The sequence below is a fragment of the Pseudomonas sp. 10S4 genome, assembly GCF_034344865.1.
In the GTDB taxonomy this organism is placed as follows: domain Bacteria; phylum Pseudomonadota; class Gammaproteobacteria; order Pseudomonadales; family Pseudomonadaceae; genus Aquipseudomonas.
Window position 1 is genome coordinate 3,563,458 of record NZ_CP133774.1, and the last position, 113,333, is coordinate 3,676,790.

106 protein-coding genes and 12 pseudogenes (2 of these 118 only partly in view) are annotated in these 113,333 nt (G+C 58.7%); 58 read left to right on the forward strand and 60 right to left on the reverse strand.

The features are described from left to right. The 3 genes in view from RHM58_RS16540 to RHM58_RS16550 are tightly spaced (at most 32 nt apart) and all read left to right on the forward strand, a layout consistent with a single transcriptional unit that may run on beyond the window. Positions 1-84, forward strand: partial view of an MFS transporter gene (locus tag RHM58_RS16540; RefSeq protein ID WP_201195182.1) — the end only. Its footprint begins 414 nt before the window's first position; the window shows 84 of its 498 coding nt (coding positions 415-498); its start codon lies beyond the left edge, outside the window; its stop codon occupies positions 82-84. 32 nt (positions 85-116) lie between these two features. Beyond that, on the forward strand, positions 117-893 hold the full coding sequence (locus tag RHM58_RS16545; protein WP_054049027.1) for a class II glutamine amidotransferase: 777 nt from the start codon (positions 117-119) through the stop codon (positions 891-893). 12 nt (positions 894-905) lie between these two features. Beyond that, positions 906-1,448: a DUF2937 family protein gene (locus tag RHM58_RS16550; protein ID WP_322270768.1), complete on the forward strand. Its 543-nt coding sequence runs from the start codon at positions 906-908 to the stop codon at positions 1,446-1,448. Between the two features lie 260 nt (positions 1,449-1,708). On the opposite strand, the gene RHM58_RS16555 is transcribed toward RHM58_RS16550, so the two are convergent. After that, entirely contained in the window at positions 1,709-2,623 is a 915-nt protein-coding gene (locus RHM58_RS16555; RefSeq protein WP_201255741.1) for a LysR family transcriptional regulator, read from the reverse strand. Positions 2,624-2,770: 147 nt separating this feature from the next. Here RHM58_RS16555 and RHM58_RS16560 point away from each other — a divergent pair, with 147 nt between their 5' ends. From RHM58_RS16560 to RHM58_RS16575, 4 genes are all read left to right on the forward strand, one after another. Next, on the forward strand, positions 2,771-4,057 hold the full coding sequence (locus RHM58_RS16560; protein ID WP_201201545.1) for an MFS transporter: 1,287 nt from the start codon (positions 2,771-2,773) through the stop codon (positions 4,055-4,057). A gap of 76 nt (positions 4,058-4,133) precedes the next feature. After that, the gene (locus tag RHM58_RS16565) at positions 4,134-4,886 is read left to right on the forward strand and encodes a 5-oxoprolinase subunit PxpA (RefSeq protein WP_201201547.1); all 753 of its coding nucleotides are present in this window, start codon (positions 4,134-4,136) and stop codon (positions 4,884-4,886) included. Further along, positions 4,883-5,587, forward strand: a complete 705-nt coding sequence (locus tag RHM58_RS16570) for a 5-oxoprolinase subunit B family protein (RefSeq protein ID WP_201201549.1) — start codon at positions 4,883-4,885, stop codon at positions 5,585-5,587. Before RHM58_RS16565 ends, RHM58_RS16570 begins: the two co-directional genes overlap by 4 nt. Further along, the gene (locus RHM58_RS16575; protein WP_201255740.1) at positions 5,584-6,510 is read left to right on the forward strand and encodes a biotin-dependent carboxyltransferase family protein; all 927 of its coding nucleotides are present in this window, start codon (positions 5,584-5,586) and stop codon (positions 6,508-6,510) included. Before RHM58_RS16570 ends, RHM58_RS16575 begins: the two co-directional genes overlap by 4 nt. Positions 6,511-6,626: 116 nt before the next feature. Here RHM58_RS16575 and RHM58_RS16580 read toward each other — a convergent pair whose 3' ends face one another. From RHM58_RS16580 to RHM58_RS16615, 8 genes are all read right to left on the reverse strand, one after another. Next, positions 6,627-8,078, reverse strand: a complete 1,452-nt coding sequence (locus RHM58_RS16580) for an MFS transporter (protein WP_322270856.1) — start codon at positions 8,076-8,078, stop codon at positions 6,627-6,629. Between the two features lie 162 nt (positions 8,079-8,240). Next, positions 8,241-9,116: a prephenate dehydrogenase dimerization domain-containing protein gene (locus RHM58_RS16585; RefSeq protein WP_322270769.1), complete on the reverse strand. Its 876-nt coding sequence runs from the start codon at positions 9,114-9,116 to the stop codon at positions 8,241-8,243. Then, a complete protein-coding gene (gene pabB, locus RHM58_RS16590) occupies positions 9,113-10,315 on the reverse strand; it encodes an aminodeoxychorismate synthase component I (protein ID WP_322270770.1) in 1,203 nt (400 codons plus the stop codon). Before pabB ends, RHM58_RS16585 begins: the two co-directional genes overlap by 4 nt. Next, entirely contained in the window at positions 10,302-11,177 is an 876-nt protein-coding gene (locus tag RHM58_RS16595; RefSeq protein ID WP_322270771.1) for an anthranilate synthase component II, read from the reverse strand. Before RHM58_RS16595 ends, pabB begins: the two co-directional genes overlap by 14 nt. Next, a complete protein-coding gene (locus tag RHM58_RS16600; protein WP_322270772.1) occupies positions 11,174-11,509 on the reverse strand; it encodes a chorismate mutase in 336 nt (111 codons plus the stop codon). The genes RHM58_RS16595 and RHM58_RS16600 overlap by 4 nt, the downstream gene beginning before the upstream one ends. A gap of 62 nt (positions 11,510-11,571) precedes the next feature. Beyond that, positions 11,572-12,825 carry an aminotransferase class I/II-fold pyridoxal phosphate-dependent enzyme gene (locus tag RHM58_RS16605; RefSeq protein ID WP_322270773.1) on the reverse strand — a complete coding sequence of 418 codons (1,254 nt, stop codon included), beginning with the start codon at positions 12,823-12,825 and terminating at the stop codon, positions 11,572-11,574. A 24-nt stretch (positions 12,826-12,849) separates the two neighbouring features. Next, positions 12,850-13,701 (reverse strand): HemK/PrmC family methyltransferase, encoded by an 852-nt coding sequence (locus RHM58_RS16610; protein WP_322270774.1) that lies wholly within the window; start codon positions 13,699-13,701, stop codon positions 12,850-12,852. Then, on the reverse strand, positions 13,698-15,131 hold the full coding sequence (locus tag RHM58_RS16615) for an NAD(P)/FAD-dependent oxidoreductase (protein WP_322270775.1): 1,434 nt from the start codon (positions 15,129-15,131) through the stop codon (positions 13,698-13,700). Before RHM58_RS16615 ends, RHM58_RS16610 begins: the two co-directional genes overlap by 4 nt. A 348-nt stretch (positions 15,132-15,479) precedes the next feature. Between RHM58_RS16615 and RHM58_RS16620 the strand changes: the two are divergent. After that, positions 15,480-15,785 (forward strand): annotated as a pseudogene (locus tag RHM58_RS16620) (allophanate hydrolase); the annotation flags it as partial. A gap of 97 nt (positions 15,786-15,882) precedes the next feature. Here RHM58_RS16620 and RHM58_RS16625 read toward each other — a convergent pair. Together RHM58_RS16625 and RHM58_RS16630 are read right to left on the reverse strand one after the other, a co-directional pair. Then, complete coding sequence (locus RHM58_RS16625; protein WP_201255739.1) at positions 15,883-17,061, reverse strand: vWA domain-containing protein; 1,179 nt, start codon at positions 17,059-17,061, stop codon at positions 15,883-15,885. Between the two features lie 35 nt (positions 17,062-17,096). Beyond that, positions 17,097-17,942, reverse strand: coding sequence for an AAA family ATPase (locus RHM58_RS16630; protein ID WP_201201554.1), 846 nt, complete (start codon positions 17,940-17,942; stop codon positions 17,097-17,099). Positions 17,943-18,144: 202 nt separating this feature from the next. Between RHM58_RS16630 and RHM58_RS16635 the strand changes: the two genes are divergently transcribed. Beyond that, a complete protein-coding gene (locus RHM58_RS16635; protein WP_322270776.1) occupies positions 18,145-18,375 on the forward strand; it encodes a DUF4160 domain-containing protein in 231 nt (76 codons plus the stop codon). After that, positions 18,363-18,863, forward strand: coding sequence for a DUF2442 domain-containing protein (locus RHM58_RS16640; protein WP_201201555.1), 501 nt, complete (start codon positions 18,363-18,365; stop codon positions 18,861-18,863). The genes RHM58_RS16635 and RHM58_RS16640 overlap by 13 nt, the downstream gene beginning before the upstream one ends. Positions 18,864-18,865: 2 nt before the next feature. On the opposite strand, the gene RHM58_RS16645 is transcribed toward RHM58_RS16640, so the two are convergent. Next, entirely contained in the window at positions 18,866-19,942 is a 1,077-nt protein-coding gene (locus tag RHM58_RS16645) for a DUF748 domain-containing protein (protein ID WP_201201557.1), read from the reverse strand. A 127-nt stretch (positions 19,943-20,069) separates the two neighbouring features. Here RHM58_RS16645 and cysK point away from each other — a divergent pair, with 127 nt between their 5' ends. Both cysK and RHM58_RS16655 read left to right on the forward strand, forming a co-directional pair. Continuing rightward, positions 20,070-21,044, forward strand: coding sequence for a cysteine synthase A (gene cysK, locus RHM58_RS16650; protein ID WP_201201558.1), 975 nt, complete (start codon positions 20,070-20,072; stop codon positions 21,042-21,044). 318 nt (positions 21,045-21,362) lie between these two features. Beyond that, a complete protein-coding gene (locus RHM58_RS16655; RefSeq protein ID WP_322270777.1) occupies positions 21,363-22,301 on the forward strand; it encodes an aspartyl/asparaginyl beta-hydroxylase domain-containing protein in 939 nt (312 codons plus the stop codon). 53 nt (positions 22,302-22,354) lie between these two features. Here the strand turns inward: RHM58_RS16655 and RHM58_RS16660 are convergent, their stop codons facing one another. Together RHM58_RS16660 and RHM58_RS16665 are read right to left on the reverse strand one after the other, a co-directional pair. Next, on the reverse strand, positions 22,355-22,552 hold the full coding sequence (locus RHM58_RS16660; RefSeq protein ID WP_322270778.1) for a hypothetical protein: 198 nt from the start codon (positions 22,550-22,552) through the stop codon (positions 22,355-22,357). Beyond that, a complete protein-coding gene (locus RHM58_RS16665) occupies positions 22,549-23,094 on the reverse strand; it encodes a hypothetical protein (RefSeq protein ID WP_322270779.1) in 546 nt (181 codons plus the stop codon). The genes RHM58_RS16660 and RHM58_RS16665 overlap by 4 nt, the downstream gene beginning before the upstream one ends. Positions 23,095-23,275: 181 nt before the next feature. On the opposite strand from RHM58_RS16665, the gene RHM58_RS16670 reads away from it, so the two are divergent. The 3 genes and pseudogenes from RHM58_RS16670 to RHM58_RS16680 all read left to right on the forward strand — a co-directional run bounded on the left by RHM58_RS16670 (position 23,276) and on the right by RHM58_RS16680 (position 25,221). Next, positions 23,276-23,515: a hypothetical protein gene (locus RHM58_RS16670; RefSeq protein ID WP_322270780.1), complete on the forward strand. Its 240-nt coding sequence runs from the start codon at positions 23,276-23,278 to the stop codon at positions 23,513-23,515. Between the two features lie 37 nt (positions 23,516-23,552). Then, a pseudogene (locus RHM58_RS16675) lies at positions 23,553-24,417 on the forward strand (DMT family transporter). A 501-nt stretch (positions 24,418-24,918) separates the two neighbouring features. Beyond that, positions 24,919-25,221 (forward strand): hypothetical protein, encoded by a 303-nt coding sequence (locus RHM58_RS16680; protein WP_322270781.1) that lies wholly within the window; start codon positions 24,919-24,921, stop codon positions 25,219-25,221. Between the two features lie 178 nt (positions 25,222-25,399). Here the strand turns inward: RHM58_RS16680 and RHM58_RS16685 are convergent, their stop codons facing one another. Next, positions 25,400-26,308 (reverse strand): DMT family transporter, encoded by a 909-nt coding sequence (locus tag RHM58_RS16685; protein ID WP_201255735.1) that lies wholly within the window; start codon positions 26,306-26,308, stop codon positions 25,400-25,402. Positions 26,309-26,594: 286 nt separating this feature from the next. Between RHM58_RS16685 and aceK the strand changes: the two genes are divergently transcribed. The 4 genes from aceK (at position 26,595) to RHM58_RS16705 (ending at position 35,426) form a co-directional block, all read left to right on the forward strand. Then, positions 26,595-28,316, forward strand: coding sequence for a bifunctional isocitrate dehydrogenase kinase/phosphatase (gene aceK, locus RHM58_RS16690; protein WP_322270782.1), 1,722 nt, complete (start codon positions 26,595-26,597; stop codon positions 28,314-28,316). Positions 28,317-28,548: 232 nt separating this feature from the next. Next, positions 28,549-32,460, forward strand: coding sequence for an ATP-dependent RNA helicase HrpA (gene hrpA / locus RHM58_RS16695; RefSeq protein ID WP_322270783.1), 3,912 nt, complete (start codon positions 28,549-28,551; stop codon positions 32,458-32,460). Between the two features lie 377 nt (positions 32,461-32,837). Then, positions 32,838-33,959, forward strand: a complete 1,122-nt coding sequence (locus RHM58_RS16700; RefSeq protein ID WP_201201572.1) for a beta-ketoacyl-ACP synthase III — start codon at positions 32,838-32,840, stop codon at positions 33,957-33,959. Positions 33,960-34,301: 342 nt separating this feature from the next. Then, a complete protein-coding gene (locus RHM58_RS16705; protein ID WP_201201578.1) occupies positions 34,302-35,426 on the forward strand; it encodes a GNAT family N-acetyltransferase in 1,125 nt (374 codons plus the stop codon). 21 nt (positions 35,427-35,447) lie between these two features. On the opposite strand, the pseudogene RHM58_RS16710 reads toward RHM58_RS16705, so the two are convergent. The 5 genes and pseudogenes from RHM58_RS16710 to RHM58_RS16730 all read right to left on the reverse strand — a co-directional run. Then, positions 35,448-35,579: pseudogene (locus RHM58_RS16710) on the reverse strand (aquaporin); the annotation flags it as partial. A gap of 218 nt (positions 35,580-35,797) precedes the next feature. Beyond that, positions 35,798-37,630, reverse strand: coding sequence for an ABC transporter ATP-binding protein (locus RHM58_RS16715; protein WP_322270784.1), 1,833 nt, complete (start codon positions 37,628-37,630; stop codon positions 35,798-35,800). Between the two features lie 85 nt (positions 37,631-37,715). Then, positions 37,716-38,273 (reverse strand): peptidylprolyl isomerase, encoded by a 558-nt coding sequence (locus RHM58_RS16720; protein ID WP_201201583.1) that lies wholly within the window; start codon positions 38,271-38,273, stop codon positions 37,716-37,718. Positions 38,274-38,276: 3 nt separating this feature from the next. Then, positions 38,277-39,080, reverse strand: coding sequence for an alpha/beta fold hydrolase (locus RHM58_RS16725; protein WP_322270785.1), 804 nt, complete (start codon positions 39,078-39,080; stop codon positions 38,277-38,279). Between the two features lie 14 nt (positions 39,081-39,094). After that, positions 39,095-40,018, reverse strand: coding sequence for a LysR family transcriptional regulator (locus RHM58_RS16730; RefSeq protein WP_201195155.1), 924 nt, complete (start codon positions 40,016-40,018; stop codon positions 39,095-39,097). Between the two features lie 49 nt (positions 40,019-40,067). On the opposite strand from RHM58_RS16730, the gene RHM58_RS16735 reads away from it, so the two are divergent. From RHM58_RS16735 to RHM58_RS16760, 6 genes and pseudogenes are all read left to right on the forward strand, one after another. Next, positions 40,068-40,397: a 3-phosphoglycerate kinase gene (locus tag RHM58_RS16735; protein WP_201201586.1), complete on the forward strand. Its 330-nt coding sequence runs from the start codon at positions 40,068-40,070 to the stop codon at positions 40,395-40,397. A gap of 150 nt (positions 40,398-40,547) precedes the next feature. Beyond that, positions 40,548-41,148 (forward strand): annotated as a pseudogene (locus tag RHM58_RS16740) (FMN-dependent NADH-azoreductase). Between the two features lie 344 nt (positions 41,149-41,492). Further along, positions 41,493-42,371 (forward strand): carboxylate/amino acid/amine transporter, encoded by an 879-nt coding sequence (locus RHM58_RS16745; protein ID WP_201255733.1) that lies wholly within the window; start codon positions 41,493-41,495, stop codon positions 42,369-42,371. Then, positions 42,368-42,883: a MepB family protein gene (locus tag RHM58_RS16750; protein ID WP_322270786.1), complete on the forward strand. Its 516-nt coding sequence runs from the start codon at positions 42,368-42,370 to the stop codon at positions 42,881-42,883. The genes RHM58_RS16745 and RHM58_RS16750 overlap by 4 nt, the downstream gene beginning before the upstream one ends. A gap of 313 nt (positions 42,884-43,196) precedes the next feature. Then, on the forward strand, positions 43,197-43,574 hold the full coding sequence (locus RHM58_RS16755; protein ID WP_322270787.1) for an IS110 family transposase: 378 nt from the start codon (positions 43,197-43,199) through the stop codon (positions 43,572-43,574). A 20-nt stretch (positions 43,575-43,594) separates the two neighbouring features. Next, the gene (locus RHM58_RS16760) at positions 43,595-44,167 is read left to right on the forward strand and encodes a transposase (RefSeq protein WP_322270788.1); all 573 of its coding nucleotides are present in this window, start codon (positions 43,595-43,597) and stop codon (positions 44,165-44,167) included. Between the two features lie 34 nt (positions 44,168-44,201). Here the strand turns inward: RHM58_RS16760 and RHM58_RS16765 are convergent, their stop codons facing one another. Further along, a complete protein-coding gene (locus RHM58_RS16765) occupies positions 44,202-45,500 on the reverse strand; it encodes a mechanosensitive ion channel family protein (protein ID WP_201255731.1) in 1,299 nt (432 codons plus the stop codon). Positions 45,501-45,693: 193 nt separating this feature from the next. Between RHM58_RS16765 and RHM58_RS16770 the strand changes: the two are divergent. Next, positions 45,694-47,038, forward strand: a pseudogene (locus RHM58_RS16770) (DEAD/DEAH box helicase). Positions 47,039-47,264: 226 nt separating this feature from the next. On the opposite strand, the gene RHM58_RS16775 reads toward RHM58_RS16770, so the two are convergent. From RHM58_RS16775 to RHM58_RS16790, 4 genes are all read right to left on the reverse strand, one after another. Next, complete coding sequence (locus tag RHM58_RS16775; protein ID WP_322270789.1) at positions 47,265-47,864, reverse strand: hypothetical protein; 600 nt, start codon at positions 47,862-47,864, stop codon at positions 47,265-47,267. A gap of 11 nt (positions 47,865-47,875) precedes the next feature. Next, complete coding sequence (locus RHM58_RS16780) at positions 47,876-48,460, reverse strand: papain-like cysteine protease family protein (RefSeq protein ID WP_201201598.1); 585 nt, start codon at positions 48,458-48,460, stop codon at positions 47,876-47,878. A 210-nt stretch (positions 48,461-48,670) separates the two neighbouring features. Beyond that, the gene (locus RHM58_RS16785; RefSeq protein ID WP_201201600.1) at positions 48,671-48,946 is read right to left on the reverse strand and encodes a hypothetical protein; all 276 of its coding nucleotides are present in this window, start codon (positions 48,944-48,946) and stop codon (positions 48,671-48,673) included. Positions 48,947-48,966: 20 nt separating this feature from the next. Continuing rightward, positions 48,967-49,131 (reverse strand): hypothetical protein, encoded by a 165-nt coding sequence (locus RHM58_RS16790; RefSeq protein WP_201255730.1) that lies wholly within the window; start codon positions 49,129-49,131, stop codon positions 48,967-48,969. Between the two features lie 103 nt (positions 49,132-49,234). Here RHM58_RS16790 and RHM58_RS16795 point away from each other — a divergent pair, with 103 nt between their 5' ends. After that, the gene (locus tag RHM58_RS16795) at positions 49,235-50,140 is read left to right on the forward strand and encodes a LysR family transcriptional regulator (protein WP_322270790.1); all 906 of its coding nucleotides are present in this window, start codon (positions 49,235-49,237) and stop codon (positions 50,138-50,140) included. Between the two features lie 138 nt (positions 50,141-50,278). On the opposite strand, the gene RHM58_RS16800 is transcribed toward RHM58_RS16795, so the two are convergent. Beyond that, positions 50,279-51,013 (reverse strand): DUF899 domain-containing protein, encoded by a 735-nt coding sequence (locus RHM58_RS16800; protein ID WP_201255728.1) that lies wholly within the window; start codon positions 51,011-51,013, stop codon positions 50,279-50,281. 178 nt (positions 51,014-51,191) lie between these two features. Between RHM58_RS16800 and RHM58_RS16805 the strand changes: the two are divergent. Then, positions 51,192-51,583: pseudogene (locus RHM58_RS16805) on the forward strand (transcriptional regulator). Positions 51,584-51,681: 98 nt separating this feature from the next. Here the strand turns inward: RHM58_RS16805 and RHM58_RS16810 are convergent. The 3 genes from RHM58_RS16810 to RHM58_RS16820 all read right to left on the reverse strand — a co-directional run bounded on the left by RHM58_RS16810 (position 51,682) and on the right by RHM58_RS16820 (position 53,748). Continuing rightward, entirely contained in the window at positions 51,682-52,551 is an 870-nt protein-coding gene (locus tag RHM58_RS16810) for a DUF6279 family lipoprotein (protein ID WP_322270791.1), read from the reverse strand. 80 nt (positions 52,552-52,631) lie between these two features. Further along, positions 52,632-53,351, reverse strand: a complete 720-nt coding sequence (locus RHM58_RS16815) for a TorF family putative porin (protein WP_322270792.1) — start codon at positions 53,349-53,351, stop codon at positions 52,632-52,634. 208 nt (positions 53,352-53,559) lie between these two features. After that, positions 53,560-53,748 carry a hypothetical protein gene (locus tag RHM58_RS16820; protein WP_017337097.1) on the reverse strand — a complete coding sequence of 63 codons (189 nt, stop codon included), beginning with the start codon at positions 53,746-53,748 and terminating at the stop codon, positions 53,560-53,562. 352 nt (positions 53,749-54,100) lie between these two features. On the opposite strand from RHM58_RS16820, the gene RHM58_RS16825 reads away from it, so the two are divergent. From RHM58_RS16825 to RHM58_RS16840, 4 genes are all read left to right on the forward strand, one after another. Beyond that, positions 54,101-54,937, forward strand: coding sequence for a S1 RNA-binding domain-containing protein (locus RHM58_RS16825; protein WP_201201609.1), 837 nt, complete (start codon positions 54,101-54,103; stop codon positions 54,935-54,937). A gap of 120 nt (positions 54,938-55,057) precedes the next feature. Beyond that, complete coding sequence (locus RHM58_RS16830) at positions 55,058-55,450, forward strand: DUF2177 family protein (RefSeq protein ID WP_322270793.1); 393 nt, start codon at positions 55,058-55,060, stop codon at positions 55,448-55,450. Positions 55,451-55,836: 386 nt separating this feature from the next. Next, positions 55,837-57,282 carry an NCS1 family nucleobase:cation symporter-1 gene (locus RHM58_RS16835; protein WP_322270794.1) on the forward strand — a complete coding sequence of 482 codons (1,446 nt, stop codon included), beginning with the start codon at positions 55,837-55,839 and terminating at the stop codon, positions 57,280-57,282. 261 nt (positions 57,283-57,543) lie between these two features. After that, positions 57,544-58,476: a DMT family transporter gene (locus RHM58_RS16840; RefSeq protein ID WP_201201612.1), complete on the forward strand. Its 933-nt coding sequence runs from the start codon at positions 57,544-57,546 to the stop codon at positions 58,474-58,476. On the opposite strand, the gene RHM58_RS16845 is transcribed toward RHM58_RS16840, so the two are convergent. Then, complete coding sequence (locus RHM58_RS16845; protein ID WP_201201614.1) at positions 58,421-59,599, reverse strand: MFS transporter; 1,179 nt, start codon at positions 59,597-59,599, stop codon at positions 58,421-58,423. The genes RHM58_RS16840 and RHM58_RS16845 overlap by 56 nt on opposite strands. Positions 59,600-59,702: 103 nt before the next feature. Between RHM58_RS16845 and ptrR the strand changes: the two genes are divergently transcribed. Further along, entirely contained in the window at positions 59,703-60,596 is an 894-nt protein-coding gene (gene ptrR / locus RHM58_RS16850) for a putrescine utilization regulator PtrR (protein WP_322270795.1), read from the forward strand. A 139-nt stretch (positions 60,597-60,735) separates the two neighbouring features. Next, entirely contained in the window at positions 60,736-60,864 is a 129-nt protein-coding gene (locus RHM58_RS16855; protein WP_007914492.1) for a PA1414 family protein, read from the forward strand. Positions 60,865-61,074: 210 nt separating this feature from the next. Here RHM58_RS16855 and RHM58_RS16860 read toward each other — a convergent pair whose 3' ends face one another. The 6 genes and pseudogenes from RHM58_RS16860 to speB form a co-directional block, all read right to left on the reverse strand. Then, the gene (locus RHM58_RS16860) at positions 61,075-61,326 is read right to left on the reverse strand and encodes an acyl carrier protein (protein WP_201255342.1); all 252 of its coding nucleotides are present in this window, start codon (positions 61,324-61,326) and stop codon (positions 61,075-61,077) included. Positions 61,327-61,380: 54 nt separating this feature from the next. Next, positions 61,381-62,106: an MBL fold metallo-hydrolase gene (locus RHM58_RS16865; RefSeq protein WP_322270796.1), complete on the reverse strand. Its 726-nt coding sequence runs from the start codon at positions 62,104-62,106 to the stop codon at positions 61,381-61,383. Positions 62,107-62,189: 83 nt separating this feature from the next. Further along, on the reverse strand, positions 62,190-63,569 hold the full coding sequence (locus RHM58_RS16870) for a sodium:solute symporter (RefSeq protein WP_322270797.1): 1,380 nt from the start codon (positions 63,567-63,569) through the stop codon (positions 62,190-62,192). 228 nt (positions 63,570-63,797) lie between these two features. Next, positions 63,798-65,320, reverse strand: a pseudogene (locus RHM58_RS16875) (purine-cytosine permease family protein). A 54-nt stretch (positions 65,321-65,374) separates the two neighbouring features. Further along, positions 65,375-65,797, reverse strand: a complete 423-nt coding sequence (locus tag RHM58_RS16880; protein WP_322270798.1) for a YybH family protein — start codon at positions 65,795-65,797, stop codon at positions 65,375-65,377. A 9-nt stretch (positions 65,798-65,806) separates the two neighbouring features. Further along, complete coding sequence (gene speB, locus RHM58_RS16885; RefSeq protein ID WP_123515356.1) at positions 65,807-66,757, reverse strand: agmatinase; 951 nt, start codon at positions 66,755-66,757, stop codon at positions 65,807-65,809. 389 nt (positions 66,758-67,146) lie between these two features. Here speB and RHM58_RS16890 point away from each other — a divergent pair, with 389 nt between their 5' ends. Together RHM58_RS16890 and RHM58_RS16895 are read left to right on the forward strand one after the other, a co-directional pair. Beyond that, positions 67,147-68,043 carry a LysR family transcriptional regulator gene (locus tag RHM58_RS16890; RefSeq protein ID WP_201201626.1) on the forward strand — a complete coding sequence of 299 codons (897 nt, stop codon included), beginning with the start codon at positions 67,147-67,149 and terminating at the stop codon, positions 68,041-68,043. A 13-nt stretch (positions 68,044-68,056) separates the two neighbouring features. After that, a complete protein-coding gene (locus RHM58_RS16895; protein ID WP_201255340.1) occupies positions 68,057-68,650 on the forward strand; it encodes a tRNA-uridine aminocarboxypropyltransferase in 594 nt (197 codons plus the stop codon). A gap of 200 nt (positions 68,651-68,850) precedes the next feature. On the opposite strand, the gene lapD is transcribed toward RHM58_RS16895, so the two are convergent. The 3 genes from lapD to RHM58_RS16910 all read right to left on the reverse strand — a co-directional run bounded on the left by lapD (position 68,851) and on the right by RHM58_RS16910 (position 72,130). Further along, on the reverse strand, positions 68,851-70,791 hold the full coding sequence (lapD, locus tag RHM58_RS16900; RefSeq protein WP_201255339.1) for a cyclic di-GMP receptor LapD: 1,941 nt from the start codon (positions 70,789-70,791) through the stop codon (positions 68,851-68,853). 345 nt (positions 70,792-71,136) lie between these two features. Beyond that, positions 71,137-71,532, reverse strand: a complete 396-nt coding sequence (locus tag RHM58_RS16905) for a YbaN family protein (RefSeq protein ID WP_322270799.1) — start codon at positions 71,530-71,532, stop codon at positions 71,137-71,139. 10 nt (positions 71,533-71,542) lie between these two features. Further along, entirely contained in the window at positions 71,543-72,130 is a 588-nt protein-coding gene (locus RHM58_RS16910) for a YecA family protein (RefSeq protein WP_322270800.1), read from the reverse strand. A gap of 395 nt (positions 72,131-72,525) precedes the next feature. On the opposite strand from RHM58_RS16910, the pseudogene recQ reads away from it, so the two are divergent. The 3 genes and pseudogenes from recQ (at position 72,526) to RHM58_RS16925 (ending at position 77,125) form a co-directional block, all read left to right on the forward strand. Further along, positions 72,526-74,655: pseudogene (gene recQ / locus RHM58_RS16915) on the forward strand (DNA helicase RecQ). A gap of 119 nt (positions 74,656-74,774) precedes the next feature. Then, positions 74,775-75,208 (forward strand): annotated as a pseudogene (locus tag RHM58_RS16920) (MarR family transcriptional regulator). Positions 75,209-75,337: 129 nt separating this feature from the next. Beyond that, the gene (locus tag RHM58_RS16925; protein ID WP_322267719.1) at positions 75,338-77,125 is read left to right on the forward strand and encodes a FimV/HubP family polar landmark protein; all 1,788 of its coding nucleotides are present in this window, start codon (positions 75,338-75,340) and stop codon (positions 77,123-77,125) included. Between the two features lie 81 nt (positions 77,126-77,206). On the opposite strand, the gene RHM58_RS16930 is transcribed toward RHM58_RS16925, so the two are convergent. Next, a complete protein-coding gene (locus RHM58_RS16930; RefSeq protein WP_322267720.1) occupies positions 77,207-79,396 on the reverse strand; it encodes a patatin-like phospholipase family protein in 2,190 nt (729 codons plus the stop codon). A gap of 72 nt (positions 79,397-79,468) precedes the next feature. Between RHM58_RS16930 and RHM58_RS16935 the strand changes: the two genes are divergently transcribed. After that, positions 79,469-79,756, forward strand: coding sequence for a SelT/SelW/SelH family protein (locus RHM58_RS16935; protein ID WP_201201644.1), 288 nt, complete (start codon positions 79,469-79,471; stop codon positions 79,754-79,756). On the opposite strand, the gene RHM58_RS16940 is transcribed toward RHM58_RS16935, so the two are convergent. Both RHM58_RS16940 and RHM58_RS16945 read right to left on the reverse strand, forming a co-directional pair. Next, positions 79,750-80,643: a DMT family transporter gene (locus RHM58_RS16940; protein ID WP_322267721.1), complete on the reverse strand. Its 894-nt coding sequence runs from the start codon at positions 80,641-80,643 to the stop codon at positions 79,750-79,752. The genes RHM58_RS16935 and RHM58_RS16940 overlap by 7 nt on opposite strands. Before the next feature lie 376 nt (positions 80,644-81,019). Further along, positions 81,020-81,780 (reverse strand): annotated as a pseudogene (locus RHM58_RS16945) (AraC family transcriptional regulator). A 127-nt stretch (positions 81,781-81,907) separates the two neighbouring features. Between RHM58_RS16945 and RHM58_RS16950 the strand changes: the two are divergent. Beyond that, positions 81,908-82,723, forward strand: a complete 816-nt coding sequence (locus RHM58_RS16950; protein ID WP_201201647.1) for a UDP-2,3-diacylglucosamine diphosphatase — start codon at positions 81,908-81,910, stop codon at positions 82,721-82,723. 129 nt (positions 82,724-82,852) lie between these two features. On the opposite strand, the gene RHM58_RS16955 is transcribed toward RHM58_RS16950, so the two are convergent. Together RHM58_RS16955 and RHM58_RS16960 are read right to left on the reverse strand one after the other, a co-directional pair. Next, positions 82,853-83,443 carry an HD domain-containing protein gene (locus RHM58_RS16955; protein WP_201201649.1) on the reverse strand — a complete coding sequence of 197 codons (591 nt, stop codon included), beginning with the start codon at positions 83,441-83,443 and terminating at the stop codon, positions 82,853-82,855. A 97-nt stretch (positions 83,444-83,540) separates the two neighbouring features. Further along, positions 83,541-83,852, reverse strand: a complete 312-nt coding sequence (locus RHM58_RS16960; protein WP_322267722.1) for a DUF962 domain-containing protein — start codon at positions 83,850-83,852, stop codon at positions 83,541-83,543. 160 nt (positions 83,853-84,012) lie between these two features. Between RHM58_RS16960 and RHM58_RS16965 the strand changes: the two genes are divergently transcribed. Next, the gene (locus RHM58_RS16965) at positions 84,013-85,074 is read left to right on the forward strand and encodes an AraC family transcriptional regulator (RefSeq protein WP_201201653.1); all 1,062 of its coding nucleotides are present in this window, start codon (positions 84,013-84,015) and stop codon (positions 85,072-85,074) included. Here the strand turns inward: RHM58_RS16965 and RHM58_RS16970 are convergent. Next, a complete protein-coding gene (locus RHM58_RS16970; protein ID WP_201201654.1) occupies positions 85,031-86,485 on the reverse strand; it encodes a TrkH family potassium uptake protein in 1,455 nt (484 codons plus the stop codon). The genes RHM58_RS16965 and RHM58_RS16970 overlap by 44 nt on opposite strands. A 121-nt stretch (positions 86,486-86,606) precedes the next feature. On the opposite strand from RHM58_RS16970, the gene RHM58_RS16975 reads away from it, so the two are divergent. After that, positions 86,607-87,182: an NAD(P)H nitroreductase gene (locus tag RHM58_RS16975; protein WP_322267724.1), complete on the forward strand. Its 576-nt coding sequence runs from the start codon at positions 86,607-86,609 to the stop codon at positions 87,180-87,182. A gap of 99 nt (positions 87,183-87,281) precedes the next feature. Here the strand turns inward: RHM58_RS16975 and RHM58_RS16980 are convergent, their stop codons facing one another. The 6 genes from RHM58_RS16980 to RHM58_RS17005 all read right to left on the reverse strand — a co-directional run bounded on the left by RHM58_RS16980 (position 87,282) and on the right by RHM58_RS17005 (position 91,551). Then, on the reverse strand, positions 87,282-88,622 hold the full coding sequence (locus RHM58_RS16980) for a sensor histidine kinase (protein ID WP_201201657.1): 1,341 nt from the start codon (positions 88,620-88,622) through the stop codon (positions 87,282-87,284). 176 nt (positions 88,623-88,798) lie between these two features. Then, on the reverse strand, positions 88,799-89,248 hold the full coding sequence (locus RHM58_RS16985) for a Spy/CpxP family protein refolding chaperone (RefSeq protein ID WP_201201659.1): 450 nt from the start codon (positions 89,246-89,248) through the stop codon (positions 88,799-88,801). A 196-nt stretch (positions 89,249-89,444) separates the two neighbouring features. Next, entirely contained in the window at positions 89,445-90,122 is a 678-nt protein-coding gene (locus RHM58_RS16990; RefSeq protein WP_201201661.1) for a response regulator transcription factor, read from the reverse strand. Between the two features lie 7 nt (positions 90,123-90,129). Beyond that, the gene (locus RHM58_RS16995) at positions 90,130-90,543 is read right to left on the reverse strand and encodes a translation initiation factor 2 (RefSeq protein ID WP_201201663.1); all 414 of its coding nucleotides are present in this window, start codon (positions 90,541-90,543) and stop codon (positions 90,130-90,132) included. Positions 90,544-90,653: 110 nt separating this feature from the next. Continuing rightward, on the reverse strand, positions 90,654-90,953 hold the full coding sequence (locus tag RHM58_RS17000) for a YciI family protein (RefSeq protein WP_322267725.1): 300 nt from the start codon (positions 90,951-90,953) through the stop codon (positions 90,654-90,656). Position 90,954: 1 nt separating this feature from the next. Continuing rightward, complete coding sequence (locus RHM58_RS17005) at positions 90,955-91,551, reverse strand: septation protein A (protein ID WP_123509093.1); 597 nt, start codon at positions 91,549-91,551, stop codon at positions 90,955-90,957. 87 nt (positions 91,552-91,638) lie between these two features. Here RHM58_RS17005 and RHM58_RS17010 point away from each other — a divergent pair, with 87 nt between their 5' ends. The 6 genes and pseudogenes from RHM58_RS17010 (at position 91,639) to rluB (ending at position 96,920) form a co-directional block, all read left to right on the forward strand. Beyond that, the gene (locus RHM58_RS17010; RefSeq protein WP_201201665.1) at positions 91,639-92,502 is read left to right on the forward strand and encodes a PHP domain-containing protein; all 864 of its coding nucleotides are present in this window, start codon (positions 91,639-91,641) and stop codon (positions 92,500-92,502) included. Positions 92,503-92,515: 13 nt separating this feature from the next. Further along, positions 92,516-93,145 carry an L-threonylcarbamoyladenylate synthase gene (locus RHM58_RS17015; RefSeq protein ID WP_201201672.1) on the forward strand — a complete coding sequence of 210 codons (630 nt, stop codon included), beginning with the start codon at positions 92,516-92,518 and terminating at the stop codon, positions 93,143-93,145. Positions 93,146-93,205: 60 nt separating this feature from the next. Beyond that, positions 93,206-93,964 carry a segregation and condensation protein A gene (locus RHM58_RS17020; protein WP_322270857.1) on the forward strand — a complete coding sequence of 253 codons (759 nt, stop codon included), beginning with the start codon at positions 93,206-93,208 and terminating at the stop codon, positions 93,962-93,964. Between the two features lie 11 nt (positions 93,965-93,975). Beyond that, positions 93,976-94,993, forward strand: a pseudogene (scpB, locus tag RHM58_RS17025) (SMC-Scp complex subunit ScpB). Between the two features lie 279 nt (positions 94,994-95,272). Further along, positions 95,273-95,464 carry a DUF1289 domain-containing protein gene (locus tag RHM58_RS17035; protein ID WP_322267727.1) on the forward strand — a complete coding sequence of 64 codons (192 nt, stop codon included), beginning with the start codon at positions 95,273-95,275 and terminating at the stop codon, positions 95,462-95,464. Positions 95,465-95,621: 157 nt separating this feature from the next. Continuing rightward, the gene (rluB, locus tag RHM58_RS17040; RefSeq protein WP_201255427.1) at positions 95,622-96,920 is read left to right on the forward strand and encodes a 23S rRNA pseudouridine(2605) synthase RluB; all 1,299 of its coding nucleotides are present in this window, start codon (positions 95,622-95,624) and stop codon (positions 96,918-96,920) included. 287 nt (positions 96,921-97,207) lie between these two features. Here rluB and RHM58_RS17045 read toward each other — a convergent pair whose 3' ends face one another. Next, entirely contained in the window at positions 97,208-98,173 is a 966-nt protein-coding gene (locus RHM58_RS17045) for a leucyl aminopeptidase (protein WP_322267730.1), read from the reverse strand. A 69-nt stretch (positions 98,174-98,242) separates the two neighbouring features. Continuing rightward, a complete protein-coding gene (locus RHM58_RS17050; protein WP_201201684.1) occupies positions 98,243-98,380 on the reverse strand; it encodes a hypothetical protein in 138 nt (45 codons plus the stop codon). Between the two features lie 736 nt (positions 98,381-99,116). Here RHM58_RS17050 and RHM58_RS17055 point away from each other — a divergent pair. Both RHM58_RS17055 and RHM58_RS17060 read left to right on the forward strand, forming a co-directional pair. Next, positions 99,117-99,278: a hypothetical protein gene (locus tag RHM58_RS17055; RefSeq protein WP_322267731.1), complete on the forward strand. Its 162-nt coding sequence runs from the start codon at positions 99,117-99,119 to the stop codon at positions 99,276-99,278. 31 nt (positions 99,279-99,309) lie between these two features. After that, positions 99,310-100,722: an amino acid permease gene (locus RHM58_RS17060; RefSeq protein WP_322267733.1), complete on the forward strand. Its 1,413-nt coding sequence runs from the start codon at positions 99,310-99,312 to the stop codon at positions 100,720-100,722. Between the two features lie 313 nt (positions 100,723-101,035). Here RHM58_RS17060 and RHM58_RS17065 read toward each other — a convergent pair whose 3' ends face one another. After that, positions 101,036-101,878 carry an alpha/beta fold hydrolase gene (locus RHM58_RS17065; protein ID WP_322267734.1) on the reverse strand — a complete coding sequence of 281 codons (843 nt, stop codon included), beginning with the start codon at positions 101,876-101,878 and terminating at the stop codon, positions 101,036-101,038. Between the two features lie 232 nt (positions 101,879-102,110). Between RHM58_RS17065 and arfB the strand changes: the two genes are divergently transcribed. Further along, complete coding sequence (gene arfB / locus RHM58_RS17070) at positions 102,111-102,524, forward strand: alternative ribosome rescue aminoacyl-tRNA hydrolase ArfB (RefSeq protein ID WP_007902485.1); 414 nt, start codon at positions 102,111-102,113, stop codon at positions 102,522-102,524. Here arfB and RHM58_RS17075 read toward each other — a convergent pair. From RHM58_RS17075 to phhA, 6 genes and pseudogenes are all read right to left on the reverse strand, one after another. Then, on the reverse strand, positions 102,521-103,720 hold the full coding sequence (locus tag RHM58_RS17075; protein WP_201255431.1) for an MFS transporter: 1,200 nt from the start codon (positions 103,718-103,720) through the stop codon (positions 102,521-102,523). The two genes, arfB and RHM58_RS17075, sit on opposite strands and share 4 nt — an antisense overlap. Before the next feature lie 103 nt (positions 103,721-103,823). Further along, on the reverse strand, positions 103,824-104,006 hold the full coding sequence (locus RHM58_RS17080; protein ID WP_201205171.1) for a hypothetical protein: 183 nt from the start codon (positions 104,004-104,006) through the stop codon (positions 103,824-103,826). A gap of 76 nt (positions 104,007-104,082) precedes the next feature. Further along, a complete protein-coding gene (locus RHM58_RS17085) occupies positions 104,083-104,214 on the reverse strand; it encodes a hypothetical protein (protein ID WP_274610064.1) in 132 nt (43 codons plus the stop codon). A gap of 269 nt (positions 104,215-104,483) precedes the next feature. After that, complete coding sequence (locus RHM58_RS17095; protein ID WP_416195259.1) at positions 104,484-105,677, reverse strand: amino acid aminotransferase; 1,194 nt, start codon at positions 105,675-105,677, stop codon at positions 104,484-104,486. Beyond that, a complete protein-coding gene (locus RHM58_RS17100; RefSeq protein ID WP_123509107.1) occupies positions 105,677-106,033 on the reverse strand; it encodes a 4a-hydroxytetrahydrobiopterin dehydratase in 357 nt (118 codons plus the stop codon). Before RHM58_RS17100 ends, RHM58_RS17095 begins: the two co-directional genes overlap by 1 nt. Positions 106,034-106,103: 70 nt before the next feature. Beyond that, a pseudogene (gene phhA / locus RHM58_RS17105) lies at positions 106,104-106,894 on the reverse strand (phenylalanine 4-monooxygenase). A 402-nt stretch (positions 106,895-107,296) separates the two neighbouring features. On the opposite strand from phhA, the gene RHM58_RS17110 reads away from it, so the two are divergent. The 6 genes from RHM58_RS17110 to flgJ form a co-directional block, all read left to right on the forward strand. Then, positions 107,297-108,859 carry a sigma-54-dependent transcriptional regulator gene (locus RHM58_RS17110; RefSeq protein WP_322267736.1) on the forward strand — a complete coding sequence of 521 codons (1,563 nt, stop codon included), beginning with the start codon at positions 107,297-107,299 and terminating at the stop codon, positions 108,857-108,859. 363 nt (positions 108,860-109,222) lie between these two features. Beyond that, positions 109,223-109,963: a flagellar basal body rod protein FlgF gene (locus RHM58_RS17115; protein ID WP_201201706.1), complete on the forward strand. Its 741-nt coding sequence runs from the start codon at positions 109,223-109,225 to the stop codon at positions 109,961-109,963. Positions 109,964-110,009: 46 nt separating this feature from the next. Beyond that, positions 110,010-110,795 carry a flagellar basal-body rod protein FlgG gene (flgG, locus tag RHM58_RS17120; protein ID WP_201201708.1) on the forward strand — a complete coding sequence of 262 codons (786 nt, stop codon included), beginning with the start codon at positions 110,010-110,012 and terminating at the stop codon, positions 110,793-110,795. A gap of 51 nt (positions 110,796-110,846) precedes the next feature. Beyond that, on the forward strand, positions 110,847-111,542 hold the full coding sequence (gene flgH / locus RHM58_RS17125; RefSeq protein ID WP_201201710.1) for a flagellar basal body L-ring protein FlgH: 696 nt from the start codon (positions 110,847-110,849) through the stop codon (positions 111,540-111,542). Between the two features lie 27 nt (positions 111,543-111,569). After that, positions 111,570-112,658: a flagellar basal body P-ring protein FlgI gene (locus tag RHM58_RS17130; protein WP_201205176.1), complete on the forward strand. Its 1,089-nt coding sequence runs from the start codon at positions 111,570-111,572 to the stop codon at positions 112,656-112,658. An 11-nt stretch (positions 112,659-112,669) separates the two neighbouring features. Continuing rightward, positions 112,670-113,333 carry the 5' portion of a flagellar assembly peptidoglycan hydrolase FlgJ gene (gene flgJ, locus RHM58_RS17135; protein WP_416195260.1) on the forward strand. The gene runs 632 nt beyond the window's last position, so the window shows 664 of its 1,296 coding nt (coding positions 1-664); its start codon is at positions 112,670-112,672; its stop codon lies off the right edge, out of view.

Consider the following 113,333-nt stretch of genomic DNA (forward strand, 5'->3'; position numbering starts at 1 on the left):
TTCGGCGTTGCCGGCGATGATCGCTACGGCCGTCCACCGGTCCCGAACAACCCCCAGCGTTCGCGCATCGAACCGCGTTTGTAACCTTGCCCCTGCATTGAAGCGAGAGTCCGAGCATGTGTGAGTTATTGGGCATGAGCGCCAATGTCCCGACCGATATCGTGTTCAGCTTCACCGGGCTGATGCAGCGCGGCGGGCGTACCGGGCCGCACCGTGACGGCTGGGGCATCGCTTTCTATGAAGGCCGCGGCCTGCGCTTGTTCCAGGACCCGGCGGCAAGCTGCGAGTCCGAAGTAGCGAACCTGGTGCAGCGCTACCCGATCAAGAGCGAAGTGGTGATCGGGCACATCCGCCAGGCCAACGTCGGCAAGGTCTGCCTGTCCAACACCCACCCGTTTGTGCGCGAGTTGTGGGGGCGTAACTGGTGTTTCGCTCACAACGGCCAGCTCGCGGACTTTGAGCCAATCAAGAGTTTTTACCGCCCCGTCGGTGATACCGACAGCGAAGCGGCGTTCTGCGACTTGCTCAACCGGGTGCGGGCAGCGTTCCCTGAACCGGTCGAGATCGAAGAACTGCTGCCAGACCTGGTGGCCGCCTGCGCCGAGTACCGCAGCAAAGGCGTGTTCAACTGCCTGCTCAGCGACGGCGACTGGCTGTTCTGCTATTGCTCGACCAAACTGGCGCAGATCACCCGCCGCGCCCCGTTCGGCCCGGCGCGCCTGAAGGATGTCGATGTGATCGTCGACTTCCAGGCCGAAACCACGCCTAACGACGTGGTCACGGTGATCGCCACCGAACCGTTGACCGAAAACGAAACCTGGACCCGCTACGAACCGGGCCAATGGAGCCTCTGGCGACGCGGTGAATGCGTCAGCCAGGGCAAGACCGAATAAGGACTCACCTCAATGTTGCTCAGTTATCTACGGCTGGTGTTGTTTGCGGCGGGCCTGTTGATCGGTGTCCAGGTGCCGGGCTTCATCGGCGACTACGCCAAACGGGTCGAAGCGCATCTGATTGAAGCGCAGACCGGTTTGAGTGGTTTCCAGGGCACCGCCAATCAGTTCTTCAAGGGCGATATGCAGGCCTTGGTCGCCCACTACCGCGAAAGCGAAGACCCGATCTTTCGCAGCGATGCCGACAGCTTGAGCACCTTGCTCTCCCGGCAGTTGGCCCTGGATAAACAGTTCCAGGCCATGCAAGGTCCGTGGTACATCCGCGTCCTGCAAGTGGCGCTGGCCGCCGACCCGGATATTCGCAAGGAAACCTGGAACGGCTACAGCTACCAGATCCTGCTGACCCCGGAAGCGATGATCTGGGGCATGAGTGGTGCGTTGCTGTTGTCATTCGGCATTGAATGCCTGTTCCGGTTGATCGACTGGGTGGTACTCGGCGGCAAACGCCTGCGCCAGAGCCGGCCGATTGAAGATCGGGATGTGCGTGGGTTGTAAGAACAAAAAGATCAAAAGATCGCAGCCTCCGGCAGCTCCTACTCCAATCTCTGTAGGAGCTGCCGAAGGCTGCGATCTTTGATTTTAGCCAGCCGAAGTTTGCCGAGAACAGGGCTTTTGTGGCGAGGGAGCTTGCTCCCGCTGGGCTGCGAAGCAGCCCCAAAACCAGTCACCCTGGTGTTTCAGATAAACCGCGTTTGTCGGGTTATACGACGGCTTCGCAGCCGAGCGGGAGCAAGCTCCCTCGCCACAGTGTGTGGTTAGTCAGCAAGAATGATGTAACCCTCACCCACCTTGCGCGCATACCCCTCCAGCACCAGCTGACACAACGCCACAATCTCCTCGACCCATTCCACCCCGACCCGCCACGACACCACCACCTGCAAATTCGGTGGCCGTTGATCGATAGCCAGCAAGGTCAACTCCCCGCGCGCCAGTTCCTCAGCCACCAACACTGGCGGCAGCGCGCCAATCCCGAAGCCGTCGCGCAACAACCGGGTAATCGCCGACACCGAATTCACGCAGTTCAATCGTGGCGCCATCACCCCGTTGGCCTGCATCAACGCCAGAATGTCCTGATGTGGATGCGAGTTTTTCGAGTAGGTAATGATCCGCTCCCGCGCCAGATCCGCCACGCCTGAATACTCACGGTTGTAGATGGAGTTACTGGCGACGATCCAGCCCATCGGGTGGCTGGCCAGTTCCAGGCTGCGCACGCTTTCCTGACGCAACAGGTCGGTTTGCAGGATCAGATCGAGAAAGCCTTTTTGCAGCTGATCGCAGAGGTTGAGCGAGGTATCGGCCACCAGCTCGATTTCCACCAGCGGATAGTGATCCATCATCTGCGCCACCAACGGGCTCAGCCAGGTGTGAATCACCGTGTCCATCACACCGATCCGAATCCTTCCGACCTTGCTCGAACGGGTCTCGATCGACTGCTTTAGCGCCTGCATGGTGTCCATCATCTGCTCGGCGTATTCGAGCACTTTCAAACCTTCCGGCGTCAGGCTTACACCCCGGGAATCGCGCAGGAACAGCTTCACCCCCAGCTCACTTTCGAGCACGGCGATGCGGCTGGAAATCGACGCCTGGGTGGTGAAGAGCTTGTCCGCAGTCAGGCGAAAACTCTTGAGTCGGGCGACCCAGACAAAGGTCTCTAGGAACTTCAGGTTCATGTAATCAACTTTTTCTTATGTCTGGAGCGGGTTTTTATTAGTTGGACGCCGCAGGGCCGGGCGCCCAAAAATCGGCGCATCCGGTTCCCACGATAGGCGTCGTCGGGGCTTCGAACAATACCAATAAAATTTGCACGGAGATTTGCCATGAGTGCGCCCGACACCCTCGACCTCCCCAAGGCCACAACTCGCCCGGGACCGTTCGACTGGTATCGCAACATCAACAAACAGGAGCGCCGGACCTTCTGGAGCTGCAAGATCGGCTATGGCCTGGACGGCATGGACACCCAGATGCTCAGCTTCGTGGTGCCGACCCTGATTGCCATGTGGGGCATCACCACCGGGCAGGCCGGACTCATTCACACCAGCACGTTGATCGCTTCGGCCATCGGCGGCTGGGTAGCGGGGATTCTCTCCGACCGCATCGGCCGCGTGCGCACGTTGCAGCTGACCGTGCTGTGGTTCGCCTTCTTCACCTTCCTCTGCGGCTTCGCCCAGAACTACGAACAACTGCTGATCAGCCGCACCTTGATGGGTTTCGGTTTCGGTGGTGAATGGACCGCCGGGGCTGTGCTGATGGGCGAAGTGATTCGCGCCAAGGACCGTGGCAAAGCCGTGGGCATGGTGCAATCGGGCTGGGCGTTGGGCTGGGGATTGACGGCGATTCTGTATGCGCTGCTGTTCTCGGTGTTGCCGCCGGAAGACGCTTGGCGCGCACTGTTTATCCTTGGCATCGTCCCGGCGATTTTTGTGATTTTCGTCCGTCGACTGGTCAAGGACCCGGAGATTTACCGCGAAGCTAAAGCCAAGCAAGAACCAAGCAACCCGGCAAAATTCTACGAGATCTTCGCTCCCGGCATCCTCTTCACCACGATTCGCGCTTCGGTGCTGACCACTGGCGCACTGGGCGGTTACTACGCGATTACCTCTTGGTTGCCAACTTTTCTGAAGAACGAACGGGGGTTGAGCGTACTCGGCACGGGCGGTTATCTGGCGATGGTGATCGTCGGTTCCTACGTCGGTTATGTCATCAGCGCGTATTTGACTGACATCCTCGGCCGCAAGAAGAACTTCATTCTGTTCGCCGTCGGCTCGTTCACCATCGTGTTGCTCTACACCCAATTACACGTCAGCAACGGCGTGATGCTGTGGCTGGGCTTCCCGCTGGGCTTCTTTGCCTCGGGGATTTTCAGTGGCATGGGCGCGTTTTTGACCGAGTTGTTTCCCACGCGAATTCGCGGCTCGGGCCAGGGTTTTTGCTACAACATCGGTCGTGCGTTGGCGGCGTTGTTTCCGCTGTTGATCGGTTTGCTCAGCCAGACGGTGCCGTTAAGCGTTGGCATCGGGGCGTTTGCGGCGGTGTCCTACGGCGTGGTGATCCTCGCAGCCTTGAGCCTGCCGGAAACTCGTGGCAAGCAACTCGACGCCCAATAGCTTAATAATCAGCAACTGATAATCTGCCGGGCATCTGCCCGACAGTAAAAAGAATATGCCTACAGGAGTGTTCACCGTGAGCCGCCTGCTATTGAACTGCGACATCGGCGAGAGTTTCGGCAACTGGACCATGGGTCTGGACGCCGAGGTCATGCCCTTCATTGATTGTGCCAACATCGCCTGCGGCTTCCATGCCGGCGACCCGAGCATCATGCGCAAGACCGTCAGCCTGGCCCTGAGCCGCGGCGTGAAGATTGGAGCGCACCCGGCCTATCAGGACCTGGTCGGGTTCGGTCGACGTTCCATGGCCTACACCGCCCAGGAACTTCAGGACATCCTGCATTACCAGATCGGCGCCCTCGACGGCATCTGTCGGGCTCAGGGTGGGCGGGTGAGTTACGTCAAACCCCACGGCGCGATGTACAACGACATGATGGCCAATCCGGCGCAATTGCGTGCGGTGATCCAGGCTGTGGCCGCCTACGATCGCACGTTGCCGTTGATGCTGATGGCCACCCGCGACAACAGTGCCGCGCAACAATTGGGCGACGAATACGGCGTGACGCTGTGGTTCGAAGCCTTCGCCGACCGCGCCTACGACAGCGCCGGCATGTTGGTTTCGCGACAATTGCCGGGCGCGGTGCATCACGATCCCGAGAAAATCATTGAGCAGGCGCTAATCATTGCCCGTGGCGCCAACCTCACGGCCAGCGATGGCAGCGCTTTGCACTTGCAGGCCAACACCTTGTGCGTCCACGGCGACAACGCCAGTTCTGTGGCCGCCGTGCAGCGTATTCGTGAGGCCTTGAATCAGCAGAGTGCGTCATGAAACCACGGGTTGAAGTCGTCGCGCTGGACTGCCTGATGGTGCGCCTGTTCGATGAAATCGCCGAAGCGAACATGCCGTGGATGCTCGCGGCCAGCGAAGGGCTGCGCGCAGCGTTTGCCGGGCATTTGATCGACCTTGTGCCGTCCTACACGACGTTGATGGTGCATTACGACCTGACTGCATTGAGCCCGGTTCAGGCGCGGGAATTGATCGCGCAAGCGTTGATCGATCTATCGCCCAATGCCAGTACCAGCGGCAAATGCCATGTGCTGCCGGTCTGGTATGACTTGAGCGTCGGCCCCGAATTGAGCCTGTTGTCCCAACGCAGCGGGTTGGCGGTGGACGACGTAATCCGCCGCCACAGCGATCGCGAATATCAGGTGTTCGCGCTGGGCTTCGCACCAGGTTTCGCCTTCATGGGTTTAGTAGAGGAAATCCTCGCCGCGCCGCGTCTGAACACCCCGCGTAAGAAAGTCGCAGCGGGTAGCGTGGGAATTGCCGAGCGGCAAACCGCCGCTTATCCGGTGGTGTCGCCCGGAGGCTGGAACCTGATCGGCCGTACCCCGGCCAAACTGTTCGACCGCGAACGTGACGGCTATAGCCTGATGCAACCCGGCGACACGGTGCGGTTCGAAGCCGTCAGTCATGCCGAGTTCATCAACCTGGGCGGTGACGATACGCCACTGGAGGCCCAGGCATGAGCCGTCTGAGGATTGAAGCGAGTACGCCGCTGTGCCTGTTGCAGGACGCTGGCCGTTTTGGCGTGCGGCACTTGGGTGTGACCCAGGGCGGCGGGCTGGACTGGCGCTCGATGTCATGGGCGAATTGGCTGTTGGGCAACGGGTTGGATGCGCCTGTGGTGGAAATCACCCTTGGCGGGTTCAGCGTGCTGGCCGAGGAAGATTGTGTGCTGGCGCTGGCGGGCGCGGATCTGGGCGCGCAGGTGAATGGCGAGGCGTTGGCGCCGTGGCGCAGTTTTCGGCTGCACAAAGGTCAGCGCTTGCAGTTCACCCAGCCGCTGCTCGGAGCGCGGGCTTATCTGGCAGCACCGGGTGGTTTCGACGCGCCGAAGGTGTTGGGCAGCAGCGCGACGGTGATCCGTGAGGAACTCGGCGGGCTGGATGGCATGGGCCGGCCTTTGGCCAAAGAAGCACAGCTGAGCTATTCGGGCAGTGACTTGATCTTGCTGCGGGAGCTGCCGCGCGAACACATCCCTGATTTCAAACTCGATGCACCGCTGGACCTGGTGCTCGGCGCGCAGATCGGCGCGTTCAGCGGGCAAAGCCTGTTTGATGCGTTCAACAGCACTTGGACCCTCGACAGTCGTGCCGACCGCATGGGCATTCGCCTGCTGGGCACGCCGTTGCAGTACCAGGGCAAGCCGATGATCTCCGAAGGCATCCCGCTGGGCGCAGTGCAGGTGCCACCGGACGGACAGCCGATTGTGTTGCTCAATGATCGACAGACCATTGGCGGCTATCCGAGATTAGGCGCATTGACGCCGTTGGCCCTGGCGCGGCTGGCGCAGTGTTTGCCCGGGGCGAAGGTACGGTTGCGGCCGGTGGTGCAGGACGTGGCGCATCGGGAGCAGGTCGGGTATTTGCGTCAGTTTGTGAATCGCTAAAAGCTTCGCGGGCAAGCCTCGCTCCTACAGGGTTTATGCATGCCGGATGTTTTCGGCACGACTCAAATCCTGTAGGAACGAGGCTGGCCCGCGATGGTGTCAGACCAGTCGTCGCATTACACGACCCTACAATTCGGTATCCGCAGAGTGCGCCATGCAATAAACATCGCTATAAGTGCCAGGCTAAACGTAACCCACGAAACCAGCCCGATACCACCCTCGAATGCGCTTCCCGCCTGCATCATCAATTCTCTCGCCTGATCACCAGACAACTCTGCCGTCACGTTATGGGCCCCCGAGAGCGTCTCACTCGCCAGCATCGCCTGTACTTCGTTAAGAAAACCCGGAAGCTGCAATGCTCCGCGATAGTAGGCGGTGACGAGACCGCCGAGTACTGTCGTTCCCAATACTACGCCAACTTCATAGGCCGTTTCGCTAATGGCTGACGCCGCACCCGCTTTCGCCGACGGCGCAGCCGACAAAATCACATCGTTGGAAACCGTCGCAATCGCGCCCACACCGATATTCAACAAGGCAAAAGCCACCACCAGAATAGTCAAACTGCTACCCATGCTGGCGACCAGCAAAAAAGCCGCACCAGCAAACGCCATAAGAATCGGTACCAACACATGCCCCCGTACTCGCTGTGCTATGGGGACTACCGCCATCCCCACTACAATTGCCATGATCTGACCCGGTATCAAGGCGAGGCTCGCGCTCAAAGGGGACATCTGAAGTACGATTTGTAAGAACTGAGTTGTGAAGAATACGAAGCCAACGAGGAACGCGAGGCTCATCAGATTGATCACGACGGAGCCGCTGAAAGCACCGCTTCGGAACAAACTCAGATCCATCAGCGGCACAGGCAGACGAAACTGTCGATGTACAAACATCCACCCAGCGAGCGCGCCCACAGCCAATGCTGCGACCGCCATCCAGTCAACACCATCACTGGCACCGTGTTTGATGCCGTAAACAATGGCGCTGAGGGCTACCATCGATTGCAGAATACTGATGGGGTCCAATGACCCTGAAGTGTCTCGTTCAGATTCGGGCAACAGCAATGGTCCCAATACCAGTAATGGCAGCAATATGGGGACTGCGAGTAAAAAAATCGCTCCCCAGTTGAAAAACTCCAGTAATACCCCGCCCACCAAAGGACCGAGTGCCGAACCTACCGTCAAAGTCGTCGCCCAGATCGCGACCGCTATTCTCCGTTCTTCTCGATCTTCGAACACCGAACGTATCAATGCCAGTGTTGAGGGCATAAGCATCGCACCAAAAATCCCCATGCAAGCTCGCCCGGTAATCAGTTGCGCTGCTGTACCAGAGTAGGCGGTCAGCACCGACACGATGACAAAGCCCAGTGACCCCGTGAGCAACAACTTACGATGACCGACTCGATCTCCCAGACTACCCATCGACACCAGCAATCCTGCCAATACCAGCGAATAAGCATCGATCATCCACAATTGCTGGCTAGCGCTTGGACGCAGGGCCTCGGCAATTTTTGGTAACGCGAATCCAAGCACCGTGTTGTCAACGGTCACCAGCAATACAGGCAGCATCAGCACGCATAGGCTTGACCACCGTTTTGAGCTTGCTCCGCGTTGTGCCGCCTTACTTACTAACGCCATTCGCCAAACCCCTTATCACCCACAAAACATTCACGGGAGATTTGCGAGACTCCCGTGAAAGAATCCCTGTTCACTTCCCGGACGATGATGTCGTCAGTTCAGTAATGAAAAAACGTGCTGACAATCGACAGCACCCGAACTCAAACGAGTACCCAATGTATTTGAAATGCCCTGTAGGTCGTTTCTGAATTCGTCGTAATCCTGATCGCGGACATTTTTCATCAACCGCTCCATTCCCTCAGCTAGCGCAGAGCGCTGGTGGTTGGCTTGGTCATTTTCAAGCTGTATGTCCCAGTAGACTTCGGGTGGATTAACTAGAACCCGAGACAGTAACGCCATCATCGTGCGCATCGGTGGTGGCATCACCTCAAGAGCACTTTCCAAATCAAGTGAAGACCTTGCCAATGCCAGGCCAAACCCGAGAATTGCTGCATGGGGCAATGCCTGACAAAGCGCCATCAGTTCATCATGGGCGACAGGCGTCATTCGCTTTACTTTCATACCTGCCTCCATCAGGTGCTGCTCGATGAAGGTTGAAGGCGAGTCTCTTTCTTCCAGACAAATTGCGACGGTGCGCCCCTGAACGGAGAGTTTGGGCGAAAACATCGGGTTGATACCTACGAAAGGTTGAAGGGGCGAGGCATCCTTCAATGCTTTGTAAAACGGTTCCTGAACAGAGCAAGTCGGGATGAACACTACATTCTTTGAAACGGAGCTAACAACCCAAGGTATCGCATGGATAGCCGCGCTTTCTGGTAGCGCAAAAACCACTGCAACTGCCCCCTTGAAGATCTGTTCGGTGTTACTGAAAGGGCTCATGACATCAACTTGATGGAAGCCTCTTTCATGCTCGGCTGATCGTCGATCTACGACCCGGATATCGTATCCATATTGCACAAGGATGCGGCTGATCAAAGAGCCAACTAAGCCAGCCCCGCCTAACACGACAACTGTGTCACCCATCATCATTCGCTCCCTGCGACAAAACTGTAATAAGGCACGCTAGCCTTGACCAACGTTTCTTCAAGCTCTTGCTCTGGATCAGAATGCGCGACAATCGCGCCGCCAATTCCGAATTCCGCCTGGTTACCCTGTAGCACCGCCGTTCGAATGACAATGCTCAGCTCTGCGCCACCACTAAAAGACAACCAACCTAATGCGCCTGAGTAGACTCCACGTGCTGAGGACTCCAGTACGTCAATAATTTCCATCGTGCGTTTCTTCGGAGCTCCCGTCATTGATCCACCCGGAAAACAGGCTCGTATTGCTTCGATCGTTGAAATATCAGAGCGCAGGTGGCCACGAACCGTTGAAACAAGTTGATGTACTGAAGAAAAGCTTTCTACTGAAAATATCTCGGGAACATGCACACTCCCTGGACGGCACACTCCATTCAAATCATGGCGCACCAAATCCACAATCATCAGGTTCTCGGCCCTGTCCTTGGTCGAGTTACGTAGCTCATCGCGTAGTATCTGGTCATCTTCTTTTTGCTTACTACGTGGCCTCGTTCCCTTGATAGGTCTGGATTCGATTAACCCACTGTCATCGATTCTGAGAAAGGTTTCAGGCGAAGCACTCAGCACTGAAAATCCTGCGAACGAGAGATATGCTCCGTAAGGTACCGGACTGGCTTGGCGCATTCGCCGATAAGCATTCAGGGGCGCACCGTTGTACGCCATTTTCGCTCTATTGGTCAGACAGATCTCGTATGATTCTCCATCAGTAATGTACTTTAGTGATTGGTTGATCTTGCTGATGTAATCATCTGGCCCGTCATCAAGCGAAAGCTTCAACTGATCTACAGCGCCTGGAATAAAAGAACTGCAATGAGCTTCGGACTCGTCATTGCAATTGAGAAGTTTAGGTAAAGATGGCCAAACAACTGCAGCGCCATTCGCAGTCATCATGCATTCATAGATCTTGTCTTCATGATGATCAAACACAAAGAAATGCGGCGCGAACATGAATGAAGCATCCGGATACGCCGAGCGATATGTTTTGTGTCCTCCTGCTTGCGCTTTCAATTCGTAACCGAGATAGCCAACGAACCCCCCTTGAAAACAAATGGCAAGTACTGAGGTGTTGCTACCTGAACGGCCTCGAAGATCTGCGTAGTCAAGGTAAAGAAGTCGCCGCGGATGCTTTTTTACCTCAAGGACCTTCAACTTTTAGGGTCTCGTCATTGACATCGTACTCAAGCCTTATTGCTCCGAGACTCTGTCCGCTACCCATAATCGAGTAGCGGGCGTTAGGTCGCTCTGACTTTTCGCAGTCTAGCCAAAAAGCAAAATAGTCATCTGCATAAAGCGTTGAAAACACTGCTTGCGGATCCGTGCATTCAGAAAGCTCTCGATAGGAAAGTTGCATGTTCAGCAATCCCCCTACCGCGACATATGCATCTTTTGATGATGTGCATTCGGTGTCGGACTCTAAGCGAGTTCTAGCGCCGGCGTTATGTTCCAGCGCCATACGTATGAAGTTGCTCAGTAGTGCATGGCCATATTCCGAGTCGATGGATTCAGGGTGAAATTGGACACCCCACATCGGCCTGGTGATGTGCTCAATTGCCATGACCACGCCTTCTGATGTCCAGGCAGTACATTGGAGTTCTGGAGGTAAGCTGGTGCACGTCAGCGAATGGTATCTGACCACCTCGAACTGCTCCGGGAGATCGCGGAATAGTCCTTTGCCCGAATGAGTGATACGACTGCGGTAGCCATGCACAGGGTTGGGGGCATGCCCAACGGTTCCTCCCAGAAATTGAGCGATGCCTTGATGTCCTAGACAAATACCAAGCAGAGGCACTGGAGAATGGAGGATGACGTCACCGCAAACACCGAAATCGCTATTTTCTTTTGGGTGTCCTGGACCGGGTGACAGTATTACAGCGTCATACTTTTCGATGTCCAATTCACTGTAGGAAATAGCATTTTTGATTACTTCAACGCAAGTGCCTGTCACTTCATACAAATACTGAGCGATATTTTGGGTGAAGGAGTCAAAATTATCGATCAACAATATTTTCATGGTGTTCGTCCTTGTGTTAGACGCTGTTTGATCAGTGCGTCTTCCCGAATACATGTTTCGTTTATTATTATTCCAAATATCGACTCTATGTATTCTGGTCTCAATCCTACCGCTTCCGATCTACCTTTGATCATGTCGATTACGTAGGAGATTCGCCCGGGTTGCATCATTGCAATACCATGGGCCGCTTTGAGCTCAGCGATGTCCATGCAGACTTTCATTCTCTCAGAAAGCAGATCTACAATTTGCAAGTTGATCGAGTCGAGTTGATCCCGATATGGCTGTAAAATGCTAGACGTGTTTGTATTTAAATACTGTCCTTGTTGTGACATTTGTTTACACCTCGAATTTCCCTTTTTTCTGGAAGGGAGTCGTTAGTCAGGCGTGATCAACGTTAGAGGGACGGTGTCCATAGTCCCTCGCTATTTATAGCCTGTAGAGCAGCCCCCAATAACTTGATATCTGTATCACTGTGGTCGGCTGAAATTGCAAAACGGAGCATCGCTTTGCCTTGAGCAATAATTGGATAGAACACTGGGAAGAGCAGCAATTTATGGTCATGCAAAATTCTCGCAGCTTGCACCCCGGCTTCCTCTGTTTCAAAAAAAGCACCTCTTACAGGTGACTGGATACCTGCGTTGAGCAACTGGTTAACGGTAAGAGAATCTATAAGGCTGACGTTTTTCCAAAGGCGTTGTTGCAGTAGATCAATCTCTTCACTGAGATGGATTTTCGCAGCGGCAACGTTCGCGGCGAGCATAGGCAGCATTATGGAGTGACCAAATATCAACGGGTTGGCCAAGGTTCGGATAACGTCAATATCTTTCGGATTTGAAACTACGACGAAACCACCCGCCCCACCAAACGCCTTTGACAAAGATCCAGCCAGAATAACGTTTACGGGCAACAAATGATCAACCGCCGAAAAGGCATATCCCGCACCATGACGACCTGTTATCGAAATACCATGAGCATCGTCTACGTACAGGTATCCCCGGGCCGAAGCCACCTGTCGGGAGAGTTCGGCGATGGGCACAAGACCGCTCATCGAGCCAATTCCATCGATCAAGAGCACAGGAGTTTCACCTTTGTCAGTGCAGACCTTAAGCGCTGAGGTTAGTGAGTCTGGATTGCTGGCTTCAACTCTCGAAACGGATCCGAACTGCTCCAGAATCCCCCTAAGTACCTGCATCGAAGCATGAGCAGTTTTATCCATCATCCAATGGATTTGTTTTGTGACCGGATACCCTGTCAGAGAACCGCTCCCCAGCAAAGGTAAAACACCTAGATGGACACTGCTGGTAGAGGTAAATACTGCGACTCCACTACCTTCGTAGATTTGGCCAAGCAGCTCTTCGAGTTGAGGAAGGTAAATCGGGCGCATGGCACTTCGAGACGAAGAAAGGTGCAGGCCGAAAGTTTCCATCGCCTGCCGTGCAGCGCTTATCAATTTCGGGTGAGTTTCTAAGCCTAGGTACGAACAGGAAACAAACTCAGTGAACGTACCTCCATCCTGCAAAGTAATAAACTTGCCCACACGACTAGCAACGGTAAAGCCTGTTAGTCGTTCCGCGTAAGCTGTCGCCAGTGCACCAGTGGTGCTACTGCGACGAATACTCATCCAATCTTGTTTGGTTTTCGTATCCATTGCTAAAACTCCTTCTTTAAAAAATCAATAAGATTTGCATCCTGTGGTCATCACTGAGCTGCCCGACGCGTCGGATGTTTCCTTATCAATTATGGTTTGTGTATTGGTGAACCCTCTCTGCTCAAACAGATCCCGCACGGCTATTGCCTGTTCCTCGCCATGCTCAATGGCTAACCAACCTTCCAGGCTTAGTAATTCGCTAGCCAACAAGATAATTTGCCGTATCAATTCAAGACCATCAGTACCGGAGTACACCGACGCCTTTGGATGATGATTACTCCACTCAGGCAGTAACTCTTGAAATTGGGGGACATATGGAGGATTAGCGACGATCAAGCCAACCTGATTTTTGAACTGCGTAAATGCTCGCGTGTTGAGGATGTCTGCCTGCATGTGATTGGCCTGTATCCCCAAGTTTGCAAGCCGGTCTACGTTGCGCTTGAGGTACTGTATCGCTATCTCATCAACCTCCACGCATGTCACTTTTAGATCTGGTCTGCGCCGCGCGATTGCCAAGCCAATCGCTCCACTTCCGGCACACAAATCGAGAACAATAGTTCCCGATTTCAGCACGGGACTGGCTTCCAACCATTTGTGAATAACTTTGCTGTGGTGACGGGGGATAAATACACCACTACCGACCACCAACGGCATGCTGTCAAACTCCACCGTACCAACAATGTGTCCCAGAGGAATTCGGTTACAGCGCTCCTTAACGGCTAGCATGAACTCATCGAGTGCACGGTTTTTATTCGCTCGTTCAATATATCTATCTATAAGGCAGCTTAAGTCATCTTCGAGGTCCCAAACACCAGACTCTCGCAATAAGACTCGTGCTTGGTCAATGGCAAGTTGCTCACGATCAGTAAGGCTCATGACCACTCCTTGTAATACTGGGAAAGTTTTATTCGAATTGATTCATAAAGATAGGAAAAGGCCACCAGTTCTGGTGGTGGTGTGAATGATGAGTGCAAGTTGGTGATCAGTTGTTCGTAATTGCTGGATAACCCTTTGTCGAGTAAAGGAAGCCAATAAGGTTTGATGTCCCAGCGATATTCATACCCTGTGGCAAACATCTGTTGTACTGTTTCCCTGACCGTTTGCTCGCGTGGAATTCCGGGCAGTGGAGAACGGACAGGTTTGAAAGGGGTTAGATCTAGATAGGGCGTCTCTACACCGGCCAGGCAATCAGCTATGTATCCTGCCAGTAACGGTGATTGGTGCAAGCCATCGCGGTAGGTACCTGTTGCAAGCCAAACACCTTTTATGCCGCACTCGCCAATCAGTGGAAATCCATCCGCCGGAATAGGTCTGTTGCCAACCTGGATGGAAATGATTTCAGCGTCATGAAGATCCAAGTTCAATTGATCAACAGCACAATCGAGTAAAAATTGAACGTCTGATATAAGCGCTTGTTGTTTTGGTCGCTCAGAAATAATGTTAGTGGCGCCCAGATACAAGACTCCATCCCCGCGAGGAACGCAATGCAAGCCGCATGCAAAGGCACGGTTTGGTGTGCGGATAACTGAATTCGGCAACTCGACCCCGTTTGGCATTTTCACGAGAATGGAAACGCCATAACCACTGAACAAAGGTGGGATTTTCTTTACGAGATCGGAGAATTCACTGAGTAAATCCAGCGAGTGAACCCCTGCGGCAACCACAACCTTCCTTGCCCAGAGAACTTCCCCGCTGCACAGTTCGATACCTGTTGCTACGCTGTTTTCTGCCAAGACTCGCCTTGCATTCTCATTTTTTAAGATGCCGCCTTCAGCAACAAATGCAGCGTCCAGTTTCTCCAGCAAAAGATGGGAGTTCACCGAATGCTCGTTTGGTATGTACAATCCCCGTAGTGGGCGAACTAAATTATTTGGCTTAAGCCACTCCATTTTAGCCGGATCAACAACTTCGAACGGTTCACCACAGTCCTGTAGTATGCTTTGGATGATGTCGTAATTAACGCTGTCCACTTCATGCATGCCGGCAGTATTGAGCAGTACATGGGTTCCGATTGCGGTAAATAGCGATGTATAGTCGCCTGAAGATGCGGCCAGTCGCTCCGCCCAGCTTGACCATAAACGTTGTGCTTGTAGGTCCATGTTTAGCTTCAGTCGGCCGAATTCACTTGCAAGTAGGCTGCTTGTAATTTCACCGAAGCATCCATTCATTGCACCAGCAGCTTTGGATGCTGAGTTTGTATGATCGGTCTTACCCACTCGACATACTTTTAAACCTCGCGAGGATAATTCGTAAGCAATTGAACCACCCACTGCCCCGGGACCCACAACAATGACGTCGAACTCCATGTTTTTTTCCTCGGAAAAATTGCCATAGTGTAAGGGGAACTAATATTTCTGATTGGAAGGCAGGACATTTCTATAATTCGTTACATTACAGTTCAATCGACGAATTGTTTCGTGTTGTGACTTTGAAATGTTTTCACATGTGTTGCGAGGCAGTGTTTGGGGCGCTCGCCGTTAATTCCTCGGTGAACGGTTCGTTTAGTCTGTAAGGGGAAGTGCTTTTGGTGGTTAGATTGTATTTGTAATATTAATATTGGTGATGGTTTTAATGTTGTCGTTGCAGATAGTGTGAAATGCCCAAGTAGCAATCAATATGTTCTGATGTGTACGGATGTTTACTTACGTTATGGCGACAACCGTGTAGGCCGGATGGGGATTCGCCTACTGGGCACGCCGTTGCAGTACCAGGGCAAGCCGATGATCTCCGAAGGCATCCCGCTGGGCGCAGTGCAGGTGCCACCGGACGGACAGCCGATTGTGTTGCTCAATGATCGACAGACCATTGGCGGCTATCCGAGATTAGGCGCATTGACGCCGTTGGCCCTGGCGCGGCTGGCGCAGTGTTTGCCCGGGGCGAAGGTACGGTTGCGGCCGGTGGTGCAGGACGTGGCGCATCGGGAGCAGGTCGGGTATTTGCGTCAGTTTGTGAATCGCTAAAAGCTTCGCGGGCAAGCCTCGCTCCTACAGGTTTCGGTGTTAACCCTGTAGGAACGAGGCTTGCCCGCGATGGTGTCATCCCGGACAACAATCATCTCTACTTGGACAAAAACCGCATCCCTTCCTCCAACCCGCGCAAGGTCAGCGGATACATCTGGTCTTCGATCAAATCGCGCACGATGTTGGTCGACGAGGTGTAGCCCCAAGTGTCTTTCGGGTACGGGTTGATCCAGATGAGCTTCTTGTACTTCGCCATGAAGCGCTGCATCCACACATAACCCGCCTCTTCGTTCCAGTGCTCCACGCTGCCGCCAGCCTGGGTGATTTCATAGGGCGCCATGGCGGCGTCGCCGATGAAGATCACTTTGTAATCGGCGCCGTATTTGTGCAGCAGATCCTGAGTCGAGAAACGCTCGGAGGTGCGGCGCATGTTGTTCTTCCACACCGACTCATAAAGGAAGTTGTGGAAGTAGAAGTACTCCAGGTGCTTGAACTCGGTCTTGCAGGCCGAGAACAGCTCTTCGCAAATCTTCACGTGGGCGTCCATCGAGCCGCCGATGTCGAACAGCAGCAACAGCTTGACGGTGTTGCGCCGCTCCGGCCGCATCTGAATGTTCAGCAGCCCGGCATCGCGGGCGGTGTGGTCGATGGTGCCGTCGATGTCCAGTTCTTCGGCCGCACCCTGACGGGCAAATTTGCGCAGCCGGCGCAGGGCAACCTTGATGTTGCGCGTGCCCAGTTCCACCGAGTCGTCGAGGTTCTTGTACTCGCGCTGATCCCAGACCTTGACCGCTTTGCCCTGACGCTTGCCGGCATCGCCGACCCGAATACCTTCCGGGTTAAAGCCGCCGGAGCCGAACGGGCTGGTGCCGCCGGTGCCGATCCATTTGTTGCCGCCGGCATGGCGTTCTTTCTGTTCTTCGAGGCGTTTCTTAAACTCTTCGATCAACTTGTCGAGGCCGCCGAGGGACTGGATCTGCGCCCGTTCTTCATCGCTCAGGGAACGCTCGAATTCCTTGCGCAGCCAGTCTTCCGGAATCAATGCCTGAAGGTGGTCGTCGAGTTTTTCCAGGCCATTGAAGTAGGCGCCGAAAGCCCGGTCGAATTTGTCGAAATGCTTTTCGTCCTTCACCAGAATCGTCCGGGACAAGTAATAAAACTCGTCCATGTCGGCGAAGACCACGCGTTGTTTCAGCGCGTTGATCAGGTCCAGCAGCTCGCGCACCGAGACCGGCACCTTGGCGGCGCGCATTTCATTGAACAGGTTGAGCAGCATGGCGATCGCCTCCGCTTTTGTTAAAAAAGCGATACTTAGCGAGAGCCGCGACGGCTCATGAACGCCAGGCGCTCAAGCAATTGCACGTCCTGTTCGTTCTTCACCAGCGCACCGGCCAGCGGCGGGATAGCCTTGGTCGGATCACGTTCGCGCAGCACTGCTTCGCCGATGTTGTCGGCCATCAGCAGTTTGAGCCAGTCCACCAGTTCGGAGGTCGACGGCTTCTTCTTCAGGCCCGGCACTTTGCGCACGTCGAAGAACACGTCCAGCGCTTCGCTGACCAGGTCTTTCTTGATGTTCGGGTAGTGCACATCGACGATCCGCTGCATCGTCACGCGGTCCGGGAAGGCGATGTAGTGGAAGAAGCAGCGGCGCAGGAATGCGTCCGGCAGCTCTTTCTCGTTGTTGGAGGTAATGATGATGATCGGGCGAATCTTGGCCTTGATCGTCTCGTCGATCTCGTAAACGTAGAACTCCATCTTGTCGAGTTCTTGCAGCAGGTCGTTCGGGAACTCGATGTCAGCCTTGTCAATTTCGTCGATCAGCAGGATCACCCGTTCTTCGGACTCGAAGGCTTCCCACAGCTTGCCCTTTTTCAGGTAGTTGCGAACGTCGTGGACCTTTTCGGTGCCCAGTTGCGAGTCACGCAGACGGCTGACCGCGTCGTACTCGTACAGGCCCTGATGCGCCTTGGTTGTGGACTTGATGTGCCAGGTAATCAACTTGGCGCCAAAGGACTCGGCCAGTTGCTCGGCGAGCATGGTCTTGCCGGTGCCCGGCTCGCCCTTGACCAGCAGCGGACGCTCCAGGGTGATAGCGGCGTTGACCGCCAGCTTCAGGTCATCGGTGGCGACGTAGGCCTGGGTGCCTTCGAACTTCATCTGCTAATCCTCGAACGGTAACGCCGACCTGAACGGGGCAGGGCGGGGCGCAATAAGTGTAGTCCCCGACTATAACGCGCTGCCCGGTCGACTGTGAACGCAGACGGGTTATTCAGTCTCTGAATGGGGCGTCACATCTTGACTCAGTCTCGGCGCAAGGCCAGCATTCAGGTATCGCCGATTTGGCGATAGCCTTCGCGGCATGTCTACTAAATACCTATTTCGCGATAAGTACCGCATTCAGTTGCGCGAGAAGGATCATCCACCGCCCCACGTTCACCTGACCGGTGGCGGGTTGGACGTGATGCTCAGCCTGGAAACCGTCGAAGTCATGGCAGGAAGGGCGCCGCCGTTGATTATCAGGGAAGCATTGGAATGGGTGGGAGCCCATCAGGTGCAATTGTTGGAGGACTGGAAACGATGTTACCCATGAAGCGCCCACGGCTGAACGCTGTCAGGGCTTTGCCGGATTATCGTCTGGCGCTGACGTTTATTGACGGTCAACAGCTGACACTGGATTTGAGTGCGGATTTGCACGCTTATCCGGGGTTGCAGCCGTTGCTTGCGGATCATGTCTTTGAAGGCGCATCCCTCGGCGATGATGGCTGGACGGTGGAGTGGCCCGAGCCGGATATTCAGATTGGTGCAGACTCTTTGTACCTTGATGCTCTTGCGCAAAACGCTACCGACGAAAACACCCGGATCTTCATCAACTGGCGCGCCCGCACCGGGTTGCCGTTGAATCAGGCCGCTGAAGCACTGGGCGTCAGTGCCCGCAGTATCAGCCGCTACAGCAGCGGACGCGAAGCGGTACCCAGGTCATTAGCCCTGGCCTGTCTGGGCTGGGATTCCTTGCAGCAATGTTCAGCATTGGAGGCGGCCGAGGAAACGGGTCGCTACACCGTCACGCGTAAACCCTAACCCTAACCCGCATCCGGCTTGGGCTGTTCATACCGGGCATTGAACGCCTGGATGAAACCATTGCGCAAAATCTGCAAAAACGCCTGGAACGCGCTGATATCTTGCTGGTGTACGTTGCCGCTGAGTTCGACCTTGGTCGCGAACTGGTTCTTGCGCTGGTTCTTCAGCACAGTTTCGGTGCCACCGACGATGGCTTCCCAGACCGAGCGAAAAAAGCTTTTGTTCTTGTTCTCGACATCTTGTTGCCAATTGAACACTTCGACGTCGCGCAGCAGTGGCTTGATGTAGCCCTTGAGCTGGCCCTTATTGGCTTCGGCTTCGATCACCACGTCGCCATGGCCGGCGTTGAAGTCGAATTTGCCGTAGGCCGAGGCGAAGTCGTTCATGCGTTTGAGCTCGATGTTCTTGACTCGCAGTCGAAATTCGAAGTCTTCGAAGTTGCTCAGCGGATCGAAGGTGGCGGTGGCTTCCAGCGGGGCCTGGCCCAACAGCAGCGCCTTGCCCTCGAAACGGGCGTCGCGCTTGCCTTTGGTGTCGACGACGTTGGTCAGGTTATAAATGCTGGCGTTGACCTGGGTGGCGTTCATGTTTACCGGCGGGGTAGAGCTAAAGTTTCGAAAACTGATTTTCCCGTCGTTGATCCGCACTTCGTTCAGGGTGATAGGCAGCAGTTTGCTCAGTTGAGCGCGCCAGTCCGTGCCGCGACCGGTCTGGGAGTTCTGTTTATTAGTGCCACCGTCGACGAAGTTCAGCTCGGGTTTGATGAACTGCACCTTGGCCACCACGGCATGGTCGTACCAGAGCGAATGCCAACTGACAGCGAGGTCGATCAGCGGTGCATTGACGAACGGCACCGGGACTTTGCCATCGACCTTGACGATCTTCAGTCCGTTGATTTTGTAGGCGCCGCGCCACAGGGCCAGGTCCACGTCAGTGATCTGGCCACGGTAGTCGCCCATGTCGGCCAGTTTGTCGTTGAGGTAATCGCGCACCATGTAGGGCAGGGCGATGTGCACGGCAATCAGCAGCACAACGAGGCCAGCGAGGGTCCACAGAGGCCAACTGTATCGACGCTTCATGGTGGCAATTCCTTGGCAGTATAAAGTCATTGACTGCTACCGCCAGCGGACGTTCGACCTGACTGGACGACCACGGGCAACAGGCATACCTTGGACGGCTTATCCAACGCTGCATAAGGACCCAGCCATGAGCCGTATTTTCGCTGACAACGCCCATTCCATCGGCAATACGCCGCTGGTGCAGATCAATCGCATCGCGCCGCGCGGCGTGACCATCCTGGCTAAGATCGAGGGGCGCAACCCCGGTTATTCGGTCAAATGCCGGATTGGCGCGAACATGATCTGGGACGCCGAAAGCACCGGCAAACTCAAGCCTGGCATGACCATTGTGGAGCCGACTTCCGGCAATACCGGCATCGGCCTGGCGTTTGTTGCTGCTGCCCGTGGTTACAAGTTGATGCTGACCATGCCAGCGTCCATGAGTATTGAACGCCGCAAGGTACTCAAGGCGCTCGGGGCCGAACTGGTGCTGACCGAGCCGGCCAAGGGCATGAAGGGCGCAATCGAAAAGGCTGCGGAAATTCTCGCCAGCGACCCGGCCAAGTACTTCATGCCATCGCAGTTCGATAACCCGGCCAACCCGGCCATCCACGAAAAAACCACCGGCCCGGAAATCTGGAACGATACCGACGGCGCGGTCGATGTGCTGGTGGCAGGCGTCGGAACGGGCGGAACCATTACCGGTATTTCGCGGTATATCAAGAATACCCAGGGCAAACCGATTATCTCGGTGGCGGTGGAGCCGGTTTCGTCGCCGGTGATTACCCAGGCGATGGCCGGCGAAGAGATCAAGCCGAGCCCGCACAAGATTCAGGGCATTGGCGCCGGTTTTGTGCCGAAGAACCTCGATTTGTCGATCGTCGATCGGGTCGAACTGGTCACCGACGATGAATCCAAGGCCATGGCCCTGCGCCTGATGCAGGAGGAAGGGATTTTGTGCGGTATCTCATGCGGTGCGGCGATGGCGGTTGCGGTGCGTCTGGCCGAAACCCCGGAAATGCAGGGCAAGACCATCGTGGTGATCCTGCCTGACTCCGGCGAACGTTATCTGTCGAGCATGTTGTTCAGTGATCTGTTTACCGAGGCGGAGAACCAGCAGTAAGGATTGGGCCTATTGTGGCGAGGGAGCTTGCTCCCGCTGGGGCGCGTAGTGGCCCTTATCCCAAGAAGGGACTGCTGCGCAGTCCAGCGGGAGCAAGCTCCCTCGCCACAAAGTGCACTCTGACTTCAAAGCGTCAAGGTTGACTCAGGTCAGCCGAGGTTCAGGAACCTTATGTTAATAAGTGCTTTGTTGCGCAATCCTTAACACTGAATGTTCAGTCAGGCGGGTTTTTCCCCGGGCCGGTAGTGGTTATCATGGCCGGCTGCCACGTCGGGTAAATGGCGTTGCGCACAGTTGCCTATTCTCAAGGAGTCGTTAATGACCTTTTCCTTTGCCGCGAAGGCGTTGCTGTTGCTGTTGTTCCTCGGCAGCACGCTGTATGTGCATTTGCGCGGCAAGGCGCGATTGCCGGTCCTGCGTCAGTTCGTCAACCACTCGGCGCTGTTTGCCCCGTATAACGCGTTGATGTACCTGTTCTCCGGCGTTCCGTCCAAACCCTACCTCGATCGCAGCAAGTTCCCGGAACTTGATGTGCTTCGCGATAACTGGGAAGTCATTCGCGACGAAGCGATGCACCTGTTCGACGAGGGCTACATTCGCGCCGCCGAAAAGAACAACGACGCTGGTTTCGGCTCGTTCTTCAAGAAGGGCTGGAAGCGTTTCTACCTCAAATGGTACGACAAGCCATTGCCATCGGCCGAAGCCCTGTGCCCGAAAACCGTGGCGCTGGTCAGCAGCATTCCCAATGTCAAAGGCGCAATGTTCGCCTTGTTGCCGGGCGGCAGCCACCTCAACCCGCACCGCGACCCGTTCGCCGGTTCCCTGCGTTATCACCTGGGGCTGTCGACACCGAACTCCGACGATTGCCGCATCTTCGTTGACGGTCAGGTCTATGCCTGGCGTGATGGCGAAGACGTGATGTTCGACGAGACCTACGTGCACTGGGTCAAGAACGAAACCGAAAAGACTCGGGTCATCCTGTTCTGCGACATCGAACGGCCGCTAAGCAACCGCATCATGACCCGCATCAACCGCTGGGTCAGTGGCCTGCTGGGCCGCGCCACCGCTCCGCAGAATCTTGATGACGAACGCGTTGGCGGGATCAACCAGGCTTACGCGTGGAGCAAGAACTCCAGTGACAAGTTCAGCGGGGTGGTCAAAAAATGGAAGCGTCGCCATCCGAAGGCTTACCGCGTACTGCGGCCGGTGCTGGCAGTGGTGGTGCTGACGTTGTTGGGGTATTGGTTGTTTGGGTGATACCAGACACAAAATGAAAAAACCGCTCATTGGAGCGGTTTTTTTCGCCGGCGCTATGGGCGCCCGGCGAGCAGGCTAGGTTCGCCTTCGATGCCCTCAACGAGTATCTGCAAAAAACGACGTTGATTTGCTGATAGCTTTGCAGCGATTGGCTTGTTTTCTGTTTCGGATGAACGTTTCTTCGTGGGGGATTTTTTAATCACTTTTCGCATATTCCCTCCGGTTTTGATCATTAATTGAGCAGTTTTCACAATGCTAGACTCTCCACGGCAATGACAAGACGGCCTTCAGAATCAAATGCAAAGCCGAGTCGTTTATAAATAGAAATCGCACCTTCCAGCGGCTCCTGAACCTCAATGTACTTGCTGCCTAGGATTTGGGCGTACCGGTCAATCGCCATCATTGCCAATGTCGCAATACGGCCCTTTAAGGGAAGGGCTTCCCTCTGTCGCCCTTCCAATCTCACGATACGGATTCGTTGCCGACTGTTGTTCGGATTCGCGAAGCAAAGTCCGCAGAGTTCATCGTCGAACCAGATGGCAATATCCAGAGACAAAGGCTCCTTCGCTTTCCATCCTATGACCTCATCCCATGAAAAGTTTGGATATTCCCAACGCTCGCAAGCATCCAGTGCCTGTGCATTGATGGCTTCGAACCGCACCTGTGATAGATCAATGCTCGTTGGGCCTGCCAGTTCCAGTTCATGTTGCAACTGGGCAGCGCTGGTAGCAGCAAGATTTCTGGCCCTCGACTTATACAACTGATACCGAATGTGCGTCCGTTCCCTTGGCATGTGATCTCGTGCATTCCCTATCTCCCATCGATGGGCTTTTCTGTCCCTCTGAAGGGTAGGGTGCTCAATCAGGCCTGTCGTTACTGGCCCTTTGTCCAAGTCATTGCAATCTGTGTCGCGGGCTGGTTATAGTCGGTGCTCGCCTGCTCTCCCGAGCACGGCCTTCATAAAAGATCAGCCCATGCCTGCTTCCCTCATCAACGCGGTAGTCGATTCAGCGGTCAACGCTGGTGTCGTGCCGTGCGGGATTCAGCAGCCTGCGCAGATCAGCCATTACCCCCTCCTGTCAGTAGCACGCCGGTGTGCGCAGTCGTATCACCGCCAGGCGTTGGCATTTCGGGCTGATCAGCTTTTCCTGCTGTTCCATGCCCGTCTGAAAAGTGTCCGTCTGAAAAAACTACTGAACTTCAGCTTCGGCTGAGTTGGCTTTTTATTTGCCTGATGACAGGTGGTATTTCATGTTTGTCCTTTCGAAAAAATCCGCGCTCGCGGCGGCGTCCACGAGCCTGTTCGTTCTGCTGTGGAGCAGCGGGGCGATCTTCTCCAAATGGGGCCTGGCCCACGCCTCACCCTTTGCCTTCCTGCTGATCCGCTTCACCATCGCCCTATGCGGGTTGCTGCTGCTGGCACCGTTGCTCAAGCTGAAACTGCCCAAGGGCGGCAAGCCGATGTTGTACGCGATGGCCACCGGCGTGGTGTTGCTGGGGGCTTATCAGATTTTCTATCTGCTGGCCTTGGACCTTAAAGTCACACCCGGCGTGATGGCGACGATCATGGGCGTGCAGCCGATCCTGACCGTGGTGATCATGGAACGTCAGCGCTCAATCAGTCGGATGTTCGGTCTGGCGCTGGGTTTGGCCGGGTTGATCATGGTGGTTTATCAAGGCATCGGTCTGGCCGGGATGTCGTTGGCCGGGATGCTCTTTGGATTCGCTGGCGCTGGCGAGCATGACCTTTGGTTCGATCATGCAAAAACGCATTACTGACAATCCGCTCGGCACGCTGCCGGTGCAGTACCTGGCCGGGCTGTTGCTGTGCGGGATCTTCGTGCCGTTCCAGCCGTTTCACTTCGAACACAGCGCAGGGTTTATCGTCCCGGTGTTATGGATGGGGCTGGTGGTGTCAGTGCTGGCGACGTTGCTGCTGTATCGACTGATCGCCCGGGGCAATCTGGTGAATGTCACCAGCCTGTTTTACCTGGTGCCGGCGGTGACGGCGGTGATGGACTACCTGATTTTTGGTAATCGGCTGGCGATGTTGAGCGTGCTGGGAATGCTGCTGATTATTGTCGGATTGGTGTTTGTGTTCCGGCAGTCGCGCTGATTGTGGCGAGGGGGCTTGTCGGAATGCCGCACCACCCCGTTGGGTTGAGAAGCGGCCCCAGAACCTGCTGCCGTGTTTATTCAGGTGCACCGCATCTGCCGATTGGCGACTGCTTCGCAGCCGAACGGGGTAAACCCCCTCGCCACAGGGATTTTGTATGGGCGGGAATTAGTGGTCCTACAGCGGGGTGGGCGATCTTGCAGCGGCGCACAACTTTCCAAGACGTTTCCTACGACGTACCCTGTTGCCGCGTTTCGGTATCGACCCCTATAGTTTGGGCTCGCGGAAAACACCGCGAACTGACCTTGGCCGGTCGATCACACCAAACGCACCAGCGTCATTGTTCAGACATTTTCATGTCTGGATGTCGTGTTATGGCAGCTGTGCGCGGGACACCTTCGGGTGTGCCGGGGTTGGGTGTGCCGGTCGGCCAACCCGCACACAGCTGCCACCTTTTTCGCTTGGCCGCGAACGGTGGTAGCTCTATTTGGAGTTACACCCATGCACGACCAAATCATGCCGCGCTACCTTCCCATCGACACCTACGACGCCGACAACCCAGTGCTCTACATCAACACCCACCGAGAACTCAGCGAAATGGCCGCCTGCGCCATGCACCGCTTCACCGTGGTCCGCGATCTGACCGACACCTTGTCCAGCCTCAACCTCACCGGTATTTCCGACTGCGACCTGACCCGCGTCACCCGGGCGGTGCACCTGCTGACGCGCGAAGGTTGCGCCATTCTCAATGTGATCCAGGCGCGGGCGTTGCAGCGCGAAGAAGGGTTTAAAGCGGCGGTGTAGCGGCTGACGCCTTCGCGAGCAGGCTCGCTCCCACAGTGATTGTGTGAACACCCGAGATCAAACTGTGGGAGCGGGCTTGCTCGCGAAGAGGCCGTGTCAGTCGACATTAATGCTGCATGACACACCGCTTTCGCGAGCAAGCCCGCTCCCACAGGATATTCATCTGGCTCAGGATTGATTACCGCTCCGCCAATTCCACAACCTTCACCACCGCCGGTTTCAACACCAGCCACAACGCCGCGGCAATCAACACCCCGCCATAGATGTGCGCCATCGACAACGGCTCATCCAGCAACAGCGCGCCCCACAGCACGCCGAACGGCGGGATCATGAAGGTTACTGTCATCGACTTCACCGGCCCGATCGAACTCAGCAACCGGAAGTACACGATGTACGCAAACGCGGTACACACCAGCCCCAACCCCAGCAGCGACAGCCAGACATTCCAGCCGCCCCAGCTCGCCGGTGGATTGCTGATCACGCTGTAGCCGAACAACGGCAACAGGAACAACGTGGCACCCAGCATGCTGCCCAGCGCGGACAAACGACTGTCGAGACCGCCGGCCTGATCGAGCCAGCGGCGGGCGAGGAACCCGGCGAAGCCGTAGCAGGTCGTCGCCAGCAAGCAGGCGAGGGCGCCCATCAGCAGTTGCATATCGAACGCCACCGGGCCGGCACGGGTCAGGACGCCAACACCAAACAGCCCGAGGAACACTCCGCCAAGCTTGGCCGCAGTCAGTTTTTCATGGAAGAACAACCCGCCGATCAGCACGCCCATCAACGGCGTAGTGGCGTTGAAGATTGCCGAGTAGCCGGCCGGCAGCACTTGCGCGGCCACGGAATACAGGGTCGCCGGAATCCCGGAGTTGATCACCCCGAGCAGCATCACCGTCTTGAGTTTGCCTTTGAAATCCCAGCTGATGCGCATCAGCCCGAGGATCACCAGCAAACCGGCCGCTGCAATCGACACCCGGAAAAACGCCGTGGGAATAGTGCCAATCACCGGGGCGATGATGCGCATGAACAGGAAGCTCGCGCCCCAGATTGCCGCCAGCGACAGTAAACGAACAATATCGACAGGGCTCACGGTGCACTCCTTCCTTTATGGGGACGGAAGTGTTGCCGAGAGCCCTGACGATGGCAACCGCAAATCGGGCATTTAATTGATGAGGCGAGTGAGATTGGCGGCGTGCAGAAGAATCGGTCAAGCGGCGCCGACGTGACCGGCTGGACTGTTTACTGACCTGATGGTCGATTAAAAAACTGTCGCAAAGGCCCGCTCGACTATCGACATCAATGGCAAAAATTACGCTTCTCCTGCACCGGGTTCACTGGCTAAGCTCAGGCTTCCAGAATTCCGCAGAGGTCTCACCATGCCGCAGCATTGGCCAGCCGCCGATATCGCTCGAATGATCCTCGATGGCTTTGACGACTACCGCGAGCATTTTCGCCAGATCACTGACGGCGCCCGGGCCCGCTTCGAGCGGGCCCAGTGGCAGGAGACGCAATCGGCGTCGGCGGCGCGGATCAATCTGTACGAAGATAAAGTCGGCGAGACGGTGGAGCGCCTGCGGGCGTCCTTCGAGACCGACACGTTGATGGACGTCAGCAGTTGGCCGCTGGTCAAAAGCGCCTACATCACGCTGATCGACCTGCGGTTCGACGATGAACTGTCCGAGACCTGGTACAACTCGATCTTCTGCGGGCTGTTCAGCCACGACCTCATTAGCGACGGCTGCATGTTCATCCACACCACCCGGCCGAGCCTGCGCCGGGCCAGGGCTGCGCAAACCCGCACCTACAAGCCTCAGGGGCACTTGTCGGAAATGTTGGCGAGCATCTTTGCCGACTACCGTTTCAGCGAGGATTACGCCGACCTGGCCGGCGACCTGCGCCGGCTCGAAGCGCAACTGCGCGAGAACCTGCCGGACTGGGTCTGCAAAGACCCGGAACTGTCCGTCGAACTGTTCTCCTCGGTGCTTTACCGCAACAAGGGCGCGTACCTGGTGGGGCGCATCTACACCCAGGACGAACAATGGCCGCTGGTGATTCCATTGCTGCACCGCGAAGGTCGCGGCATTCAGATCGATGCGCTGATCACCGATGAAGCGGACGTGTCGATCATCTTCTCGTTCACCCGCTCGTACTTTATGGTCGATGTGCCGGTGCCGGCGGAGTTCATCGGTTTCCTCAAACGCATCCTGCCGGGCAAGCACATCGCCGAGCTGTACACCTCGATCGGCTTCTACAAGCACGGCAAGTCCGAGTTCTACCGGGCGCTGATCAATCACCTGGCCAACACCGACGACCAGTTCATCATGGCCCCCGGTGTGCGCGGCATGGTCATGAGCGTGTTCACCCTGCCGGGTTTCAATACCGTATTCAAAATCATCAAAGACCGTTTCTCGCCGTCGAAAAACGTCGACCGGGCTACGGTGATCGAGAAGTACCGGCTGGTGAAAAGCGTCGACCGTGTCGGGCGCATGGCCGATACCCAGGAATTCGCCGACTTCCGTTTTCCGCTGAGCAAGTTCGAGCCGGCGTGCCTTGAAGAACTGCTCGATGTGGCGCCGTCCACGGTGTCGGTCGAAGACGATACCGTGCTGATTCGCCACTGCTGGACCGAACGGCGGATGACGCCGCTGAACCTCTACCTGGAAAACGCCAACGAGGCGCAGGTCCGCGAAGCGCTGGAAGATTACGGCCTGGCGATCAAGCAACTGGCGGCGGCGAACATCTTCCCTGGCGACATGCTGCTGAAGAACTTCGGCGTCACCCGGCACGGACGCGTGGTGTTTTATGACTACGACGAGATTTGCTTCCTGACTGAAGCCAACTTCCGCCACATCCCGCAACCGCGCACACCGGAAGATGAAATGGCCTCCGAGCCGTGGTATTCGATCGGGCCGCTGGATGTGTTTCCCGAGGAGTTTCCACCGTTTTTGTTTGCCGATTCGGGGCAGCGGCGGTTGTTTGATCAGTTGCATGGCGAGTTGTACAACGCCGATTACTGGAAGAGCCTGCAAGAGGCGATTCGGGCAGGCAAAGTGATCGACGTTTTCCCGTATCGGCGCAAAGGCTTCGATAACGAATAACTCACTCAAGCGAACACCCTGTGGCGAGGGGGCTTGCCCCCGTTCGGCTGCGAAGCAGTCGTAATCAGGTCATCGCGATATATCTGAAACGCTGCGGTGGATGGTTTTAGGGTCGCTTCGCAACCCAACGGGGGCAACCCCCTCGCCACAAAAGCGCTTCACAGTCGTGTTCAGTGCTCCAAATCTGCGACAATCGCCCCCTTGCGCCACTAGACGACTTATTGCGTACCTGATGACTGACGAATCGCCTTCCATCGACAAACTGCTGAAAAACCTCGATCACGCCATGCTCGCCGACCGCCACCGGCTGCGGCGGCAGTTGCTTGAGCTGCGCAAGAAACCTGACGAAGCCAAGTTGGCCCAGTGGGTGACGCGCATGCAGGCGTCCTGTGATCAGGTGTTGGCGCGGCGCGCCAGCCTGCCGGTGATTCGTTATGACGACAGCCTGCCGATCGCCGCCAAGCGCGACGAAATCAAGGCAGCGCTGCTCAAGCATCAGGTGCTGATCATTGCCGGCGAAACCGGTTCGGGTAAAACCACCCAGTTGCCGAAAATTTGCCTGGAAATCGGTCGCGGCCAACATGGCCTGATCGGCCACACCCAGCCACGTCGAATTGCTGCGCGCAGTGTGGCGAGTCGGGTGGCTGAAGAGTTGGCGACGCCGTTGGGCGCGCTGGTCGGCTACCAGGTGCGGTTCACCGACCAGGTCGGTCCGGACACCAGGATCAAGCTCATGACCGACGGCATCCTGCTGAACGAGATGCACCGCGACCGGATGCTGCGCAAATACGACACGATCATCATCGACGAGGCCCACGAGCGCAGCCTCAACATCGACTTCCTGCTCGGCTACCTGCGCCAGCTGCTGCCGCAGCGCCCCGACCTCAAGGTCATCATCACCTCGGCGACGATCGACCTGGAACGCTTTTCCAAGCATTTCGATGACGCGCCAATCGTTGAAGTCTCGGGCCGGACCTTCCCGGTGGAAACCTGGTATCGCCCGCTGACCCTTGAGCAGGACGAGGAGGGCAACCGCGTAGAAGACGACTTGACGGTGGACCAGGCGATCCTCGCCACCCTCGACGAAATTGCAGCGTTTGAACGCAGCGAAGGCAAGAGCCCAGGCGACGTGCTGGTGTTCCTGCCCGGCGAGCGCGAGATTCGCGACGCGGCGGACATGCTGCGCAAGGCTCAGCTCAAGCACACCGAAATCCTGCCGCTCTACGCACGTTTGTCGCCGGCCGAGCAGCAGCGGATTTTCCAGTCGCACCCAGGGCGCCGGGTGGTCCTGGCGACCAACGTTGCGGAAACCTCGCTGACCGTGCCGGGCATTCGTTACGTGATCGACAGCGGCACCGCGCGCATCAGCCGTTACAGCTACCGCGCCAAGGTCCAGCGCCTGCCCATCGAAGCGATTTCCCAAGCCAGTGCCAACCAGCGTAAAGGTCGTTGCGGGCGAGTCGAGCCGGGCATTTGCATTCGCCTTTTCAGCGAAGAAGATTTCATTGGCCGCCCGGAATTTACCGATCCGGAGATCCTGCGGACCAACCTCGCGGCGGTCATTTTGCAGATGTTGCATCTGCGCCTCGGCGAGATCACCGACTTCCCGTTTATCGAGCCGCCGGATGGCAAGGCGATCAGCGACGGTTTCAACCTGCTGCAAGAACTCTCGGCGGTGGATCGCAACAGTCAGTTGACCCCGCTGGGGCGCAATCTGGCGCGCTTGCCGGTGGACCCGCGCATGGGCCGCATGCTGCTGGAAGCGGCCAGACTCGGCAGCTTGCAGGAAGTGCTGATCGTCGCCAGTGCGATGTCGATTCAGGACCCGCGCGAGCGTCCGCCGGAGCGTCAGCAAGCCGCTGACCAGGCGCACGCGCAATGGAAAGACGTGGACTCGGACTTTGCCGGGCTGGTCAATTTGTGGCGTGGTTTTGAAGAGCAGCGCCAGGCGCTGACGGCAAGTCCGCTGCGCAACTGGTGCCGCAAGAATTTCTTGAATTACCTGCGTCTGCGCGAATGGCGCGACTCGCACCGTCAGTTGAGCCTGATCTGCCGCGACATGCAGTTGACCATCAACAAAGAGCCGGCCGATTACCCGAAACTGCACAAAGCCGTGCTGTCCGGGTTGCTCAGCCAGATCGGCCAGAAAACCGAAGACGGTGATTACCTCGGCGCCCGTCAGCGGCGCTTCTGGATTCACCCATCGTCCGGGCTGGGCAAGAAGCGCCCGCAATGGCTGATGACTGCCGAGCTGGTGGAAACCACCAAGCTTTATGCGCGGATGGTTGCCAAGATCGACGCCGACTGGATCGAGCCGCTGGCCGGGCACCTGATCAAGAAAAACCACTTCGAACCGCATTGGGAGAAGAAGCGCGGCCAGGTCGTGGCGTTTGAGCAGATCACCTTGTTCGGGCTGATCATCGTCGGGCGCCGGCCGGTGCATTACGGGCCGATTGATCCCGTCGTGTCTCGCGAGTTTTTCATTCGTGAAGGCTTGGTGCGCGGTGAGATTCAGTCCAAGGCCAAGTGCCTGACGGCCAACGCGCAACTGCTGGAACAGCTCGACGAACTGGAGGCCAAGGCCCGTCGTCGCGACATCCTGGCCGATGAAGAAACCCTGTTCGCCTTCTACGACGCGCGACTGCCGGCGGAGATTCACCAGACCGCGACCTTCGACAGTTGGTACAAGGTCAACAGCCAAAAAGACCCGCAACTGCTTATCATGCGCGAAGAAGACGTGCTGGCCCGCGAGGCCAGTGAAGTCACCGCCTTGCATTATCCGGACACCTTGCACATCGGTGATCTGGAGTTGGCGCTGAGCTACCACTTCGAACCGAATCACCCGCGCGACGGCGTGACCCTGCGCGTTCCGGCGCCGCTGTTGCCGATGCTGCCGCCGGAACGCCTGGAATGGCTGGTGCCGGGCGTGATCGAGGCCAAGTGCATCGCGTTGGTCCGCAACCTGCCCAAAGCCCTGCGCAAGAACTTTGTGCCAGTGCCGGACTTCGTCAAAGCCGCGTTGCAGCGCATGACCTTCGCCGAGGGCTCGCTGCCTCAGGCGCTGGGCCGCGAACTGCTGCGCATGACGGGGGCGCGGGTCAGCGATGAAGCCTGGGCGGAAGCTTCTCAACAGGTCGACAGCCACCTGCGGATGAACCTGGAAATCGTCGATGGCCAAGGCAAGTTCCTTGGCGAGGGGCGTGATCTGGCCGAGTTGACCGCACGCTTCGCTGAAGCGAGCCAGGCTGCATTGGCCGTTCCGCAAACCGCGAAAAACCAGCAACCGGTGGAGCCGAAAGTCTTTGCGGCCGTCGCCGAGAAAACCCAGCAGAAGATCGCCGGGCTGTCGATGACGGTGTATCCGGCGCTGGTGGAGGAGGCGGGCACGGTCAAGGAAGGGCGTTTCTCGACCCCGGCCGAAGCCGAGTTCCAGCATCGCCGCGCGTTGCAGCGCTTGCTGATGCAGCAACTGGCCGAGCCGGCGAAGTTCCTGCGCGGCAAGTTGCCGGGGTTGACTGAGCTGGGGCTGATGTACCGGGAGCTGGGGCGCATCGATGCCTTGGTGGAGGACATCCTGTTGGCCAGCCTCGACAGCTGCATTCTCGACGGCGAAGATCCGTTGCCCCGCGATGGCGCCGGTTTGGCGTCGTTGGCCGATCGCAAGCGCGGTGGCTGGACTGAGCACGCCGAACGTCTGGCGAAGCTGACGCTGGAGATTCTCAAGCTCTGGCACGGGCTGCAAAAACGCTTCAAGGGCAAGATCGATCTGGCGCAGGCCGTAGCCCTGAATGACATCAAGCAGCAGCTCAGTCATCTGGTGTATCCAGGTTTTGTCCGGGAAACCCCGATGCAGTGGCTCAAGGAACTGCCGCGTTATTTGAAAGCGGTCGAGCAGCGCTTCGAGAAAATCGGCGCGCAAGTGCAGCGGGATCGGGTCTGGAGCGGCGAATTGTCCGGCCTGTGGACGCAGTATCAGACTCGCGCCAACAAACACGCCCAGGAAGGCAAGCGCGATCCGCAGCTGGAGTTGTATCGTTGGTGGCTGGAGGAATACAGGGTTTCCCTGTTCGCCCAGCAATTGGGAACCAAGGTGCCGATTTCGGATAAGCGTCTGAACAAACAGTGGACGCAAGTAGAGCCATAAACTCCTGCGGGAGCCGGCTTTTGTGGCGAGGGGTTTACCCCGTTGGGTGGCGAAGCCGCCCCAAAACCTGCAACCGCGGTGCATCAGTTGCACCGAGTGCGCCGGTTTTACGACTGCTTCGCAGCCGGACGGGGGTAAACCCCTCGCCACATAAGCCCTGACAGCTATGCCGTTGCGCTTGCAAAAGGGGCTAAACCCCAGCGTTTATGGCAAACTTCGCGCCTATAAACGCCGGCCCCGCAGTTTTGAGCCTTCACAGGCACACGCGGATCGGAATAAAGCGTTGCCAGGTTTGCTTCCCTGGACGGGAAAAGACCCTTTGTGTGTTGGTACGTCGGTGCCAACGCTTTCTGCCTGAACAGATTAGAGAAACGACCATGCATAATGTCGTCATCAGCGGCACCGGCCTGTACACCCCGGCCAACAGCATCTCCAACGAAGAGCTGGTGCAGTCTTTCAACGCTTACGTCGCGCAATTCAACGCCGACAACGCCGATGCCATCGCGCGCGGCGAGATCGAAGCGTTGACCGAGTCCAGTGCAGCGTTTATCGAAAAAGCGTCCGGCATCAAAAGCCGCTTTGTCATGGACAAGGACGGCATCCTGGACCCGCAACGCATGGCACCACGCCTGCCCGAGCGTTCCAACGACGAATGGTCGGTGCTCTGCCAGATGGCCATCGGCGCTGCCGAGCAAGCCTTGCAACGCGCCGGCAAGACCGCCGCGGACATCGACGGCGTGATCGTCGCCTGTTCCAACCTGCAACGCGCCTACCCGGCCATCGCCATCGAAGTCCAGGAAGCCCTGGGCATTCAAGGTTTCGGTTTCGACATGAACGTCGCGTGCTCCTCGGCGACCTTCGGCATTCAGGCCGCCACCAACAGCGTGCAACTGGGCCAGGCCCGGGCGATTCTGATGGTCAACCCGGAAGTCTGCACCGGCCACCTGAACTTCCGCGACCGTGACAGCCACTTCATCTTCGGCGACGCCGCCACCGCGGTGATCATCGAACGTGCTGACCTGGCGACCTCCCCGTACCAGTTCGACATTGTCAGCACCAAACTGCTGACCAAGTTCTCCAACAACATCCGCAACAACTTTGGCTTCCTCAACCGCGCGGCGGAAGAGGGCGTTGGCGCCCGGGACAAACTGTTCGTGCAGGAAGGCCGCAAGGTATTCCGCGATGTGTGCCCGATGGTTGCCGAGCTGATCGCCACGCACCTGGACGAGAACAAGCTGAATGTCGGTGACGTGAAGCGCTTCTGGCTGCACCAGGCCAACCTCAGCATGAACCACTTGATCGTCAAGAAACTGCTGGGCCGCGAAGCCAGCGAAGAAGAAGCACCGGTGATCCTCGACACCTACGCCAACACCAGCTCCGCCGGTTCCGTGATTGCGTTTCACAAGAACCAGGATGATCTGGCCAGCGGTTCACTGGCGGTGCTTAGCTCGTTTGGTGCCGGGTATTCGATTGGTAGTGTGATTCTGCGCAAGCGCTGAGTTAACGCTTAAAAAGATCGCAGCCTGCGGCATCTCCTACAGGGTCGGGTTTCAACGCAATATTGCGGTTGAGCCCGGTCGGCAAGGAGCTGCCGCAGGCTGCGATCTTTTTGTGGGCAGCGCTTTTTTGTGGCGAGGGGGCTTGCTCCCGCTCGGCTGCGAAGCAGTCGCACAGTCAGCGAGTGCGGTCTGTCAGGAGGAATGCAGTGGCCGGGTAGACCCCGACACTCCAAAAACAGGCACCCATTGATCCAGAGCGTTGTGGGCGGATGAAGGGTGTGGAAAGTATGGTGATAAGCGATACTCGCCAAGCTGTCACGCAAAGCAACAGTGAGAATGTCGATGCCGCTGCAACGTCTGGAAAGTCTGTCCGAAATCGCGCCGCAAACGTGGGACGCGCTGGTACCTGAAAATCAGCCGTTTCTGCGTCACGCTTTCCTCTGCGCCCTGGAAGACAGTGGCAGCGTCGGCCCGCATTCAGGCTGGCAGCCTGAGCATTTACTGCACATCGAAGGCGACCGCCTGATCGCTGCATTGCCCAGTTATCGCAAATGGCATTCCTATGGCGAGTACGTGTTCGACCACGCCTGGGCCGATGCCTGTGCGCGAGCCGGTATCGAGTATTACCCCAAGCTGTTGACCGCCGTGCCGTTCAGCCCGGTCAGCGGGCCGCGTTTGCTGGCGGCCAATGTCGAGGATGGCTTTGAGTTGCTGAAAAGCCTGCCGGGGTATCTGGAAATCGAAGAACTCTCCAGCGCGCACATCAACTTCACCGATCCATTTACTGACGCAGCATTGGCCGAACAACCCGGCTGGTTGCAGCGCATCGGCTGTCAGTATCACTGGCAGAACCGCGGTTATCGGGACTTCCAGGATTTTCTCGACGCGCTCAGTTCGCGCAAGCGCAAACAGATGCGCAAGGAACGCGAGCAAGTGGCCGGGCAGGGCATTGAGTTCGAATGGCTTGAAGGTGCGCAACTGACCCAGGCGCAGTGGGATTTCGTCTATGCCTGCTATGCCAATACCTACGCGGTGCGTCGACAAACGCCGTACCTGACGCGGGAGTTCTTCAGCCTGTTGGCCGAGCGCATGCCGGAGTCGATTCGCGTGGTGCTGGCCAAACAAGGCTCACGGCCGGTGGCCATGGCGTTCAGCCTGGTGGGTGGCGACAGTTTCTACGGCCGTTACTGGGGTTGCCTGGCGGAGTACGACCGTTTGCATTTCGAAACCTGTTTCTATCAGGGCATGGATTACGCCATTGCCAATGGTTTCCAGCGTTTTGACGCCGGGGCGCAGGGTGAGCACAAGTTGATTCGTGGGTTCGAACCGGTGATCACCCATTCCTGGCATTACCTGCGTCATCCCGGTTTGAAAGCAGCCGTCAAAGACTTTTTGCAGCAAGAACGTGTCGGGGTCCTGGCGTATGCCGAGGAAGCGAGGACCGCCTTGCCTTATCGGCAAGCCTGATCCTCGCCACGGGCCTCAGGTGCCTTCCTTGCCGCTGGCGATGTAGTAGAGCAATGTCGCCGCGATGATCCCGCCAATCACTTGGGCGACGATGTAGGCGGGCAGTTCACGGGCGGGGAATCGACCACCGACGAACAACCCGACCGAGACGGCTCATTTCCAGAACCTTGGCTGAGTACGGCAGGGTTTTTGCGGAAATCCAGCAGGCCATAAAAAACCGCCAAGGCCCGTGGTTAGCGGGTTGTGGCGGTTTTTTTGGTTTTTTGGAAAGGGCGGCTGGCACCAGGATCGCAGCCTTCGGCAGCTCCTGCATTGGATCGGCGTACACCTGTAGGAGCTGCCGAAGGCTGCGATCTTTTGATCTTCAGGTCTCAATCAATCCCGACAAACCCACCCGTCTGGTGCTGCCACAACCGCGCATACAACCCGCCATGGGCCAGCAGTTCGGCGTGGGTGCCGGTTTCGGCGATCTTGCCGTTTTCCAGCACTACCAGCCGATCCATCCGGGCGATGGTCGAGAGGCGGTGGGCGATGGCGATCACGGTTTTGCCCTGCATCAGGGTTTCCAGGCTTTCCTGGATCGCTGCTTCGACTTCCGAGTCCAGCGCCGAGGTGGCCTCGTCCATGATCAGGATCGGCGCGTCCTTGAGCAACACCCGGGCGATAGCGATCCGCTGACGCTGGCCGCCGGAAAGTTTCACCCCACGCTCACCGACATGCGCATCGAAGCCGGTGCGGCCTTCGGCGTCCGAGAGCAACGGGATGAACTCGTCAGCCCGGGCCTTGTGCGCCGCTTCCCAGAGTTCGGCGTCGGTGGCGTCGGGCCTGCCGTAAAGCAGGTTGTCGCGAATCGAGCGGTGCAGCAGCGAGGTGTCCTGGGTGATCATGCCGATGCGTTCGCGCAGGCTTTCCTGGCCGACCTCGGCGATGTTCTGGCCATCGATGAGGATTCGCCCGCCCTGCACGTCATAGAGGCGTAGCAACAGGTTCACCAGGGTCGATTTACCGGCACCGGACGGCCCGATCAAGCCGATTTTCTCACCGGGTTTGATCGTCAGGTTAAGGCCGCCGATGATCCCGCTCTTCTTGCCGTAGTGGAAATCGACGTGCTCGAACCGTACTTCGCCGTGGCCCACCGCCAGTGGCTTGGCCTGCTCGCGGTCGGTGACGCTGACCGGTTGGGCGATGGTCCGCAAACCGTCCTGGACCATACCGATGTTTTCGAAGATGCCGGTGACCACCCACATGATCCAGCCGGACATGTTGACGATGCGGATCACCAGGCCTGTGGCCAGGGCAATCGCGCCCACCGAGATCAGTGACTGAGACCACAGCCACAGGGCCAGGCCGGTGGTGGCGACGATCAGCAGGCCGTTCATGCTGGTGATGGCCACGTCCATACTGGTGACCACACGGCCGGCCAACTGGGCTTTTTCGGTTTGCTCCTTGATGGCTTCCTTGGCGTACTGCTGTTCAAAATTGGTGTGGGCAAACAGCTTCAGGGTGGTGATGTTGGTGTAGCCGTCGACGATCCGCCCCATGAGTTTTGAGCGCGCATCGGAAGACTGCACCGAGCGATCCTTGACCCGTGGCACGAAGTAATAAAGTGCACCGATGAAGCCTGCGATCCAGGTGATCAGCGGGATCATCAGGCGCCAGTCGGCTTCGGCAAACAGCACCAGCGCGCTGATGGCGTAGATCAGCACATGCCACAAGGCGTCCACGGCTTGCACGGCGGAGTCGCGCAGGGCGTTGCCGGTTTGCATGATGCGCTGGGCGATGCGCCCGGCGAAGTCGTTCTGGAAGAAATTCAGGCTCTGTTTGAGCACGTAGCGGTGGTTCTGCCAGAGAATCAGGCTGGTCATGCCCGGCGTCAGGGTTTGATGCACCAGCAGGTCGTGCAGGCCGAAGAAAATCGGGCGCAGGATCAGGGTGACCACCACCATCCAGGTCAGTTCGAGCGCGTGGTCCTGGAAGAAGTTGGGGTTCGGCGTGCCTTGGGCCAGGTCGATGATACGGCTCAGGTAGTTGAACAGCGCCACTTCGATCAACGAGGCGAACAGGCCGACGACCAGCAGGGCGGCGAAACTCGGCCAGACCTGCTTCAAGTAATAGGTGTAGAAGGGGAGAACCCGATCCGGCGGAGCCGCCGTCGGTGCATCGCGGAAGATGTCGATCAGTCTTTCAAAACGGCGATAAAGCATTGGTTCTCCGCCCGCGCTGGGGCTCTCCTTTGAACAGTGTGAGCGGTGCCGCAAAGCGACAGCCGCTCAAAACATCCAATGAAGCTTAGTTGATGACTTTGGCCGACTTGATGAACACTGGATCGGCCGGCACATCTTTCATGCCGCTTTTGGTGGTGGTTGGCGAGTTGACGATGACGTCCACCACATCCATGCCTTTGACCACTTTGCCGAATACGGCATAGCCGTCGCCGCTGTCGAGGAAGTCGTTGTCTTTGACGTTGACGAAGAATTGGCTGGTGGCCGAATCCGGATCGGAAGTGCGGGCCATGGACAGCGTGCCACGGACGTTATGCAAACCGTTCTTGGACTCGTTCTTGATCGGCGCCTTGGTGTCTTTTTGCGTCATCTGTTGAGTAAAACCGCCGCCCTGAACCATGAAGCCCGGGATCACGCGGTGGAAAATCGTGTTGTTGTAGAAGCCGCTGTTGACGTAATCCAGAAAGTTCTTGGTACTGATCGGCGCCTTGACCGGATCCAGTTCGATTTCGATGGTGCCGTTGGTGGTGACCAACTCAACGTGTGGCGCCTTGGCAGGCGTTGCAGCCATCAGGTTGGCGGCAAACAGTACGGAGCCGGCGACGAGGGCGATTTTTTTCAACATGGGTCAGTGATCCTGAGTAGTGGTGTCGACTGCGGTGAGAAACTCGAGCAGGGTTTGGTTAAAACGTTCGGGTTGATCCAGCGGGGTGGCGTGGCGCGAATCGGCGATCACCACCAGCCGCGCATCGGGCAGCAGTTTTACATAGGTTTCTTTCAGCGCTACCGGCGTGTAGTCACGGTCGGCGCTGACGATCAGGGTTGGACAGGTCACATTGGAAAGTCGTTCCTGAACCCCCCAGCCAACGATGGCATCGAAGCTGGCGAGATAAGCATGTTTGTCGTTTTTTGCCCAGCGCTCGGCCATTTTTTGTCGCAAATCGGCCTGTTCCGGTTTGGGGAACAGCTTGCCACCCAAGGCCTTGCCGATGGTGCCGAGGCTAAGCGCGCGCATCAGGCTCCAGCGTTTGAACCACTGCCAGTAATCGTCGCGGCTGCGCAGTTTGACCTCGGGTGCGCTGTTGACGATGCACAGGCTCTTGAGCAGTTGCGGCTGATCCGTGGCCAGTTGAAAACCGATCATGCCGCCCATGGACAGGCCCACGTAATGGGTCGGCCCGAGGTTCAGGTGTTGCATCAGTGCGATCAGGTCGGCGCTGAAGCCGGCGATGCTATAGCGCTCGCGAGGTTTGTCCGAGCGACCGTGGCCGCGCACATCCGGGACGATCACCCGGTAGTGGGCGGATAACGCCGGGATCTGCATTTCCCAGTCCAGAGTGCTGGAACCCAGCCCGTGGACCAATAGCAGCGCAGTGCCATGGCCGTATTCCTCATAGTGCAGGTTGCAACCTTCATGTTCGAAATAGGCCATGCAAAAACTCCGTGTCAGGCTTGTTCTGGGGCGGCGAAGGGCGCATCCAGCGGCGCGGTGTCGAAGGTGCGCAGCAATTCTATGAGGATCTGCGTCGCCGGGCCCAAGGGTTTGTCCTTGTTCGAGTACAGATAAAAGCTCGGGTTGCGGCTGCCGCCCTGGTCCAACGGTAGCAGCTTGAGCGTACCTTCCTTCAATTCCCGTTCGATCATGTGCCGAGGCAACCAGGCAAAACCCAGCCCGCTGCCGACGAACGTGGCGGCCGTGGCCAGGCTGCCGACGGTCCAGCGCTGTTCGGCACCGAGCCAGCCAACGTCCCGTGGCTGCTGGCGGCCGGAGTCGCGGATGACCACTTGCATCTGGGTTTCCAGGTCCTGGAAGTTGATTTCGCGGTTTAGGCGATGCAGCGGGTGTTCGGGGTGAGCGACGGCGACAAATTCCACGTCACTCAATTCGGCGCCCAGGTAACCGGGAATGCTGAGACCGGTGATGGCCAGGTCGGCCACGCCTTCGAGCAGGACTTCTTCCACACCCGACAATACTTCTTCACGCAAGCGCACCCGGCAGCCACGGCTTTGCGGCATGAACGCGGTCAAGGCGCGGACGAGGCGGGCGCTCGGGTAAGCGGCATCGACCACCAGCCGCACTTCCGCTTCCCAGCCTTGCTCCATGTGGTGGGCCAGGTCTTCCAGTTGGCTGGCCTGTTTCACCAATTGCCGCGAACGGCGCAGCAACACGCCGCCGGCTTCGGTGAGCACTGCTTTACGGCCGTCGATACGCAACAGCGGCACACCGAGCTGGTCCTGCATGCGTGCCACGGTGTAGCTCACCGAGGATTGCGAGCGGTGCAGCGCTTCGGCGGCCTGGGCGAAACCACCGTGGTCGACCACGGCCTGCAACGTTCGCCATTGATCAAGGGTCACGCGGGGCGCTTTCATGATGAGCTCCTCTTGTCCTAAGCTGGCAGTCCTTATTGGAGACTGCCGAATGAAAAAATTCTGTTGTGTGGTATCGGGTTGTGCGCTGCTGGTGATGCTGCCGCTGACTGCGTTTGCCTATCCGATCGATGTTCAGAAAACGCTCAATGGCTTGAGCATCGACTACAACTCCTATGACACGGATAGCGACATGGCCTCCATTCAGGTGAACAACTTCGGCACCACCGACGCAATCTGTAAGGTGGTTTTCAACAATGGCCCGGAAGCGCCGCGAACTCGCAATATCGATGTGCCTGCCGGCAAGCACACCAACGCTACCGCCAAGTTCACCCGGACCATTATCAAGATGCGAATCGATCTGACCTGCACCCCAAAATGACGTCCTGCGGAGCAGGCCCACTGGGCATGCTCCGCTTATAAACGAATTTATCGATGCTTTATAGCAGTTATTTGCGCTTTTTCATCGATATGACTCTGTTTAATCTCCACTCCATCGACTTACAGCATTCTCAGATGGAGGCTACATCCCATGTCCCGCGTTCTGATCATCGAAAGCAGCGCCCGTCAGCAAGACTCGGTTTCCCGTCAGTTGACCCAGACCTTCATCAGCCAATGGAAAGCTACACACCCGGCCGATCAGATCACCGTTCGTGACCTGGCCGTTAATCCAGTGCCGCATCTGGACATCAACTTGCTGGGCGGCTGGATGAAACCTGCCGAACAACGCAACGACATCGAACAGGCGTCCCTGGATCGCTCCAACCAGTTGACCGACGAATTGCTGGGCCGCCGACGTGCTGGTCATGGCTGCGCCGATGTACAACTTTGCGATCCCGAGCACCCTTAAAGCCTGGCTCGACCACGTGCTGCGTGCCGGCGTGACCTTCAAGTACACCGACACCGGCCCGCAAGGTCTGCTCACCGGCAAACGTGCCTACGTGCTGACTGCTCGCGGCGGGATCTACGCTGGCGGCCCGGCGGATCACCAGGAACCGTACCTGCGTCAGGTCATGGCTTTCATCGGTATCCACGACGTGACCTTCATTCACGCCGAAGGCATGAACCTGGGCGGCGACTTCCAGGAGAAGGGCCTGAACCAGGCCAACGCCAAGCTTTCCCAGGTCGCCTGATCCGTTAATCGCCAGATAATCGCTGGATGGTCTAGTGACCTGGCGCAACCCTTCAAGCCTGTACGCGCATCGACCTCCCTTTGCACTTGTTGCTCCTGAGTGTGTAGCCCGATTGAACGCTTTAGCGAGATCGGGCTTTTTTTGTCTGGGATTTGATGAGTTGGCACACGACCCCTGTGGGAGCGGGCTTGCTCGCGAAAACGGTGTGTCATTCACCATTGATGTTGACTGACACGGCCCCTTCGCGAGCAAGCCCGCTCCCACAGTGGATTTGTGTGTGGTCTGACGATTCGCGGTGAAGAGTAAAACCCGCTATCGTCGCCGCCATTCAAAACGAGGCGAGCATGGGCTATCTACTTTTTGTCACGCTGATCCAGGCGTTTTCCTTCAGCTTGATCGGCGAATACCTGGCCGGTCATGTCGACAGCTACTTTGCGGTGCTGGTGCGCGTGTTGCTGGCCGGGCTGGTGTTTATTCCGCTGACGCGCTGGCGTTCGGTCGAGCCTGCCTTCATGCGCGGCATGTTGCTGATCGGCGCGTTGCAGTTCGGCGTGACCTACGTCTGCCTGTACCTGAGCTTTCGGGTGCTGACGGTGCCGGAAGTGCTGCTGTTCACCATCCTCACGCCGCTGCACGTGACGTTGATCGAGGATGCGTTGAACCGGCGCTTCAATCCGTGGGCATTGGTCGCGGCATTGGTGGCGGTGCTGGGCGCGGCGGTGATTCGCTACGACCGGATCAACCCGGACTTCTTCATGGGTTTCCTGCTGCTGCAACTGGCCAACTTCACCTACGCCGCCGGGCAGGTGCTTTATAAGCATCTGGTGGCGCGTCACCCGAGTGATCTGCCGCATTACCGGCGCTTTGGTTACTTCTATCTCGGTGCATTGGCGGTGGCGTTGCCGGCGTTCCTGCTGTTCGGCAAACAGAACTTCCTGCCTGAAGCGCTGCTGCAATGGGGCGTGCTGGTGTTCCTCGGGCTGGTGTCGACGGCGCTGGGTTTGTACTGGTGGAACAAAGGTGCGTGCCTGGTCAATGGCGGGACGCTGGCGGTGATGAACAACCTGCATGTGCCAGTGGGGTTGCTGATCAATTTGTTGATCTGGAATCAACATGAAGAGTTGGGGCGGTTGTTCCTTGGCGGATCGGTAATTTTGATGGCGGTGTGGATTAGTCGGTTGGGCGTCAGACGAGAAGCTCTGCCCGCGCAGGAACGACAATGAAAGATCTGATCGCTACCATCGAGCAGGTCTACGAGCCCGCAGGCATGACGTTAACGCACGAGGCCCGACGCGAGGAAGAGAGTGCCGAGTACGGCGCCTGTCGCTTTGGCCTCGATGGCCAGACGATTGTCTTTCGCTTAGCGAAAACCACGCCGACCAAGATTGGCCAGTTCGTCACGCTGTGGAAACGGCCGACGCCGGCCAGCGAGATTGCACCGCTCGACGTCGGCGATGGCGTGGTCATTGTGGTGGTGAGTGTTGCTGATGCAACGCACCGCGGGCAGTTTGTTTTTGACCGGAAGATATTGGCGGCTAAAGGGGTCATGTCGATTGACGGGGAAGGCGGCAAGCGTGCGATTCGCGTCTATCCACCCTGGGTCAAACCCGTGGCCAAGCAGGCGATCAAGACGCAGCAATGGCAGCTCAAGTATTTCCTTGCGCTGGACCAGAGCGGTAATGCCGACGCCGTTGAAGTGCGCCGACTCTTCGGGCTGAACACAAAAAACCTGTAGGAGTTGCCGAAGGCTGCGATCTTTTGATGTTGTTCTTAAAAGCAAGATCAAAAGATCGCAGCCTTCGGCAGCTCCTTGTATCTCGACTATCGCTCCGTCAGGAGCGATAGTTCTCGACTGATCATCGAGGGAGGGACCTGGAAGCCGTGCAGCTCCTTAGGCTTTTTGCCTGTGACGTAGATCGTGCTCCAACCCTCCGCACTCACTCGTATAGTTCGAACGGTATCTTGGGCCCGCCTCTGGCTAGAGCCCGCATTCGCAAGGTCGGACAGAGTGCAGTGATGATCGCAATTGATCTGATTGGGAGAGTGTTATGTCCAGTTTCGTCGGCGTCGATGTCGCTAAAAACACCTTTGATATCGCTACACATCTGCCAAATGGCAAGCATAAAACCAAGGCCAAACTGGCTAACAATTCCAAGGGTTTCAAAGAGTTTGAAGCCTGGTTGCAGAAGCAGGCCGAGCCTTCGACCCTGATCGTGATGGAAGCGACCAGTGTCTATCATCTGGAGCTCGCCGAGTTCGTCTACAACAAGGGTTATCGGGTCTGCGTGGTGAATCCGGCCACGACTCACGCGTATGCGGGCAGCGAGTTACGTCGGATCAAAACCGACAAGAGTGATGCCAAGCTGATCGCCGACTTCGCCAAAGAAAAAATGAAAAGCTCAAGCTTTGGGCTCCGGAACCGCTGAAGTTCCGCCAACTGAAGGCCATGGTTCGTCGCCTGGATGACCTTCAAGAGATGGAGCAAATGGAGCGTAATCGTCTGGACGTGTCCGACGAAAAGGTCAAAGAGTCGATCAACTCGGTGATTGGCCACATCGAAAAAGAAATCGTTGAAACCCACAAGGCGATCAAAAAACATATCGATGACGACCCCGACATGCGCCAGATGCGCGACTTGGTCGTGACCATCGACGGCATTGGCGAGAAAACGCTTGAGCGGTTGCTGGCTGAGCTGGGCGACCTGCGCAAGTACGACGATCCTCGAAAACTTGTCGCGGCTGCTGGCCTGAATCCAGAACTCCAGGAATCAGGGCTCCTCAAGGGCCGCAGCCCGATCTCGAAAATCGGCTCAGCGCGCTTGCGCGCAGGCCTATACATGCCGGGCTTGGTCGCGTTGCAACACAACAAAGCAATAATCGCCATGAAAGATCGCCTGAAGGCCAACGGCAAGGCCCCCAAGCAGATCATCTGTGCTGCCATGCGCAAGCTGCTGCATTACGTTTACGCAGTGCTCAAATCGGGCCAGCCATATGACCCTGAATTTGCGCTTGCTCGGTGAGATTCAAGACGGTATCTACAGGGGGATTTTGGTGCTACATGACATGTTTTTCCGGCTCGGGAATATGACTCGCCCCGAGAACCGCCGGGAGTAATCCCACCCGCAAATCCCCGCCACTCGGCTGCTGATACAAACTCAACCCAAACTCCGGCAGCACCGCCAGCAGATAATCGAAGATATCGCCCTGGATCCGCTCGTAATCGGCCCACGCGGTGGTGCGGGTGAAGCAGTAGATTTCCAGCGGGATGCCTTGGGCGGTGGTCTGCATCTGGCGGACCATGCAGGTCATGTTCGGCTGGATTTCCGGGTGGCTTTTCAGATACGCCAATGCATAGGCGCGGAAGGTCCCGATGTTGGTCATGCGCCGGCGGTTGGCTGACATTGCCGCGACGTTGCCCTGGGCTTCGTTCCAGGCCTTGAGTTCTGCCTGTTTGCGGCTGATGTAGTCGGTCAGCAGGTGCACCTGGGCCAGTTTCGCCTCTTCGTCATCGCGCACAAACCGCACGCCGCTGGCGTCGATGAACAGGCTGCGCTTGATCCGTCGTCCACCAGACTGCTGCATGCCGCGCCAGTTTTTGAACGATTCGGACATCAGGCGCCAGGTCGGGATCGACACAATTGTCTTGTCGAAATTCTGCACCTTGACCGTGTGCAGCGTGATATCGACCACATCACCGTCAGCGCCGACTTGCGGCATTTCGATCCAGTCACCGACCCGCAGCATGTCGTTGCTGGTCAGTTGCACGCTGGCGACGAACGACAGCAGGGTGTCCTTGTAGACCAACAGAATCACCGCCGACATCGCACCCAGACCCGAGAGCAGCAACAGCGGCGAGCGGTCGATCAACGTGGCGACGATGATGATCGCGCCCAGCACGTACAAGACCATTTTCGTCAGTTGCACGTAGCCTTTGATTGAGCGGGTGCGGGCGTGTTCGGTGCGGGCGTAGATGTCCAGCAACGCACTGAGAAGGGCACTGGCCGCCAGCAGCAGGAACAGGATGGTGAAGGCGAGGGCGACGTTGCCGAGGAAGATCAGGCTGGTTTTGCTCAGTTCCGGCACCAAGTACAGGCCGAACTGGATCACCAGCGACGGCGTCATTTGCGCCAGCCGATGAAAGACCTTGTTGTGTCGTAGGTCGTTGATCCAGTGCAGCGCGGGTTGGCGGCCGAGCATTTTGGTCGCGTGAAGAATGAGGTAGCGCGCCACTCGTCCGAGGACCAATGCCACCACTAAAAGCAGGATCAGCGCCAGGCTGGAATGCAGGAGTGGGTGCTGGTCGAGGGCGCCCCAAAGGTCTTGGGCATTGAGCCAGAGCTGTTTCATATCCATGGGTAAAAACGATTCTTCTGTAGGTTGCGACGGGGCGATTAGAGCATTTAAGACGTTGCCGATGAGGTTTGGAGACAAATCAGGCAACAAAAAAGCCACTGTTTACTGTCGATTGCATAAAGAAACTCGGCCTCGGCGCTCGAAACCGTTACCCTATGCAGCTGTTTTTTTGTATTTCTTCGAGGTAGCACCCGTGTTTTCCCAATTCGCCCTGCACGAACGCCTGCTCAAAGCCGTGGCCGAGCTTAAATTTGTCGAGCCAACGCCAGTGCAAGCAGCGGCTATTCCGCTGGCGCTCCAAGGGCGTGACCTGCGGGTGACAGCGCAAACCGGTAGCGGCAAAACCGCTGCTTTCGTTTTGCCGATCCTCAACCGTCTGATCGGCCCGGCGAAAGTCCGCGTCAGCATCAAGACCCTGATCCTGCTGCCAACCCGCGAGTTGGCCCAGCAGACCATCAAGGAAGTCGAGCGCTTTGCCCAGTACACGTTCATCAAGTCCGGCCTGATCACTGGCGGTGAAGACTTCAAGGTCCAGGCCGCCATGCTGCGCAAGGTGCCGGACATCCTGATCGGTACGCCGGGCCGGATGATCGAGCAACTGAACGCCGGCAACCTCGATTTGAAAGAAGTCGAAGTGCTGGTGCTCGACGAAGCCGACCGCATGCTCGACATGGGTTTTGCCGAAGACGTGCAGCGTTTGGTGCAAGAGTGCACCAACCGTCAGCAGACTATGCTGTTCTCCGCCACCACCGGTGGTTCAGGCCTGCGCGACATGGTCGCCAAGGTCCTGAACACCCTGAGCACTTGCAGCTCAACAACGTCAGCGACCTGAACGCGACCACGCGTCAGCAGATCATCACCGCTGACCACAACCAGCACAAAGAACAGATCGTGAACTGGCTGTTGGCCAACGAGACCTATCAGAAGGCCATCGTGTTCACCAACACCCGGGCCATGGCCGACCGTATCTACGGCCGCCTGGTGGCGCAGGAATACAAAGCGTTCGTGCTGCACGGTGAGAAGGACCAGAAGGATCGCAAACTGGCGATCGACCGCCTGAAGCAGGGCGGCGTGAAGATCCTGGTTGCCACCGACGTCGCCGCTCGCGGCCTCGACGTGGAAGGCCTGGACCTGGTGATCAACTTCGATATGCCGCGCAGCGGCGACGAATACGTTCACCGCATCGGTCGTACTGGGCGTGCCGGCAACGATGGCTTGGCCATCTCGCTGATCTGCCACGGTGACTGGAACCTGATGTCGAGCGTCGAGCGCTACCTCAAGCAGAGCTTCGAGCGCCGCACCATCAAGGAAGTCAAAGGCACCTACGGCGGACCGAAAAAGGTCAAGGCCTCGGGCAAAGCCGTTGGCGTGAAGAAGAAAAAGTCGACGCCAAAGGCGACAAGAAGAAAACCGGCGCCAAGGCACCGACCAAGCGCAAGATCGCTAACCGCCCGAAGACCGACGCTCTGTCGCTGGTCAGCAAGGACGGCATGGCGCCGCTCAAGCGCCGCAAGCCGGAAGCGCCGGCTGCTGAATAACGCAGCGTAACGACCGACGCTCGTCAGTTGGCGAGTGCAAACCTGTGGCGAGGGAGCTTGCTCCCGCCGGGCTGCGCAGCGGCCCTAAAAAGGGACTGCTGCGCAGTCCAACGGGAGCAAGCTCCCTCGCCACAGGTTCAGTGTTGCTTCAGGTTGACTGGTATTACCCGCAGCATTCCAATAAAAAACCCGGACAGTGTCCGGGTTTTTTTATGGCCAGCGTTTGTCAGCTCCCCAACAGCCCACTGGTGTCTGCATCAAAGCGTTGCTTGGCTTGATCAACCGCTGGCTTGAGCCGGGCGAGCAGCTTGGCTTCGCTGTACAACTGAGTGACCGCCAGCTCCTTGGGCGTCGGCTCAATCGGGATCAGCACGTCTTCACTGTCGGCATGCAGCCAGATCGCGACCAGGTGAACTGCCGAAACAAACAGCACCCGCAGTTCAACGGTTTTACCCTGCAGTTGCGGCGATTGCTCTGCCAGTTTTAACGCAGCGACCGTGGCGGCCGCCATGGCCCCGTGGTTCAGCGAGGAGAACTCGACATGGCCGCGGACTTCCGCCAGTTGTGCATCGGCAATGGTCACGCCACCGGAAAACACCAGGTAATGCCAATCGCCAACCTTGGCGTCTTTCAGGCCTTTGCCTTGGGTCAGGTCCTCCAGGCTGAGCGAGTAGCCGCGGTAGGCTTCGCTGAGGCTAATCTTGCTGGCCGTCGCGCTGGCGAACTGGCGATTAACGCCGAAGCCTTGGGATTGCAGGGCGGCTTGAAGCGCCGGACGCAGTGTCTGCACGCCGTTGGAAGGCGCCTTTGGATAAGTCAGTTGCATGATGTGCCCTCCTAGTTTTTACGGGTGAAGTAAGTGTTGGTCCAGTTGCCGCCACCGTTGTACGAACCGGGGAATGCATTCAGCGCTCGGGTCGAGTAACCGTAGATGGAATCCGCGATCAGCAGGTAGTTGCCATTGGTGCCATAGATCGCCAGAAAGTGCGCACCGCCGCCGTACCAGGCACAACGCAAGCCGATCGGTCGGCCCATGTTGATCTGGTTTTCGATAGCCGACAGCTGCAGCGAACCTTGATTCATACCGTTGAAACTGCGCGTGATCGTCAGCGCTGAATCCAGATAGCCGTAAACGTTGCACGGCCCCGGTTGATTGCAGCAGTTGCGGTCCAGCGCAGCGGTGGCAACGCCGCATTGGGTCCAGGACCCGGTGCCGTAATAGTTGCCGACCGAGGCGGAAACGGCCGCCCAGCACCAGTTGGTCTGGGTTTGCTTCTGCATCGTGAAGTTGAGGCTGGCAGCGGCCGACGCCTTGAGCGGTGCAGCCGATTCGACGTCGGACAATTGCGGGTTAAGCAGATGACCGGTCAGGCACCTTGGCAGTGTCTCGCCGGTGAATTGCGTTGCTTCAGTGGTTAACATTTTTTCAATCCTCCATGAGTGAAAACAAGCGTCCAGCTTGTGGGTGTGTAGCGGTGTTGCTGAGCGATCGGCGTGTACGTTTTGCCCTGTTTGATGGCCGCTCCGATCTCGGGCTCGAGGTAACCTTAGGTCTGAATATGCGTTTATGCAAATAATTAAATGCACTAATGCAAATTCCAGTTCGAAAGATCGTGATCTTGATCTTGCCTGTTAACCCTCAGCCTTTTTGCCCGCTGCATCCAGTTCCTTCAAACGCTGATCGATCAACTGGCACTTGTCCGGCAGATCCGCGCTGGCCGTGCCCAAGTCCATCTTCTGCAACTCATCGTTGATCTCCTTGGCCTTCTTCGGATTCTGTTGCGTGAGCTTGGCCACTTCCTGGGCCAGTTGTTCGCGCTTGGCGGTGGCTTCCTCTGGCGTGCAAGCCCAAACGGGGAGGGCGCAGGCGAGGGTCGCGGCGAGGGTGAGTTTCAGCAGGGCTTTCATAGACTAGGCCTCAGTTCCGGTTAAGGCGGGTTATCCGGTTGAGGGTTCGAGGATGGGAAAAGTTCATTGATCGTAGCGGTCACCGCCACCGTTCCGCCTTCTTCAACAATCCGCAGCGCTCCCGCCAGGCCGATGCCACGGGTGCCGCCAGTAATCAAAATGCGTTTTCCGGTAAATCTGCCCATCCGTCGTCTTCCTGCTGTTTTGAACACAGATCCAGTATTGCGGCAGGGGATTGCTTTGATAATGCGTTAGTATCCGGACGACTTATTAAGGAACCCATACATAATGCGAGGCAGTGAATACGCCCAGCTTCGGGCCTTTGTCGCGGTGGTCGAACACGGCAGTTTCGTGCGGGCGGCGGCTCATCTGGGCATGTCGGCGTCGGCGCTGAGCCAGACCATCCGGCAACTGGAGGAGCGTCTGGACGTGCGCCTGCTCAATCGCACCACCCGTAGCGTGTCGCCCAGCGATGCCGGCGCGCGGTTGCTGCTGCGGCTGCAACCGGCCCTCAACGAGGTGGACGCGGCCCTGGCCGGCGTTACGCAAACACCGGGTACGCCGAGCGGGCGCCTGCGCATCAACGCGCCACGGGTCGCGGCCATTCATTACCTGGCGCCGCTGATCGGCCCGTTCCTGAACACCTACCCCGGCGTGAGCCTCGACATCGTTACCGACGAGCGTTTGGTGGATATGGTCGCTGGCGGTTTCGACGTAGGTATCCGGCTAGGAGAAAGCCTCGATCAGGACATGATCGCCGTGGAACTGAGTGGGCACCTGGAAATGATGGTCGTGGCGTCCCCGGCGTACATTGAGCAATTCGGCACGCCGCACACGCCTCACGATTTGAGCGAGCATCAGTGCCTGTCCTATCGCTGGCCCACCGACGGCAGCCTGTATCGCTGGGAGTTCGAGCGTGCAGGCGAACGGCTCGCGATCTCGGTCAACGGCCCGCTGGTGGTCACCGAGCCGGAAATGCTCACCCGCGTCGCGCTTGAAGGTGCGGGCATCGCGTATCTGTTTGAGCATCAGGTTCGAGAGCACATTAGCGCTGGCCGGTTGGTCCATCTGCTTCAGGACTGGACGCCAGCCTTTCCGGGTTTTTACCTGTACTACCCAAGTCAGCGGCAAATGGCCCCGGCGCTGCGGGCGTTTCTGGACTTTGTGAAGAAGCCTTTGCGGCCGGATTCCTGATACTTGCTATAGCGGTGCATCAGTCACCATCGAGTTTAAATGGTGGTCAGTCATCGCGAGCAGGCTTGCACACGGGGGATCACATTCCAGTGTGGGAGCGAGCCTGCTCGCGAATAGCCGTGCCTCGATCTCCCGGGCTTATCCCCCATGACAGCAGCTAGAGGGCGATTTGCTTTCATACCGATCGTGATGCCTCACCCACTCCATGATTTCCTCTTCATTGCGGCCCTTGGGCGTGAGGTCCAGGTAGTTGTAGGCGCCCACCAACATGTCCAGGCCCCGGGCGTAGGTGGAATAGGTGTGGAAGATGTCGCCGGCGTCGTTTCGATAAAACACGCTGAGGCCGGGGAGTTCTTCTTCGGCACCGTCGGATTTTTCGTAGTTGTAGGTAGCCGTGCCTGCGGCGACCTCTTCGGCTCGGGCCGACACGCCAAAGTCGTAGTTGAAGTCGCTGTTTTCGGACGATACCCAGTCGAACTTCCAGCCCATGCGTTGCTTGAAGGCCTGGAATTCGGCGAGCGGTGCGTGGGAAACCGCCACTACTGCCACGTCATGATGGGCCAGGTGCTGGTTGGCACCGTCGATGTGGTCGGACAAAAACGAGCAACCGGGGCAGCCTTCATCCCAGCCTGGGGCGAACATGAAGTGGTAGATGACCAACTGGTTGCGACCGCCGAACAGGTCGGCCAGTTTCTGTTCGCCATGGGTGCTTTGAAAGCGGTAGTCCTTGTCGATTTTCACCCAGGGCAGGGCGCGACGCTCAGCGCTGAGTTTGTCGCGTTCCTTGGTGAAGGCTTTTTCGTTGGCCAGGTGTTGTTTGCGGGCGGCGAGCCATTCTTCTCGCGATACGACCGGATGATTCTGAATGTTCATGGGGGTTTCTCCTGCGCGGTGCTGGGAGGCGACGTACACAGCCTAGTCGTTTGACCTATGCAAAATTCGACATACCGCCGATCGGTGCCGTTCAAAACCTCGGCTGAACGGCTTCCCGCCGTGTCGGTCACAACCTATGAAGGCCATCACACTCACTGGCTTTGGAGGTTGAATCAGGATGACGACTTATAACTGGGATTTGATTGAACGCTTGCTGCACGAAGTGCAGAACAGTGCCGGCCATAGCTTTACTCCAAGGCCCTACGCTGAACAGCTTTCGGCGGAAAAGGCGGAAGAGGGCGAGCTAATTGGCAACCTCGACCACCTGAAAGTGATCGCCACCGAGTACGAAAAGTTGCTGCTGGATCGTGGCTTTATCGCATCGCGACCTGAGGACGAGGGGGAAATGGCGAGAACTTCGTTTTGACGCCTCGTGGCTCGAGTTTGTTGAGCCTGATCGACAGCAGCATTCCGGGTAATGACCATCCGCGGCAGGTGTTGGATGAGCAGCAGGATGCGCTGGATGAGGTGACGTTTGATGAGGTGGCGTCGAAGGCGCAGATTGCCTGATTTCCTGCAAACAGCAAAAGATCGCAGCCTTCGGCAGCTCCTACAGGCGTACACAAAACACTGGAGCTGCCGAAGGCTGCGATCTTTTGATCTTGTTTTTACCCCTGCTGCACCGCCTTCAAACATTTCAAATCAGTGAAGTCCTTCCTTACCCCATCAATCTTCTTCAACAACCGCTGACGCTGAGCCGGTGTGCTCTCGGCCATCAAATCCACCAGCAACCCCCGCGCTTGAGCCTCGGTGTTGGCGTAGGCCAAGCGGTAATCCGCTGTCCACAAACTCTCGCGATTGACCAGAAGTGTCTCGATTCGCTGTGGGAATTCTGGACTATGGCGCTGCGCGACTGCCGCACTGAACTGTTTTTGCCAATGGACACGGTTGGCGATCCATTGCTGATTCTGGTCACCCAAGGCGTTCGACCAGGCCACAACCCGTTGTTGCTGACTGGGGTTGAGCGGGCCGAGCCAGTCGTTCAGACGTTTGTTCATGCGCACGCCACGCTCCTTGATTTGCTGATCAAGGGACGGCTTGAGGTATTCCTCCTGACGTTTGCGCTGGTCCTTGGCGAAGGCATCGTTCATCTCCGCCACCTGCTGGTCATCCAGCCCCTGCAACAACTCGATGGCGGATGGGGTTATTTCCCGAGCGGTCTGGGCGATGGCTTTTTTGGCTTCCTGGGTGCGGGCCTGCAGCGCTTCGTCAGTGACTTGATTGGTCTCGACCATGGCCTGCAAACGGTCCAGCCAATCCAGGTAGCCCGGCAGTTGGGTCGTGCAGTGCCAGCTCAGATGCTCCTTGAGGCGCTCGTTGAACCAGCCTTTTTGCTCGCCGTTCATGTCCAGATAGTCGCTGAGCGTCCACGGAATGATCACGTCGAGATTGCGGTACGCCAGCCCCACGCGGCTACATGCGCCGAGGGCGAGGGAGAGGGTAATCAGGACGGCAATGTGTTTAAACCAGCGCGACATGGGCGAGTCCTTGCGAAGGCCTGGCTTCTTTGATGAGGGTCTTTATGTGAACGCAAGATAAGCCCGGCAGTTCAAGCCGATCAATAAAAGCTGCGTTCAGCCTTGAGGGTCACTAGCCCATCGCACTGGCTGTTGTGCCCTGAGTAGGCGGAGCATTCACTGCCGCTGAGGTTGGAATCGCTGTAGATCAGGTTCAGGTCGACCCCCATGAACGCACGGGACAGTTGCAACGACCAATCGTTGAAACTGCTGACCGAGCCTCCGTCGACGGAGACCGGTGAATTGAGCTGGTGGGTGGTGTATTTCAGGCTGATCCCGATTCCGAACGGCTGATTGCCACCCAGATCGGCAAACACGGTGCTGTTCTGTTTGTCCGGGTCGTCGCTGAAGGCTGCGCCGAAACGGCTGCCCAGGAAGGTCAAGCCACCGAACAGCTCCTGGCTGTCGAGCGTGTCCAGTTTTGGATAGCTGTAATGGATCATGCCGACTTCGTAGCCGAGGGTGTGATCGAAAGGCTGTTTAAAGCCCATGTAGGAATCGACTTCAAGGTTACTGCCCGGGGTCAACCCTGCGCTTGGTGACCATTGGCCGACGTAGAATCCGCTGTCATGGCTCAAGTCGAGGCCGCCATGGAATGAGCCGGTACTGGCGGGCTTGACCAACCCCTGAGCCATGCTGCGGCTGGGAGTGGTGCCGAGTTTGAGGTCGAAGTCGCCCAGTTCGCGCTGGAAGATTTGCGCATTGGCAACCGGGCACGACAGCAGAAGGCTGCAGAGCAATAAACAGGAGGGTTTGAACATGCGTCACTCCATGATCAGCGAGGGAGCAGTCATCAAAGTCTGCTGAAACGCTTAATCTAGACGTGTGCAAGCATACCGGCGAATGCTCGGCATCGAGGGCCGTTCGTCGATTTTTGGAATATTGATGGGTTTTTCGGGGTGTTGCGGGAGGGTTCCAGTCCAAGCGCTTCGAAGCTCAAAGCGCTTATGGACCAGTTAAAGCACCGTGTTACTTTTTGCCGAGCGTGATTTGCTTGGACGGGCCGAATGTCTGGCCGCTGACGCCTTTGGCAATTTGCTGGATTTCACCGCCGGACTTGAGGAACGCAGCAATCTGGTTGTTGATCGATTCGCTGGTTTCAACGGCTGGAGCTGGCTTTGCTTTGCTGTTGGATGCTTTTACACGCATGGCGGCCATTAACCTGTAGAAAATTAACTTGGCCAGGCATCGTACAGGAAATACTTGACAATTGCTTGGTAAATATCCCCCTGAAATAACCTGGGCCATCACTCGATTATTCACAAGTTATTGTTCGAAATACCCGGCTAAGCTGCTGTTTTAAATAAGAAGACAGCTGGAAAAATATCGCCTTCGGCTCGACGGATGATGGCCATTGGCGCCAGGTCAGTCTGACGAGCGGCCGCGAGCCTGGCGCCAAAACCCAGGAAAATTAAGGCCTTCGGAGGATTTTCTCGCGCCACCGGGCTGGCCGGCGAGCGCAGCCCGTAAAACCGGGTAGAATGCCGCCCACGCAATGAGGGTATTGGAAATGGCTTTAGTCGGGCGCTACAACAGTTTGCAAGTGGTTAAACACACTAACTTCGGTTTATATCTGGACGGTGGCGCGGATGGTGAAATCCTTCTGCCTAATCGTTATATCCCCAAAGATATTCCCAGCGAAGATGAAGACTGGCTCAACGTTTTTGTTTATCTGGACAGCGATGACAAACTCATCGCAACTACCGAAACGCCGAAAGTTCAGGTCGGTGAATTCGCCAGTTTGAAAGTCGTTGAAGTCAACAGCATCGGCGTGTTCCTGGATTGGGGTCTGCCGAAGGACCTGTTGCTGCCGTACTCCGAAGAAAAACGCCAGATGACCGCCGGCGAATATGTGGTGGTGCACGTCTACCTCGACAAGCACACCCGCCGCATCACTGCGACCGCGCGTCTGGACCGTTACCTGGACAAGACCCCGGCCAGCTACACCCCGGGCCAGGAAGTTGATTTGCTGGTTGCCGAAGCCACGGACATGGGTTTCAAGGCAATTATCAACAACAAGCACTGGGGCCTGATTCACAAGAACGAAATCTTCAAGTTCATGCGCGCCGGTAAAGAAGAGAAGGGCTTTATCAAAGAAGTCCGTACCGACGGCAAGATCAGCCTGAGCCTGCAACCGGTCGGCGAAGAAGCCGCCACCAGCCTGAACTCGAAGATCCTCGCCAAGCTGCGCGACAACAACGGTACCTTGCCGATCAGCGACAAGAGCGATCCGACCCTGATCAGCAGTATGTTCGGCGTCAGCAAAGGCAACTTCAAGAAGGCTATCGGCGCGTTGTACAAGAACGGCCAGATCGTCATTCATGCGGATCGCATTGAACTAAGCTGACCTCGCATCGGCTCCTGTAGGAGCTGCCGAAGGCTGCGATCTTTTGATCTTGATCTTATAAAGTCAAAAGATCGCAGCCTGCGGCAGCTCCTACACGGAGTTCACATGAGGTCGGGTGCTATGAAAAAAGCCTTGTTCGCCTACGCCGGCACCTTGCTGGCGTTTCTCCTGCTCGACGGCCTCTGGCTCGGCGTGTTGATGGCCCCGACTTACCGGGCGCTGCTCGGACCCCTGATGCTCGATCAACCGCTGCTGGTTCCGGCAGCGGTGTTCTATCTCCTTTATGTAATCGGTTGTGTGGTGTTCGTGGTATTGCCCGCGAGTACCTGGCAGCGAGCTGCGCGGATGGGCGCGTTATTGGGGTTGGTGGCTTACGGCACTTATGACTTGAGTAACTGGGCGACGCTGAACGGCTGGTCGGCGCAGTTGGCGGTGATGGATATGGCGTGGGGCACCTTGGCCACCTGCATTGCATGCACGGTCGGGTATTGGGTTGCGCGCAAGGCGCCGTGATCTGAGTTGTTTGCAATGACGCCTTCGCGAGCAAGCCCGCTCCCACAGCGGATCTGTATTTGGCCTAAGTTCTTCATTCCACATAAATCCCTGTGGGAGCGAGCCTGCTCGTGATTGACTGCATAGCAGTCACTCCATTCCAGTTGTATACAGAAAATCCTGCACTGTTTGCAGGCGCTAGCGCCCTGTACATGGGCAATTTCCCTTCCTATATGATTTTGAAATCAGTCCATGTTCCGGACTGAAAGCCAGCTCTGTCACAGCTTTCACACCTATGGCACGCATTCTGCGTAGCAACCCGTATACAAACCATGCCAGCTCCCGTACGCAGTGTGGTCGCCACATCAATCCCGGGGGCCGCGCCTGTACTGACGAGGAGCCCCGCGATGACCGAGCAAGTGCCCAACGGCTACAGCCCACGCCTGTATAACCAGGACTTGGGGCCGCTGCCGCAGAAATGGAATTGGTACAACATCTTCGCCTTCTGGATGAGCGACGTGCACAGCGTCGGTGGTTATGTGTTCGCCGCCAGCCTGTTCGCCCTCGGGCTGGCCAGTTGGCAGGTGTTGATCGCCTTGCTCGGCGGGATCTGCATCGTGCAATTGATCGCTAACCTGGTTGCCAAACCAAGCCAGCAAGCGGCGGTGCCTTACCCGGTAATTTGCCGACTCGCATTCGGGGTGTTCGGGGCGAATATTCCTGCGGTCATCCGCGGCCTTATCGCAGTCGCCTGGTATGGGATTCAGACATATTTGGCGTCTAGTGCACTGATCATCGTTGTGCTGCGGTTTTTTCCTACGATGGCGGCGTACGCCGAACCGCATTTCGCCGGTTTGTCCTACCTCGGCTGGTTCGGTTTCCTCAGCCTGTGGTTCGTTCAGGCGCTGGTGTTCTGGACCGGCATGGAATCGATCCGCCGCTTTATCGATTGGGCAGGGCCGGTGGTTTATGGCGTGATGTTCATGCTCGCGGGCTGGATCGTCTGGAAGGCTGGCTGGAGCAACATCAGCTTCACCCTCGCGGAAAAATCCCTGTCCGGCTGGGAGGCTTTCGGACAAGTCATCGTCGCGACGGCGTTGGTGGTGTCGTACTTTTCCGGGCCGACCCTGAACTTCGGTGATTTCAGTCGCTACTGCCGCAGCATGAAGGACGTGCGCCGGGGCAATTTCTGGGGCTTGCCGGTGAATTTTCTGGCGTTCTCGCTGGTGACGGTGGTCATCGTCTCCGGCACCTTGCCGGTGTTCGGTGAAATGCTCCACGACCCGATCGCCACCGTGGCCCGCATCGACAACAGCGTAGCGGTGCTGCTCGGTGCGTTTGCTTTCGTAACCGCCACCATTGGCATCAATATCGTCGCCAACTTCGTGTCCCCGGCGTTCGACTTCGCCAACGTCGCCCCGAGCAAAATCAGCTGGCGTGCCGGCGGCATGATCGCGGCGGTGGCATCGATCTTCATCACCCCGTGGAACCTGTTCAACAACCCCGACGTGATCCATTACACCCTCGATGTACTCGCGGCGTTTATCGGGCCTTTGTTCGGAATTCTGCTGGTGGATTACTACCTGATCAAAAAGCAGCAGATCGATGTGGACGCGCTGTTCAATGACGGTCCCAGCGGGAAGTATTACTACAGCGGCGGGGTCAATTGGACGGCGGTCAAGGCGCTGATTCCTGCAACGTTGTTGGGCGTGGCGATTACCTTCACCCCGGTCCTGCAACCGATGGCCAACTTCGCCTGGTTTACCGGATGCTTCCTGGGCGGGGCGATTTACTTCCTTTTGGCTTGGCGCGAGCAGACCCAGCAAGCAGCAGTGGTCGCCACGACGGGATAACGCAATCCCCTTGTGGGAGCGGCGGTGCGACGATTCGACTTGCTCGCGAAAGCGGTGTGTCAGTAGACATTTCTATTAACTGACACAGTCACTTCGCGAGCAAGCCCGCTCCCACAGGGAATTTAAAGGTCTCTGGCAGGCGGCATTTTCTGGCCATCTGGTTGATAATCGACAGCATAATTTTTCGCCCCCGACCTTGAGTCGGGGGCTTTGCTTTTACTGTCGAGTCACTGCCATGGATTGTGTTGTCGAGGTGTTCCGGTGAGCGCCACCCGGCGTAGCGCCGATAAATTTGCCCTGCAAGTGATGATCGGGCTGTGCCTGATCTGGGGCGTGCAACAAGTGATGATCAAGTGGGCAGCGCCCGACATCGCGCCGGTCATGCAGGCTGCCGGGCGCTCGGGTATTTCTGCGTTGCTTGTAGGACTTCTCATCTGCTGGAAGGGCGGTTGGGATCAGGTCAGCACAACCTGGCGCGGTGGACTACTGGCCGGTGCGCTGTTTGGCCTGGAGTTCTTCTTCATTTCCGAAGGCCTGCAACTGACCACCGCTGCGCACATGTCGGTGTTTCTCTACACCGCACCGATCTTCACCGCGTTGGGCGTTCACTGGCTGTTGCCGAGTGAGCGTTTAAGGCCGGTGCAATGGTTGGGGATTTTTCTCGCATTCGTCGGGATCGCCATCGCGTTTGCCGGCGGTGTGTCCTGGGACAACCTCGACCACCGCATGTTGATGGGCGATGCCTTGGGCGTGTTGGCCGGTGCCAGTTGGGGTGCGACCACCGTGGTGGTGCGTGCTTCGCGCCTGTCGGAAGCGCCGGTGACCCTGACCCTGTTCTATCAACTGATCGTCGGTTTTGTCGGCCTGTTGCTGATCGCCATCCTTAGCGGCCAGGTGACCCACGTCAGCCTGACCACCGTGGCGGTGGCCAGTGTGCTGTTCCAGGGCCTGGTGGTGTCGTTCTTCAGTTACCTGACCTGGTTCTGGCTGTTGCGCCGTTATCTGGCGGCCAACCTTGCGGTGTTCTCGTTTATGACGCCGCTGTTCGGCGTCACGTTCGGCGTGGTGTTGCTGGGTGAAGACCTGAGCCTCAACTTTGTGGTCGGCGCGGTGCTGGTGCTGCTCGGCATCACGTTTGTCAGCGCTGAACAGTGGGTGCGCCGTCGTTTGCGCAAAGCCCTCGGCCAGCAGTGAGTGGGCCCAGCAGCAAACCGCCTGCGATCAGCAAACCGCTTCCGGCGATCACCAGCGCGGGTTGCAAACCGCCACTGAAATGGCTGCTCAATGCGGCCAGCAACGGCCCGCTGAGCTGACCCACGGCAAAGCACGCGGTCAGCAGCCCGGCGTTGCGCTGGGTGGCGTGGGGTGCCAGTTCCCGGGAGCGTTGCATCACCAATTGCATGCAGGCCAGGAACGGCGTGCCGCAGAGGATCACGCCCAACGCCAGGCCCGGGCCGCTGCCCAGCAAGCAGGCGAACACCCCAGCGGCTTGCAGCCACAACGTCGCCATCAACCAGTGCCGCGTGGCGTTCGGGTTGTGCCGGCGCAAACTCACCAGCAACACCCCGGCCGCCGCCGCGAGACCGAAGCACGGCCAGAACAGATCGGCCATCCACTGACCGTGGAACTGCGCGTTGGCCATTTGCGAGAGAAACGTGGCCGGGATGATGTAGCCCAAACCGTACAAGGCGTAGATCACCCCTAAACGGCCGATGCCTTGATTGCCTGATGTATTGGCCGTCGGTGTTGGTGCTGCGGCAGTCGATTGTGGCAGGAACGGCAGGATGACCAGCAGCATCACCAGCGCGACAGCGGCATACACCAGCCACAAGGTCGCGGAGGATTGCCCGAGGAGGTTCGAGCCCAAGGCCAGCAACCCCGTCAGAAAAATCCCCAACCCCGGTCCGGCAAACACCAGCGCGCCAAGCCGTGGACGACCGGCCGCGGCTGCCAGTGGCTGGCTCAATGCGGTGATCATCACCAACACCCAGGCGCTGGCGACGCCGGTGCCGAAGCGCAGCAGCAGATGAGACCAGAAACCGTTGGCCCAGAACGACGCCAGGGTCAGCAGCACACAGAGCCATAAGCCACCGAGCAGGCGCCGGCGGACTTGCTCGGGGCGGCGCGAGAACATCGCGTCCACCGCACCGAGGAAGTAGCCGAGGTAGTTGGCCGCAGCAATCAGACCGGCGGCGGTCAGGTCGATCTGCCCTTCGCTGAGCAGGTGCGGAAGTTGCGGCGTCAGGGCGAAACGCCCGATGCCCATGGCCATCATCAGGGCGATGAAGCTGGCGATTAAGCGAATCAGAGGGGACATGGTCTGAATTCCATTCGAGGATCAATGACCGTCAGGCTAGGACTGATTGACTTTCTTTTAAAATGAATAATAGTGAGTGACTTGTTCTGTATTGGAGAATGGTGTGGAATTCAGCCAATTGCGGATTTTCCAGGCTGTGGCGCAAGAGGGCTCGATCACTCGCGCTGCCGAACGCCTGCACCGGGTGCCGTCGAATCTGTCGACTCGGCTCAAACAACTGGAAGAGCAACTCGGTGTCGAACTTTTCCTTCGCGAGCGTCAGCGTTTGCAGTTGTCGCCTGCGGGAAAAGTCCTGCTGGATTACACCGCCAAGCTGTTTGCCCTGCACGACGAAGCCAGCGCGGCGGTGCAGGGCGGGCAACCGGCCGGTGACTTTGTGCTCGGCACCATGTACAGCACGGCGGCTATCCACCTTCCGGGGCTGTTGGCGCGCTATCACCGCACGTACCCGGCGGTGAACCTGCAAGTGCAGTCCGGTCCCAGCGGCGAATTGCTCGAAGGTTTGCTCACCGGGCGTCTCGATGCGGCACTGGTGGACGGTCCGCTGGAACTCGCGGGCCTCGACGGCGTGCCGTTTTGCGACGAACGGCTGGTGTTGATCAGCGAGGCCGATCACCCGCCGATCCACAGTGCGCTGGATGTGGAAGGGCGTTCAGTGTTCACCTTCCGGCAGGGTTGTTCCTACCGGATGCGCCTGGAGGCCTGGTTCGCCCATTACCACGCGGCCATGGGCCGGGCGATGGAGATCGAGTCTTATCCGGGGATGCTCGCCTGTGTGATCGCTGGCTCCGGCGTGGCGTTGATGTCGGAGTCGATGCTCGCCAGCCTGCCGGGTCGAGAAAGGGTGGCGGTGCACCCGCTGGCCGAGCCATTTGCCAGCGCCACCACGTGGCTGATGTGGCGTAAAGGCATGCTCGGGGCGAACTTGAACGCGTGGCTTGAGCAGCAGCAAGCGGTCTATCCGGCGCTGCCGAGTCAGGCTCGGGCGACGGCTTGAACTAACGGTCAGCTATTTGGATCAATTCAGTAACAGATCATTGCGATCTTGGGCGAGCATTGCGTAGGACTTCGGACTATTATCAGTGCGAAGTGGCTACAGAATTCCGGCCACTCGGCACTACCCTGAAGGGGGCACCATGAAAGAGAAAATCCAAAACTGGCTGCATGACCTGGGTGTCGCACTCGGTTTGATCGAACCGCCTCTGCAACCTGTGCCTATTCGCACTGACGACGAACAGCGTCGACGCCAGCAGCGCCGCCGGTAACTGCCAGAACGGAGCCTGCGGCAAGTGGGCTTGTTGTGGCGAGGGGCTTGCCCCCGTCCGGCTGCGTAGCAGTCGTAAATCGGCTGCCTCGGTCAATCTGATTCAACTTGGGTGAATGGTTTTGGGGCTGCTCCGCAGCCCAACGGGGCAAGCCCCCTCGCCACAAAAGCGGCCCTTGCCAGAGATTTCGGGTGTATTTGGCAACTCCTCTCAATCCCGTCCGATTTTCACCAGAAACCGACTCAAATCATTCGCTGTCCTGGCGGTCTTGAGCATCCGGTCTTCCTCCGCCGTAAACGCGGTCAACCCCAGCTCATCTTCCAGATGGAAGATCAGCTCCTCGATATCTTCTTTATCCAATCCCAACTGCGCCAGGCTGACGTGGTCGTCGAAGTCCTTCCGATCTTCCAGCAGGCGGCTGATAAAGCGATGCACAGCAGCACGAACGGCAGCTCTTTTCATGGTCGCTCTTCGAGGGCGTTATTGTTGTTGTCCCTGCGCTGAGTACAGCAGGCTTCAGCCGTGCGAGCGCTGCCACTCGTCAATCATCCCGCGTAAATGCTCCCCGGAAAAACTCCCGAAATGCCCGCCATGTACCGTGCGGATCGGCAACGCATGCAAGCGTTGCAGGCTGCGGGCGTAGTCGTCGAGGTTGGAGTGGTAGGCGTCTTCGATCAGCGGCCCGTCGTAGATGATGTCGCCGCTGAACAGCGTCTCGGTTGCCGCTTCATACAGGCTGATACCACCCGGCGAATGCCCCGGCGTGTGCAGCACTTGCAGCACGCGATCACCCAGGTCCAGCACATCGCCTTCTTCAATCATGCCCGTGGCCGGCGCGGCTTTGACCCGGTATTCGGCGTAGCACAGCGGGCAATCGGGATGCGCTTCGAACATCTCGTCGCCGACAAACGCCGTGCTCAAGGTGTTCTCGCCGTCGGGCGCAGCGAGAATCTGCGCTTCGGCCGGGTGCACCAGTCGTTCAGCAAATTCGTGATGCCCGGCGATATGATCGAAATGGCAATGGCTGGCCACCGCCACCAGCGGCCGCTCGGTGATCCACGGTAGTTGCTCGCGCAGGCTCACCAGCCCCGAGCCGCTGTCCAGCAGCAAATCCTTGTCGCGGCCCTGGATGTGCCAGAGGTTGCAGCGGTAGAAGGGGCGGATGTAAGGCTCGTGAATCAGGCGAATGCCGTCACTGAGCTGTTTGACCTCGAACCACTGATCACGAGAAACAATCTTCATCAAAGGTTTTCTCCAGACGAAAAAACGGGTGTGGCAACCGACGCCACACCCGTCGAAGAAAGCATCAAGTCTCTATAGAAAGCTTAGGCGGCGCTAGCCACCACTGCCGGGCGACGGGACATCAGGCTGACCAGCACAAAGCTCACCAGACCTACGCCGAGGCTGTAATAGATCGGCGTGTTGGCGTCCAGACCGTCCTTGAACATGAACACCAGCGCGGTGGCGAAGCCCATGCCCATGCTGGCGATGGCGCCGGCGGTGGTTGCGCGCTTCCAGAAAATCGCACCGATCAACGGGATCAGCATGCCGCCCACCAGCAGGTTGTACGCCAGGGTCAGGGCGCTGATCACGTCGTTGACCACCAGGGCGATGCCGAGCACCACCAGGCCGGTCAGCAGGGTGAACAGACGGTTCATGCCCAGGCTCGACTGTTTACCGCCGCGCAGTTTCGGTAGCAGGTCTTCGGTCAGGGTGGTGGCAGCGGCGAGCAGGCCGGCGCTGGCGGTGGACATCATCGCAGCCAGTGCCGCGGCAATTACCAAGCCACGGATACCGTCCGGCAGGGACAGCTTAACGATGGCGGCGAAGGCGTTGTTGACGTTGTCCAGGTCCGGAATCAGTACGTGAGCGGCCATGCCGATCAGGGCGCAGGCCAGTCCATAAAGGATGCAGTAGAAGCCTGCGAATGTACCGGCGACCTGAGCCACTTTGGCGCTCTTGACGGTGAACACCCGTTGCCAGATGTCCTGACCGATCAGGATGCCGAAGAAGTAGATCATGAAGTAGGTAATGATCGTGTCCCAGCCGATGGTGGTGAAGCTGAAGGCGCTCGCCGGCAGTTTCAACACCAACTGATCCCAACCACCGACGCGGTACAGGCAGATTGGCAACAGGATGAACATCAGGCCCACGGTCTTGATCACGAACTGGACGATGTCGGTCAGGGTCAGCGACCACATGCCGCCGATGGCCGAGTAGATCACCACCACGCCACCACCGAGCAATACCGAAATCCAGAACGGCAGGCCGAACAGCACTTGCAGCACGGTGCCAATGGCCAGGATCGAGACCACGCCGATCATCAGCGCGTACGCCAGCATGATCACCGCGCTCGCCGAGCGGGCCATCGGGTTGTAGCGTTTTTCCAGCACCTGGGTAACGGTGTAGATCTTCAGTTTCAGCAGCGGTTTGGCGAGGAACAGGTTCAGCGCGACGATCCCGCAACCCAGTGCGGCGCACAGCCAGAAACCGGAGATACCATGGACGTAGCCCAGGCGTACGGTGCCAACGGTGGACGCGCCGCCGAGTACGGTGGCGGCCATGGTGCCCATGTAGAGGCTCGGGCCGAGGTTACGACCGGCGACCAAAAAGTCTTCGTTGGTCTTGGCTTTGCGCATGCCGTAGTAGCCGAGTAACAGCATCGCGGCGGCATAGATGAGTACGACGGTTAAATCCAGTGCCATGATGGCGTGTCTCCGATTGTCTTTTTTATGGTGAGGCTGAATAGCATTGCTGTGATGCGGGCTTTTGTGGCGAGGGAGCTTGCTCCCGCTGGGCTGCGAAGCAGCCCCATATTCCGCAACCGAGTTTCTTCAGGGGAAACCCAATCGCCTGTTTTGCGACTGCTGCGCAGTCGAGCGGGAGCAAGCTCCCTCGCCACAGGTATTCACCACATCAGCATGTTTTGTTTATCAGGCGGCTTGGCGCATCGCCGGTTTAGCGAGCGAATCCGTGCCCTTGCTGCGTACATCGTCCGGGCCAAACACTTCCCGCGATTCCGGGAACAGGCTCAACAACGCCAGGTACACCAGCGACGCCAGGCCCAGGGTCACCGGCAGGCTGATGTCGATACCGCCGGCCAGGTTGCCCAGCACACCCACAAATTGCCCCGGCAGGTTCACGAAGCACAAACCTACCAACGCACTCGGGATCCAGGCACCCAGGCCACGCCAGTTCCAGCCGTGGGTGAACCAGTAGCGGCCACCTTTCTCGCCGCGGGTGAACACTTGCAGGTCATCCGGGCAGTAGAAGCCGCGGCGCACGACCAGGCCGATGATCATGATCACCATCCATGGCGTGGTGCAGGTGATGATCAGCACGGCGAAGGTCGACACGCTCTGCACCAGATTCGCCGCAAAGCGCCCGATGAAGATGAAGGCAATCGACATCACGCCGATCAGCAACGTCGCCTTGACCCGCGACAGCAGCCGAGGGAACACGCTGGACATGTCCAGCCCGGTGCCATACAGCGAGGTTGTGCCGGTGGACATGCCGCCGATCACCGCAATCATGCACACCGGCAGGAAGAACCAGTTCGGCGACACCGCCAGCAGACCGCCGACGTAGTTGTTGGCCGCGATGTAGTCCGGTGCCTTGATCGCCACGATGGTCGCGGTGGCCAGGCCGAACAGGAACGGGATGAGGGTCGCGGATCTGCGAAATCACCACAGCCGCCATGATCCGGCGCTTGTTGGTGGTATCGCGCGGGATGTAGCGAGACCAGTCGCCGAGGAACGCGCCGAAGGAGATCGGGTTCGCTCATCGCCACCAGCGCAGCACCGATGAACGCGGCCCAGAAGCCCGGTTGACCCATGCTGACGGTGCCGGCGAAGTTCACATCGAAAGGCCCGGCGAAGGCGAAGATGCCCAGCAGGAACAGCAGGCTGGCGCTCCACACCGCGATCTTGTTGACCCACAGCAGGAAACGGAAGCCGTAGATGCACACCGTCAGCACCAGAATCGCGAACAGACCATAGGCCAGGCCCAGGGTCAGGTCGGTTTCCGGCAAGCCGATCAGGCGTTTGGCACCACCGATCAGCGCATCACCTGAACTCCACACCGAGAGCGAGAAGAAGGCGATGGCGGTCAACAGCGACAGGAACGAACCGACGATCCGCCCGTGCACACCGAAGTGCGCGCCGGAGGACACGGCGTTGTTGGTGCCGTTGATCGGGCCGAACAGGCCCATCGGCGCGAGGATCAGCGAACCTAGCAACACGCCCAGCACAATCGCCCAGACACCGGCCTGGAAAGACAAACCGAACAGCACCGGGAAACTGCCGAGCACGGCGGTGGCAAAGGTGTTGGAACCGCCGAAGATCATCCGGAACAAATCCGTCGGGCCTGCGGTACGTTCGCTGTCCGGGATCTGCTCGACCCCGTAGGTTTCAATTTGCGTAAGGCCTTGGTCTTTGTCTTTGTTGTTTTTATTCATGATCAGCTCCGATCATAAAGGCGCGCTCATCGTGTGTGAGCGTCACCTGTTTGGCTAAGGGGTTGGCAGCCCTTCCGGCATTGCGGACAAATGTTCGTGGCAGGCCAGCCAATGGCCTTGTTGTTCTTGGCCAGACGCTTGTTTCTTGAAAACAATCGTCTCGCGCTCCTGGCTGAAGTGTTGCTCCCCTTGCATGCGCAGCTCGGTGGCTACGTCATGGATGAAAATCGCCACGTCACCCTGCAGGCTGACGAAGGCGTTGCTCGAGGTGCACGAGAGCACCTCGAAGCCATCCTCGGCGCGCCAGTTGTCCCACAACGCCTGATAGGCATCGCGCGACAGCAGGGGCTGTTCTAGGGTGTAGAACACGAAGCTCGCGTCGGTGCTGAACGCACCGAAGTAGGCTTCGCGATCGTTACGGGTAAAGGCTGTCACCAGGTCGGCGGCAGCTTTCAGAACCTGATCGCGTTCGTTCATGACCAATCCTCAGCGGTGGGCCACGCCAGGCAGTACGCAGAGCATTTCGTACAGCAGGTTGGCAGCCAACAGCGAGGTGTTGCCGGTGGTGTCGTAAGCGGGCGAGACTTCTACCAGATCGCAGCCGACCAGGTCGAGGCCTTGGCAGCCACGGACGATTTCAATCGCCTGAATGGTCGTCAGACCGCCGATTTCCGGGGTGCCGGTGCCAGGTGCCCAAGCCGGATCGATGCCGTCGATGTCGAAACTCAGGTACACCGGACCGCCGCCGACTTTCTCGCGAACTTCGGCCATCAGTGGTGCCAGGGATTTGTGCCAGCACTCTTCGGCTTGAACAACGCGGAAGCCTTGTTTGCGGCTCCAGTTGAAGTCTTCGGAGGTGTAGCCCTGGGCGCGCAGACCAATTTGCACGACGCGGTCCGGGTCCAGCAGGCCTTCTTCGACAGCGCGACGGAAGGTGGTGCCGTGGGCGATTTTCTCGCCGAACATGTGATCGTTCACATCGGCGTGGGCGTCGATGTGCACCAGGCCGACCTTGCCGTGCTTTTTATGGATCGCACGCAGGATTGGCAGGGTGATGGTGTGGTCGCCGCCTAGGGTCAGCGGGATCACATCGTGTTCGAGGATGCTGTGGTAGGACTCTTCGATGATCCGCACGGCGTCCAGCAGGTTGAACGTGTTGATTGCCACATCACCGATGTCAGCGACCGACAGGGAATCGAATGGTGCAGCGCCGGTGGCCATGTTGTACGGGCGGATCATCACCGATTCAGCGCGGATTTCGCGGGGTCCGAAACGGGTGCCGGGGCGCAGCGAGGTGCCGATGTCCAGCGGCACGCCAATGAAGGCAGCATCCAGGCCGGCAGCGGTAGGCAAATGGGGAAGTCGCATCATGGTGGCGATGCCGCCGAAGCGCGGCATTTCATTGCCGCCCAGTGGTTGGTGAAGAATCTTGTCCACGGGTAAGGCCTCATCGTCGTTGTTTTATTTATGTTGGTTGCACCGGTCGGGGAGACACGGGCGAACCTTGTGGCGCCGATTCTGCGAAATGTAGTGGGCGGGAAGAATCGCTATGGGCAAATACTTAGTTCAGATTTTTCTAAACTAATGGTGATGACGGCGATAGACTTCTGTCCACACGCAGGACCCTGTGGCGAGGGAGCTCCTGTGGTGAGGGGGCTTGCCCCCGTCCGGCTGCGCAGCAGTCGTCAACTGATGCATGCATTCTCTCTGATACAACGAGGTGAATGGTTTTGGCGCCGCTTCGCGACCCAACGGGGGCAAGCCCCCTCGCCACAGTGATCTGCATCGTGACGAGCACTGCGTGTTTTCCTGAAACTGGAGCAATCATGGCCAACGCTTTACCCGACCTGAAACTATTACGCATCTTCGTCAGCGTGGTCCGTCATCAGGGGTTCGCCAACGCCCAGCAAGAGCTCAACCTCTCGACCTCGGCGATCAGCACTTACATGAGCCAGCTCGAAGCCGCGCTTGGCCTGGTGCTCTGCCATCGTGGTCGCGGTGGTTTCAGCCTGACCAGCAAGGGCGAGTTGTTCCACCAGGAAACCCTGCGTCTGTTGGGCGAGCTCGAAGGCTTCGAACAATACGCGGCAGCGCTAAAGGGCGAACTGCGCGGCACGCTGAACCTCGGCGTCATCGATTCCACTGTCAGCGACAAGGCGTTGCCTTTCGCCGAAGCCATCGGCGCCTACACCCAGGAACACCCGGCCGTGCATTTGCACTTGTCGGTGATGAGCCCTTACGAACTGCAACTCGGCGTGCAGGACAACCGCCTCGATCTGGCCATCGGCGCGTTCTCCACGCGCATGAGCGGGCTGGTCTATATGCCGCTGTACCGCGAACAGCACTGGCTGTATTGCAGCAGTCGGCATCCGCTGTTCACCGAACGGCGGATTCCCGAACAAGTCATCACCCAGCAACGCATGGTCGGGCGCGGTTACTGGAGCCAGGCGGAACTGGCGCGTCACGGCTTCAAACACAGCGCCGCCACCGTGGAAAGTATGGAAGCCCAATTGATTCTGGTGTTGTCCGGCGCCTACATCGGCTACCTGCCGGAGCACTACGCCCAGGCTTGGGCCGACAAGGGCGATCTGCGGGTGTTGCTGCCGGCGACGTTCGGCTATCAGGCACCGTTTTCGATGATCGTGCGCCGTGGCCGAAGCCGCGAACCGCTGATCCAGACCTTCCGCGACTTGCTCAAAGCACAGCTCAACCCGGCTGCTTAAAGGAAAAGCAAGCATGTCCAGAATCCAATGCCCGCGCTGCCTGCGCCCACAAACCCATTGCCTGTGTCCGCTGATCCCGAGCCTCGACAGCCGCACCCGGGTGTTGCTGTTGCAGCATCCCAGCGAAGTGAACCATGCGCTGAACACCGCACGACTAGCGGCGTTGGGATTGCAGAATGCCGAGTTGATCGTGGGTGAAGTGTTCGAGGATTTGCCGGCGCTGTTGAACCGGCCGGGCTATCAGGCGCGGTTGTTGTTTCCTGCCGAAGAGGCGCGGCCATTGCAGGCTTACGCTGCATCCGATGAACCGCTGCTGCTGGTGGTTCCGGACGGCACCTGGCGCAAGGCGCGCAAGATGCTGCACCTTAATCCGTTGCTGGCGGCGTTGCCCCGAGTGACGTTGCTGGATGGAGGTGTGTCGCGCTATCGGTTGCGCAAGGCGCCGGGGCCGGGGGCGTTGTCGACGGTGGAGGCGATTGTGCAGGCGTTGCAGACACTCGAGGCGCCGATGACGTTTGAGCCGTTGTTAAAACCGTTTGAGGCGTTGATCGAGGGGCAGATTGCGGCGATGGGGGAGGAGACTTACCAAAAAAATCACGGTGGTTAACAGCGAAAAGATCGCAGCCTTCGGCAGCTCCTACGCCGATCTCTGTAGAAGCTGCCGAAGGCTGCGATCTTTTGATCTTTTCTTTCCCGCATCGCCTCAGTCCGGGCCTTGAGCGCCGGTTTGAGCAGGTGTCCGACATCATTCCCTGTGGGAGCGAGCCTGCTCGCGAAGAACGATGACGCGGTGCAACTGACGGATACTCACATAGGCTCCGGCGGCCCAATCAACCGCCCCATCACCCCAAACAACCCAAGCTCCCTGATCACCTCCAACTCCCCCCGCGTCTCGACCATCTCCGCAATCAACGGCAAATCAATGCTGTTAGTCGCCCGGAAAATCGCCTCGATGAACAGCCGCTTATCATTCTGCTCATCAATCCCGCGAATATAGCTCCCATCAATCTTCAGGTACGCGAGCCCGAGTTGAGTCAAATTGCCGATCTGGCTAAAACGCCCGCCAAAATGCTGCAACCCGATGCGGTAACCGGTGTTGAGCAAGCTATGGCTCAGGCGCTGCAACTCGTCCGGGGGCGGCAGTTGGCGTTCGTCGATTTCCAGGGTCAGCAGCGGCGCCAGTTCCGGCAGGGAGTCGAGCGATTGCAGGAGCAGTTGCAACGACTCTGGATTACGCAGGCTGCTGCCGGACAGGCTCAACGCCAGGGGCCAGCGGTTGACAGCGAGGTAGTCGAGGGTGGCCTCAAGCATGGCCAGGTCGAATCGTGCCGACCAGCCGAGGCGTTCGATCCACGGCAGGAAGTGCCCGGCGGCAATCGCCTTGCCTTCGGGGTCGAGCAGGCGTGCGAGTACCTTGTGGTGCAGCACTTGGCTGGTGTCGGCGCATTGCACCACCGGTTGGAAATACAGCTGCAATTTGCCGTGGGTCAGGGCGTCGTCGATCCAGGTACGCCAGTCGTGCTGGGACTGGTTCGGCTCGGTGGTGGAATGATCCAGATGAGCCCACGGCCGCTCGGGGTGCTGCTGAGCCTGGGTCAAGGCCTGATCAAGGCGCAGCAGGACGTCGCCGGCCGGTTCGCCCGGTTGGTAGGCGACGATGCCCAGGTGCGCCACCGGCATGCTGTCGCTGGCGCCGGTCAGGCGCAGGTTTTCCAGGGTCGCGCTGATCTCGGCGCACAGGCGTGCGGCGTCTTTGTCGTCCAGGCCTGGGGTCAGCAGACTGAACTCGCCACCGCGATTGCGCGCCGCCAGCCAGGTGCGCCGCTCCGGGAGTTGCGTCAGGCGTTTCAGGAGTTCGCCGACGGCGCCAATCAACGCGTCGGTGCGCTGGCCGCCCAGGCGCTGGTTGAGCCCCGCCAGATCGTTGATCCGCACCATCAGCAAGTGGCCGTCGCTGCTCTGTTCGCTGATCAGCAAATGGTCGGCTAATTGCTCATCCAGCAAGCGCCGGTTCGCCAGCCCCGTCAGGCTGTCCTGGTAGGAGTCAGCCCGCAGCTTTTCACTGCGCGCAGCCTCTTCGGCGAACAGTGCCTTGAGCTTCTCGACCATCTGGTTCATGGCCAGCACCACTCGTTTCAATTCAGGCGTGCGTGGCAGTTTCGGCAGGCTGAGAAACTCCCGTTTACTGATGGCTTCGGCCTGCTTGACCATCTTGTCCAGCGGGCGCAATTGCCGGCGCAGCAGCCAGCCGCCGAACATCGCGCTAAGCAGCCCGCACAGCAGCAACCAGACCAGGCTGCCGAGTGTGCTGTCCCACAATTTGGCCAGGGCGAACTGCGGATTGCTCAACACTTCGACCCGAGCCGCTTGCTCCCAGCCGCGCATGATCAATGCGTCGCCCCCTTGCGGGTGCAGGTTTACCAGACTGACAAACCAGTCGGGCACACCGTTGATTTTCGCCGGTGCGTCACGTTCTACCAGAACTTGTTCATCGATGATGTTGACCACCCGGATGCTACTGAAATAGCCACTGTCGAAAATCGAGCTGACCATCAGTTCCATCGTCGCCGGGTCGTCTATCTGCGTCGTCAGCGACAACCCCAACGCGGTAGCGGCATCCTGGGCGTGGGAGCGCAACTGGCCGAGCATCTGCTCGCGGGAGTTCTCCAGGCCGACAAAAAAACTGCCGCTGAACGCCACCAGCAGAAACAGGCAAATGGCGAGAAACAGTTGTTTGCGCAGTGACATAAACACGCTCCTTGCTGAGGCGGCTAGCCGTCGCCTACTGCTAACCGTCGTCGGAGCATTGGCCATCCTGGACGACGCCGACTGCAAGACATGTCTGGCTGCGGGCGCAGATAACAGAAGTCTAGGCGGTGTTTTTGGTGAAGGAGGGTAGGTCGTCGGACGAGTGGGGCATTGCAGAACTGTTTTTGTGGCGAGGGAGCTTGCTCCCGCTCGGCTGCACAGCAGTCGTAAAACCAGCCAGCTCGATGTGTCAGGGGGAATTGGGTTGAAGGGTTTGGGGTCGCTTCGCAACCCAGCGGGAGCAAGCTCCCTCGCCACAAAAGCTCTTTCACCATAGAGGCGAGATCAAGGCTTCTGCAGGGTTTTCTGCTTGAGGATGTAAACCGTCACCAGTACCGCACTGGTCAACATAAACCCCCGCGCCCAAGGCAGCGGCACCAGGTAGCAGGAGAACAGAATACTCGCCCACATCAAGCCGATGGCGTAGGCCTTGCCCTTGAGCGGGATGCCGTTGCCGTCCAGGTAGTCGCGAATCCACGGCCCAAGGCGCGGATGCTCGACCAGCCATTGGTAGAAACGCGGCGAACTGCGGGCGAAACAGGCGGCCGCCAGCAGCAGGAAAGGCGTGGTGGGCAATACCGGCAGGAAAATCCCGATCACCCCCAACGCTACGCTCAGCCAGCCGATGGCCAGCAGCACGTAGCGCAACACCAGGGAGCGGTTGCCTATGGGGTGGTCCATAGGCAAAACCTTAGTGGTGACGTGGCTTGAGGATCGCCGGTTTTTCGTCGGGTGCCTGGCACAGCAAGTAGAGCGCGGTCAGGGCTTCCGGGATCTGCACGATCATATCGTCCATCAGGTTGGCGTCCTTGGCGATGTCTTCGAACTCAGGCTGTTCGTCGAACAGACCGGAACCGACCATGATCGGCAGCAGCATTTCGCTGACTTCGTCTTCGGCGGTTTCGAACCAGGCGGCTTCGCGCAGGAACACGCCTTCCATGAAACCGATGCACCAGCCGCGCAGGTCGGAATCATCCGGCTCTTCACCCAGGTCCAGGTCGCACGGCAGCTCGAACTCTTCGTCGGACGCCAGTTGGCGAGCGATGTGAGCCTTGAGGGCCAGTAGGGTGGATTCGATCGCTTCACGCTCGGCGTCGTCGGCGTAGTGCGGCTCTTCAGCGAAGAGTGCGTCGATCCATTCACGGTCGGGAACGCTTTCGGAACAGATCGACAGCGCAGTGAGGTAGCCGTGGGCGGCCACGTAGTCCAGCGCCTCGTCATGCAGTTCATCAGCGTCGAGGAAGACTTGCAGGCGGGTTAGTTGCTCAGCGAAGGACATTAAAAGCTACCTTGGGGAATTAAACAGATGCGGGAATTCTAGGCCTTCTTGAGCACTCAGGCCAGCCGCGCGGCATATTTGCAGCCCATGTACGCCACCATTCCCTGTTGGAGCTGCCGAAGGCTGCGATCTTTTGATCTTGTCTTTAAAAGCAAAATCAAAAGATCGCAGCCTTCGGCAGCTCCTACAGGGGATCTGCATTTGCCCCTGTGTGTCTTATCAGCGGCACCCTTTGCCGGGGAGGGCTCGGGTATACTCCCGCGTTTTGTGATGCCCTGCTGGCGTCGCGGCTGAGATGTGAAGCGTCATGCAACGCGCACTTACGATTTGTCAGTGCAGCCTGCGTGGTTCTGAACCAGCCTTGCAGGGATGTTTCGGTGATTTTTGGAGTTTTTATGCTCGAACAGGCTCAACGCGTCCTCAAGGACATCTTCGGCTACGACAGTTTCCGTGGCCGCCAGGGTGCAATCATTGAGCGCGTGGCCAATGGCGGCGACGCCCTGGTGCTGATGCCTACCGGTGGCGGCAAATCCCTGTGCTTCCAGGTCCCGGCGCTGCTGCGCGAAGGCCTGGCGGTGGTGGTGTCGCCGCTGATCGCCTTGATGGATGACCAGGTCGCGACCCTTGAAGAGCTGGGCGTAGCGGCCGCTGCGTTGAACTCGACCCTGAGCGCCGAGCAACAGCGCGATCTGGCCGCGCGGATCAAACGCGGCGAAGTGAAAATGTTGTATCTCGCGCCCGAGCGTCTGGTGCAGCCGCGCATGCTGGCCTTCCTGCAAAGCCTTGAAATTGCCCTGTTCGCCATCGACGAAGCGCACTGTGTGTCCGACTGGGGCCACGACTTCCGTCGCGGACTACCTGCAACTGGGCCAGTTGGCGGAGCTGTTCCCCAACGTCCCGCGTATTGCCCTGACCGCTACCGCCGATAAGCGCACCCGGGAAGAAATCGTCGATCGCCTGCATTTGCAGGATGCCGAGCGCTTCCTGTCGAGTTTCGACCGTCCGAACATTTTTTATCGCATCGTCCCCAAGGAACAGCCGCGCAAGCAGTTGTTGGCGTTCCTCGCCGAGCGGCGCAGCGATGCCGGCATCGTTTATTGCCTGTCGCGCAAGAAAGTCGACGAAGTGGCAGTGTTCCTCAGCGAACAAGGCTTCCCGGCGCTGCCGTACCACGCCGGCCTCGACCAGGCGGTGCGCGTCCCGTCAACCAGTCCCGGTTCCTCCGCGAGGAGGGCGTGATCATCGTCGCGACCATCGCGTTCGGCATGGGCATCGACAAACCCAACGTGCGCTTTGTCGCTCACCTCGATTTGCCGAAATCCCTGGAAGCGTATTACCAGGAAACCGGTCGCGGCGGCCGTGATGGCCTGCCGGCGGACGCCTGGATGGCCTACGGCCTGCAAGACGTGGTGATGCTCAAGCAGATGCTGCAAAACTCCGAAGGTGACGAGCGCCACAAGCGCCTGGAGCAGCACAAACTCGACGCGATGCTCTCGCTGTGCGAAGAAACCCGCTGCCGGCGCCAGACGCTGCTGGCCTATTTCGACGAAGACATGCCTGAGCCGTGTGGCCATTGCGACAACTGCGTCGATGGCGTGCAGACCTGGGACGCCACCGAGCCGGCCCGTCAGGCGCTCTCGGCGATCTTCCGTACCGGCCAGCGCTACGGCGTCGGGCATCTGGTGGATGTGCTGCTGGGCAAGGACAACGAAAAAGTCCGCAGCTTTGGCCATCAGCATTTGTCGGTGTATGGCGTCGGCAAGGCGTTGGGGGAGAGTGAATGGCGCTCCCTGTTCCGACAGCTGGTTGCCCGTGGTCTGGCGGACATCGACCTTGAAGGCTACGGTGGCCTGCGCCTGAGCGACACGTGCCGGCCGCTGCTCAAGGGTGAAGTGACCCTGGAACTGCGCCGCGATCTCAAGCCGCAAACCACCGCCAAAAGCAGCAAGAGCCCGGCGAGCCAACTGGTCCGTGGCGAAGAACGCGAACAGTGGGAAGCGCTGCGTGCCCTGCGCCGCAAGCTCGCCGAAGAACACGGTGTGCCGCCTTACGTCATCTTCCCCGACTCGACCTTGCTGGAAATGCTCCGCAGCCAGCCGACCTCGCTGGCGGAAATGGCCACGGTCAGCGGCGTCGGTGCGCGCAAGCTCGAGCGTTACGGCGAGGCCTTCCTCGAAGTGCTTGGCGGCCAGGTCGAGGCGCCGAAAGTGGTGGCCGACGTGCGCCACGAACTGATCACCCTGGCCCGGGCCGGCATGACGCCGCTGCAGATCGCCGGTCAACTGCAATGCTCGGAAAAGAACGTCTACACCATGCTCGCCGAGGCGATCGGCAAGCAGCAGTTGTCGCTGGAGCAGGCGCTGGACCTGCCAGAAGAGCTGATGGGCGAAATCCAGGACGCGTTCCTCGATGGCGAAGGCGAGTTACCTCCGGTTGCGGAGATCGCCGCATTGTTCGCCGGTCGGGTGCCGGAAGGGGTTTTGTACTGTGTGCGGGCGGCGTTGCAATCTGAATTCGAGATTTAACTGACCGAACTCATAGATGTAACGATTCAGTACAGAGCAAGCCTTGCCTATAGTGAAAGGTCATGCTTAGCTGACTAATAATTAGTTTTTCTCTATTTCAGTCTAACCATGAGTTTTTTATGCCGTTAACCGATCAACACCGCTTTGGCATGCAACTGGCCCAAATGTCCCGTGGCTGGCGTGCCGAACTGGACCGCCGTCTGGCTGGGCTGGGTTTGTCTCAGGCGCGCTGGCTGGTGCTGTTGCACCTGGCTCGCTTCGAGGACGCACCGACCCAGCGGGAACTGGCACAAAGCGTCGGCGTTGAAGGACCGACCCTGGCCCGACTGCTCGACAGCCTTGAATCCCAGGGTTTGGTGCAGCGCCAGTCGGTGCTGGAAGACCGCCGGGCAAAAAAATCGTCCTGTGTGCTCCGGCCCGGCCGTTGATCGAACAAATTGAAACCATTGCCACGCAACTGCGCCACGAGCTGTTCGAAGGCGTTGATGAAGCGGATTTGAAGGTTTGCATGCGGGTTCACGGTCACATCCTGGCCAACCTCGAAAAGTCTTGAGGCAAAACCTTACGCCGTGTTTTTGAGATACCCCGTTGGGCAGACTATAAAGAACTACTAGGCAATATCGTGTTCGTACCGGATGTGCGAACGCATACAGGTTGGTTCTGCTTAATCTAAGGGATGCTCATGCTCGAGAGTTGGCACGTGGTTTTGCGGTATTGCACTCGGCTGCTACTGGTCGGTGGTGCGGTCACCTACTCGGCATTGGCTCCGGCTCTGGGGTTGGGTGATATAACCCTGCATTCGGCGTTGAACCAGCCGTTCAGCGCCGATATTGCGCTGGTGGATGCCGGCGGTCTGACGGAGGGCGATCTGTCGGTCAGCTTGGCGACGGCCGACGAGTTCAGCCGTGCCGGCGTCGAGCGGCTGTTCTTCCTCAATAATCTGAAATTCGCACCGATCCTGCGGGGCAACCGCGCGCTGATCCGGGTGACCTCCAGCAAACCGGTCAATGAACCCTTTCTGAATTTCGTGGTGCAGCTTAATCAGCCCAACGGGCGCTTGCTGCGCGAGTACACCGTACTGATCGATCCGCCGGGCTCACCGGGGATTGTGCCGGCGACCGACGAACCCGCAATCACGGCGCCGGCATCCGGATTCCCTACCGTCGAACCGAGCACTGCGCCACCGGTAGCCTCCCAAGGCAAACGTCCGGCGACGGTGCCTGCCGCGAGTGTTGATCAACCTGCCACTGCGCCGGTGAACGACGAGGTTGCCGAGCAACTGGCCGCCAGCGTGCTGCAAAACCAGCAGTTGCAAAAAAACATCGATGAGTTGAATACCAGGCTCAAGACCCAGGACGAGCAAATCGCCGATGGGAAAAAGCAGATCAGCGACTTGCAGACCCGAATGTCCGAGATTTCACCGACGCCTGCCGCTGCGCCGGTTGCCGTGGCTCCGGCGCCCGTTGTGGTTGAAGAACCTGAGACGAGCCATTGGCTACTGATTGCCGGGTTACTGGCGTTGGCGCTGCTTGTAATACTGGGGCTGTTTGTTCGTCGTCAGCGCCAGCAAGCGTTGACCGAGCCGTTGGCGATGACGCCGTCGCGTGAAGACCCTGTGCTCGATCAAGAGGCTCGGCCACAACCTGTCCGGGTTACGCCAGCCCCTGCTCACCGCGAAGAAACACCCGCTGGCGATGTGCTGGAAGGCGTAGGCATTTACCTGGCTTACGGTCGGTTCTCGGAAGCGGCCGGCCTGTTGCGGGAGGCGTTGGCCAAGGAACCGACGCGCACCGACCTGGCGTTGCAACTGTTGGAGGTGCTGGGCAAGCAGGGGGATACGGCGGCTTATGACGCGCAGGAAAGCAGCCTGCGAGAGTCCGGGTTTGACCCGCAGCAGTTGGTGGATATACGCGTTCGCTATCCGAAACTGGCGAGTGTCGCTCAGGTCGTACCGGTCGCGGCCATCACTCCTGTTGCCACAGTGATCCCCGAAACGCCAACCGGCGATGAGTTCCAGTTGAACCTGGACGACCTGTCGATGGATTCCAATTGGGATCTGGTGAGTCCTTTCGAAGACTCGCCATCGTCGGCGGCTAAACCGTCGAGTCAGCCGCCAGTGCCGGACGAGCCTGCGTTCACTTCAAATTTGCACGTGATGCCCCATGTCTTCGAAATGCCCGACGAGCCGGCACTGGGCGAGCCTGAATCCGAACAGGAATGGGACGCCGAAACCGGTTCCCAATCGCTGGATGACGACTTTCTTGACGCGTTCAACGAGCCTGGGCAGGCGCTGGAACTTGAACCACTGGCGCATCCCCTGACGGACAACGCCGGCAAACTTGAACAAGCCCAGACCTGCATCGATGACGGCGATCTGGACAGCGCCATCGAGTTGCTCAATCAGTTGCTCAAGGACGGCGACGAGCCACTCAAACAGACGGCCCGCAGTTTGTTGGCCGGTATCCGCTGAAGAGCAAAAGATCGCAGCCTTCGGCAGCTCCTACAGGTGTACGCATATCCCTGGAGCTGCCGAAGGCTGCGATCTTTTGCGTTAGAACGTCTGCCCCAGATTCAAATACACCGCCTGCTCATCCGCATCGTTGAAGCCATAGCTGAAGTTCAGTGGCCCCAGCGGTGTGTCGAAACCGATGAACACACTGGCGGCGTTGATGTAGCCGCTGTCGAACTCATTGTCGTTGTTCCACGCCCGGCCGCGCTCCAGCGAGCCGCCGATGTACAGCGGGAAATCCAGTGGCAGGTAGGAACGCGGCGTCAGGCGCCGGTAGTAAACCCCGCGCATCAGGCTGATGTTCTGCCCGGAAACCGCATCCTCGCGAAAGCCCGACAACTGCCGCGCACCGCCCAGCAGGAAGCTCGAAGTGACCACGTTGGCATTGTCCAGGGTGCGGCCGTAGCGCCCGCCGAGAATAAACGTGCCCGGGCCGCTGCTCATGGCCTTGTCCAGTTTGAACTCCCATTGCCGGTAACGCTTGTCTGAGCCCAGTCCCGGTTCGAACTGACGGAATGTCAGGCCAATGTCTTTGCCTTCATGGGGGAAGTAGACGTTGTCGAACGAATCGAATGAATACTTGAGCTGATAGAACCCCTCGTTAAAGCTTTCGCTCGGCAGATTCTGGTCGCCAATGCGTACGTCAGCCTTGCCCCAGGCCTCGCCGACGCCGAAGCGGATCTCGCCGCTGTTGCCGATCTGTCGACCGACGTTCAAGCCAAACCCGTAGCGTTCGACGCGGTACTGGGCAATCGGGTCGTTGTCCAGGATCGACTCGACGTTCTGCGCTTCAAATGCGGCGTAGGGCGCGATGAAGTAGCGCGAACCGACGTCCAGCGGTTGATAAAACTCGCTGTAGAGCTCCTGTTTGTCGCCGATTTGCGCCCGGGTCAGCCATTCGGCGCCGAGGCGGTTGATGCCGTTGACCCGGTAACTGGCGCCGAGGTTGAAAGCGCTGTCGCCACGCATGTCGTCCGACAGGTTCAAACCGACCCGCAGGTAATCGGTGCCGCTGCGTTTGCCTCGGGCGGTGATCACCAGCGTGTGATTCTGGCCCTTGTGCACCACGCGGTATTGCACCTGTTCGAAGTAATCGAGGCCGTACAGGGTGCCCATATCGGTTTGCAGGCGGCCGATGTCCAGCGGTTCTCCGACGTTTTGCCGGATGTAGTAACGGATCACGTCGTCGCCGACTTTCGAGTCGTTTTCCACTTTGATCGCGGTAATGATTGGCGTGCGCTGGCTCGGTGTGCGGGCGGCGGTCAGGTCGGCGTCCAGTAGTTGCACCGGTTTGAGTCGTGCCAGGCGCGCTTCGAGGATCTTGGTCGCGCGGTAACCGGCGTCGATCATTTCCTGGGCACGGCCGAAGTCGGTCACGCCGAAACTCGCCAGCGACGGCTGGATCAACACGTCGTCCTTGTGCAGGGCGGCGAGTTGTTCTTCGGAGTTGCGCCGGGTCATCAGGGTGATCGATTGGTTTAGCACATCGACCACGGTGGTCAGTTGTTTGCGATTGCGCAGCGGGGTGCCGATGTCGACCACGATGGCGATGTCGACGCCCATTTCACGCGCGACGTCGAGCGGGATGTTATCGGTCATGCCGCCATCCACCAGCAGGCGGCCGTCCAGTTCGACGGGCGCGAACACGGCCGGGATCGACATGCTGGCGCGAATCACCTGGGGCAAATGACCTTTGCGGAATACCACTTTTTCGCCGCTGGCGATGTCCGTTGCCACGGCCCGAAACGGAATCGGCAGCTTGTCGAAATCACGTGTGTCACTGGCGTGGGCCAGCAGGCTTTCCAGCAGCAGCGCCAGGTTCTGGCCCTGAATCACTCCCAGCGGCAGTCCAAGGCTGCCGTCATCGCGAAAGCTCAGTTTCTGTTTGACCAGGAAGTCCCGGTCATCCTGCTTGCGCCGGAATGGCACGTCTTCCCGCGGCGGGGCATCGGACAGGGCTTGTTGCCAGTCGATGTTCAAGGCGAGCTTTTCCAACTCATCGATTTTGTAACCCGAAGCGTACAGCCCACCGACCACCGCGCCCATGCTGGTGCCGGCAATCGCATCGATCTTGATGCCTTGCTCTTCGAGAGCCTTGAGCACACCGATGTGCGCCAGGCCACGGGCAGCACCGCCGGACAGCACCAGACCGATTTTCGGTCGGGGAGCATCGGCGGCTTGGGCGATCAAAGGGAAGAGGCAAAGCAACAGGCAACACAGCAAACGGCGCATCGTGGATCTCGGGGCGAGCGATAAAGGCGGCTATTATAGCGGCGCCCCTCTGGCTCAGGAGTTTCAACGAACATGACCGTACAAAAACCGGAAATCGTCATCACCTATTGCACGCAATGCCAGTGGCTGTTGCGCGCCGCCTGGTTGGCCCAGGAGCTGCTCAGTACCTTCGGCGATGAGTTGGGCAAAGTCTCCCTGGTGCCGGGCACTGGCGGCGTGTTTCATATTTTTTGTAACGAGGTGCAGATCTGGGAGCGCAAGGCTGACGGTGGTTTCCCCGAAGCCAAGGTGCTCAAGCAGCGGGTCCGGGATCAGATCGACCCGGACCGCGACCTCGGGCACAACGATCGCACTCAGTGAGAGGCGGCTTCGGCGGCCACGGTTTTTTTGCTGGAGCTGCCTGACAGTCGGCTCGACACCACGATCGCGACGATGATCAACGCCCCGCCGATCAACATGCGCAGGGTCGGGTTTTCATCGAACAGCAGCCAGGCCACGGTGATGCCATAGACCGGCTCCAAGGCGAACACCACCGCGGCGGTCCGCGCCTTGATCACCGCCAGGCTGGCGACGAACAGGCTGTGGGCCACCCCGGTGCAGAAGACCCCGAGCAGGCCGATCCACAACCAGTCGAGGGCACGCACTTCGCTCAATTGCGGCGCCGCCACCGGCAACAGGCACAACGCGACGACCACGTTCTGGCACAACGCGGCCTGCACCGCCGGGATGCGCCCGGAGCTGGCGCGATTGGTCAGCGACAGCAGGGCGAACAGCAGGCCCGAACCCACCGCCCAGAGCAGGCCGATAGTGGCGCCGCTAGCGAGGTCGAAGTCTGGCGTGACCAGCACCAGACCGACGCTGACCAGCACTACCAGCAGGATTTCATTGGCGCGAATTCGCTCGCGGAAGATCAGTCCTTCGAGGATCACGGTAAACGCCGGGAAACTGGCAAACCCCAGGGTCGCAATCGCCACGCCCGCGACTTTTACCGCAATGAAAAAGCTGACCCAGTGCCCGGCCAGCAGCAAGCCGCTGAGCAGTAGGCGACGCCAGTCCACGGCTTCGAGTTTTTGCCAGCGGGTGCTGCTGGCGAACCGCGCAAAAAACGCCAGCGCCAGCACCGCGAACGCCGCGCGACCGAAAACGATGACGGCGGGGGAGGCGGCCGCGAGTTTGCCGAACACACCGGTCAGGCCAAACATCAATGCGCCGATATGCAGGGCGCCGAGGGCGGTACGGGGAGTCATTGCATTCCTTGATAAACGTAAAAGCCAGGCAGACGACAGGTCCCCTGTAGGAGCTGCCGAAGGCTGCGATCTTTTGATCTTGATTTATGGCGGCTCTGGAGTCGCTAAAGATCAAAAGATCGCAGCCTTCGGCAGCTCCTACAGTGAACCGTGTTAACGCCAGTTACGTCTGTCGGCAAACTATCGTCTTTTGTCGCCAGCCTCACACCCGAGTAATTCCTGGCCAAGGCACCTGTCGGCCAAGCCTGACATTGAACCTGTGGCGAGGGAGCTTGCTCCCGCTGGGCTGCGAAGCGGCCCTAAAGAAAGGACTGCTGAGCAGTCCGACGGGAGCAAGCTCCCTCGCCACAGGTTATTCATCGCTTGTTCTAACTTGTCACTTACCGGCATTTCTCTCGCGGCGCAATTTCCCCGGCGAAGCGCCAAACTCGCGCAACACCGCCGCCGCAAACGCACTTTGGGAACTGTAACCGACCCGGCTGGCAATCTCGCCAATCGGCAATGGGGAATCGCGCAACAAGCCCACTGCAATGTGCAGTCGTCGGCTACGTATGTAGTCCATCGGCGTTTGCCCGCATTCCGCCACGAATCGCGCATGTAAGCGGGCGCTCGATAAACCGGCGACGCGCGCCAGATCGGCCACCTGCAGCGGATAAGCCGCGTATTGATCGATATGCGCATTCAGCGCCGCATAAGGCAGGCGCCGTCCACCGATGACGTCCGGTTTGACGTTGTTGAGGCTGGCCAGCAACAGCACTGCACCTTGCTGGGCGATCAGCGGATCGCTCACCGGGCTGCCCGCCAGCCAACTGACCAATTGGCTTTGCCCGGCATCCAGTGGCAGTCGTCCGGCGTTGTCGAGCAAGCGGCGGCTGGCGTCGGCGTGCTCCCCAGCGACTGGGCAATCCATTGATCGCCGGGCACATCCAGTACCAGGCAACGACTGCCGTTTGGGCTGCCGCAGGCGTGATGCATGCCGGCCGGCACCACCACGAAACTTTGCTGCACCACCTGACTGCCACGTCCGTCGACCTCGAAATCCAGTGCACCCGACAGCCCGAACACCAGTTGCGCGTGGGCATGGCTGTGGATGATCAGGTCTTCGGTGTATTGGCGCAGCGTGAGGATCGGTCTCATCGCAGGTCTCCTGGCAAGATGCGACCAGTCTACACCGGCCGGACGCTGTCACAGGATTGACTCGTCACTGTCATGGGCAATTAACCCGGCCGGCGCAAACTTGTAAAAACATCGCAGAGGGTTGTCCATGACCAGCGCCGAGCTCGCCAAACCCAGCCGTAAACAACGTGTGCGCACCTTATGGATTTCCGATGTGCATTTGGGCACAAGGGATTGCCAGGCGGAGCACCTGTCGCAGTTTCTCAAGGGCTACCACGCCGACAAGATTTACCTGGTGGGCGACATCATCGACGGATGGAAACTGCGTGGCGGCATGTATTGGCCCCAGGCCCACACCAACGTGATTCGCCGTCTGCTGACCATGAGCAAGCGCGGCACCGAGGTGATCTACGTCACTGGCAACCATGACGAATTCTTGCGGCGCTATTCGAAGTTGATCCTGGGCAACATCCAGTTAGTGGACGAGGCGGTGCACGTGACCGCCGATGGCCGTCACTTGCTGGTGATCCACGGCGATCAGTTTGACGTCATTACTCGCTACCACCGTTGGCTGGCCTTTCTCGGCGACTCGGCCTACGAATTCACCCTGACCCTCAACCGCTGGCTCAATCACTGGCGCGCCCGTTATGGCTATGGCTACTGGTCGCTGTCGGCGTACCTCAAGCACAAGGTGAAAACCGCGGTCAGCTTCATCAGCGACTTCGAAGAAGCCATCGCCCACGAATGCGTCAAACGCGAGTTGCATGGCGTGGTGTGCGGGCATATTCACCATGCCGAGATCCGCAAGGTCGGCGGGGTGGATTACCTCAATTGCGGGGATTGGGTGGAGTCGTGTACGGCGTTGATCGAGCATTGGGACGGGTCGATCGAGTTGTATCGGCTGGCGGATGCCCAGGCGCGGGAGGCGGAGTTGAAGGCGGTGAAGGTCGCGGAACCAGCGTAAGCAGGTCTGGCGCCTTCGCGGGCAAGCCTCGCTCCTACAGGTTTGTGGTGGTACACGATCACGTGCTCACCCCATAACCTGTAGGAGCGAGGCTTGCCCGCGAAGGGGACATCACAATCACCATTGATCTTAGGCCGGCGCGTGTTCTTCCATCGCAGCCTTGTAGATCGAGTTCTTCGGATGCGCAAACAACCGCTCCATCATCGGTTCGAAGAAGCTCAGCGGTAAATTCTCGTACCCCGGATCAAACGCCGCGGCATCGTATTTGGCGCAGAACTCGATGGTCGCCTGGTACTGCGGATGCCCGCTGAATTGCTCGCGCAGATGCCGATCCATGCCCAGGTGATGGAAGAAGTAGTACCCCTGGAAAATCCCGTGCTTCTCCACCATCCACAAATTTTCGGCGCTGACGAACGGCCTGAGAATTGCCGCCGCAATGTCCGGGTGATTGTAGGAACCCAGGGTGTCGCCGATGTCGTGGAGCAGGGCGCAGATTACGTATTCTTCGTCGCGGCCATCGCGAAAGGCGCGGGTGGCGGTTTGCAGGGAATGGGTCAGGCGATCCACCGGGAAGCCGCCAAAGTCACCCTCCAGCAGTTTCAGATGCGCCACAATCCGTGTTGGCAATTGCCGCGCATAGGCACTGAAGTCTGCGGCGATGATTGCCCAGTCTTCCTGCGTGCCGTCCTTCATGTGGGTAAAGCGGGCGTTGGCGTTCATCGGCGATCTTCTTGTTTTTGACGAGTGATGTATCGAGTGTAGGACTTGGATCCACTGGCGCACTGGCTGCGCGGGACGCATTGCTGGCCCGTGAAGCCTAGAACGGCACGCGGCCCAGGATCATGTCGCGGTACATGACGAAATCGCCGAGCAGGCTGTAAAGCGGATGCTGGAAGGTTGCAGGACGATTCTTCTCGAAGAAGAAATGCCCGACCCAGGCGAAGCTGTAACCGGCCAGCGGCAGGGCAATGAGCAGCGGCCACGCGCCTTTGCCGATGGTCAGCGCCAAAATGAAAATAACCAGGGAGGTGCCGACAAAGTGCAATCGTCGGCAAGTACTGTTGCTGTGTTCGCTCAGGTAATACGGGTAAAACTCAGCGAAGCTGTTGAAATGCTTTATGTTTTCCACGACTGCGATCTCTGTGGTTATTGTTCTGACGGCAAGTTGTTCTGCGGGTAGCCTATTTGAGTCTAGAGTGATCAATGGCATCAGCCAGTGACAATAGGCGCCACTTTAGTATCCTTCGCAAATTAGCCGCGTCAGACGGCTCATAAAGTAAGTAAACGCCATGAGCGAACGAACGACTTCTGCAAGTTGGGCGATGGGGATTGTCAAAGCACTGGAGATGGACGGCCTGGATTGCCGGGTTCTGTTCAAGCAACTGGGGCTTGATTACGCCTCGTTGGATGATCCGGATGCGCGCTTCCCGCAAGACTCCATGACGCGGCTGTGGCAGCGCGCGGTCGAGCTGTCCGGCAACCCGGCGATCGGCCTGAACATGGGCAAAGTGGTGCGACCGGCGTCCTTTCATGTGGCGGGTTACGCGTTGATGTCCAGTCAGACCCTGGCCGAGGGCTTTCAACGCCTGGTGCGTTATCAGCGGATCATTGCTGAAAGCGCCGACCTGAGTTTCCGCTTGCTCGACGAGGGATACGCACTGATTCTGACGGTCCATGGCGACCACCTGCCGCCGACCCGGCAAAGCGCCGAAGCGTCACTGGCCTGCGCGCTGGGCCTGTGCGGTTGGCTGACCGGGCGCACCCTGCAACCGCGCAAGGTGTTGGTGCAGGGAGATGAGCCCGCCGACCTCGAACCCTATAAACAAGCCTTCCACGCGCCGTTGGTGTTCAACGCACCTTACGATGCGCTGATCTTCGAGCGCGCCGACATGGAGGCGCCGCTGCCCACCGCCAACGAGGCCATGGCGCTGCTGCATGACCGGTTTGCCGGCGAGTACCTGGCGCGATTTTCCGAAAGCCGCGTGACCCACAAGGCCCGGCAGGTACTCTGCCGTTTGCTGCCCCAGGGCGAACCCAAACGCGATACGGTGGCGCAGACCCTGCACCTGTCGCAGCGCACCTTGCAGCGTCGCTTGCAGGAAGAAGGCACGAGTTTTCAGACATTGCTGGACGACACTCGACGGGAACTGGCCGAGCAATACCTGGCGCAGCCGAGCATGACGCTACTGGAAATTGCCTACCTGTTGGGATTTGCCGACCCAAGCAACTTTTTCCGGGCCTTCCGCCGCTGGTTCGATGCCACCCCCGGTGAGTATCGGGCGCGTTTGCTGGACGCGCCCAACCAGGTCAGTGACGCCAAAACGCCGGAATGCACAGAACAAACACCGTAATGATCTCCAGCCGGCCCAGCAGCATGCCTAACGACAGAATCCACTTGGCGGCATCCGGCAGGGTCGCGAAGTTGCCCGCCGGGCCAATGGTCTCGCCCAGCCCCGGGCCGACGCCGGAAACAGTACTTGCCGCGCCGGTCAGCGCGGTCATCCAGTCCAGCCCCAACAGCGACAGCATCAGCGCGATCACGCAGATGGTGATGGCAAAGAAGAACGAAAATGTCAGGATCGACCTTACGATTTCTTCGTCGAGCCGGTGACCGTTGTACTTTTGCTTGATCACCGCGCGCGGGTGAATCAATTGATTCAGGTTGGCCTTGAGCAGGATGTAGGCGACCTGGAAGCGAAATATCTTGATCCCGCCCGCCGTCGAGCCTGAACACCCGCCGACAAAGCCCAGATAAAAGAACAGCATCAGCGAGAAATTTCCCCAGATGCTGTAGTCCCCCAGCGCAAAACCCGTGGTGGTGACCACCGAAGTCACGTTCACGGCCACGTGGCGCAATGCGTCGAACCATTGCAGGTCGGTGGTCCACCAGTACCAAGTGCCGAGCACCAGCCAGGTCACCAGCAACATGCCGAGCAAGCCTTGAACCTGTTGATCCCGGATCAAGGCTTTACGATTGCCGCGCAACGTCGCCACGTACAGGGTGAACGGCAGGCTGCCGAGAATCATGACCACCACCGCCACCCAGTGCACCGCCGGTTGTTTCCAATGGGCCAGGGACTCGTCGGAGGTAGAGAAACCGCCGGTGGAAATCGCCGACATGGCGTGGTTGATCGCATCGAACAGGTTCATCCCGGCCCACCAGAACGCCAGGCTGCCGACAATGGTGATGCCGACGTAGGCCGCCACGATCAAGCGCGCCACCATGTGTGAGCGGGGCATGACTTTTTCGGAACGGTCCGAGGACTCGGTCTGGAACAGCCGCATTCCGCCGATGCGCAGCAAGGGCAAAATCGCTACCGCCATGCCGATAAAGCCGATACCGCCGAGCCAGTGCAGCAATGAGCGCCATATCAGGATGCCGGGGGACATGGTGTCCAGGCCGCTAAGCACCGTGGAGCCAGTGGCGGTGATGCCCGACATGCTTTCGAAGAACGAGTCGGTGTAACTGATGTGCTGGGTCAGCAGGAACGGCAGCGCGGCGAAAATGCACACCACCAGCCAACTGCTGACGGTCAGCAGGTACATGTCACGGGGGCGCAGGTGTATGTGTTCGGGGCGACCGGGAATGACCAGGGCCAGGCCGGCGACGAAGGTGATCATGCTGGCCCAGAGGAACGATGGCAGATCGCTGGTGCGGTCGAAAATCACCAGGGTGGCCATGGGTACGACCATGGCGATGGCCAGGGTAATCAGGAAGATGCCGATGATGAAACCAATGATCCGTAAGGTCGGCAACGCCATGAAGTCTGCTCGGGCTGAAAGTGAGGAGGGCGCCATTCTACCTGCGAGGTCTGCCATGTAAACCGGCAGCCCGGAGCGCTTCTGGCTAGAATAGCCAAACATTTTTTACAGGAGGTGGCCGATGCAGGCTCTCGACGCTTTGCTCAACCGTGTTTCCGTTCCACGACTGCTGGACCCAGCGCCGACTGCCGAGCAACGGGAAGTGCTGTTCGCTGCCGCGATGCGCGCGCCGGACCACGGCCATTTGCAGCCTTGGCGCTTCCTGACAGTCGAAGGTGCGGCTCGCGAGCAAATGGGCGAGTTGCTCGCCGAAGCGGCGAAGCTGCAGGACAGCGATGCGGCTGAGGCGGCGCTGGACAAGGCGCGCAACGGTCCGCTGCGGGCACCGCTGGTGGTCGTGGTGATTGCGCGGGTGCAGGATCACGTCAAGTATCCGAAGTCCGAGCAACTACTGGCGGCCGGGTGTGCGGCTCACGGGATTTTGTTGGCGGCTTATGCCCAAGGCATTGGTGCGGTGTGGCGCACTGGTGAACTGGCGTATTCGGCGCATGTCGCCAAAGGCCTGGGACTGGCAGAGGGTGAAGAAGTGATTGCGTTCCTCTACCTCGGGACACCGCAGAAAGAGCCGCGGGTTGCCGAGAAAGTCGACCTCGCTGAATTTGTCAGCGCCTGGCCCGACAAGGCCGGAAGACACTGATCTAATGTGGGAGCGGGCTTGCTCGCGAAAGCGGTAGGTCAGGCACTGCGATGTTGAATGTGCCTGAGTCATCGCGAGCAAGCTCACTCCCACAGGGGATTAAGGTTGGACCAAAGCCCCCGGCACCAACGGCAATTCCAGGCTGGCAATAAACCCGCCCTCCGGGTGATTGGCCAACACCAGGCTCCCGCCATGTCGTTCCGCCGCACGTCGGGCAATGGCCAGCCCCAGGCCATGTCCGGCCGTTGTCTGACCCGGCGCTCGGTAGAACGGTTCGCCCAACAGGTTCAAGTGCGCGGCCTCGACCCCCGGGCCGTGGTCACGCACGCTGACCACCATCCGCTCGCCCTGACGCGAGGCCTGCATTTCAATCGGTTGGCCCACCGGGTTAAAGCGCTGGGCATTGCGCAGCAGGTTGTCCACGGCGCGTTCGATCATGGTTGGCCAGCCTTTGAGGCTTAGCTGCGACTCGGCGTCCAAGCGCACGGTCTGTTCCGGGAAGCCCAGTTGCGCATCCTTTTGCAGGGTATGAAGCAAGACGTTGAGATCCACATCTTCGGCGCTGGCGTTATCCGCATCGACCCGAGCCAACACCAGGATTTCGCTGATCAAGGCTTCCAACCGGTCGCATTCGCGGGTCAGGCGTGGCCAGAGTTTTTCCCGCTCTTCAGGGTTGGCGCGTTCAGCCAGGGCCAAGGCAATACGTAATCGGGCCAGGGGCGAACGCAGTTCGTGGGACACGTCACGCAGCAGTTGCCGCTGGCTGCCGATCAGGCTTTGCAGGCGCGCACCCATGCGGTTGAAGTCGTTGGCCAGCACACCAAACTCATCGCGTCGGTTGGCCAGTTTGACCAGGCTGTTCTGCTGATAGGTGGTTTGCCCCAGATCATGCACCGCGCCGCGCAAACGGTTGAGCGGGCGGGTGATCGAGAGCGTCACCAACAGGCTGAACAAGGTCAGTACCACCAGCGCAATACCCAGCGCACTCAACGGCCAGAGCAGGCTTTCGCGGTGCCATGAGTCCAGTTCCGGATGCGGGATGCGGTAGATCAGCAGGTAAGTGTTGCCGGTTTTTTCGCTGGTGTACTCCGCGGTCAGGCGACGCCACGGCAGGCGGCGATCATCATCGTTCTGCCGAGCTTCAAACGCTGCGGCCCGACGTGGGAAAGTGCCGCGCACCACCGGGTCGCCGCTCTCGTTGAGTACCTGAACGTCGATGTGATACTGGCGTTTGCGTTGTTCCAGGATGGCCTGTGCAGCGTCTTCGCCCTGGGCTTCGTAAGTTTGCGTCCACTCTTCGGCCAGGGTGTTGAGGCCCGGGTGGCGGCTGAGAATCCACGCGTCCTGGTTGAGCATGTGCCCCAGCAATAGGGAGAGCCCTGCAACCAGAGCGATGGCCAGCCAGAAGCTGGCCAGAATACGCCAGAACAATGAGCGCACAGTAAATCCTCAACTAACGCAAATCCAAGTGGGAGCGGGCTTGCTCGCGAAGACGGTGTATCAGTCGACAAATGCTTTGCCTGATACACCGCCTTCGCGAGCAAGCCCGCTCCCACATTTAAACTGAGTAACATAAGACCCAACAGTGTTGAGCTGTTGGGTCTGGAGTTAGCGCATTATTGCGCTTTTTGTGGCTGTTGCGCTTTCCAGGCCTTGAATTCGGCCCACTCGGCACGACGCTCTGCCTGTTTTTTCTGGATCTCGTCGAATTTCTTCTGTTGATCCGGTTTCAGAATGGCGCGCACATCGGCTTCGGCTTTCTGATGTTTGGCAGTCATTTCATCTTTCATGGCTTTCTGGTCAGCCGGGGAGAGTTTCTCCAGGTATTTCTCGACCAGTTGCTTACGACCGTGCATTTGCTCGCCAATGATTTTGCGGATCTGCTCACGCTGTTCGCGGCTCAGGTCCAGTTGGCTGTACGGACCTTTGCCGTGCATGCCGTGCATCTGACCGCCATGGTGCGAGCCGTCCATCGGCCCACCCATCGGGCCGGTACCTTCAGGCATGGCCATGGCAACGGTCGGCAGAGCGGCAGCGAACATCAGAGCGATAAGAGTCTTGCGCATGGTGAATCTCCTTGTCTCGTTCCCGGTACGTTCCGGATGAGTTCAGATTACGGAGATCAAGGTCAGCGGCGGTCAGCGGAGCGTAAAGCTTGGGTAAAGACGATTTTCAGCGAACCTGACAAATCTGCCACATTCGCCGACCGGCACACGATGCCGACCGACTTTACGCGGTCTGCGTAGGAGGATCGCGTTGCAATTAGAGGCTGTAGTAATAACCGCGGCTACGCAGGGCCACGATGCGCGGGCGACCGTCGGGGTGTGGGCCGATCTTTTTGCGCAGGTTGCTGACGTGCATGTCCAGGCTGCGGTCGTACAGGGTCAGCTTGCGACCGAGGGCGATTTGCGCCAGTTCCTGTTTATCCAGGGGTTCGCCAGGTTGCTTGATCAGGGCTTCGAGCAGGCGACTTTCGGAGACGGTAAGGGTGAATTCCTGTTCATCGATGCTGACCACGCCGCGTTGCGGGCTGAAACACAGGTCGCCCAGTTCGAGCTGGCTGGACACTGCCGCCGGATGACTGCGGCGCAATACCGCGCGCAGCCGGGCTGTCAGTTCCCGTGGGTCGCAGGGCTTGGCCAGGTAATCGTCGGCACCCAGTTCGAGGCCGAGGATGCGGTCCAGCGGTTCGCCGCGGGCCGAGAGCATCAGCACCGGCAAATCCGGGTGGTCGCTGCGCAACTGCTTGAGCAGTTCCAGGCCGCTGCCGTCAGGCAGCATCACGTCCAGCACCACGGCCGCCGGGGAGAATTCAGCCAGCGCACGGCGGGCACTCTGGCCATCGTGACAGGCACGGACCACGAAACCTTCCTGACTCAACCAACTGCTCAGGAGCTCGCACAGCTCCTGATCATCATCAATTAATAACAGCTCGCTCATGACTCACTCAATTTAGCCATTGCCGACGTTTTCGACTTGCCCCACTGGCAAAGATACCGCAGAGCAGAGCCAATAGCGCTACCCCGGCCCCGGTGACGAACCATTGCTGCTGGTCGGTCAGCAGACGCGGCAGCGGACCGCTGGCCTGGGCTTCCTTGAGTTGCAGCTTCAAACGCTGGTTCTCTTGGCGCAACCGGCTCAACTGGGCGCTTTCACGCTCGCTATCGGCATTTTGCAGTTGTTTGCTCAGTTCTTCTCGCTGCTGCTCGCTTGCTTTCAAACGCTGCTGCAATTCGGTGATCTGGCTACCGGCGCTTAAGGACAACGGCGTGGAGTTGCCACCATTGGCAGCTTCTTCACCGTGCACGGGGGCCACGATCGACAACGTCACCAACATCAGACACAACGGACCCTTGCGCATCACGACTCCTGATTCCAATCGAGTTATTGGGCAAGTTGTCGGCAGGCAAACGAGAATAATGAGCGATTGAGAGCGCGATGAACCGATAAGGTTCATCGCGAGGGAGGCTTTTAAGGCAGGACTTGCTTGAACGGCTTCACGGAAACGTTGGCGTAGACGCCTGCGGCGATGTACGGGTCGGCATCGGCCCAGGCTTGCGCGGCGCTCAGGGAATCGAATTCGGCGACGATCAGGCTGCCGGTGAAACCCGCAGCGCCCGGATCATTGCTGTCGACGGCAGGGTTAGGGCCGGCCAGCACGATGCGGCCTTCGCCTTTAAGCACTCGCAGGCGCTCAAGGTGTGCCGGGCGTGCAGCGAGGCGGGCTTCCAGGGAGTTGGCGACGTCTGTAGCAACGATGGCGTAAAGCATGTCAGTCCTCGGTTTTTGGTGTTGTGGTATCGGCGTCATGCAGGTGGCGGGACAGGTAAATGCCCTGCGCGACCAGGAACAGCAGCGTCATGCCCAGGCTGCCGAAGACCTTGAAGTCGACCCAGTAGTTCTGGAACGTGAACGCGACGAACAGGTTGGCGGCACCGCAGAACAGGAAAAAGCCGATCCAGGCGATGTTCAGACGGGTCCAGACCGCGTCCGGCAGGGTCAGCGCGTGGCCCATGATGCGTTTGATCAGCAGTTGGTCGCCGATGAAGTGGCTGCCAATGAAAGCCAGGGCGAACAGCCAGTTGACCACCGGGGCTTTCCATTTCAGGAAGGTTTCGCTGTGGAACGCCAGGGTCAGGCTACCGAAGACCAGGCAGGCTATGAGCGTCAGCCACTGGCTCTTCTCCAGCTTGCGCTGCTTGATGAAGAGCGTGCCGTAAACCACCAGGGAGCTGATGATCAGCATCGCGGTGGCACTGTAAATACCGCCTACAGTGACCTCATGTCCGGCGATGTCGACGACCCGTGGATCGATTTTGAAGACGATGAAAAACAGCAGAAGCGGGATGAAGTCGATGAATTGTTTCACAGTGGCAGCCAGAAGCAGGATGTGTCGGCATAATAACAAACATATTGGCGCGCGATAGCGCCAGCTGATTTGAGGTTACAAAGCCCTGTGAATGTTGATTTGCACTGCCATAGCACGGCCTCCGATGGCGCCCTGGCGCCTGCGGTACTGGTTGCGCGTGCGTTCGAGAAAGGCGTGCGAGTCCTGGCCTTGACCGATCACGACACCCTTGAGGGGCTCGACGAGGCCCGCAGCACCGCAACGGCGCTGGGGATGCAACTGGTCAACGGCGTCGAATTGTCCTGCACCTGGGGCGGCGCGACCATTCACGTACTGGGCTACGGCTTCGACGTCAATGCCGCACCGTTGGTCGAGGCGATCGCCAAATTGCACGATGGCCGCTGGCTACGGTCCGAAGAAATAAGTCGCAAACTGGCGTTGAAAGGCATGCCCGGTGCGATGGAAGGCGCCCGGGAGATGCAGCAGGCGCTGGGCGACAGCGGCAACGCGCCGGCCCGTCCGCATTTTGCCGACTGGATGGTGCGTGAAGGTTTCGTCAAGGATCGCGCCGAAGCGTTCCGCAAATGGCTGGGCGCCGGCAAGCTGGGGGACGTCAAGCAACACTGGCCGACCCTGGAAGACACCGTCGCGACCCTGCGCGCGGCGGGTGCCTGGGTCAGCCTGGCGCACCCTTGGCATTACGATTTCACTCGCAGCAAGCGTCGCCGCCTGATTTCTGACTATATTCAAGCAGGGGGCCACGCTATCGAAGTGGTCAATGGTCATCAGCCCGCAGAACAGGTGGGCAGTCTGGCCATTCTCGCTCGCGAGTTCGGTCTGCTGGTCAGCGCCGGCAGTGATTTTCATGGCCCTGGAGGCTGGTCGGAAATCGGTGAATACCGCCCGGTTCCGGAGGATCTGCCACCGCTTTGGTGTCGATTCAAACATGACCCAATTATTGCCGCCGTCTGAACAGGTAGAAAATGTGAGTCAATTTTTCCAGATTCATCCGGAAAACCCGCAAGCGCGCCTGATCAAACAGGCGGTCGAGATCATCCGCAAAGGCGGGGTGGTGATTTATCCCACAGACTCGTCCTACGCCATTGGTTGCCAGATCGGCGACAAGAATGCCGTGGAACGCGTACGCCGCTTGCGTCAGCTGGACGACAAGCACAACTTCGCGCTGATTTGCAGCGACCTGTCGCAGTTGGGCATATTCGCCAAGATCGACACTGGTACGTTCCGTATTCTCAAGGCCCATTTACCTGGGCCTTATACGTTTATCCTCAACGCCACTCGCGAAGTGCCGCGCCTGTTGCTGCACGCCAAGAAGCGCACCATCGGCCTGCGGGTGCCGAGCCATCCGATTGCGCTGGCGCTGCTGGAGGAGCTCGGCGAGCCGCTGATGAGCGTGACGCTGATCATGCCCGGCGACACCGATCCGTTGAGTGACCCTCACGAAATGCGCCAATTGCTGGAGCACCAGGTCGACCTGATCATCGACGGCGGTTTCGGCGGGATCAAGGCGTCCACGGTGATCAACCTTGCCGACGGCGAGCCGCAAGTGATCCGCGTCGGTTGCGGCGACCCTGCGCCGTTCATGGCCGAGGCCTAGATGTCTGCAGTAGAACCCGTCGACAGTCAGGCCGGAGCCCAGCAAGAGCTGCCCTTCGCCATGGTCTATGGCCAGGCGGTCATGGAAATGCCGCTGGACCTGTACATCCCGCCGGATGCCCTCGAGGTGTTCCTCGAAGCGTTCGAAGGCCCGCTCGACCTGCTGCTGTACCTGATCCGCAAACAGAACATCAATATCCTCGACATCCCGGTGGCGGAAATCACCCGTCAATACATGGGGTATGTCGAGTTGATGCAGTCGGTGCGCCTGGAACTCGCCGCCGAGTACCTGGTGATGGCCGCGATGCTGGCCGAGATCAAGTCGCGGATGCTGCTGCCGCGCGCCGAATCCATCGAAGCCGAGGAAGACGATCCCCGGGCCGAACTGATCCGGCGCTTGCAGGAATACGAACGCTTCAAGGCTGCCGCTGAAGGCATCGACGGCTTGAACCGGGTCGGTCGCGACGTGGTGGTGCCCAAGCTGGATGCGCCAGAAGCCCGGGCGCGCAAGCTGGTGCCGGACGTGAGCCTGGGGGAATTGCTGATGTCCATGGCCGAGGTCCTACGCCGGGGCGACATGTTCGAAAGCCACCAGGTCAGCCGCGAGGCGCTGTCCACCCGCGAGCGTATGAGCGACGTGCTGGAACGGCTCAAGGGCGGCGGCTTCGTGCCGTTTGTCGAGCTGTTCACCGCCGAAGAAGGGCGGCTGGGCGTGGTCGTGACCTTTATGGCGATCCTTGAACTGGTCAAGGAATCCTTGGTCGAGCTGGTACAGAATGAGCCGTACGCGCCGATCCACGTGCGGGCCCGAGCCGAATAACGAGTTGAACCATGAACCTGACTGAACCCCGCGAGCTGGCGCCACTGCTTGAAGCCTTTCTGTTGGCCTCGGGAAAACCGCAATCGCTTGAACGCCTGTTCGAACTCTTCGAAGAAGGCGAACGGCCAGAGCCGCCGGTCTTCAAGAAAGCCCTGACGATTCTCGCCAAGTCCTGCGACGGCCGTGCCTTCGAGCTCAAAGAGGTCGCCTCTGGCTATCGCTTGCAGATCCGCGATAAGTTCTCGCCGTGGGTCGGCCGCTTGTGGGAAGAGCGCCCGCAACGTTATTCCCGCGCCATGCTCGAAACCATCGCGCTGATCGCCTATCGCCAGCCGATCACCCGGGGCGAGATCGAAGACGTGCGCGGCGTGGCGGTCAACAGTCACATCGTCAAGACCTTGCTGGAGCGCGAGTGGATTCGCATCGTCGGTTACCGCGACGTACCCGGCAAACCGGCGATGTTCGCCACCACCAAGGCGTTTCTCGACCACTTCAACCTGAAAAATCTCGACGATTTGCCACCGCTGGCCGAGCTGCGGGAGATGGAACCGGACCCGGTGCTCGACTTCGACGACGCGCCGGTGCCGGCCGGGTTGCAGGAGCTGGCCGACGCCAGTGCCGAGCCGGAAGAACCCAAGGAAGAAACCAGTTTCCATACGCTGTTGCTGGAACTGGACACCATGGAGGAGGGGATCAAGACCGACTTTGACGATTTGTTGCGTGATGGGGCGGTGACTGAGACCGAAGAAGGTCTGGATCTGCCAACGCCTGAGCCAGAAATCGAAGTTGAACTTCAGCCTGAGCCTGAAGCCACAGTCGAAGAAGAGCAGGAAGAAGAGCCAGAAGAAGAGCTGGAGGACGACGTGCTTGGCGTTGCCGAAGCGCGCGAGAAACTCCTGGCCGCCGTCGCTGCTCTGGAACAACACAAACCCGAACCCGAACCCGAACCCGAACTCAGCGACGAAGAAGCCGAAGCCCGAGCTCTGGGCCGAAGCAATCGAAGCCGAACGCCGCGAATTCGAAGACTGACCAAAATTCTGTGGGCAATGGCGATCCCCTGTGGGAGCGGGCTTGCTCGCGAAGGCGGCGGATCAGGCAACCATGATGTTGACTGACACTCCCTCTTCGCGAGCAAGCCCGCTCCCACAATGAATTCTTGGTGTTCCCGAAAATGAGTTCACCACCATCCCGATTGTGGGAGTGAGCCTGCTCGCGATATCGGTCTGTCAGTCACCCCGATATTGAATGTGCCGCCGTCATCGCGAGCAGGCTCGCTCCCACAGTGATTGGTGTTGACTGGAGTATTTGATGACCTCAACCAAAGACCCCTGCATCAACGTCTGCAAGTTCACCGACGACATTTGCCTTGGCTGCGGCCGCAGCAAGCGCGAAATCAAGGCCTGGAAGAAGCTCGACAAGACCGACAAACGCACCGTACTCGCCGAAGCGGCGCTGCGTTTGATCAAGCTCGGTGCCACCGTTCGGCGCAAAGGCAAGTAAGTCTCCATTGATCAGCTAGTCTCTGATGCGCAAACGCTTGCATGAGCGTATGATTCGCGACCCTCCGGCGATCCCTTCGCCCGAGTGCCCAGTTTTACATCGCTTCAGGACCCTCACTTCAGAGCTGCCTGAACAGACCACACCGGGAGGTGCCCAGATGAGTATCAACGACCAGAAAGACGACGCCGAAATCGGCCCAGCAGGCGAAAAACTGCAGAAAGTCCTCGCCCGTATCGGCGTCGGCTCGCGCCGTGACGTAGAAGCCTGGATCAGCCACGGCCGCATCAAGGTCAATGGCAAAGACGCCACCCTCGGGCAGCGCGTCGACATGCACGACGCCATCACCATTGATGGCAAGGTGATCAAGCGCGAAGAAGCCGCCGAGTCGGTACGCCGCGTGATCATGTACAACAAGCCCGACGGCGAAATCTGCACCCGCCTTGATCCGGAAGGCCGTCCAACCGTTTTCGACAAGATGCCGCGCCCGAAAGAAGGTCGCTGGATCAACATCGGTCGTCTCGACATCAACACCACCGGTCTGCTGATGTTCACCACTGACGGTGAATTGGCTAACCGCCTGATGCACCCTTCCTACGAAATGGACCGTGAATACGCGGTACGTGTCCGTGGCGAAGTTGACGACGAAATGATCGAGCGTCTGAAGGCAGGCGTCGTCCTCGAGGACGGCCCGGCCAAGTTCACCGACATCAAGCAGGCTCCAGGTGGCGAAGGTTTCAACCACTGGTACCACTGCGTGGTGATGGAAGGTCGCAACCGCGAAGTTCGTCGTCTGTGGGAATCCCAGGGCTTGGTGGTCAGCCGTCTGAAGCGCGTGCGTTTCGGTCCGGTGTTCCTTAACTCCGACCTGCCGATGGGTCGCTGGCGCGAAATGAGCCAGTACGAAGTCGACATTCTGAGTGCTGAAGTGGGCCTGACGCCTGTGGCCATGCCGCAGATGAACGCCAAGAGCAAAGACAAACTCGACCGCATGCAGCGTAAATCGTCGCGTCCGATGGGCAAGACCGAGCGCGTGCGCTCGTTGCGTCCAGCCATCGGTAACCAGACCGCTGCTACGCCGCGTGACTCCCGTGAACCGCAAATCGAAGGCGAGCGTCCAGCCCGCAAACCAGCAGCGCCACGCGCTGATGGCGAGCGCGGTCCACGCACGCCACGTCCGGCTAACGGTCGCACCGAACGTGGCGAAGGCCGTGGTGCTCCGTCCGGTGGTCGTAGCGATCGCGGTGCTCCAGCCGGTCGTGGTGAATCTCGAGGTGACTCGAGTCGCGGTACGCCAGTGGCCGACCGTCCGGCTGACACCAAGCGTCCGGCCAAGCCTGCCGGGAAGAAACGCCCAGGTATCGTTCTGGTCGACAGGGACACGCCATCGGGCAAGCGCCGCGGCGCGCCAGCCGGTTCGGGTCAGCGTCCGGGCTTTGGTCGTCGCAAGCCGGAATGAAGCAGCGGTAAGTTTCAAGCTGCAAGCTGCAAGTAAAAAACGCCAACCCTAGGGTTGGCGTTTTTTTGTATGGCCAAGCCGGATTTCAGAATGTAGATGAACCTGTGGCGAGGGAGCTTGCTCCCGTTGGGTCGCGCAGCGGCCCCAAAACCATCCCGCGCGTTCTGTCAGGCAAACCGCGTTGGCGGGTTTTGCGACTGCTGCGCAGCCGAGCGGGAGCAAGCTCCCTCGCCACAGGGGTTCGGTGTTGTTTGGAAAACAAACCTCTCATCAAGGTTCGGTGTTGTTTAAAAAACAAACCGCCCATCAAACACCGGCTCATCATCCAGCGCCAGCACGCCACTGGAGAAGATCAGGTCCAGGTGGTGACTGCCCTTGGCCCCACCGCCCAACCCCAGGTGCAAGCCGCAATGGCGCTCCTCGAACCCGGCGTTGCGCGCATAGAGCTCCTTCACGCCTTCGTTGGTGCCAATGCCCAGCTCCTCAATCCGCCGATTCGACGGATTGGCGTCCAGGTATTTGTTGAAGTCATGCTCAAGCCCCGGCACATCCGTGGCGATTTTTCTGATAGTCGAGTTCTCGATCCACAACTCCAGCGGCGACTCCAGTACCCCGTACTTGCGGGCGAAGGGGATCGTGCTGAGGAACGTCCCCATAAACTTCACCCGGCCATTAATCTCCTCACTGTGGGTCGCGATTTCGCCGGGCGCCAGGTCAAAGTTGCCGACGCCGTTGATGTCTGTCCACTTCTTGATACTGCTCAGCGGTGTTTCAAACCACGAGCCGTGGTCATCCTTGAAACTTAATGTTGTGGCGTGGGACATGCGCTGGATCAAGTGGCTATTGAGCCCGGCAATACGCTGAGGCGTGACACTGAAGGTGTCGTAGAAGTAATCGCCGTAATCCTTGAACAGCAGCGACTTCTTCCAGTTTTCCGCCATGACGCCTTGCAGCGCACGGACAAACTCCGGGCCGTCGGGGCGAGGGTTGGGCAGGGTGGAAGAGTCGTAGAAGAAAATGTACAGATCGCTGTCGGCAATCGCCTGGGCCAGCAAATCCGTGGGCTCCAGGTCCAGACGCATGGCGCTGAAGCTGAATTGTGGGCTGTTACCGGCCTGTTCGGCGATGTTGCCAGTCAGTGCCTCGTAATCAGCGGTGTGGCCGAGCAAGACCTTCGCCGGGTTGATGCCGACAAGGGCCGGGTGGTGTTCGAGGTAGTAAAGGAAATGCGAAATGGCGCGTTGCTTATCCATGTAGTCCTCCCTGACAAACCGAGAAAAAGTGGCAGGCACGACCGGCCGGATCGTACCTGCCGGGATGTCTTACAGAGGCCACATCGCTGTGCCGAACGGAACAATCGCGTCGGCTTGCATCATTTCAACGGCGGCGTCATGGGTCGGCGCTTCAAACCAATCGTCCAGTTGCAGTTCAGTTTCCAAGTCTTTTTCAATTACTTGCATTGTGAATCTCCTAGATGACTTTTGAGTAAGAACAGCGGCGTGCTTTTCAATCAGTGAATAACCCGCCAACTTGCCGGTCGATGCGGCTCGGCAAGTCGCTGAAAACCTAGTTCATCGATTTTTAAAATGCAAAAAAATAATTAAATAAGATTTGTTTGAACTTTTTATTCTGTTTTTTAAAGAGCGAATTCTTATTTAAAAACAAAAAACTAACTCGGCCTTTTCGTTAGGAAGCTTCCTACCGTCAATTTGCAGTCATCCTGCGGCGGGATCTGATCTGGCAAATTTGCGTTACGGGATGTAAAGGAATGTTGACGAAATAGGCTGCAAAACCCATTGGATTGAGTCCTTCCCGGATGCTGTAAGGAAATTCTTCCGACAACCCGCTCAGTCGCCGTCCCACAGGGCTCTGGCGCGCTTGTTTCAGCGGCGTTTGAAGGGTGAGATGCGCCCCATGCCTGTCGTGCAGGTGCATAACAAGAAGGAGGCGCAATGAACGCCGTGACTCATCTCCATCTCTCCCCGTGGGCGGATTGTTTGATCCCCTGCGTCGATGACCTGCAAAGGTCTGACTTCCTTTTGCAGCCGCCCGAGACCCTCGACGCGGACACAGGCAATCCCGGCAACCGACGCGCTGATCCAGCAGTGTCTGGCAGCAGGGGGTTAGCGGTGTACAATGCGCCGCGTTTTAACTGTGACCTCCTGCGCATCTGCGCAAACTTCAAGGCTACCCGTCTTGTTCATTCCGCCGCGCCACAAGCGTGTCGGGTTCGATTTCGTCACAGATAAAAACAAACAGGTGACGCATGACCGTTGTAAATACGCTGAACTCCTGGTGCTTGCGCTGGGGTTTGATCGGCGCTGCTTGAAATTGCAAATGAGCAGCAACGTCTACTGAACATCATCAAACCTTGCGTGAGACCCTTTTCATGAGTGGACAAAACTCGCATTCAGGCGAGCTTAAACGCGGCCTGAAAAATCGCCACATTCAACTGATCGCTCTCGGTGGCGCGATCGGTACCGGACTGTTCCTCGGTTCGGCCGGGGTGCTGAAATCCGCCGGCCCGTCGATGATCCTCGGCTACGCTATCTGCGGCTTCATTGCCTTCATGATCATGCGCCAGTTGGGCGAAATGATCGTCGAAGAGCCGGTGGCCGGCTCCTTCAGCCACTTCGCGCACAAATACTGGGGCGGGTTTGCCGGTTTTCTGTCGGGCTGGAACTGCTGGATTTTGTACATTCTGGTGGGCATGTCGGAGCTGACCGCGGTCGGCAAGTACATCCACTATTGGGCGCCGGACATCCCGACCTGGGTCTCGGCTGCCGGTTTCTTCGTGCTGATCAACCTGATCAACCTGGCCAACGTCAAAGTGTTTGGCGAGGCCGAGTTCTGGTTCGCGATCATCAAGGTCGTGGCGATTGTCGGCATGATTGCCCTGGGCAGCTATTTGCTGGTCAGCGGTAACGGCGGCCCGCAAGCCTCGGTGAGCAACCTGTGGTCCCACGGCGGCTTCTTCCCGAACGGTGTCAGTGGTTTGGTCATGGCGATGGCGATCATCATGTTCTCCTTCGGCGGCCTGGAAATGCTCGGTTTCACCGCAGCCGAAGCCGACAAGCCGAAAACCGTGATCCCGAAAGCCATCAACCAGGTGATCTACCGGATCCTGATTTTCTACATCGGCGCCCTGATCATTCTGCTGTCGCTGACACCATGGGACAGCCTGTTGGCCACCCTGAACGCTTCCGGCGATTCCTACAGCGGTAGCCCGTTCGTGCAAGTGTTCTCGATGCTCGGCAGCAACACCGCGGCGCACATCCTCAACTTTGTGGTCCTGACGGCGGCATTGTCGGTGTACAACAGCGGCACCTACTGCAACAGCCGCATGCTGCTGGGCATGGCCGAGCAAGGCGATGCGCCGAAGGCTTTGGCGAAGATCGACAAGCGCGGCGTGCCGGTGCGTTCGATCCTGGCGTCGGCCGCGGTGACGTTGATCGCTGTGTTGCTGAACTACCTGATCCCGCAAAACGCGCTGGAACTGTTGATGTCGCTGGTGGTGGCTACCCTGGTGATCAACTGGGCGATGATCAGCTTCTCGCACTTCAAGTTCCGCCAGCACATGAACAAGACTAACCAGACGCCGCTGTTCAAGGCCCTGTGGTACCCGTACGGGAACTACATCTGCCTGGCGTTCGTGGCGTTCATCCTGTGTGTGATGCTGTTGATCCCGGGGATCCAGATCTCGGTGTATGCGATCCCGGTGTGGGTCGCGTTCATGTGGATCTGCTACGGCATCAAGAACAAGCGCCGTGCCCAGCACGCGCTCCAGACCGCGGTGAAATAACGCAGCCTGCAGAAACAACAAACCCGGCCATGTGCCGGGTTTGTTGTTTTCTGGGTTCATACAAAACCCTGTGGGAGTGAGCTTGCTCGCGAAGGGGCCATAACATTCAACATCATCGCTGAATGTCACACCGTCTTCGCGGGCAAGCCTCGCTCCTACACGGGATCAGTGTTGAACCGGGGATTTGTGATCGACACAAAACCACTGTGGGAGCGTGGCTTGCCCGCGAAGAGGCCAGCACATCCAACAGACATGCTGGCTGACACACCGCTTTCGCGATCAGGCTCGCCCCACATTAAATCGGCGTCAGGCCTTATTTCTGGTCCAGAAAGCTCTGCACCGACGCATTGAAAAATTCCGGGTCCTGGATAAAGGCGAAATGGCTGACATTGGGCAAGATCAGCAGGCCGGCACCGGGGATGGCCGACGCCATGTATTCGGTGTGTTCGCGTTTGATGGCTTCGTCATGGTCGCCGTCAACGATCAAGACCGGGCTTTTGATTTTCGCCAGGTCCTCGGTTGTCCAGTTTGGCTGGCTCGCCCACATATGGCTGATTTGCTCGACGAACGCATCGTACTCTTTGGGGGTAGGTGACAGCTTCGTGTACTCCTTGCCGGCGCGTTCGATGTAGGCGGCGAACGTCGGGTTCTTCTCGACCCCTTCCTTGACACCCGAAGTCTGAGTATTGGCGGCGAAGGCGAACACCTTGCCAACGCGCTGCGGATATCGCATCGCCAAATCAAGCCCAAGAATGGCGCCGTCACTCCAGCCCACGAAGTCGGCCCGTTGGATCTTCAGTTTATCGAGCACCGCGATGACGTCATCTGCCATCAGGTCATAACCGTAAGGTCGCGCATCTCGCGAACTGCGACCGTGGCCTCGGCTGTCGAGGGTGATGACGGTGTGCTTCGCCGCGAGGGCCTTGACCTGATGGCCCCAATAATCGGAGTTGGCCAGACCGCCGTGCAACAGCACGACAGGAGAGCCGTGACCGGTGATCGAGTAGTAAAGCTTGATGCCGTTGACGTCGGCACTGCCGGTTTTTGCACTGGTGATCGGGGCGGGGGTCGCCGGTAATGTTTCCCAGCGTTCTACGGCATGAGCCGCGTTGAATGACAGCAGCAGGCAGAAAGCAGCAAGCAAGCGATGGGGCATGGGTCTCTCCATTAAAAAGGCCTGATCGGCGTGATCCGGACTCTTTAGCGTAGAACCCAACTGTTAGAAGGCCAGGCGTCGCTAGTCGTGGTAACTGCGGCAAGGTTCATGCAAACCCTGTGGGAGCGAGCCTGCTCGCGAAGGGAGCATTACATCCAACATTGATTTCGACTGACACACCGCTCGCTCCTACAGGGTATTCTGGCGACTCTGAATAAGGACGCTTTTTTCCATGCTGGTGATTTCCAACAACGTGCATCTGCCGGATGCCGAGATCGAATTGACCGCCATTCGTGCGCAAGGCGCGGGTGGGCAGAACGTCAACAAGGTCTCCAGCGCGATGCACCTGCGCTTCGACATTCCGGCCTCGTCCTTGCCCGAGTTCTACAAGGAACGGTTGCTGGCGCTGCGTGACAGTCGCATCACCAGCGAAGGCGTGCTGATCATCAAGGCCCAGCAATACCGCACGCAGGAAGCCAACCGTGCTGATGCGCTGGAACGGCTGACCGAGCTGATTCTTAGCGCCACCAAAGTGGAAAAGAAGCGCCGCCCGACCAAGCCGACCCTCGGTTCGAAGAAGCGTCGGCTCGAATCCAAGACCAAGCGCGGCAGCATCAAGGCTGGGCGCGGCAAGGTCGACTTTTAGCGGGCGTTGCGTTCTTCGCGATACTTTGGCGCCTGGCGGTACAAGTAAACGCTCAAAGCCAAACCGCTCAGGGCAGCGAGGGCGGCAAACAGGAAGATCGAAGCAAAACCAAACCCCGCCGCAATCGCACCGGCCAATGGCCCGGTAATCCCCAGCGACAAATCGATGAACAGCGAATAAGCCCCGACCGCCGCGCCACGGCTTGAGGCCGGCACCAGGTTGACCGCTTCCACGCCCAGCGCCGGGAACACCAGCGAGAAGCCGAAGCCGCTCAGCGCCGCACCAGCCAGTGCCCAATGGGCATCCGGAGCCAGCCACAACAGCAGCAACCCCAAGGTTTCTACCGACAGGCAGGCAATCGCCACGCGAAACCCGCCGAGGCGGTTGATCAGGTTGCCGAATAGCAGCCGAGCGCCAATGAAACTGGCACCGAACAGGCTCAAACAGAGCACCGCGTTCGACCAATGCTGCGTGGCGTAATACAGGGTGATGAAGGTGGCAATGGTGCCAAAACCGATGGAGCCCAATGCCAGGCCGCAACCGTGCGGCAGCACCCGACCCAGCACGTGCATGAATGGCAGCCGTTCACCGACGACAATTGGTGCGGCGGTTTTCGGCCAGGCCAGCGCCAGGCCCAGCACGGCCAGCAGCACGATACTGACGCCCATGCTCCACAAGCCCAATTCATTGACTAGCAACACGCCCAGCGGCGCGCCGATGGCGATGGCACCGTAGCTGGCGATGCCGTTCCAAGAGATGACTTTGGCGGTGTTCGCCGCGCCGACCCGGCCGATACCCCAGCCGATCGAGCCCGAGCCCACCAGACTTTCCGCGCTACCGAGTACCAGTCGGCCGATCAACAAGCTGATCAGGCTGAGCATCGGCAGGCTTTGGGTCCAGGCCGAAATCAGCATGAACACACCACTCAAACCGCAGCCGGCGAGGCCGTACATCACCGCCAGTTTGCTGCCCTTGTTGTCGATGATTCGCCCGGCGTACGGGCGGCTGAGCAGGGTGGCCAGGTATTGCACGCTGATCACCAACCCGGCGATCACCGCGCCGAAGCCCAGGTCGCTGTGGACGTAGCCCGGTAGTACGGCCAGGGGAATGCCGATATTCAGGTAGCCGATGAAGGTGAACAGGACGATGGACACAACTTGCAGCGTGACCGCCAAGGGGCGCTGGTTTTCTGACATGGGTAAAGGTCCACGGGGCAGCAGGATAGATAGGCTGCTTATGATAACGGCGCAACGGGCTGGCGGTCGTGAAAAAGTAAAACTAATTGTTCGGCGGGATGAGTCAGGATTTGGTCGGGGCGACCAATTGCGTGGTGACCAGGGCGGCCAGCGCGTTTTCTTCGCTGCCGAAACGGGCGAGCAGGGCGGCTTGTTTTTCGGGGGAGAGGCGATTCCAGATCTCGATCATTTTCTCGGCAGTGCCGATCAGGACGCTGGCCTGGGTGTCGCTGAAGTCGTCGGTCATGGAGGGAGGCTCGGGTTTCAGGCGGTGTGGAAAGCGCATGTTAGCGCTTTCCACACGGTCTGGCATTGCAGGTGTTTCAGTCTTCGCTGTCAGCCTTGCGACTGTCAGTGGCTTCTTTCGGCACAGGCTGTTGGGCACTGGCTTGTTGCGGGGTTGTCTGCTCAGTTTCGTGCAGGCTTGGGAAGGGGAGATTAGGAATCTCGTGCATGTTTCGCGCTCCTCGCAAAGTCTGGTGATAGATCTGGTAGATCCGCGCTTTTTCAAAGCTTGGGCAGGATACAGCAGGAGAAATGACAAAAAGACTTTTATCTGGGATTTCTGCGACCAATGGCCGCAGGGAGCTTAAAGACGGACATAAAACAAATGTGGGAGCGGGCTTGCTCGCGAAAGCGGAGTGTCAGTCAATATTGATGTCGACTGATACTCCGCTTTCGCGAGCAAGCCCGCTCCCACAGGGGGATGTGCAGGTGCTTGAGGTTATTTGCAAACTTCTGCGATGGCCTCGGCCAACAGGTCCAGACGCGTCGCATCAATCCCCGCCACGTTCGCCCGGCCCGAGCTGACCATGTACACGCTGTGGTGATCACGCAGCTGTTTAACCTGTTCCGGCGTCAAACCGGTGTAGGAGAACATCCCGCGTTGCACGCCAACGTGCGCAAATCGCTCGCGCAAGCCGTGCGGCTCAAGGGCTTCCACCAGACCGCTGCGCAGCTGGGCGATGCGCAAGCGCATGGCTTCTACTTCGTCGGCCCAAAGGCTTTTCAGCTCCGGGTCGCCAAGGATGGTCGCGACCACGGCGGCGCCGTGATCTGGCGGCGTCGACCACAGGTTGCGGGCGATGTTCGCCAGTTGACTGCGGATATCCACCAGCTTCTCGGCAGTTTTCGCGCAGACAATCAGCGCGCCAGTGCGGTCGCGGTACAGGCCGAAGTTCTTCGAGCAGGAGCTGGTGATCAACACTTCCGGCAGCGCATCGGCGAACAACCGGGTTGACCAGGCGTCCTGTTCCAGGCCATCGCCAAAACCTTGATAGGCGAAGTCGATCAGCGGCAACAGCTCACGGCGGCGAACCACATCCAGCACCCGGCGCCAATCGTCATGGGACAAATCGAAACCGGTCGGGTTGTGGCAGCAGGCGTGCAGCAATACGACGTCGCCCTTGGGGGCTTCATTCAGTACCGCCAGCATCGCTTCGACATCGAGACGGTTGTCGCTGCCCACGTACGGGTAGTGACTGACCTTGACCCCGGCCGCGGCGAAAATCGTTTCGTGAATCGGCCAGGTCGGGTTGCTCAGCCAGACGCCACGGCCCGGCAACATTTGGGCAATAAAATCGGCGCTCAAACGCAGTGCGCCAGTGCCGCCCGGAGTTTGGGTGACGCCGGCCCGTTGCTCGGTGATCAGCACTGAATCGGCGCCGAGCACCAATTCGTTCATGACCTTGCCGAACGCCGGTTCGCCGTGACCACCGATGTAGGTCTTGGTGGTCTGGCGATCTACCAGGCGCGCCTCGGCGAGTTTCACCGACTGAGGAATCGGCGTCAGGCCCTGGGCGTCTTTGTAGACACCCACACCCAGATCGAACTTGCGCGGGTTAGGGTCCTGCGCATAGGCCTCCATCAGGCCGAGAATCGGATCGCCGGGGACTCGGCCGATGGCGTCGAAATGCATTATTTGCGGCCCTCGGCGTCTTTGGCTACGTCGTCAGTGCGCGCGGCCATGATGAAATCGTTGCGGTGCAGGCCTTTGATGGAGTGGCTCCACCAGGTCACGGTGACTTTACCCCACTCGGTCAGCAGGCCCGGGTGGTGACCTTCGGCCTCGGAGATTTCACCGACAGCGTTGGTGAACGCCAGGGCGTGCTTGAAATTCTTGAACAGGAAAACCTTTTCCAACTGCATCACGCTGTCGCGCACTTCGATGTTCCAGTCAGGAATCTGCTTGATCAGTACCGGCAGTTCTTCGTCGCTGACCTGAGGGGCGCCGGCTTGGCAGGCTTCGCAGTGGGCTTGGTTCAATGTGGACATGGTCTGTTTCCCGATTCGATTCTTGTTAGACGTTACTATTTTTCAGCGCGTACCGCGACTGCCGGTGCACTCAGGCCGCTTTTGGCTTTGGCGCAAATTTCGGTGCGTGCAAGCCCAACTGCATGCCTTGCTTGACCATGCCCATGATGTCTTCATGAGCGACGTCGAACAGGCGCTTGAGGTTGGGCAGCACAAAGTACAGCGGTTGCAGGATGTCGATGCGATACGGCGTGCGCATGCATTCCAGCGGATCGAAGGCCTGGTGTTCCGGCTCGTCCGACATGCAATAAACGGTTTCTTTAGGCGAGGACAGAATGCCGCCGCCGTAGATGCGCCGGCCCTGCGGGGTGTCGACCATGCCGAACTCGATGGTCATCCAGTACAGGCGTGCGAGGTAGACGCGTTCTTCCTTGGTGGCCTGTAGCCCAAGTTTGCCGTAGGTGTGGGTAAATTCGGCAAACCAGGGGTTGGTCAGCAGCGGACAGTGGCCAAAGATCTCGTGGAAAATGTCCGGCTCTTGCAGGTAATCCAGTTCTTCGCGGGTACGAATAAACGTTGCCACTGGAAACTGCTTGTTGGCGAGCAATTCAAAAAGGTCTGGAAGGGGATCAGTGCCGGGACACGGGCCACTTGCCAACCAGTGGTTTCACCGAGGACCTTGTTGATCTCGCCGAGTTGCGGAATGCGGTCGTGGGGCAGACCGAGTTTTTCGATACCGTCCAGGTATTCCTGGCACGCACGACCTTCGATCACTTTCAGTTGGCGAGTGATCAGCGTGTTCCACACCGCGTGTTCTTCGGCGGGGTAGTCGATAAAACCTTGCGCATCGGGCTCGCGAGCCACGTATTGCGTCTGCTTCATGCTGCTCTCCTGCTAGGGGAATTCGTTCTTGTTATGTCCAGCTATGGACCTAGAAATACCCCAAGGTGTGGGTTGATGCAGCAGGTGGTTCGGGTCGTGCGTAGGAAAAATCTGCGGTTTTCGTAAAGTTTTCGTTACGGAATCGGCGATATGGCGCAGGTATTGAGATTTCCCGGTTTGAAAAGCCTTCCAGCTGTCACATAATCTTGACGACTGACTTTGCGCCTCCGCAGAAAAATCCGTCCGAAGGCACTGCAATACCCATGTGGGAGCGGACTTGCTCGCGAAGGCGGTCTGTCTGACACATTGATGTTGGATGAACCGACGCTTTCGCGAGCAAGCCCGCTCCCATAGGTTGCGCGCCAGGCATCTACCCCACTCACCGCTTTTTGGGCCTTTTATATGCGTATCAAAGTCCACTGCCAAAACCGCATCGGCATCCTGCGCGACATTCTCAACCTGCTGGTGGAATACGGGATCAACGTCGCTCGCGGCGAGGTAGGCGGTGAGCATGGCAACGCGATTTACCTGCACTGCCCGAACCTGATCAACATTCAGTTCCAGGCGCTGCGTCCGAAATTCGAGGCGATTGGTGGGGTATTTGGCGTCAAGCGTGTAGGGCTGATGCCCAGCGAGCGTCGGCACATGGAGCTCAATGCCTTGCTCGGCGCCCTGGAGTTTCCGGTGCTGTCGATCGACATGGGTGGCTCCATCGTCGCGGCCAACCGTGCGGCGGCGCAGTTGCTCGGGGTGCGGGTGGACGAGGTGCCGGGGATTCCGTTGTCGCGGTATGCCGAGGATTTCGATTTGCCGGAGTTGGTGCGCGCCAATAAGTCGCGGATCAACGGCTTGCGGGTGAAGGTGAAGGGTGACGTGTTTCTTGCCGATATCGCGCCGCTGCAATCGGAGCATGACGACAGCGAGGCCATGGCCGGTGCCGTGTTGACGTTGCACCGTGCGGACCGGGTCGGTGAGCGGATCTATAACGTGCGCAAACAGGAATTGCGCGGCTTCGACAGTATCTTCCAGAGCTCGAAAGTCATGGCAGCGGTGGTGCGTGAGGCTCGACGCATGGCGCCGCTGGATGCGCCGTTATTGATAGAAGGTGAAACCGGCACTGGCAAAGAGCTGCTGGCGCGGGCTTGTCACTTGGCCAGTCCGCGAGGGCAGTCGCCACTGATGGCGCTCAACTGCGCCGGCCTGCCGGAATCCATGGCCGAGACCGAATTGTTTGGCTACGGCCCTGGCGCGTTCGCAGGCGCGCGGGCCGAAGGCAAGCTCGGGCTGCTGGAGTTGACGGCCGGCGGTACGCTGTTTCTCGATGGTGTCGGCGAAATGAGCCCGCGCTTGCAGGTGAAGCTGCTGCGCTTTCTGCAGGACGGCTGCTTCCGGCGTGTAGGCAGTGATGAAGAGGTCTATCTGGATGTGCGGGTGATCTGCGCGACGCAGGTGGACCTGTCCGAGTTATGTGCCCGAGGCGAGTTTCGCCAGGATCTGTATCACCGCTTGAATGTGTTGTCATTGCACATCCCGCCGCTGCGCGAATGCCTCGACGGGCTGACGCCGCTGGTGGAGCATTTCCTCGATCAGGCCAGTCGGCAGATCGGTTGCCCGCTGCCGAAACTGGCGCCAGCAGCGATGGAGCGGCTCAGTCATTACCATTGGCCGGGCAATGTCCGGCAGTTGGAAAACGTGTTGTTCCAGGCGGTTTCCCTGTGCGAGGGCGGGACAGTCAAGGCTGAACACATTCGCCTGCCGGATTACGGCGTGCGTCAGCCCCTTGGCGATTTCTCGCTGGAGGGCGGGCTGGATGCGATTGTCGGGCGCTTCGAGAAAGCGGTGCTGGAGCGCTTGTATTCCGAGCACCCGAGCAGTCGGCAGTTGGGTAAGCGGTTGGGGGTTTCGCATACCACCATTGCCAACAAACTGCGCGAATACGATGTCGGCAAGGAGCCTGGTTCCTGAGTCACAGCACGGGTGTTGTGGCGAGGGAGCTTGCTCCCGCTCGGGCGCGAAGCGGCCGCAAAACCATCCTGCGCGATCTGTCTGTCAGATATCGGCAGTCCTTTTTGGGGCTGCTTCGCTGCCCAGCGGGAGCAAGCTCCCTCGCCACAGGGTACAGCGTCGTCCATGAAGGCTGACACTTGCCACTTACCGGCATAACACCGCCGGTTTTTCGACTTCGACACAATTCCCTCATCCCCTCTAAATCCTTCAAGTCCTTTGTTTGCCGGGCCTCGGGCCGCCAGAAAAAGTTGGTCTGCAAATTGCTTGAGGCTCAGCAGTACAGCGGTGGGCGGCAAACGTCCGGCATGCAGAGGAAAGAGTGTGGACAAGTACCTTTATGTGGCAATGACCGGCGCCAGCCAGAATGCACTGGCGCAGAAGGCTCATGCGAACAACCTGGCGAACATCTCCACCAACGGTTTTCAGAAGGACCTGGAGCAGGCCCGTTCGATGCCGGTGTTTGGTGACAGCTTTCCGGCGCGTGCCTATGCCATGACCGAGCGTCCGGCCACCGACTTCTCGCCAGGATCGATGGTGGAAACCGGCCGTGATCTCGATGTGGCGGTGACCGGCGACGGCTGGATTGCCGTGCAAAGCCCCGACGGCAGCGAAAGTTACGTGCGCACCGGCAGCCTGAACGTTGACGCCTTGGGCGTGTTGCGCGCCGGCAATGGTATGCCGGTGATGGGCAATGGCGGGCCGATTGCCGTGCCGCCCGAGCAGAAAATCGAAGTAGGTGAGGACGGCACCATCAGCATTCGTTCGATGGGTGAAGGCCCGCGGGTGATTGCTCAAATCGACCGTATCAAACTGGTCAACCCTGACCTGAAGAACATGACCAAAGGCCTGGATGGTTCGATCCACACCATGGACGGCAAGCCGGCGCAAGCCGATGCGGGCGTCAAACTGGTGTCTGGGTTCCTTCAGTCGAGCAACGTTAATGCCGTGGAAGAAATGACCTCGGTGCTGGCGTTGTCGAAGCAATTCGAGCTGCACATCAAGATGATGAACACCGCCAAAGACGACGACCAGGCCATGGCTCAGGTCTTGCAGATCAGCTAATTATCAGAACGTCGCGCCGTAAAACAGGCGCACGAGGAGAATCGAAATGCTTCCGGCTCTATGGGTTGCCAAAACAGGTCTGTCCGCCCAGGACACCAACCTGACCACCATCTCCAACAACCTGGCGAACGTATCGACCACGGGTTTCAAACGTGACCGCGCCGAGTTCCAGGACTTGCTGTACCAGATCAAACGCCAGCCTGGCGCCCAGTCGACCCAGGACAGCGCGCTGCCGTCCGGTCTGCAATTGGGTACGGGTGTGCGCATCGTCGGCACCCAGAAAAACTTCACCGCCGGCAGCCTGCAAACCACCGAGCAGCCGTTGGACCTGGCCGTCGACGGCCGCGGTTTCTTCCAGATTCTGCAGCCGGACGGCACCACGTCTTACACCCGTGACGGCACCTTCCACCTCGACTCCAACGGCCAGATCGTGAACGCCAGCGGTTTCGCTCTGGAACCTGCGATCGTCATCCCGAACAACGCCCAGAGCTTCACGGTCGGTACGGACGGCACGGTGTCCATCACCGTTCCCGGCAACGCTGCCTCTCAAGTGATCGGCAACCTGCAAACCGCCGACTTCATCAACCCGGCCGGTCTGCAAGCAGTCGGTAACAACCTGTTCCTGGAAACCGCCGCCAGCGGCGCGCCGCAAGTCGGCACCCCGGGCCTGAACGGTTTTGGCACCACGCTGCAGAACACCCTGGAAGGGTCCAACGTCAGCACCGTTGAAGAGATGGTCAACATGATCACCACTCAGCGCGCTTACGAGATGAACTCCAAGGTGATCTCCACCGCCGACCAGATGCTCTCGTTCGTAACGCAGAATCTGTAATCAAGTCTATGAGGCGGCATGAAGCCGCCTGCAACACCGTGAGGTAGGGTCATGAATCGCTTTGTATCTGTTCTGGCACTGAGTGGGGTGGTCTCGCTCGCGGGCTGCGTCGCACCGACGCCCAAGCCCAATGACCCTTATTACGCCCCGGTGTTGCCGCGAACGCCGCTGCCGGCTGCCGCCAACAATGGCTCGATCTACCAGGCCGGTTTCGAACAAAACCTGTACGGCGACCGCAAGGCGTTCCGGGTCGGTGACATCATTACCATCACCCTGAACGAGAAGACTCAGGCCAGCAAGGGTGCCAACTCGCAGATCGACAAGACCAGCAAGACCAGCATCGGTCTGACGTCGCTGTTCGGTGGCGGCCTGACCACCAATAACCCGGTGGGCAGTGGTGACCTGAGCCTCAACGCCGGTTACAGCGGCGACCGTGCCACCAACGGGGCCAGCAAGTCCGGGCAGAGCAACAGCCTGACCGGTTCGATCACCGTGACCGTCGCCGATGTATTGCCCAACGGCATCATTGCCGTGCGTGGCGAGAAGTGGATGACCCTCAACTCGGGTGATGAGCTGGTGCGGATTGCCGGCCTGGTTCGCGCCGATGACATCGCCACTGACAATACCGTGTCGTCGACCCGCGTCGCCGATGCACGTATCACCTATTCGGGCACCGGTGCGTTTGCCGATGCGAGTCAGCCTGGCTGGTTCGACCGTTTCTTCCTCAGCCCGCTGTTCCCTTTCTAGGTGGCTACGTTGAATCTTAAACACCTGATGGTGGCCGCCCTGTTGCTGTCCGCAGCCTTCAACGCTCAAGCCGAGCGGCTGAAAGACATCGCCAGCATTTCCGGCGTGCGGACCAACCAATTGATCGGTTACGGCCTGGTGGTCGGGCTTAACGGCACCGGTGACCAGACGACGCAGACCCCGTTCACCCTGCAGACCTTCAACAACATGCTCTCGCAGTTCGGCATCAAGGTGCCGGCGGGTTCGGGCAACGTGCAGTTGAAGAACGTCGCGGCGGTGTCGATCAGTGCCGATTTGCCGGCGTTCGCCAAGCCGGGTCAGTTGGTGGATATCACGGTTTCGTCCATCGGTAACTCCAAGAGCCTGCGCGGCGGCACCTTGCTGCTGACGCCACTCAAAGGTATCGACGGCAACGTCTACGCCATCGCCCAGGGCAACCTGGTGGTCGGTGGTTTCGATGCTGAAGGTCGTGACGGTTCCAAGATCACCGTTAACGTTCCGTCGGCCGGTCGTATCCCGGGTGGTGCGTCGGTTGAACGTTCGGTGCCGAGCGGCTTCAACCAGGGCAACAGCCTGACCCTGAACCTCAACCGTTCGGACTTCACCACCGCCAAGCGCGTGGTCGACAAGATCAACGACATGCTCGGCCCTGGCGTTGCCCAGGCTATCGACGGCGGTTCGATTCGCGTCTCGGCACCTTTGGACCCGAGCCAGCGTGTCGACTACTTGTCGATCCTTGAAAACCTTGAAGTCGATCCGGGTCAAGCGGTGGCGAAAGTCATCATCAACTCCCGTACCGGCACCATCGTGATCGGCCAAAACGTCAAGGTTTCCCCGGCCGCCGTAACCCACGGCAGCCTGACCGTGACCATCACCGAAGACCCGATCGTCAGCCAGCCCGGCCCTTTGTCCAACGGGCAGACGGCGGTCGTGCCGCGCTCGCGGATCAACGCCCAGCAAGAGGCCAAGCCGATGTTTAAATTCGGCCCGGGCACCACCCTCGACGAAATCGTGCGTGCGGTGAACCAGGTCGGCGCGGCGCCGGGAGACTTGATGGCCATCCTCGAAGCACTGAAACAGGCCGGCGCGTTGCAAGCCGACCTGATCGTGATCTGAGGACGGCGACCATGGTGGATATGCGCAATGGCAATACCGTCGGCACCAGTGATTCGGGTTCTTACTCGGACCTCAATCGTCTGAACCAGCTCAAGGTCGGTGACAAGAACAGCGACGCCAACATGCGCAAGGTGGCGCAGGAGTTCGAGTCGCTGTTCCTCGGTGAAATGCTCAAGTCCATGCGCTCGGCCACCGAAACGCTAGGCAAGGACAATCCGCTCAACACGCCAGCCGCCAAGCAGTACCAGGAAATGTACGACCAGCAGTTGGCCGTTTCCATGTCTCGCCAGGGCGGTGGTATCGGTCTGGCCGACGTGTTGATGCGCCAGATGTCGAAGAACAAACCGCTGGCACCGGGTGAGGCTGCGGCTGCATCTGCGGCCAAGCAGGAAGCGGCGAAAGCGGCCGTGCCAACCCCGATAGCCGCTGGCACGACGGCCACCAATGGTCCGTTGTCGCGCCTCAATGGCCAGCGTCCGTTGTGGGCGTCGCGTTCGGGCAGGGTGCCGGCGCACGCCGCCGATCACACGAATGACGTGGCAATGCTCAATCAGCGCCGCCTGGCTCTGCCGCCGAAACTGGCGGACCGCTTGCTCGCCGGGCTGGTGCCGTCGGTCACGAATACCGCAGCCACTGCCGCGACCGCGCAGAACAAAATCCAGGTGCCGCAGAACG

Coding starts and splice junctions, on each gene's coding strand:
- RHM58_RS16680 (WP_322270781.1), top strand. CDS start 24,919: ATGCACGACCAAATCATGCCGCGCTACCTTCCCATCGACACCTACGAC.
- RHM58_RS17060 (WP_322267733.1), top strand. CDS start 99,310: ATGAGTGGACAAAACTCGCATTCAGGCGAGCTTAAACGCGGCCTGAAA.
- RHM58_RS16910 (WP_322270800.1), bottom strand. CDS start 72,130: ATGTCCTTCGCTGAGCAACTAACCCGCCTGCAAGTCTTCCTCGACGCT.
- RHM58_RS16700 (WP_201201572.1), top strand. CDS start 32,838: ATGCATAATGTCGTCATCAGCGGCACCGGCCTGTACACCCCGGCCAAC.
- RHM58_RS16835 (WP_322270794.1), top strand. CDS start 55,837: ATGACCGAGCAAGTGCCCAACGGCTACAGCCCACGCCTGTATAACCAG.
- RHM58_RS16645 (WP_201201557.1), bottom strand. CDS start 19,942: ATGAAGCGTCGATACAGTTGGCCTCTGTGGACCCTCGCTGGCCTCGTT.
- RHM58_RS17075 (WP_201255431.1), bottom strand. CDS start 103,720: ATGTCAGAAAACCAGCGCCCCTTGGCGGTCACGCTGCAAGTTGTGTCC.
- RHM58_RS17100 (WP_123509107.1), bottom strand. CDS start 106,033: ATGTCCACATTGAACCAAGCCCACTGCGAAGCCTGCCAAGCCGGCGCC.
- RHM58_RS16990 (WP_201201661.1), bottom strand. CDS start 90,122: ATGAGCGAGCTGTTATTAATTGATGATGATCAGGAGCTGTGCGAGCTC.
- RHM58_RS16545 (WP_054049027.1), top strand. CDS start 117: ATGTGTGAGTTATTGGGCATGAGCGCCAATGTCCCGACCGATATCGTG.
- RHM58_RS17045 (WP_322267730.1), bottom strand. CDS start 98,173: ATGGATAAGCAACGCGCCATTTCGCATTTCCTTTACTACCTCGAACAC.
- RHM58_RS17065 (WP_322267734.1), bottom strand. CDS start 101,878: ATGCCCCATCGCTTGCTTGCTGCTTTCTGCCTGCTGCTGTCATTCAAC.
- RHM58_RS16610 (WP_322270774.1), bottom strand. CDS start 13,701: ATGAGCCTTACTGATCGTGAGCAACTTGCCATTGACCAAGCACGAGTC.
- RHM58_RS16785 (WP_201201600.1), bottom strand. CDS start 48,946: ATGAAAGCCCTGCTGAAACTCACCCTCGCCGCGACCCTCGCCTGCGCC.
- RHM58_RS16765 (WP_201255731.1), bottom strand. CDS start 45,500: ATGGATATGAAACAGCTCTGGCTCAATGCCCAAGACCTTTGGGGCGCC.
- arfB (WP_007902485.1), top strand. CDS start 102,111: ATGCTGGTGATTTCCAACAACGTGCATCTGCCGGATGCCGAGATCGAA.
- RHM58_RS16720 (WP_201201583.1), bottom strand. CDS start 38,273: ATGTTGAAAAAAATCGCCCTCGTCGCCGGCTCCGTACTGTTTGCCGCC.
- RHM58_RS16605 (WP_322270773.1), bottom strand. CDS start 12,825: ATGGATACGAAAACCAAACAAGATTGGATGAGTATTCGTCGCAGTAGC.
- RHM58_RS16995 (WP_201201663.1), bottom strand. CDS start 90,543: ATGCGCAAGGGTCCGTTGTGTCTGATGTTGGTGACGTTGTCGATCGTG.
- hrpA (WP_322270783.1), top strand. CDS start 28,549: ATGACTGACGAATCGCCTTCCATCGACAAACTGCTGAAAAACCTCGAT.
- RHM58_RS16585 (WP_322270769.1), bottom strand. CDS start 9,116: ATGATGATGGGTGACACAGTTGTCGTGTTAGGCGGGGCTGGCTTAGTT.
- RHM58_RS16635 (WP_322270776.1), top strand. CDS start 18,145: ATGTCTACTAAATACCTATTTCGCGATAAGTACCGCATTCAGTTGCGC.
- RHM58_RS16555 (WP_201255741.1), bottom strand. CDS start 2,623: ATGAACCTGAAGTTCCTAGAGACCTTTGTCTGGGTCGCCCGACTCAAG.
- flgH (WP_201201710.1), top strand. CDS start 110,847: ATGAATCGCTTTGTATCTGTTCTGGCACTGAGTGGGGTGGTCTCGCTC.
- RHM58_RS17085 (WP_274610064.1), bottom strand. CDS start 104,214: ATGCACGAGATTCCTAATCTCCCCTTCCCAAGCCTGCACGAAACTGAG.
- RHM58_RS16670 (WP_322270780.1), top strand. CDS start 23,276: ATGCCTGCTTCCCTCATCAACGCGGTAGTCGATTCAGCGGTCAACGCT.
- RHM58_RS16880 (WP_322270798.1), bottom strand. CDS start 65,797: ATGAACGAACGCGATCAGGTTCTGAAAGCTGCCGCCGACCTGGTGACA.
- RHM58_RS16775 (WP_322270789.1), bottom strand. CDS start 47,864: ATGCAACTGACTTATCCAAAGGCGCCTTCCAACGGCGTGCAGACACTG.
- rluB (WP_201255427.1), top strand. CDS start 95,622: ATGAGTATCAACGACCAGAAAGACGACGCCGAAATCGGCCCAGCAGGC.
- lapD (WP_201255339.1), bottom strand. CDS start 70,791: ATGTCACTGCGCAAACAACTGTTTCTCGCCATTTGCCTGTTTCTGCTG.
- RHM58_RS16715 (WP_322270784.1), bottom strand. CDS start 37,630: ATGCTTTATCGCCGTTTTGAAAGACTGATCGACATCTTCCGCGATGCA.
- RHM58_RS16595 (WP_322270771.1), bottom strand. CDS start 11,177: ATGAAAATATTGTTGATCGATAATTTTGACTCCTTCACCCAAAATATC.
- RHM58_RS17035 (WP_322267727.1), top strand. CDS start 95,273: ATGACCTCAACCAAAGACCCCTGCATCAACGTCTGCAAGTTCACCGAC.
- RHM58_RS16760 (WP_322270788.1), top strand. CDS start 43,595: ATGGTTCGTCGCCTGGATGACCTTCAAGAGATGGAGCAAATGGAGCGT.
- RHM58_RS16950 (WP_201201647.1), top strand. CDS start 81,908: ATGACCAGCGCCGAGCTCGCCAAACCCAGCCGTAAACAACGTGTGCGC.
- RHM58_RS16975 (WP_322267724.1), top strand. CDS start 86,607: ATGCAGGCTCTCGACGCTTTGCTCAACCGTGTTTCCGTTCCACGACTG.
- cysK (WP_201201558.1), top strand. CDS start 20,070: ATGAGCCGTATTTTCGCTGACAACGCCCATTCCATCGGCAATACGCCG.
- RHM58_RS16795 (WP_322270790.1), top strand. CDS start 49,235: ATGCGAGGCAGTGAATACGCCCAGCTTCGGGCCTTTGTCGCGGTGGTC.
- RHM58_RS16550 (WP_322270768.1), top strand. CDS start 906: ATGTTGCTCAGTTATCTACGGCTGGTGTTGTTTGCGGCGGGCCTGTTG.
- RHM58_RS16935 (WP_201201644.1), top strand. CDS start 79,469: ATGACCGTACAAAAACCGGAAATCGTCATCACCTATTGCACGCAATGC.
- RHM58_RS17020 (WP_322270857.1), top strand. CDS start 93,206: ATGGTCTATGGCCAGGCGGTCATGGAAATGCCGCTGGACCTGTACATC.
- RHM58_RS16870 (WP_322270797.1), bottom strand. CDS start 63,569: ATGGCACTGGATTTAACCGTCGTACTCATCTATGCCGCCGCGATGCTG.
- RHM58_RS16905 (WP_322270799.1), bottom strand. CDS start 71,532: ATGGACCACCCCATAGGCAACCGCTCCCTGGTGTTGCGCTACGTGCTG.
- RHM58_RS16860 (WP_201255342.1), bottom strand. CDS start 61,326: ATGAAAAGAGCTGCCGTTCGTGCTGCTGTGCATCGCTTTATCAGCCGC.
- RHM58_RS16615 (WP_322270775.1), bottom strand. CDS start 15,131: ATGGAGTTCGACGTCATTGTTGTGGGTCCCGGGGCAGTGGGTGGTTCA.
- RHM58_RS16745 (WP_201255733.1), top strand. CDS start 41,493: ATGGGCTATCTACTTTTTGTCACGCTGATCCAGGCGTTTTCCTTCAGC.
- RHM58_RS16815 (WP_322270792.1), bottom strand. CDS start 53,351: ATGTTCAAACCCTCCTGTTTATTGCTCTGCAGCCTTCTGCTGTCGTGC.
- RHM58_RS17050 (WP_201201684.1), bottom strand. CDS start 98,380: ATGCAAGTAATTGAAAAAGACTTGGAAACTGAACTGCAACTGGACGAT.
- flgG (WP_201201708.1), top strand. CDS start 110,010: ATGCTTCCGGCTCTATGGGTTGCCAAAACAGGTCTGTCCGCCCAGGAC.
- RHM58_RS16855 (WP_007914492.1), top strand. CDS start 60,736: ATGAAAGAGAAAATCCAAAACTGGCTGCATGACCTGGGTGTCGCACTC.
- RHM58_RS16820 (WP_017337097.1), bottom strand. CDS start 53,748: ATGGCCGCCATGCGTGTAAAAGCATCCAACAGCAAAGCAAAGCCAGCT.
- RHM58_RS16940 (WP_322267721.1), bottom strand. CDS start 80,643: ATGACTCCCCGTACCGCCCTCGGCGCCCTGCATATCGGCGCATTGATG.
- RHM58_RS16970 (WP_201201654.1), bottom strand. CDS start 86,485: ATGGCGTTGCCGACCTTACGGATCATTGGTTTCATCATCGGCATCTTC.
- RHM58_RS16890 (WP_201201626.1), top strand. CDS start 67,147: ATGGCCAACGCTTTACCCGACCTGAAACTATTACGCATCTTCGTCAGC.
- RHM58_RS16725 (WP_322270785.1), bottom strand. CDS start 39,080: ATGGCCTATTTCGAACATGAAGGTTGCAACCTGCACTATGAGGAATAC.
- RHM58_RS16580 (WP_322270856.1), bottom strand. CDS start 8,078: ATGCTGCCTGTATTGCTGGTGACCGTTGACAACACGGTGCTTGGATTC.
- RHM58_RS16825 (WP_201201609.1), top strand. CDS start 54,101: ATGGCTTTAGTCGGGCGCTACAACAGTTTGCAAGTGGTTAAACACACT.
- RHM58_RS16810 (WP_322270791.1), bottom strand. CDS start 52,551: ATGTCGCGCTGGTTTAAACACATTGCCGTCCTGATTACCCTCTCCCTC.
- RHM58_RS16735 (WP_201201586.1), top strand. CDS start 40,068: ATGAAAAAATTCTGTTGTGTGGTATCGGGTTGTGCGCTGCTGGTGATG.
- RHM58_RS16705 (WP_201201578.1), top strand. CDS start 34,302: ATGCCGCTGCAACGTCTGGAAAGTCTGTCCGAAATCGCGCCGCAAACG.
- RHM58_RS16830 (WP_322270793.1), top strand. CDS start 55,058: ATGAAAAAAGCCTTGTTCGCCTACGCCGGCACCTTGCTGGCGTTTCTC.
- RHM58_RS16865 (WP_322270796.1), bottom strand. CDS start 62,106: ATGAAGATTGTTTCTCGTGATCAGTGGTTCGAGGTCAAACAGCTCAGT.
- RHM58_RS16895 (WP_201255340.1), top strand. CDS start 68,057: ATGTCCAGAATCCAATGCCCGCGCTGCCTGCGCCCACAAACCCATTGC.
- RHM58_RS16985 (WP_201201659.1), bottom strand. CDS start 89,248: ATGCGCAAGACTCTTATCGCTCTGATGTTCGCTGCCGCTCTGCCGACC.
- RHM58_RS16640 (WP_201201555.1), top strand. CDS start 18,363: ATGTTACCCATGAAGCGCCCACGGCTGAACGCTGTCAGGGCTTTGCCG.
- RHM58_RS16625 (WP_201255739.1), bottom strand. CDS start 17,061: ATGCTGCTCAACCTGTTCAATGAAATGCGCGCCGCCAAGGTGCCGGTC.
- RHM58_RS16655 (WP_322270777.1), top strand. CDS start 21,363: ATGACCTTTTCCTTTGCCGCGAAGGCGTTGCTGTTGCTGTTGTTCCTC.
- RHM58_RS17130 (WP_201205176.1), top strand. CDS start 111,570: ATGGTGGCCGCCCTGTTGCTGTCCGCAGCCTTCAACGCTCAAGCCGAG.
- RHM58_RS17110 (WP_322267736.1), top strand. CDS start 107,297: ATGCGTATCAAAGTCCACTGCCAAAACCGCATCGGCATCCTGCGCGAC.
- RHM58_RS16845 (WP_201201614.1), bottom strand. CDS start 59,599: ATGTCCCCTCTGATTCGCTTAATCGCCAGCTTCATCGCCCTGATGATG.
- RHM58_RS16925 (WP_322267719.1), top strand. CDS start 75,338: ATGCTCGAGAGTTGGCACGTGGTTTTGCGGTATTGCACTCGGCTGCTA.
- RHM58_RS16600 (WP_322270772.1), bottom strand. CDS start 11,509: ATGTCACAACAAGGACAGTATTTAAATACAAACACGTCTAGCATTTTA.
- RHM58_RS16800 (WP_201255728.1), bottom strand. CDS start 51,013: ATGAACATTCAGAATCATCCGGTCGTATCGCGAGAAGAATGGCTCGCC.
- RHM58_RS16730 (WP_201195155.1), bottom strand. CDS start 40,018: ATGAAAGCGCCCCGCGTGACCCTTGATCAATGGCGAACGTTGCAGGCC.
- RHM58_RS16790 (WP_201255730.1), bottom strand. CDS start 49,131: ATGGGCAGATTTACCGGAAAACGCATTTTGATTACTGGCGGCACCCGT.
- RHM58_RS17000 (WP_322267725.1), bottom strand. CDS start 90,953: ATGCTTTACGCCATCGTTGCTACAGACGTCGCCAACTCCCTGGAAGCC.
- RHM58_RS16955 (WP_201201649.1), bottom strand. CDS start 83,443: ATGAACGCCAACGCCCGCTTTACCCACATGAAGGACGGCACGCAGGAA.
- RHM58_RS16570 (WP_201201549.1), top strand. CDS start 4,883: ATGAAACCACGGGTTGAAGTCGTCGCGCTGGACTGCCTGATGGTGCGC.
- RHM58_RS16630 (WP_201201554.1), bottom strand. CDS start 17,942: ATGAAGTTCGAAGGCACCCAGGCCTACGTCGCCACCGATGACCTGAAG.
- RHM58_RS16965 (WP_201201653.1), top strand. CDS start 84,013: ATGAGCGAACGAACGACTTCTGCAAGTTGGGCGATGGGGATTGTCAAA.
- RHM58_RS16575 (WP_201255740.1), top strand. CDS start 5,584: ATGAGCCGTCTGAGGATTGAAGCGAGTACGCCGCTGTGCCTGTTGCAG.
- RHM58_RS17095 (WP_416195259.1), bottom strand. CDS start 105,677: ATGCATTTCGACGCCATCGGCCGAGTCCCCGGCGATCCGATTCTCGGC.
- RHM58_RS17080 (WP_201205171.1), bottom strand. CDS start 104,006: ATGACCGACGACTTCAGCGACACCCAGGCCAGCGTCCTGATCGGCACT.
- RHM58_RS16750 (WP_322270786.1), top strand. CDS start 42,368: ATGAAAGATCTGATCGCTACCATCGAGCAGGTCTACGAGCCCGCAGGC.
- RHM58_RS16560 (WP_201201545.1), top strand. CDS start 2,771: ATGAGTGCGCCCGACACCCTCGACCTCCCCAAGGCCACAACTCGCCCG.
- aceK (WP_322270782.1), top strand. CDS start 26,595: ATGCCGCAGCATTGGCCAGCCGCCGATATCGCTCGAATGATCCTCGAT.
- RHM58_RS16780 (WP_201201598.1), bottom strand. CDS start 48,460: ATGTTAACCACTGAAGCAACGCAATTCACCGGCGAGACACTGCCAAGG.
- RHM58_RS16930 (WP_322267720.1), bottom strand. CDS start 79,396: ATGCGCCGTTTGCTGTGTTGCCTGTTGCTTTGCCTCTTCCCTTTGATC.
- RHM58_RS16665 (WP_322270779.1), bottom strand. CDS start 23,094: ATGCCAAGGGAACGGACGCACATTCGGTATCAGTTGTATAAGTCGAGG.
- RHM58_RS16755 (WP_322270787.1), top strand. CDS start 43,197: ATGTCCAGTTTCGTCGGCGTCGATGTCGCTAAAAACACCTTTGATATC.